Consider the following 102,064-nt stretch of genomic DNA (forward strand, 5'->3'; position numbering starts at 1 on the left):
CCGCCGCATCCTCATGGAATGCACCGACTGCGGACGCCCCGGCCCGCCACAAGCCCTCCCCGACGGCCTCTGCCACACCTGCCGCACAACCCACCGCCCCGACAGCAGGGAGACCCCGATCGACCCCGCCGACATCAAGGCGCGCATGACCAACCTCCGCGGCCTACTCAAAACCGTCTGAGGCCGGTGGCCGACGGATCAGCTCACGCCTCTCCGCCAGCCGACAGAAGCCACTAGCAGTGTGCTTGCGGCGGGACTCAAATGCTTGTATGGCCACCATTCACCTCCGCGAGGTGCCGGACGAGACGTTGACGACCTTGAAGATCCGGGCTGCCCGATCAGGGCAGTCCTTGCAGGCCTACCTCCTGCAGCTTCTCGTCGGCGAAGCGGCCTTGCTGACCCCGGAGGAAGCGGCCGAGCAGGCTCCACGAGCGCGGAGGTGTCGAGAACCTGCACCTTCACGAACGCGCCTCACGTATCTCGGCCAGGAGTTCCTCGTGGGTTCGGACACCCTCGCCGAGCGGGTGCGGAACCACACTGCTGGGAACGGGTTCACCGCCGCGCACGCCCGCGCCGCTGGGCGCCGAACTCGTGACAGCGGACCGGAAGTTCGCTGGAGCCCCCGGTCTTCGCTGCACGGTGACTGACCTGCGGGGCGATCAAGGATCTCTCTGAAGGCTTTCATTCGACAGAATGACGGGATGAACGAACAGGCGACCGATGTCGGCGCGGCTATCGTGGGCGAGTTGCAGCTGCTGGACCCCGACGTGCGTGTGTCACGGTCACTCGCCGAGCGGCTGCTCGACCCGGAGTTCATCGAGGTCGGAGCTTCGGGACGACGGTGGACGTACGAGGAGATGCTCGCCGCGCTTCCTGAGATGAGCGGCGCAGACGCGGACGGTCCGCGCATTGAGCCGTCCGGCATGGCCGGAGTCGTACTGGCTCCCGGCCTGGTGCATCTGACCTACGAGACCGTCTTCGGCGGTAGCCGGGCCCGCCGGAGCTCGCTGTGGCGCAGGAAACACGGCGAGACGGCGTGGCGCATGTACTACCACCAGGCGACGCCTGTCCCGGCTGGTGAGGGACAGCATGGGTTCTGACATGCACAGCTTCCAGCGTGTTCGCAGCCCTGGGCGATCCGGCATCGCGGAGAAACGACCGTCTCGGCGGGGAAACGAGCAGCTCAAGAGGACTTTCTCTCTCCGCTCGTCTTCACCGACATCGGGCTCGCCCACTCGGCGCTCCCCGGCACGGTGGCGAGGGGCTGACATGCGCAAGGTGTTCCTCTCCCTGGTGACAGTTGCCGCTCTGGCCGGGTGCACGTTCGGGCAGAGCAAAATGTGCACCCTCAGCGACATGGACTCGGAGGTCTCCGTCATCTGGCGGCCGGCCGACTTCGAGGACACCGGGGGAGCGATGATCCGGGTCTGCGTGGACGGCTCGTGCGAGGAGCGCACGTCCGGCGACCCGTCCGATCCGATCGGACGGGTGTCGGTGCGGCTTCCGCAGGACATCGGGGCCGAGAAGCTGCCGGTCGAGCTGACCGTGACTCCGGTGAAGGGGGGCAGCCCGGTCAAGGACACCGAGCAGGCCCAGCTGACCGAGGAACATCCCAACGGCAAGGGCTGCGAACCCGTGGCCTGGGTCGCCTCCTTCCGCGCCGACCCGGACAAGGGACTGGTCTCCCCGGCGGGCTTCTCCCTTCAGGGGGATTAGCGGCACGCATGCCGTTCTTCAGGGGCCCGTCCGAGGTGGCGGCGCCCGCAGGCCCAGACGGTCGTGCGGGTCCGCGATCTCCGTCAGGTGTGCGGCCAGCAAGCGGCCCGCCACCGGGAGGATTCGTCGGCGTTCAGGATTCCGGCGCCCAGGAGGCCGCGGGCCTGTCTGCTCTTTTCGGCCGCGTCCTGGCCGTCCGTCTGGGTGGGGCGGGGTACATGTCCCGGCCGTCGTCCGCCTCACCCTCCCGGACCCCGTTGCCGCTGCGGACGACCTGGAAGACCGCCCAGTACGGCGTTCCGCGTCCGTCCAGCAGCTCCACCGTGACCCCGCCGTCCATGGCGCTCGCCAGCAGTCCGGCCGAGCCGTCCCGGTCCAGGACGCGTAGCAGGCGCTGCACGTTGTCGTTGCGGTCCCGCAGCTGCTGGCCCGGCTGCTTGGCGGCGACGGCGTCACCGGGGACGACCCGTACACCGGCAGGTCCGCGCCGGCCCACGGGCAAGGCTCACCCCAGCCCCTCCTCCACCAGCGCCGCCCACTGCGCCACGACCCGCGCGCGCCGGGCGGTGTCGTCGGTGAGGAGGTTGGCGAGGCCCAGGCCGCGGGCCATGTCCAGCAGGCCCTGGACCGTTTCGCGGGCGCCGGGGCGGCATTCGTCGGCACCCAGGAGCTCGACGGCGATGCGGTGGGTCTCGCGGCCCACCCGCGCCTCCAGCTCCGTCACGCGCGGGCGCAGCTGGTCCTCGTTGGAGGCGGCGACCCAGAGCTGGAGCGCAGCCCGGAACAAGGGGCCCGTGTACAGGTCCACCAGGGCCGCGACCACCTCCGCGCGGCCCTGCACGGGGAGCGCGCGCAGAGCGGCCGAGCGCTCCTCGGCCACGTACTCCACCGCCCCCGTGAACAGGTCCTCGCGGGTCGGGAAGTGGTGCTGGGCAGCGCCCCGCGAGACCCCGGCCCGCTCGGCGACGACCGAGACGGTGGAGCCCGCCCAGCCGTGTTCGGCGAGGCAGGCCACCGCCGCCTCCAGGAGCCGCTGCCGGGTCGCCCGGCTGCGGTCCTGCTTGGGCGCGTGAGCAGATTTCGCAACGCTGGAAGGTGTCACCGCACCCATGCCGGGTCCCGTCGTTCAAGGAAGGCCGTCATCCCCTCCCGGGCCTCCTCGGAGGCGAACAGCGCGGCGGAGCGGGCGATGAGGTCTTCGGCGTACTGGTCGAAGCTCCTCAGCACCGTAGCCGTGACCAGCTCCTTCGATGCGGCCAGCCCCTGCGGTGACGCCCGGCGCAGACCGTCCAGGACCGGGACGAGGGCCTTGTCCACGTCCTCGGCGGCCACCGTGACCAGGCCGGTCCGCGCCGCCTCCGCCGCGTCGAACCGCTCCCCCGTGAGGTAGTAGCGGTTCGCCGCCGTACGGTCCATGCGCGGCAGCAGCGTCAGGGAGATGACCGCCGGGGCCAGCCCCAGCCGCGATTCCGTGAGCGCGAAGGACGACGCCTCGCCCGCCACCGCGATGTCGCACGCCGCCAGCAGGCCGAGACCCCCGGCCCGGACGTGCCCGTCGACCCGCGCCACCACCGGCTTCGGCAGCGCCACGATGTCCCGCATCAGGCCCACGAACGCCGCCGGGTCCGGCGGTGCCTTCACATCCGCCCCGGCGCAGAACGTCGTCCCCGTGTGGGTCAGCACCACCGCCCGTACGGTGTCGTCGGCGGCGCAGGCCGCCAGCGCCTCCCGCACCTGGCCCACCAGCGCGGCCGAGAGCGCGTTGCGGTTCGCCGGGGAGTCCAGCGTCAGGGTCGCGATGCCCCGTTCCCGGGATGTGGCGATCAGGGTCACTTGTCCTCCGTCTTCTCCCGGTCGCGCAGCTCGCGCCGGAGGATCTTGCCGGACGCCGCCCGGGGTACGGCCCCGATGAACTCGGCCTGCCGCACCTTCTTGTACGGGGAGACCCGCTCGGCGACGTACGCCATCACCTCGTCGGTGGTGAGGCCGTCCGCCGCCGGGCCCCGGACCAGGAACGCCTTCGGGACCTCGTTGCCCTCGGCGTCGTACACCCCGATCACCGCCGCGTCCGCCACCTGGTCATGGGTCAGCAGCAGGGCCTCCAGCTCGGCCGGGGCGACCTGGTACCCCTTGTACTTGATCAGCTCCTTGACCCGGTCGACGACGTACAGCCAGCCGTCCTCGTCGGTCCGGCCGACGTCCCCCGTGTGCACCCAGCCGTCCGCGTCGATCATGTCGGCGGTGGCGTCGGGACGGCCCAGGTAGCCCTTCATCACCTGGGGGCCCCGGATCAGGATTTCGCCGTCCGCCCCCGGCTCCGCGTCCTGCGTCGGGTCTCCCAGGGACACGATCCGCATCTCCGTGTTCGGCAGCAGCTTGCCCACCGTGCCCGGCGGCGGCTCCTCCACGGAGAGCGGCACCACATGCGTACCGGGCGACAGCTCCGTCATCCCGTACGCCTGCCGCACCGGCGGCAGCCCCAGCCGGGCCGAACAGGCAGCGGCCAGTTCGGCGTCCAGCGGGGCGGCGGCGCTGACGATGTACCGGAGCGACGACAGGTCGTACTCCCCCACCAGCGGGTGCTTCGCCAGCGCCAGCACGATCGGCGGGGCCACGTACAGACCGGTGATGCGGTGCGTCTGGATGGCCTCCAGGAACTGCGCCAGGTCGAAGCGGGGGAGGACGACGACGGTCGAGCCGCAGCGCAGGGGCGCGTTCATGAGCGCCGTAAGCCCGTAGATATGAAAAAACGGCAGTACCGCCAGAATACGGTCGCCCTCCCCCATCGGGATGAACGGTCTCAGCTGCTCCAGGTTCGTCCCGATCGACCGGTGCGTCAGCATCACGCCCTTGGGCGTGCCCGTCGTTCCGGAGCTGTACGGGAGCGCCGCCACATCCTCGCCGGGGTCGATGGCGACGGCCGGCTCGGGGGCGGTGGAGGAGAGCATGTCCAGGATGGAGGTGTGGCCCTCCGCCTGGTCGCAGACGTAGATCTCCTGGACGCCGCCGGTCAGTTCGGCCGCCCGGCGGGCCGTCTCCAGGAGCGGGGAGACGGTCACGATCCACTTCGCCCCGCTGTCGGCCAGCTGCTTGGCGAACTCCTCGGCCGTCGCCAGCGGGTGGACCGTCGTGACGGAGGCGCCGGCGCGTGTGGCCCCGTAGAAGACGGCCGGGTAGGCGATGGTGTTCGGGCTGTGCAGGGCGAGCACGTCGCCCTTCCTGAGCCCCGCGTCGGCGAGCGCGGCGGCGATGCGGCGGTGGAAGCCGTCGAGCTGGGTGTACGTGAGGGACATGCCGTTCGTCCCGTCGATCAGGGCGGTCGTGTCACCGAACTCCGCAGCCCCGCCGAGGACCGCTTCGTGGATGGGCACGTCGAGGGCCGGTACGTCTGCGTACTCACTGCGGAACACCATGGCGGTCAACCCCTGTCGTCGCGGTGGCCCGCGCCGCCGGGAGGCGGCGTGGGACGCCGTGCGGGTGTGGAGAGTCAGAATCGCCCCTGGGGGCGGGGAAGGGGGAGAGGTCGGACGGCGGGAAACCCCGACGCCCGGCCCAGGGCCTGTCCAGGGCCTGTCCAGGGCCTGTCCGGGGCCTGATCCGCCGAACACTCCCCTAGTACGACTTCGGCAGGCCCAGCGACTGGTGCGAGACGTAGTTCAGGATCATCTCCCGGCTGACCGGCGCGATCCGGGCCACCCGGGACGCGGTGATCAGGGAGGCGAGCCCGTACTCGCGGGTCAGGCCGTTGCCGCCCAGGGTGTGGACCGCCTGGTCGACCGCCTTCACGCAGGCCTCGCCGGCCGCGTACTTCGCCATGTTCGCCGCCTCGCCCGCGCCGGTGTCGTCGCCGTCGTCGTAGAGCCGGGCGGCCTTCTGCATCATCAGGCGTGACAGTTCCAGGTCGATGTGCGCGGTGGCGAGCGGGTGCGCGATGGCCTGGTGGGAGCCGATCGGGGCCTTCCAGACCTGGCGCGTACGGGCGTACTCGACGGCCCTGCCGAGTGCGAACCGGCCCATCCCGATCCCGAAGGCGGCCGTCATGATCCGCTCGGGGTTCAGCCCGGCGAAGAGCTGGAGCAGCCCCGCGTCCTCGTCGCCGACCAGGGCGTCCGCGGGCAGCCGTACATCGTCCAGGACCAGCTCGAACTGCTTTTCGGGGGCGTGGAGTTCCATGTCGATCCGGTTCCGCCCGAAACCCTCCGCATCGCGGGGGACGATGAACAGGCAGGGCTTCAGCTTCCCCGACCGGGCGTCCTCGGTGCGCCCCACGATCAGGGTCGCGTCGGCTATGTCGACGCCCGACACGAAGACCTTGCGGCCGGTCAGGACCCAGTCGGCGCCGTCCCGGCGGGCGGTGGTGGTGATCCGGTGGGAGTTGGACCCGGCGTCCGGTTCGGTGATCCCGAAGGCCATGGTGAGGGTGCCGTCGGCGAGGCCCGGCAGCCACTTCTGTTTCTGTTCGTCCGTGCCGAAGCGGGCGATGACCGTGCCGCAGATCGCGGGCGACACGATCATCATGAGGAGGGGCGAGCCGGCCGCCCCCAGCTCCTCCAGCACGATGGAGAGTTCAGCCATGCCACCGCCTCCGCCGCCGTACTCCTCGGGGAGGTTCACCCCGAGGTAGCCGAGCTTGGCGGCCTCCGCCCACAGCTCGTGGGTGTGGGAGCCCTCGCGGATGACGGTGGTCATGTAGTCGCGCCCGTATCGCTTTCCGAGGGCGGCGACGGCGGCGCGCAGTGCCTGGTGCTCTTCGGTCTCGAGGACGGTGCTCATGCGTTCTCCTCCGGTACGGATACGGGGTCGCGGCCCAGGTCCTCCTGGACCACGGCGAGCAGGGCGCCCACCTCGACCTGGCGGCCGGGGGCGGCGTGCAGGGCGGTGAGGGTGCCGGAGGCGGGGGCGAGGATGCGGTGCTCCATCTTCATCGCCTCCAGCCAGATCAGCGGCTGCCCGGCCTCCACCGCGACCCCCGGCGCCAGGCCCCCCGCGAGGCGGACGACGGTGCCGGGCATGGGGGCGAGGAGGGAGCCGGGGTCGGTCTGCGTCGCGGGGTCGGTGAAGCGGGGCAGGGCGGTGAAGGTGTACGAGGCTCCGGCGGTGTCCACGTGCACCCGGTCGCGGTCGCGTGCCAGGGCGAAGTGGCGTGTCAGGCCGTCGAGTTCGAGGGTCACGCGGTCGGGGGTGGCGGCGAGGACCCGGACGCCGGGGGCGTCGTACGGTTCCGGGGTGCCGATGCGCGGGGTGCGGTAGGCGATCTCGTGCTCGGCGCCGTCCGGTTCGCTGCGGTAGCGCTTGAGCTGGGGCTGCGAGGGGACGTTGCGCCAGGCGCCGAAGCGGGTGGGGGCGGTGGCGGTGGGCGCGGTGGTGGCGCGTACGGCTTCCGCCAGGGCGGCGGCGAGGGCGGCGGTGGCGGGGTCACCGGCTCCCGGGGCGGTGAGGTCCGCCAGGTACCGGTCGTAGAAGCCGGTGTCCAGCCGGGCCGCGGCGAAGTCCGGGTGGCGCAGCGACCGTACGAGCAACGCGCGGTTGGTGACCGGGCCGTGGATGCGGGCGCGTTCCAGGGCTCCGGCCAGCAGGCGTACCGCTTCCGGGCGCGTCGGGGCGTGGGCGATGACCTTGGCGAGCATCGGGTCGTAGTGGACGCCGATGGTGTCGCCGCCGGTGTACCCGGTGTCCAGGCGCAGGCCGGGCGCGTCCGGCACCTCCAGCGTGAGCAGAGCTCCGGTCTGTGGCTGCCAGTCGCGCGCGGGGTCCTCGGCGTAGAGCCGGGCTTCCACCGCGTGACCCGACGCCACGGGGAGCTCCGGGTCCAGCGGCTCCCCCTCCGCCACCCGCAGTTGGAGCGCGACCAGGTCCACCCCGAACACGGCTTCCGTCACGGGGTGTTCGACCTGGAGGCGGGTGTTCATCTCCAGGAAGTACGGCTGCCCCTCCGCCGAGACCAGGAACTCCACCGTCCCCGCGCCCCGGTAGCCGACCGCCCGCGCGGCCGCCACCGCCGCGTCGTGCAGCCGGGTGCGCAGTGCCTCGTCCAGGCCGGGCGCCGGGGCCTCCTCGATGACCTTCTGGTGGCGGCGCTGGAGCGAGCAGTCCCGGGTCCCGAGCGCCCACACGGTGTCGTACGCGTCCGCCATGACCTGCACCTCGACGTGCCGGCCCCGCTCCACGTACGGCTCGGCGAACACCTCCCCGTCCCCGAAGGCGGACGCGGCCTCGGCGGCGGCCGCCAGCAACTCCGCGGGAAGCGCGCCGAGTTCGCGGACGATGCGCATTCCGCGGCCGCCCCCGCCCGAGGCCGCCTTCAGCAACAGCGGCAGATCGTCTTCCGTGGCCGTCGCCGGGTCCACGGGGGCCAGCAACGGCACCCCGGCCCCGCCCATCAGCTCCTTGGCACGGGTCTTGGACGCCATCAGCTCGATGGCCTTGACCGGCGGGCCCACCCACGCAAGACCCGCGTCCCGCACGGCGGCGGCGAAGGCGGCGTTCTCCGAGAGGAAGCCGTAGCCGGGGTGCACGGCGTCCGCCCCGGCGGCCAGGGCTGCGGCCACGACGAGGTCGCCCCGCAGATAGGTGTCGGCGGGGGCGGAGCCCGGCAGGCGTACGGCGAGATCGGCCTCCCGTACGTGAAGGGCGTCGGCGTCCGCGTCGGAGTGCACGGCGACCGTGGTGATGCCCAGGTCCCGGCAGGTGCGGAAGATCCGGCAGGCGATCTCGCCCCGGTTGGCGACGAGCAGGGAGTGGATCACGTCTCTCCTCATGAGCGGGTCACATCCGGAAGGTTCCTCGGGGGCCTCACGTGCGGGTCACATCCGGAAGACGCCGAAGCCGCCACGGACGCCCTCGACCGGTGCGGTGTGGATCGCGGACAGGCACATCCCGAGGACGGTCCGGGTGTCGCGCGGGTCGATGACCCCGTCGTCGTAGAGCCGCCCGGACAGGAACATCGGCAGCGACTCCGCCTCGATCTGCTGCTCCACCATGGCGCGCAGCCCGGCGTCCGCCTCGTCGTCGTACGGCATCCCCTTCGCGGCGGCCGACGCACGGGCCACGATGGAGAGGACGCCCGCGAGCTGCTGCGGTCCCATGACGGCGGACTTGCTGCTCGGCCAGGCGAAGAGGAAGCGCGGGTCGTAGGCGCGCCCGCACATCCCGTAGTGCCCGGCCCCGTACGAGGCGCCCATCAGGACCGAGAGGTGCGGCACCTTCGAGTTCGCGACCGCGTTGATCATCATCGCGCCGTGCTTGATGATGCCGCCCTGCTCGTACTCCTTGCCGACCATGTAGCCGGTGGTGTTGTGCAGGAAGAGGAGCGGAATGTCGCGCTGGTTGGCCAGTTGGATGAACTGGGCGGCCTTCTGCGACTCCTCGCTGAAGAGGACCCCCTGCGCGTTGGCGAGGATCCCGACCGGATACCCGTGCAGCCGCGCCCACCCCGTGACCAGACTCGTCCCGTAGAGCGGCTTGAACGCGTCGAAGTCCGAGCCGTCGACCAGCCGGGCGATGACCTCGCGCGGGTCGAACGGCACCTTCAGGTCGCCCGGCACGATCCCGAGCAGCTCGTCCTCGTCGTACTTCGGCGGCTCGGCGGGCCCCGGATCGGCGTGCGCCTTGCGCCAGTTGAAGCGGGCGACGATGCGCCGGGCCTGGCGGATCGCGTCCTGCTCGTCGACGGCGAAGTGGTCGGCGAGACCCGACGTACGGGCGTGCATCTCGGCCCCGCCGAGGGACTCGTCGTCGCTCTCCTCGCCGGTCGCCATCTTCACCAGGGGCGGCCCGCCGAGGAAGACCTTGGACCGTTCCCGGATCATCACGGCGTGGTCCGACATGCCGGGGACGTACGCGCCTCCGGCGGTCGAGTTGCCGAACACGACGGCCACGGTGGGGATTCCGGCTGCCGAGAGCCGCGTGATGTCCCGGAAGAGCGCCCCGCCCGGGATGAAGATCTCCTTCTGCGACGGCAGGTCGGCGCCGCCCGACTCCACCAGGCTGATGGCGGGCAGCCGGTTGGCGAAGGCGATCTCGTTGGCGCGCAGGGCCTTCTTCAGCGTCCAGGGGTTCGATGCCCCGCCGCGTACGGTCGGGTCGTTGGCGGTGATCAGGCACTCGACGCCCTCCACCACGCCGATCCCGGTGATGAGCGAGGCCCCGACGGTGTACTCGGGGGAGGCACTGCCCCAGGCCGCCAGCGGCGACAGCTCCAGGAACGGGGTGTCGGGGTCGACCAGCAGCTCGATCCGCTCCCGCGCGGGAAGCTTGCCGCGCTTGCGGTGGCGGGTCACGTACTTCTCGCCGCCGCCCGCGAGCGCCTTGGCGTGCTCGGTCTCCAGCTCGGCGAGCTTCTCGAGCATGGTGGCCCGATGGGTGGCGTATTCGGGGCTGTTGATGTCGAGTCCGGTGGGCAGGACGGTCATGCGGTCACCTCCGGGGTCGGGCCGTGGTCGGGCTCCAGCAGGGCTACGGGGACGGGCAGCCACCGCGACCGCAGCCACTCCCCCACCGCCTTGGCCTGGGGGTCGAACCGGGCCTGCGCGGCGACGCCCTCCCCCAGGAGGCCGTGCACGGTGAAGTTCAGGGCGCGCAGGTTGGGCAGGACATGGCGCATGACGGTCAGTCCGGCGGTCTCGGGGAGGAGTTCCCGGAACCGTTCGACGGTGAGCTCGTGGGCCAGCCACCGCCAGGCGTCGTCGTCGCGCACCCAGACGCCCACGTTGGCGTCGCCGCCCTTGTCACCGCTGCGGGCGCCCGCGAGGAGCCCGAGGGGGGCGCGGCGGGTGGGTCCGGAGGGGTAGGGCGCGGGGAGCGGCGGTTCGTCGACTGCCGTCAGCTCCTGGGTAAGGGACGGCGGTCCTGCGACCTCCCGGCCCCCGTCCGGCAGCACGGCGGTGTGCTCGACCTCCCCCGCCGGTACGTAGGCCGCCTCGAACACTCCGTAGGGCGCGCCCTTTCCGGGCGGGGCGGTGACGTGGAAGCCCGGATAGCTGCCGAGGGCCAGCTCGACGGCTGCTCCGGAGACGGTCCGGCCCACCGCGTCGGCGTCCTGGTCGCGGACGACGAGCCGGAGCAGGGCGCCGGCCCGCTCCTCGGTGTCGGCGTCGGGGTGATCGGTACGGGCCAGCTCCCAGCGCACCTCGGCCGGCGGGCGCGCACCGCCGCGCTCCAGGGCATCGGCGAACTGCTCCTTCACCAGGCGGGCCTTGGCCTCGATGTCCAGACCCGTGAGGACGAACACGACCTCGTTGCGCCAGCCGCCGAGCCGGGTGAGCCCGGCCTTGAGGGTGGGGGGCGGGGCCTCGCCGCGTACCCCGTCGACGCGGACCCGGTCCGGGCCGTCGGGGGTGAGCCGTACGGTGTCGAGGCGGGCGGTGACGTCGGGGCCCGCGTACCGGGCTCCGCCTGTCTCGTAGAGGAGTTGTGCGGTGACCGTGCCGACGTCGACGACGCCCCCCGTACCGTCGTGCTTGGTGATCACGGACGAGCCGTCGGCGTGGATCTCGGCGAGGGGGAAGCCGGGGCGGCGCACATCGTGCTCCCCGAAGAAGGCGTAGTTCCCGCCGGTCGCCTGCGTACCGCACTCCAGCACGTGCCCGGCGACCACGGCTCCCGCCAGCGCGTCCAGGTCGTCCGGCCCCCAGCCGAAACGGGCGGCGGCCGGGCCGGTGACGAGGGCCGCGTCGGTGACCCGGCCCGTGACGACGATGTCGGCCCCGGCCCTCAGGCAGGCGGCGATCCCGGCGCCGCCGAGGTAGGCGTTGGCGGTGAGGAAGCCGTCGGGCACGGGCAGGCTGTCGCCCTCGACGTGGGCGACGGTGACCGGGACGCCGACCCTGGCCGCCAACTTCCGTACGGCGTCCGCGAGCCCGCCGGGGTTGAGCCCGCCCGCGTTGGTGACGATCTTCACTCCGCGCTCGTGGGCGAGGCCGAGCCCTTCTTCGAGCTGGCGCAGGAAGGTGGTGGCGTACCCCTTCTCCGGGTCCTTGAGGCGGCTGCGGCCGAGGATGAGCATGGTCAGCTCGGCGAGGTAGTCGCCGGTGAGGACGTCGAGGGGGCCGCCGGTGAGCATCTCGCGTACGGCGTCGAAGCGGTCGCCGTAGAAGCCGGAGGCGTTGCCGATGCGGAGGGGGGCGGTGGCGGGGGCGGGCACGGCGGTGGCGTTCACCGGCGGCCGTCCCGCTCCGCGCGGGGCAGGCGGCCCGGTCCGGGTGGTCCGGCGAACGCCTGGGCGATGGAGAGCCACTGGTCGGCGTCGCGGCCCTCGGCGGTGACCGCGAGGTCGGACCGGTGGGCGCGCCGGGTGACCAGGAGGCAGAAGTCGAGCAGCGGGCCGGTGACGCGCTGGGCGGCTCCCTCGGGTCCATATGCGATCAACGCACCGTCGGGCGAGACCAGTTCGATGCGGAAGTCATCGACGGGCGCCGTGATGCCGCGTACCGCGTAGGCGTAGTTCCGGGCCCGCACCCCGATCCGCGCGACGTGCCGCAGCCGGGCGGTGGGGGTCCGGGTGACCCCGAGGGCGTCGGCGATGTCCTGGCCGTGGGCCCAGGTCTCCATGAGCCGGGCGGTCGCCATGGACGCGACGCTCATCGGCGGCCCGTACCAGGGGATCCGGGTTCCGGCGGGGGCGCCCCGCAGCACCTTGTCCAGCCGCCGCCGCCCGTCCCGCCACCGTGCGAGCAGTGCGTCCGGGGGGTGGGCGGCGACCAGGGCCTCGGCAGCCTCGTCTACGAAGGCCTCGGGGGCGGTGAGCGCCTTCGCCACCTCGTCACCGAACCGGTCCGGCTCGGTGGCCGCCAGCAGCGCGACCTCGTCGGTCCAGGCCAGGTGGGCGATCTGGTGGGCGACGGTCCAGCCCTCGGCGGGGGTCGGGCCGCGCCACCGGCCCGGCTCCAACGTGGCTACCAGCGCGTCGAGTTCGTCGCTCTCCTCGCGCAGATCGTCGACCACCGCTGCGACATCGGACACGTGCGCTCCCCTCGGGACCGGGTGTGGTGCCCAGGAGCATGGCAGCGGACCAGGAAACAATCAAGCGCGCTTGCATGGTTTTCTGTCCGGCGGCTGTCGGTGCCCGTCGCCGACGCCCGACCGATGCCCGACCCCGCTGCTGATCTCCGCCGCTGACTGCCGAACCCCACGTTGTGGAACCGCGCTCCGACGGCGACCGGCTCGTCCTGGAGGGGCGCCACGGCGCGGGGCCCGTCCGCTACGCGTTCCCCGGTACGGCCACACCCCCGGGCCCGCCGCACGCGCTCTCCCTGGACGAGGCCCCGCATGCCCGCATATGGCCGGCCGGCACCGAGCCATCTCGCCCTTGGTCGTCACCGAGCTGGATCACCTGGTCCACCGCGACCTGGGGTTCCCGGCGGCGATGCAGGTGGTGGAGGCGCTGAACTCCCGCATGGACTACGGCCAGTACCGTCTCGCCGAGCTCAAGCCCGCCGACCTGCGTACCGCTCAGGAAGTCCGGCGGAAGTACGAGGGCCTGCGGCTCGACCTGGCCGACGCAGTCGGGGTGGTTCTCGCCGACCGCTGTCGGACCGACCGCATCTTCACCCTGGACCGGCGCGACTTCCGGGCCATGGCCCCCCTGACGCCGGGGCTGGACGCCTTCCGGATCCTGCCCGCCGACAGCTGAGGCCCGGCCCCCGCCCCCCTCACCCCTTCTTCCGCGCCCCCGGCTGACGCGCCCCCGTCTGACTGCGTACCGCGCCCATGCTCGCCCCGATGACCAGCGCGATGGCCAGGGCGTCCGTCGTGGACAGGGCCTGATTGAGGATGAGGAAGCCCGCTGTGGCCGCGATCGCCGGTTCCAGGCTCATCATCACCGCGAACGTGGAGGCGGGCAGGCGGCGCAGGGCCATGAGTTCCAGGGTGTACGGGAGCACCGAGCTGAGCACCGCCACCGCCGCGCCGAGCGCCAGCGTGGACGGGACCGTGAGCTTCGCGCCGGACTCCCAGATGCCGAGCGGCAGCGAGAGGACCGCCGCCACCACCATCGCCAGGGCCAGCCCGTCAGCCTGCGGGAAGCGGCGGCCGGTGCGGGCGCTGAACACGATGTACGCCGCCCACATCGCCCCGGCCCCCAGCGCGTACGCCACACCCACCGGGTCCAGGCGGTCGAAGCCCCCGCCGCCCAGCAGGACCACACCGACCAGGGCGAGCCCTGCCCACAGGACGTTGATCAGGCGGCGCGAGGCGAAGACGGAGAGCGCGAGCGGGCCGAGCACCTCCAGGGTGACGGCGATGCCGAGCGGGATACGGTCCAGCGCCTGGTAGAACAGCGTGTTCATGCCGCCCATCGCCACGCCGAAGGCGACCACCGTGCCCCAGTCCGCGCGCGAGTGGCCGCGCAGCTTCGGCCGGCACACCACCAGCAGGATCAGCGCGGCCGCCGCCAGCCGCAGCGTGACGACGCCCAGCGCCCCCGCCTTCGGCATCAGCAGCGCCGCGACGGCCGAGCCGAACTGGACGGACAGGCCACCCGCGATCACCAGCACGATCGGCACCAGCGCCGTTCCACGCCCAGGGCCAGGGCCGGGGCCGGAGCCGGGGCCGGACCCCGGCCCGTGGTCGGCGGCGTCCAGAGCGGGCACCGCCTCGGGTACGGAGACGGCTGCGGCGGCCGGCTCCGCGGCACTGCGCTGGACGTTCACGAGCGGCCTTCCCAGGGGTGCGGAACAACGCGCCGCGCACGCGGCGGCCAGGCTCCACGTTAGGGATCCGCGCACGTCCCGTGAAATGAGTTCTGGGCTCCCGTTATGCTCCGGACGCATGAGCAACCCGGAAGGCACGGAAACCGCAGGCGAACCAGGGCACCCGACACGCCCGGCACGCCCCGCCCCCACCCGTGCCGTCGAGCTCCGTCACCTCCGGGCCTTCCTCGCCGTCGCCGACGAGGGCAACGTCACCCGGGCCGCCGCGCACCTCGGCCTCACCCAGCCCGCCGTCTCCCGCACCCTCGCCGCCCTGGAGCGCCACCTGGGCATCCGGCTCGTCGACCGCTCCACCCACCACCTCGCCCTCACCCCCGAGGGCGTCGCCTTCCGCGACAAGGCCGCCGCAGCGGTCGCCGCCTTCGACGAGGCGCTCGACCCCGGGCGGCTGCGCCACTGGCCCCTGCGGCTCGGGCACGCCTGGTCGGCCTTCGGCCCGTACACCACACCGCTCCTGCGGAGCTGGCAGGAGCGGTATCCGGCCACCCCGCTGGAGCTGCTGCGGATCGACGACCGCACTGCCGGGCTCACCCGGGGCGAGGTCGACGCGGCGTTGCTGCGGGGGCCGGTGGAGGCGCCGGGGCTCGTCACCGAGGTGCTGTTCACGGAGGCCCGGGTGGCGGCGGTGACCGCGGACGGCCCGCTCGCCTCCCGTACGTCGCTGCGCCTCGCCGACCTCGCGGGCGGCCCCGTGGTCGTGAACACCGTCTCCGGCACCACGACTCCCGGGCTGTGGCCGCCGGAGGCCCGGCCCGACGCCACGCTCACCGTCGCCAACACCGACGACTGGCTGACCGCCATCGCCGCCGGACGCGGCAACGGCGTCTCGGCCGCCTCCACGGCCGCCATGCACCCGCACCCGGGCGTCGCCTACGTACCGCTCGACGACGCACCGGGCGTCCCGGTCCTCCTCGCCCGCCGCGACGGCCCGGGCCACCCGGCCCTGCCGAAGCTGGCCGCGCTGGCCCGGGAGATCGTCGCGCGGGGGTGAAGCCGGGGCCCGGCCACGTACGAGCTACTCCAGGACCTCCGGCAGCCTCAGCCGGATCGGGCCGCAGCCGAGGCGTTCGGCGTCGGCTTCGACGTACTTCGGCAGCAGTGCGCGGACCAGATCGGCCCCCTGCCCCTTCACGCTGCTGACCGCGTTCATCCGCTCGATCACGAACGCCACCTGACCGGTCTGGCACTGCGCCAGGTACACCCCGCGCGTCACATTGATCGAGCCGAACCCCTCGGGGCCGCCCTTCGCACGGTCCAGCCGCGTGCCGCCGTAGTCCGCCTCGTCGGCGAAGACCTGGGCCAGCGTGGGATCGACGACCGTGGTCAGCAGCAGGGCCCCCGGCGGGCGGGCGACCGTGCCGGCGCCGAGCAGTACGCCGACGAGCCCGGCCGCGGTGACGGCCCGGGCCACCCGGCAGCATCGCCCGGTCGTTCGCGACGAGCCCGTCGAGCCCGTTCGGCAGCGCCGAGGCCGAGCCGCTGAAGCAGCGGTCGATCCACTCGCGCCGCTTGTCCGGGGCCTCGGGCACGGGTCCGCAGGTGAGCGTCGGCCGGTCGTGGAAGCCGACCGGCCGGGCGGAGGAGCTGGTGGACTGGGCAGAGGAACCGTCGGAACCCGAGGACGCCACCGAGACCGTGCAGGTCGCCGTCTTTCCGTCGGAGCCGGGAGCACCCGGTTCTGCGGACGTCCGCTCGGAGTTCGAGTGGCGGAGCATGTAGTCACCGAGGAAGCGCGGACCGCTGTCCTGCTCCCAGGCGCCCCAGCGGTAGCGTTCCTTGAAGGACTGGCTGTCCGTCGCCCAGAGCGCGACGCCGGGTATGAACACGCTCCGGCCAGGACCGCGCCGAGGACCACCCACCTCCTCCGCCGCTTTCCACCGTCGTCCATACGTTCCCCCTTGCGAACCGCGACGATCACCGCAAAGGCGTCGATGCCAGCGCGCGGCCCTTCACGCTCTGCCGCTCACCTAACATGCTCACCTCACATGCCCGGCGATCGTCCGCGCGCAGACCAGCGATTCGGTACGGGTCGTGTCGACCTCCAGGTCGTAGACCACGCCCCGGTGGACGAGCTCCGCCTGCGCCGCGGCCATCCCCGCGACCCGGTCGCCCCGGGCGGTCTCCCGGCCCGCCGCGACCTCGCTCTCGCAGCGGACGCCGACCCACAGCACCCCCAGGCCTTCCAGCCGTTCACGCCACCGCCGCTGGCCCGCCGCCCCGCTCAGGAACACCTCGTCGACGATGACCCGGGCGCCCGCGCGGGCCATCGCGGCGACCCCCTCGGTCCAGGCGTCCTCCAGCTCCCGGAACTCCGGCCCGACGCTCACCCCGCCGTCCGGGCCGAACGCGATCCCGGCGTCCGAGGCCTGGAGGGCGGCGGGCATCGCGTCGACCATCGTGTCGGTCCCCAGCGCGAGCCAGGAGTCCGGCAGTACGGCCTGCAGACACCGGACGATCCCGGACTTGCCGGAGCTGGAACCGCCGTTGAGCACGATCACTCGAGTCTTCACGCGCGTCACCGTACAAGCGTCCACAGGCGCGGGAAACACATTTCAGCGGCCTCCCTCCCTCTCGTGCACCAGCCCCTCCGCGATCGCCTCCGCCAGGTGCCGTGCCCGCCGCCCGGCCAGCTGATCCAGCTGCGTACGGCAGGAGAACCCGTCCGCCAGCAGTTCCGTGCCGGGCCCCGACGCCCTCACCGCAGGCAGAAGTTTCTCCTCCGCACACGCGACGGACACCTCCCAGTGCCCCTTCTCGAAGCCGAAGTTCCCGGCCAAGCCGCAGCACCCGCCGCTCAGCTCACCCGTCAGCCCCATCCGCTCCCGCAGCCGCCGCTCCGCCGCGTCCCCGAGGACCGCGTGCTGGTGGCAGTGGGTCTGGCCGGCGGCCGGGCGGTTCAGCCGGGGCGGGGTCCAGTCGGGCGCGTACTCCTCCAGGTACTGGGCCAAGGTGCGCACGGAGGCGGCCAGTTCGGCGGCGCGCGGGTCGTCGGGGAGGAGTTCGGGCAGGTCGGTACGGAGGGTGGCGGCGCAGCTCGGTTCGAGGACGACGAGCGGGTGGCCGGGGAGCAGGCCGACCCGGTCCAGGGTCCGGCGCATCACCGCGCGGGCCCGGTCCAGCTGCCCGGTCGACACGTACGTGAGGCCGCAGCACACCCCGCTCGGCGGCGGCAGCACCGTACGCCCCGCCGCCTCCTCCAGCACCCGGACCGCCGCCCGGCCCACCTGCGGGGACAGGTACTCGGTGAAGGTGTCCGCCCAGACGTGCACCACCCGGCTGGACGAGGCGATGTGCGTCCCCTCGCCCTGGTGCCCGCGCAGCCATCGGCTGTACGTCTGAGTCGCCAGCTTCGGGATCGTCCGCTCGGGCGCGATCCCCGCCAGCCGTTTCACCGTCGCGGCGAGGGGGCGGATGCGGGCCAGGGCGTTGAGGAGCCGGGCGAAGGGACGCGCCAGGCGCAGCCAGTGCGGGAGGCGGCCCAGTGCGTAGTGGGCGGCGGGGCGGAGCCGGCCCCGGTAGTGGTGGTGCAGGAACTCCGCCTTGTACGTGGCCATGTCGACGCCGACCGGGCAGTCGCTGCGGCACCCCTTGCAGGAGAGGCAGAGGTCGAGCGCGTCCCGTACCTCCGTGCTCCGCCAGCCGTCCGTGATCACCTCGCCCGCGAGCATCTCGTGCAGCAGCCGCGCCCTTCCCCGCGTCGAGTGCGCCTCCTCACCGGTCACCCGGAAGGACGGGCACATCACGCCCGCGCCCGGGGCCGTCTCCGTACGGCACTTGGCGACGCCGACGCACCGCCGCACCGCCCCCGTGAAGTCGCCGCCGTCCTGCGGGTATCCGAACTCCACGTCCACCGGGCGCTTCGGCAGGACGTCGAAGCGGAGGTTCACGTCAAGGGGCGCCGGGCGGGTGAGCATGCCGGGGTTCAGGCCGCCCGCGGGGTCCCACAGGTCCTTGTACCGGCCGAAGAGGCCGACGAGTTCGGACCCGTACATCCGGGGCAGCAGCTCCGCGCGCGCCTGCCCGTCGCCGTGCTCGCCGCTGAGGGAGCCGCCGTGCGCGACGACGAGGTCCGCCAGCTCCTCGGAGAAGGAGCGGAACCTCGACACACCCGCCGATGTCAGGAGGTCGAAGTCGATGCGTACGTGGATGCAGCCGTCGCCGAAGTGGCCGTACGGCGTTCCGCGCAGGCCGTGCTGGGCGAGCAGGGCCCGGAAGTCGCGGAGGTAGGGGCCGAGCCGGGCCGGCGGCACCGCGCAGTCCTCCCAGCCGGGCCAGGCCTCGGTGCCGTCGGGCATCCGGGTCGCGGTCCCGGAGGCGTCCTCGCGGATGCGCCACAGGGCCCGCTGCCCGGCGGGGTCGGTCACGACGGTCCCGTCCACCGCGTCGGCCGCCCGCAGGATGCGCTCGGCGTGCGCCCGCGCCTCGGCCGGGGTGGCGCCGCCCGTCTCCACGAAGAGCCAGGCGGCCCCGCGCGGCAGCCCGGCCGGTTCGCGTACGAGGTCGGCGGCCATGCCCTCGGCGGTGAGCGGGCGGTACGGGAGGAGGCCCGGAGCCGCCTCGGCCGCCGCGGACTCGTCGGCGTACCCGAGGACGGCCAGGGCGCGGGCGCGCGGGGCCTCGACCAGACGGACGGTCGCCTCGGTGACCACGGCGAGGGTGCCTTCGCTGCCGCAGAACGCCCGTACGGGGTCGGGGCCGCCGGGGTGTTCGGGGAGCAGGGCGTCTAGCGCGTAGCCGGAGATGCGGCGCGGGAGGTCGGGGTAGCCGGTGCGGAGGAGGGCGAGGTGGGCGTCGATCAGTTGGCGTACACCGTGGGGGCCCACGGCGCTCCTCTGCTCCAGCCGCAGCGCCTCACCCCCGTACCGGACCACCGAAAGACCCCGCACGTTGTCCGCCGTGGCGCCCCAGGCCACCGAGTGCGAGCCGCAGGAGTTGTTGCCGATCATGCCGCCGAGGGTGCAGCGGCTGTGCGTGGACGGGTCCGGGCCGAAGGTGAGGCCGTGCGGGGCGGCGGCGGCCCGCAGGTCGTCCAGGATGACGCCGGGCTGGACGACGGCGGTGCGGGCGGCCGGGTCCAGGGCGAGGATCGAGCGCAGGTGGCGGGTGAGGTCCAGGACGAGGCCGGTCCCGGTGGCCTGTCCCGCGATGGACGTGCCGCCGCCGCGCGGAACGACGGGGACTTCGAACTCCTGGCAGACCGTCAGTGCCGCCGCGACGTCGTCGGCGTCGCGCGGGGCGAGGACCCCGAGGGGGACGCGGCGGTAGTTGGAGGCGTCCATCGTCATCAGGGCCCGGGCGGTGGGGCCGAAGTCGGCCTCGCCGCGCACGGCGGAGCGGAGCGCGGCGGCGAACCCGTCAGGGGCCTCGGAGGTCGGGCGACGGTGCGGGCGATGCTGTTCGGCCATGGCTTCAGCATGCCGTCGGTACAGATGAACTCTTGGGATGCGGACGGATAAAAACCCGCAAGCCGCACAAAAAAGCCCACAAGATCTTCCCAAACAGACCGTCAAGTCTCCTATAGTGACCAAGACTTGAGCAGGAACTATCAGCTCCAGTTGTGCACGATCGCCCGCTCCCGTGGTGAACTGTCCGGATTTAGCCGGTGCAGTTTCGCCCGTTCCGCACCGTCCGCCACCGAGGACTTTCGATTGCGCCCCTCATTCAGGCCCACCGCACTCGCCCTGCTGATTTCGGCAGCCGTCACCGGCACGCTGACTCTGTGGGCCGTGGCCGCGGCCCCCGCTTCGGTACGGTCCCCGCTGGCCTGGGGCGCGGGTGCGGCCGCCGTGCTGCTGAGCGTCAGTGTGGCCGTCACCGTGCACACCCTGGGGGCCGCGCGCACGCTGCGCTCCCTGCGGGCCGCCGACACCCAGCGGTTCACCTCCGAGACCTCGCGCCTGGTCTCCGCCTCCGCGGCCGAGGCCCAGCGCTTCACCGCGGAGACCGCCCGGATCAAGGCCGCCGCCTCCGCCGAGACCGCCCGGGTCGCCGCCGAGGCCCGCACCGAGGTCGAGCGGATAGCCGCGGAGGCCGCCGCCGAGCGGTCCCGGCTGTCCGTGACCGTCGACCGGCTCACCGCCCGCGCCACCCGCGCCGAGACCGAGCGCTCCGCCGCCGTCGCGGCCTGCGCCAACGCCGCCGGGCGGATGCAGGCCCTGGCCACCAGCATGCTGGCCGACCTGCGGGAGATGGAGCACCGCCACACGGACGAGTCCGTGCTCGGGGACCTGCTCTACCTGGACCACCGCACCGCCCAGGCGGGCCGGCTCGCGGACTCCATCGCCGTACTGACCGGGGCGCGGTCCGGGCGGCGCTGGGCCAAGCCGATCGTCATGGAGTCGATCCTGCGCGGCGCGATGGGCCGGATCGGCAGCTACCAGCGCGTCCGCCTCCACTCCACCAGCGACGTCGCGATCGCCGGGCACGCGGCCGAGGGCGTCATGCACGCACTCGCCGAACTCCTCGACAACGCGGCCAACTTCTCGCCGCCCACCGCCGAGGTCCACGTCTACGTGGAGGAGGTCCCGGCGGGCATCGTCATCACCGTCGAGGACAGCGGCCTGGTCATGAGCGAGGTGCAGCTGCGCCGCGCGGAGAAGGCCGTCTCCGCCGACCACCAGGACCTCACCAACCTTTCCGGCACCCGGCTCGGCCTCGCCGTCGTCGGCCGGCTGGCCCGTAAACACGGCCTGACCGTCTCCTTCCGGCCGTCCGCCCGGGGCGGCACCGGCGCGCTGATGATGCTCCCGCAGGACCTCATCTCCCGCACCACCGCACCGGCCCCGGGCCCGGCGGCCGCGCTCCCGGCCGCGGCCGCTTCCCCCGCGCCTCCCGCTCCCGTCGAGCCGGAGCCGTCGCACGCCTCGGCCGCCGGCGCGGACACCGCCGAGACCACGCCCACGGCCCGGACCCTCACCGCCATCGACTCATCCGAGCCCCTGACCCCGGCGGCGGAGCCGCAGCGCACGGAGTCCGAGCGCACGGAGTCCGAGTCCGAGTCCACCGGCACCGTCCCCGCGTTCGGCGAGAGCGGCCTGCCCAAGCGCCGCCGCGGCCGCACGCTGGCCGCCGCCGAAGCCCGTACCGGCAACGCCACCCCCGGCGGAGCCGACAACCCCCGGGCCCGTACCACCGACCCGAAGGTCCAGGCCGCGCGCTTCAGCACCTTCAGCCGCGCGGTACGTGCCAACTCCCCGCACCCGGAAGGCAACACCCGATGACCGCGACCACCGACGAGAAGCTCAACTGGCTGCTGGAGGGGCTGCTCGACCGCACCCCCGGGACCCGCCACGCCCTCGTCCTGTCCCGCGACGGCCTCAAGCTGTGCCGCACCCCCGAGCTCTCGGTCGACCAGGCCGACCAGCTGGCCGCGATCTCCGCCGGGATCCAGAGCCTCTCGCACGGCGCGTCCATCGAGTTCGGTGACGGCACCGGCGGCGTACGGTCCGCGATGGCCGAGTTCTACGGCGGTGTGCTGTTCATCGTCGAGGCGGGCGCGGGCGCCCACCTGGCCGTCGTCGCCGACGAGGACTCCGACGTAGGCCTGGTGGGCCACAACATGAGCGAGCTCGTCGAGCAGCTCGGCGAACACCTCGTCGCCCCGCCGCGCTCCCCCGCCGCCGATCTTCCGGCGGCCGAGAGCTCGGCCGTATGACGACGGCGCCCCGCCCCCGCCCGGGCCGCGACGACGATCCGGACCGGCTGTACACCCTCACCGGGGGACGCAGCCGCTCCGACTCGGCCGCCTTCGACCTGGTGACCCTCGTCGTCGCCGAGTGCGACCCGGCCCCCGGCATGCAGTCGGAGCACGTCGCGATCCTGCGGATGTGCCAGGGCCCCACCGCCGTCGTCGAGATCGCCGCGAACCTGAACCTGCCGGTCAGCATCGTCCGCATCATGCTGTGCGACCTGCTGGACACCGGCCGGATCAGCGCCCGCCACCCCCGTACCGCCCGTGTCGCGGACCGGCTCCCCGACCCCGACATCCTGGAACAGGTGCTCGTTGGACTCCGCAACCTCTGACCGCGCCACCCTGAGCGACACCGCGGACAACGGACTCAAGATCGTTGTCGTGGGCGGCTTCGGGGTCGGCAAGACCACCATGGTCCGATCCGTGAGCGAGATCCGTCCGCTCAACACGGAGGAGACGATGACCCGCGCGGGCGAGGCCGTCGACCACCTCGACGGCGTACAGGCCAAGACCTCCACCACCGTGGCGTTCGACTTCGGCCGCATCACGCTCGACGAACGCTCGGTGCTGTACCTCTTCGGCGCGCCCGGACAGGAGCGGTTCTGGTTCCTGTGGGACCGGCTGTTCTCCGGCACGCTCGGCGCGGTCGTCCTGGTGGACACCCGCCGGCTCGCCGACTCCTGGTACGCCATCGACCGCCTGGAGCACCACGGCACGCCGTTCATCGTGGCGTGCAACGACTTCGGCGGCCCGCTCCACAGCGAGCAGCAGATCCGCGAGGCCCTGGACCTCGCGGAGGACGTGCCGCTGGTGGAGTGCGACGCCCGGGACCGGTCCTCCAGCAAGTACGTGCTCATCACGCTCGTCGAGCACCTCGCCGCCCTCTCCGCCGCCCGCCTGCTCGCCCCCGAGGCGGCTCTGGCGACGGCCGCCCCGACCCCGGAGCCCGCCCCGTGACCACCCCCTCCGGCTGCCCCGTCACCCACGCGTCCGTACCCCTGTCCGGGCCCCGTTTCCAGAGCGACCCCGTCCAGCTCTACCGGGACATGCGGCGCGACCACGGCGCCGTCGCCCCGGTCGTGCTGGACGGCGACGTGCCCGCCTGGCTCGTCCTCGGATACCGCGAGCTGCACCAGGTAACCGGCGACCCGTCCCTCTTCAGCCGGGACTCCGACCTGTGGAACCAGTGGGACCACATCCCGGACGACTGGCCGCTGCTGCCGATGATCGGGCGCAAGCAGCCCTCGATCCTCTACACGGTCGGCGAGCGCCACAGCGTCCGGGCGATGATGATCAGCAACGCGCTGGAGGGCGTCGACCCGTTCTCCCTGAAGCGGTACGCGGAGGAGTTCGCGGACGAGCTGATCGACCGGTTCTGCACCAAGGGCTCGGTCGACATCATCGCGGAGTACGCCAAGCTGCTGCCCGCCCTCGTGCTGGCCAGGATCTACGGCTTCTCCGACGAGGAGGCCTACCCCCTGGTCGGCGCGATCAACGACATGATCGACGGCCGGGAGCGGGCGCTCGCCGGGCAGCAGCACCTGGGGACGTCGATGTTCCAGCTCCTGGCCGACAAGCACGCCGAGCCCGGTGACGACGTCGCCAGCCGGATGATCGCGGACGCCGGCGGCTTCACCGACGAGGAGGTCGCCCAGGACCTCATGGTGATGATGGCGGCCGGGCACCAGCCGACCGCCGACTGGATGGGCAACTCGCTGCGCCTGATGCTCACCGACGACCGGTTCGCCGCCTCGCTCTCCGGCGGCCGCCACAGCGTCGCCGAAGCCATGAACGAGGTCCTCTGGGAGGACACCCCCTCGCAGAACGTGGCGGGCCGCTGGGCCGCCCGCGACACCCACCTCGGCGGCCGCCACATCCGCGCCGGGGACCTGCTGCTCCTGGGGATCGCCGCCGCCAACGGCGACCCGCAGGTGAGGACCCACGCCTCGGCGCTGACCGGCGGCAACAACGCCTTCCTCTCCTTCGGCCACGGCGAGCACCGCTGCCCGTTCCCCGCCCAGGAGACCGCCGAGGTCATCGCCCGTACCGGCATCGAGGTCCTGCTGGACCGGCTGCCGGACGTGGACCTGGCCGTCCCCGCCGAGCAGCTGACCCGCCGCCCGTCGCCGTGGCTGCGCGGTCTGACGGACCTGCCGGTGATCTTCACGCCCACGCCCGCCCTCGGTAGACCCGGAAGCCTCGGAGGCCCCGCATGACCCGCATCGCGCTGGACCCGTTCGTCACCGACCTCGACGGCGAGAGCGCCGCCCTGCGGGCCGCCGGTCCGCTGGCCGAGGTGGAGCTGCCGGGCGGGGTGCACGTCTACGCGGTCACCCGCCACGCGGAGGCCCGCGCGCTGCTCACGGACAGCCGGGTGGTCAAGGACATCAACGTGTGGGGCGCCTGGCAGCGCGGCGAGATACCGATGGACTGGCCGCTGATCGGCCTGGCCAACCCGGGCCGCTCGATGCTGACGGTCGACGGGGCCGACCACCGCCGCCTCCGTACGCTGGTGGCCCAGGCGCTCACAGTGCGTCGGGTGGAGCGGCTGCGGGAGGGCATCGAGGCGCTGACGAACGCGAGTCTGGAGAAGCTGGCGGCCTTCCCGGCCGGACAGCCGGTGGACCTGAAGGCCGAGTTCGCCTACCCCCTCCCGATGAACGTGATCAGCGAGCTGATGGGCGTGGACGCGGCGGACCACCCCCGGCTGAAGGAGCTGTTCGAGAAGTTCTTCTCGACGCAGACCCCGCCGGAGGAGGTCCCGCAGATGATGGCGGACCTCGGTGCCCTCTTCACGAAGATCGTGGACGACAAGCGGGCGAACCCGGGCGACGACCTGACCAGCGCCCTGATCGCGGCCTCCGAGGACGGTGACCACCTCACCGACGAGGAGATCGTCAACACGCTGCAACTGATCATCGCCGCCGGACATGAGACCACGATCAGCCTGATCGTCAACGTGGTCGAGGCCCTCCAGACCCACCCCGAGCAGCGCAAGCAGGTGCTGAACGGCGAGATCCCGTGGGACGGCGTGATCGAGGAGACGCTGCGCTGGAACACCCCGACCTCGCACGTCCTGATCCGCTTCGCGACCGAGGACATCGAGGTCGGCGACAAGATCCTCCCGAAGGGCGAGGGCCTGATCATCTCGTTCGGGGCGCTGGGCCGGGACGAGGAGCAGTACGGCCCGACGGCAGGCGAGTTCGACGCCACCCGCACCCCGAACCGCCACATCGCCTTCGGCCACGGCCCGCACGTCTGCCCGGGTGCGGCGCTGTCCCGCCTGGAGGCGGGCATCGCGCTCCCCGCCCTCTACGAGCGCTTCCCGGAGCTGGAACTGGCGGTCCCGGCCTCCAAGCTGCGCAACAAGCCGATCGTGACGCAGAACGACCTGTACGAGCTGCCGGTGGCGCTGGGCTGCCCGTTCGGCCACGACGCGTAGACGTTCCCCCCTCACGGGGGTCCACGGGTCGGAGCACCCGTCTCATCGGACGGACACGGTTGCTGAGCCGTGCCACCGAGGGACTACGCTCCGACGCGTGGCCGACATCCAGATTCCCGCTGACATCAAGCCCGCCGACGGACGCTTCGGCGCCGGTCCTTCCAAGGTGCGGACGGAGGCGCTCGACGCGCTGGCCGCCACCGGCACCTCTCTCCTCGGTACGTCCCACCGCCAGGCCCCGGTCAAGAACCTGGTCGGCGAGGTACGCGACGGTGTGCGCAGCCTCTTCTCCCTCCCCGAGGGGTACGAGGTCATCCTCGGCAACGGCGGCTCCACCGCCTTCTGGGACATCGCGACGCACGGTCTGATCGAGACGAAGTCCCAGCACCTGAACTTCGGTGAGTTCTCCTCCAAGTTCGCCAAGGCCGCGAAGCTCGCGCCCTGGCTGTCCGACCCCACCGTCATCGCCGCCGACCCGGGCACCCACCCGGACCCGCAGGCCGAGGCGGGCGTCGACGTCTACGCCTTCACGCACAACGAGACGTCGACGGGTGTCGCGGCACCGGTCAAGCGCGTCGCGGGCGCCGACGAGGGCTCCCTCGTCCTGGTGGACGCCACCTCCGGTGCGGGCGGCCTCCCGGTCGACATCACCGAGTCCGACGTCTACTACTTCGCCCCGCAGAAGTCCTTCGCCTCCGACGGCGGCCTCTGGATCGGCGTGTTCTCCCCGGCCGCCCTGGAGCGCGCCGCCCGGATCCACGCCTCGGGCCGGCACATCCCGGAGTTCTTCTCGCTCCCGACGGCGATCGACAACTCCCTCAAGAACCAGACGTACAACACGCCGGCGCTGTCCACCCTCTTCCTGCTGAACGAGCAGCTGAAGTGGATGAACACCCAGGGCGGCCTGGACTTCACCACCGGCCGCACGGCCGCCTCGTCCGGCCACCTCTACGGGTGGGCCGACGAGTCCAAGTACGCGACCCCGTTCGTCACGGACCCGGCGAAGCGCTCGCAGGTCATCGGCACGATCGACTTCTCGGACGAGATCGACGCGGCCGGCGTCGCCAAGGTGCTGCGCGCCAACGGCATCGTGGACACCGAGCCGTACCGCAAGCTGGGCCGCAACCAGCTGCGCGTGGCGATGTTCCCGGCGATCGACCCGGCGGACGTGCAGGCGCTGACGGCGTGCGTCGACTACGTGATCGAGAAGCTGTAACGCACGGCTCTTCCTGCTGTACGGAGACGGCCCGGCACCCCCACGGTGTGCCGGGCCGTCTCCGCGTCGCTCGACCGGGTGGCATATGCCACAAGCGTGATCTCCGGCTGTCCCGCCCTACGATGATGCCCTCGGCACCGCCCTTTCATCGCCGCAGGGCTCGACGACGGCGAGAGCGAGGTCGTCCAGGGCATCGGCCTCTGGCTCCCCGGTGGCCTCCAGGACTTCGCGATCCCCGATCTGGCGATCGTCGACGCCGACTTCGACCGGCACCTGCGCGAGAACAACAGCTACGATCCCGCCCTGCTTCCGCCTCGTCCTGGAGGTCATCTCCGGGAACTACCAGAACGACGTCCGCAACAAGGTCACCGCCTACGCCCAGGCCGAGATCCCGGTGTACCTCATCGTGGACCGGAAGCACAGCCGCCTCCACGTCCTGACCGAGCCGCTCCCCGCCGGCTACGACCGCCACGAGGTCTACGCCCCCGGCCAGGAGGCTCCGCTGCCCGCCTCCATCGGCGCCGCAGTCAGCCTGAATGTGGACGAGATCGTGCGCGCGGGCCGGCCCAAACGCTGAGGGCGCGCCCCCGTGTTCGCCGTTAGGGTTCGCGCATGAGCTCCCCTGTGACCCACGTGCCCCCTGTCCCGTACACCGGAGGCGAGAAGGAGAGCCTCCACCTCAGCCTCGACCGCCACCGCGACGTCGTGCTGTGGAAGCTGGAAGGGCTGGACGACGAGCAGCTGCGCCGTCCGATGACCCCGACCGGGACGAATCTACTCGGCCTGGTCAAGCATCTCGCCGCCGTCGAATACGGCTGGTTCTGCTCGCCGTTCGGCCGGGAGACCGAGCCGTTCCGGTTCGACCCGGCGACCGAGGACATGGCGGCCGGCCCCGACGAGACGACCGCCGACATCCTGGCGTTCTACGCACGCGCCCGCGCGGCCGCCGACGCCTCGATCCGGGAGACGGACCTGGAGACGACGGGCACCGCGTGGGACGGCCGGGTCGTGTCGATGCGGTGGGTGCTCATCCACATGCTGGAGGACACGGCGCGGCACGCCGGGCACATGGACATCGTCCGGGAGCTCATCGACGGTGCGGTGGGCAGCTATCCGGGCCCCGGCTGACCGAGCGCCCGTCCTCACTCCCCCGGCGCCCCCGCCAGCACCGCGCGCAGGGCGGCTATCCCCGCCAGCCACTCCGTCTCCGCCCCGGCATCGGCCCACAGGTCCAGCGGCTCCGCGTTGGCACCGGTGAGGCGGTCCAGGGCGCGGACCGCGAGCGGGCGCAGATCGGCCGGGAGCTGGGGCAGCGGGTCCTTGGGGCCGTACGCCGTGGTGACGGGCTCGCCGCCGGGGCACTGGGCGGCGACCAGGGCGGCGGCCGCCACCGCCTCCTCGCCGCTGTCGAGATAGTCCTGCGGGGCGGTGCCCGCAGCGGCGGCCAGGACGGCACGGAGCACGTCCGCCTTCTTCTCCGGCTCCGCGTCGTCCACGCGCCCGCCGAAGTCGGCTGCGGTGTCGTTGTCGAAATGGCCGATGTCCCAGGCGCCCATGGGGTCCCCCCAGTGATTCGCGGTGTCCTGCGTCGATGTCCCCATCCTCGCAGCCACCACTGACAATCGGCCCGGCCCCGGGCCAGGGCTGGGATCACCTCACGCGGGAGCCCCCGCTGCGGGAACCGCCGCCGTCCGCGCCATCCTCGTCGTCATCGTCGTCATCGTCCGGGATGTGCACGTCGAAGACGTTGATGTTGACCTCGACGACCTCCAGTCCGGTCATCGTCTCCACCGCGTCGACGACATGCGTGCGGATCCGGTCGGCCAGCTCGTCGATCGGAACGCCGTACTCCACCTCGACGTCGACGTCGATCGCCGTCTGTTTCTCGCCCACCTCGACCTTCACGGTCCGTCCGCTGCTCGAGGATCCGGAGACCCGGCCCGTCACGGCGCCCAGTGCCTTCGACGCGCCCTTGCCCACCGAATGAACGCCGTCGGTCTCACGGATCGCGATGCCCGCGATGGTGGCCACGACGCCGTCGGCGATGGTGGTCCTGCCTCGCACGCCGCTTCCTCCGCTCCCGCCGCTCGTCGCCGGGTTTCCGCTTTGAGGTTCGATGTCGACCATGTCCGCCTCACAGGATGTGGTTGCCACGGGTGCTCCTCCCACCCGCGCGGGCCCCCTCATCCACTCTCCGCCCGCCCGCAGCCATCCGCCATTCGGGGTACCGGACCTCAGTCGCGGGGCAGTAGCGTCCCGAGGGGGCCGAGGTCCAGATTGAGGTCCTCCGGCCGCACACCGTGCTGGTCGCAGAGCTCCTTCATCCGCTGGTCGAGCAGCATGAGCGTGGTCCCGATCTCCTCGACCTGCCCATCGCTGAGGTCACCCTGTTCCACCCGGCGGATGGCCTGACGCTCCATCAACTGCCGGAGCAGCTCCACCACGGTCAGGACCAGGGCCACCAGGTCCCGCCCCATCTGCTCGGAGTCCAGATCGACCCGCGAACCCGCGCCCGAGCCCGTCACAGCGGCCCCCCGTCGGCCCAGGGCGCCGGGACCCGCTCGCTGACCGACGACAACAGGGCGTGCAGCGAAACTCGTACGAGAGGTACGTCGGCGATGGCGATCACCAGGTCCCCGCTGACGACGACCCCGGTCGCCAGAACACGGTCCAGCAAGTCCACCAGCGGCACTCCGATGGGCCCGCTCAGCGGTTCCGGGCTGTCCCACGGCACCACCGCGCGCTCCGCGTCCACCGGTCACACCTCCCCGACGAAGGAGTACGGCACCCAGGGCCCGGTCAGCTCGATCCGCGTTCCGGCCCGCTCGCCCAAAGCACGTACCAGCGATGCCAGTTCGTCCGCGCGCTGCTCGGCCACGAGGTACGTCGCGTTGAGCACGTGCACCCGGCTGTCGCCCCCCGGTACGGCTCCGTGCGTACGGAGGCGGCGTGACGCGGCCGCCAGCTCACGGAGTTCGGCGTCCACCGATTCCGCTACGGACAGGGCCTGCTCCCGGCGCCGCTCCCGGCGCTCCTGGACCCCGCGTTTGCGGTTCAGGTAGGCGAGCCCCGCTCCGGGGGCGGGGGCCTCGCGCCCGCCGCTACCCACGGGAGCGGCTTCCCTCTCCTCCTGGTCCTGCCGGGCGGCCACGGGCTCGTACACCTTCACGCCCCACTCGGCGTGGTGCGCGATGCGCTTCAGCACGCCGTGGAAGCGGTGCGCCTCGTCATCGAGGGCCCGGCGGGCCCGGTCGTCGTCGTGGTAGAGCGTGGCGAGGGGCAGCGGTACGGCGGGGCCGTGGACGGCCGCGGCGGACACGACCTCGTGGTGGGCCCGTGCGTACCGCTCGATCTCCTGCCGGTCCGAGAGCCGGGACTGCCAGACCTCGTCCGTGAAGTCGGCGGCCGGGACGGTCTGGACCACGGCGGTCAGCGGCCCGGAAGGCAGCAGCCGGACCGTCGCGCCGCCGGGCATGCCGGCCAGGCGCGTGACGTCCGCCGTGTTCACGGCACGAGTGCCCCGGCAGACGGCGAACACGTACGTGACACCGGTGCCCGGAGCCTGGGCCGGGGGGACGGGGTGCGTCATCTCTGCCTGTTCTCCTCGCTGTTGTGCCTGTCGGCGTTCCGGTGCGGGGCCGGGCCGTCGAACTCGTCCGCGGCCGGTTCGAGGGCCTGGAGGCGTTCCCGCAGCCGGCGGTTCTCGTCCTCCAGGGCGTTGCGTGACGCCTTGGAGCTGAGAGCCGGATCGGTCTCCCACCAGTCGATGCCCGCCTTCTTCGCAGTGTCGACGGATGCCACGAAGAGGCGGAGCCGGATGGTGAGGAGCTCGATGTCGAGGAGGTCGATCTTGATGTCCCCGGCGATGACGATGCCCTTGTCCAGGACGCGTTCGAGGATGTCGGCGAGGTTGGTGGTCTGGGGGCCGTTGGCCGGCGGCCCTCCCTGGCGGAAGTCGAGGTCGGTCACCGCGCGGCCTCCGACCGGCGCCTGCGGCTGGCGCGCCTCGGAGCGGGCGGCTCCTCGGACTCCTCTTCCACTTCGTCCTCTTCGTCCTCTTCGTCTTCGTCCTCAGGCTCCTCGTCCTCTTCGTCTTCTTCGTCCTCTTCGTCTTCTTCGTCCTCCTCGTCCTCGCCGTCCTCGTCGTAGTCCTCTTCTTCCTCTTCTTCCTCTTCGGGCTCCTCGTCCTCGGCCGCCTCCTCCTCGGGCTCTTCCTCGCCGTACTCCTGGTCCTCCCCGCCCTCCTCGTCCTCGGACTCCTCCGCCTCCTCGCGTTCGACGGCCTCCTCGTGGGTGACCACGACCTCGCCGTCACGGATCTCGCCGCGCCATCCCTCCGGCTCCTCCTCGGTGAGGGTCACATACCGGTGGAAGTGCTTGAAGTCCAGCCGCACGCGGCGGCCCTGGGCACGCCAGAGGTTGCCCGTCTTCTCGAAGAACCCGGACGGGTAGTACTCCACGACCAGCACGATCCGCGTCAGGTTCGGGGCCAGTTCGTGGAAGCTGATGGCGCCGCGCGTGCTGCCCTTGGCGCCCTCGGACGTCCAGACGATCCGGTCGTCCGGCACCTGTTCCTGCACCGTGGCCTTGAAGCTGCGGGAGGAGGGGCCGACCTTGACCTTCCAGTCGCTCTCCTCGTCCTCGCCCTTCGAGACGCTCTGGACGCCCTTCATGAAGCCGCTGAACTCGTCGTACTGCGTCCAGGCGTCGTAGGCGGTACGCAGCGGTACGCCGACGTCCATCACTTCGATGATGTTCATGAACTTTCCGCCGCCGGACTTGCGGTTGCCCTTCCCACCGCCGCCGCCATCACCGCCACCGCCGAAGAGGCCTTTCGCCTTGTCCACCACCGCGTCCTTGGCACCCTTGGCCTTCTCCGACATAAAGGCCTTGGCCGGGGATTCGCCCTGGAGCACGCGCGAGGCGATGGCGGGGAGCGAGCCGCCGTTCTCGGCACTGTCACTCAACTGGCCGGTCAGGTCCTTGAGTTTGTCCCCCGCCCTCTCGGCGAGCTGCTGGACCTGAGCACTGGCGAACTTCGACAGCTCCTCTTTGATGCGGTCGACACCCGACTCCGCCGGAGCCTCGGATTCGTCCTTGTCCGTCGTTGCCATGGCTGACTACCTCCGGCGGTCGGCGCGCTTGGATGCCGACCGCTTCGATGCCGCTGTCTTCTTCGCAGCAGACTTCTTGGCGGCGGGCTTGTTCGCGGGCTTCTTCGTTGCGGGCTTCTTGGCCGCCGATGTGCCGGACGCCGACTTCTTGGCTGCCGACTTCTTGGCCGGGGCGGTCTTCTTCGCTGCCGTCTTCTTCGCGGGAGCGGACTTCTTGGCTGCGGCCTCCTTGGCCGGAGCCTTCTTGGCCGGGGCCTTCTTGGCCGGGGCCTTCTTGGCCGGGGCCTTCTTGGCGGGGGCCTTCTTGGCGGGGGCCTTCTTGGCGGGGGCCTTCTTGGCCGGGGCCTTCTCGGCGGGGGCGGACTTCTTCGCCGCGGGCCGCCTGGCCGGAGCGGCCTTCCCCTCAGCCGACTTCTTGGCCGGGGCCGCCTTCCTGGCGGGTGACTTCTTCGCCCTGGACGGCGGCGGGGACGCCTCTTCGTCCTCTTCTTCGGGCTCCTCCTCGTCGTGGTCCTCTTCCTGCTCGGGCTCCTCGTCCTCTTCTTCGGGCTCCTCTTCCTCGTCCTCCTCCTCGTCCTCTTCTTCGGGCTCCTCTTCCTCCTCCTCGTCCTCTTCTTCGGGCTCCTCTTCCTCCTCCTCGCCTTCGTCCTCTTCCTCGTCCTCCGCCGCGTCGTCCGGCGGCGCGGTGAGCCGCGCCGTCCGGTCGCCGATGGCGTCCGCCAGGGAGACCATGGAGCGGTTGGCGGCGGCTGTCACCGCCTGGCGGCCCGCGTCGAGAACCTCGCCACGCAACTGCTTCTGCAGTTCGGCCACTTGTGGGACCTCGCCGAGCCTGCGCATCCCCTCGGCCGCCAGCTGGCGGGGTTCGAGTCCGAACCGGCGCCCTGCCAGATAGGTCGCGACGCTCAGGGCCAGCCGGCCCTTCTTCGTCCGGCCCAGCACGTATCCGCCTACCACGGCGGCTGCGAGCGTCACCTTCGCCTGGTCATCCATGCCTGTCACCTTCTGTTGTCGGTGTCCGGCCGGTCTGCGCGGCGTACAGCCGGTCGAGCAGCCTCTCCTCTTCCGCTTCGAATTCCTCCAGCCCGATGTGTCCCTCGTCGAGTTCGCGGTTGAGGGCCGCGAGCTGCGCGCGGATCACGCCGGGGTCGTAGAGCTCGCGTTCCGCGGCGTCCTGCAACCGCTCCGCGACCCACACCACGCCCCGGGCGGGCGCGAGGGGGAGCAGCAGCAGTCCGGAGATCAGCCCCATCGTCAGCCTCCACCGACGGGTGCGGGCGCGCTCCGGTCCCCGGCGCCGACGAAGCTGTAGCAGGGCAGCGGGCCGGCGATGCGAAGGTCGACGTGGTCACGGTGGGCCGCCGCGAAACGCTCGGCGGTCGCGCGGAACCGGTCGCTGTCGGCCTGCGCCACGAGGAAGGACACGTTGAGCGCGCAGCCGGGGACCTCCGGCCCCCCGGCCGTCGCGCGGGCCATGGGCGCGAGATCGCGCAGCGCACGCTGCCCCGCTTGGCCCGCCCGGCGCGCCAGGGCGGAGGCGACGGCTTCACCCAAGCGCACGTTCGCCTCGTAGCCGGGGCGCCTGCGGGTTGCCTCACGCAGCCGCCGTACGGTCGCGTCCCCCGCCACCAGTGCGGCGAGGGAGTCCTGGGCGGGCAGCGCCTTGACGTTCATCTCGATGTGCCCGGCGACCCGGTCCAGGGCGGCGAGGTGGCCCGCCTCCGCCGCGGCCAACTGGTCGCGCAGGGCGGCCTCGTCCGGCGCGACCATGCCGAAGCGCATCGGCAGTACGGGCCCGCTCCCCGCCAGGTACGTCAGGAGCTCCTGGTGGGCCAGCAGGTCGCGGCGCCTGGCGCGCAACTGGGCGGGGGCGGCGCTGACGACTGCGGTCACCGGTCCCGCGCCGACGGTCCGCAGCGGGGCGGGCGGGCTGCCCACGCCCCCGGACTTCCGGGGCAGCGGCGTTCCGGCCCGGACGACCGCGTACACGTACAGCCCTCGCCCTTCGGCGGGTCCCGGTCCTTCGGCGCGCACGTCAGGCCTCCGCTCGGCGGCGGCGGCTCGTGCTGCTGCTGACGGGGGCCCGCCGCTTCCTCGGACGCGCGGGCCTCTCCTCCGCCTCCGCCTCCACCTCGTCCTCGTCGTCATCGTCGGAGACGCCGGACCCGACCGCCTTGCGTACGGTGTCGCCGACCGACTCCGCGGCCTTGCGCACCTTCCGCTTGCCGATGGAGCGGGCGGCGGAGCCGCCGAACAGCTCGGGGACGGTGGAACTGCTGGGGTCACGTTCGAGGTCGAGGCGGTTGCACGCTTCCGCGAAGCGGAGGTAGGTGTCCACGCTCGCCACGACTATGCGCGCGTCGATCTTGAGGATCTCGATACCGACCAGGGAGACCCGTACGAATACGTCGATCACCATGCCCCGGTCGAGAATGAGCTCCAGCACGTCGTAGAGCGTGCCGGCGCGGGGCGGGCACGGAGCAACACCATCGGCGTACGTCGTGGTCGTCATGAGGGAGTCCTTCCAGCTGTCGGACGAAGTCGGGTCACTCGTCGGCGGCACCGCGCCGGTAGCGGCGGACCCGGGTGTACTCCATGAGTTCGCAGGCTCCGTCGAGCTGCACCTCGTACGAGGCGAGGAGGCTGGTCGTGTCCGGGATACGGGGCACTTCAAGGACGTCCACGACGACGCACCAGCCGTCGTCGTCGGAGCGCCGGATGGCGGAGACGCCCTCGGCCGGGTGGCTGATCAGCGCTTCCAGGCTCTGACAGGCGGCGCGGGCGGCGTGCTCGGGCCCCTTCCTGGCCGGGGGCTTCTTCCGGGTCCCCGTGGAGGAGCGCTCGGCGTGCGCTGAACGTTGGTCTGCCATGGTGACCAGTCTGGTCACCGTGGGGCGCTCCGCATCTCGGGAGAGCCAGTGGTGCGACGCCCCCCGCCGGAGGCGAGGGGCGTGCCGGGCCGCATCTCCGGCGGAAGCCGGGAAATACCGGTCAGGCCTCCTGCGGCCTCCGCGCGAGCACGAACCCCTGCGGCGCCCGCTCCGGGAACGGCCCCTCCGTCTCCCGCTCCTTCCAGAGCACGGCCCGCACCTCAAGGCCCGCCGCCCGCAGCAGCGCGGCCAACCGCTCCGGCTGCCGCCGGTGGAAGACGAGCGAGACGTCGTGGCCCCAGGCCTCCGCCATCCGCAACGGCTCGTCGCCAGCCTGGAACCCGAGCTGTACGGGAGCGCCCGGAGCCAGCACGCGGCGGAACTCGGCGAAGGCGCGCGGCAGTTCCTCGTCCGGGACGTGAATGGTGGAGTACCAGGCGAGCAGGCCGCCGAGCGACCCGTCCGGGAGGTCGAGGGCGAGCATGGACCCCTCCTCGAAGCGGAGCCCGGGGTGTTCCTCCCGCGCCACGGCCAACATGCCCGGGGCGAGGTCGATCCCGAACACGTCCAGTCCCAGGCCGAGTCCGTGCAGGTGCCCCGTGACCCGGCCGGTCCCGCACCCCACATCGGCGACGGGGAGCCCGTGCCCGTCCGCGGCGGCCAGCTCGGCGAAGGCGGCGAGCACGGACCGCTCCACCGGCTTCGCCGCCAACTCCTCACGGGAGAAGGCGGCATAGTCGGCGGCCAGGGTGTCGTAGGAGGTGCGGGTGGTGCGCAGGAAGGCGGGTTCGGTCATGAGGAGGAACCCTAGGGCCTCCCGCCCGACTCCGCCCCCGCCCAGGTACCGCCGCCGGCCACCGGGTTGCCGAACAGTTCGCGGGTGGCGGTCGCCGTCGAGGAGATCGGGTCCCAGGCAGCCACGGTGCCCAGCCAGCTCGGCATCAGGGACGGGCGACGAAGGCGCTGGAGATCATCATGAAGGGGAAGACGACCGCGTACAGCCCGCCCGCCGCCTCCGGCGTCGGGACCACCAGGCGGGGCGGACGGCGAGGTCGAACCCGTCCAGCGCCCGCTTCTCCGCCCCGCCCCTCCCTCGCGCCCGGTACCCCTTGACGACCCCTTCGGCGAGCACCGCGCATCCGGACGCGGACCCGGACCTCGGCCTGGTTTCAGGCATGGACATGGCCTAACCCCTGCTTCTCCGACGAACCCGGAAGCAAGCCGAGTACACCGCACTCCAAACTGAGTACGGTGTACCTGAATGCGAGTACGGCGTACCCACATCGCCTCCGGCGCACTACGCTGCCCCCATGGCGAAAGACGGATCGACAGCGGCGGCACCGGACGGCACCACCACCGGGAGCGGCGACATCGCGCGCAGCCTGGAACTCCTCTGGGGCACCGGGGACCGCCCCAGCCGCGGCCCCAGACCGGGCCTCACGCTGGACCGGATCGTCACGGCCGCCATCGCCGTGGCGGACGCGGAGGGGCTGGCCGCCGTCTCCATGCGCCGGCTCTCCACCGAGCTCGGCACGGGCACGATGTCGCTCTACCGGTACGTCCCCGGCAAGGCCGAACTCCTGGACCTGATGCTCGACCGGGTGCTGGGCGAGCCCCTGTCCGACGAGCGTGGGAGGGGAGGCAGCGTCCCCGACGACTGGCGGGTGGCGATCGACGCCATGGCCCGGACCTACCTGGACAACCTGCGCCGCCACCCCTGGCTGCTCAAGATCAACCAGGCGCGTACGGTGCTCGGCCCCAGCGCCCTGCGCGGTCTGGAGCTCTCGCTCACCGCGCTGCGGTCCATGGGGCTGCGCGACCCCGAGCTCATCGGTGTGATCATCACGGTCAACAGCTTCGTGGAGGGCCTCGCCCGCACCCGGGGAGACGCGGCGGAGGCGGTGGCGCAGACGGGGCTGAGCGACGAGGAGTTCTGGGACAGCCAGCGCCCCTACCTGGAGCGGGCCATGCTCAGCGGCGCGTACCCGATGATGGCGGGGATGGCCGAGGACGCCTTCAGCGCGGAGTTCGACCACTTCGCCTTCGGGCTGGAACGGCTGATCGCCGGTTTCGAGGCCCTGGTCGCGGAGCGCACGGCGGACCGGGCGACAGGCTGAGCGACCGACCGGACATGACAACGCGCCCGGCCCGTGCCCCAATGGATATATGGACGCCAGCCGGGAGCTAGCCCCTTTCGTGAAGCAGTACACCGTCCTGCTGAGCACCCACCGGCAGGACGGCACGGCCGTCGGCACGCCCGTCAACATCGCCGTCGAGGGTGATCACGCCTTCATCCGTACGTTCTCCTCGGCCTGGAAGGTCGAGCGGATGCGCAACCACCCGAAGGTGGAGCTCGCCCCGTGCACGGTCCGGGGCAGACCGACGGGACCGCGGATCAGCGCCCACGCACGGCTGCTGCGGCCGGGCACGAAGGAGAACACGCACGCGGCGCGGATGCTGTCGCGGAAGTACCCGATCGTGCAGGGCGTGCTCGTCCCGCTCGCGCACCGGCTGAAGCGGGACAGGACGCTGCATTACGAGGTGTGGCCGGTGACGAACGGCGACTGAGGGAGGCGGAGGCCTCGGGCCTCACCCCTGCCCGCGCTTCCGCCGGAGCGCGAACCACAGGGCCCCCGCCCCGACGATGATCACCGCACCGAGCCCCACGCTGCCCTTGCCGTCACCGTCCTGGCCGTCGCCCGCCCCCTGGGAGGGGCTACCGCTCCCCGAGGGCTTCCCCTTCCCCTGACCGCCCTCCGCCGGCGTGCCGCCCCCCTCGACCTCCACACGCACGACCCCACTGCGCGCCCCCTCGGAGCCGAACATCAGGGCCGAGCCGTCCGCCGTGTACGTCACCGACTCCGCCTGCCGCTGGAACGGCGCGGCCACCGACCGGCTCTCCCCGAGGCGGCCGTCCCCGAAGCCGTACACGCGGGCGCTGAAGTACGAGCGCATCACCAGCGAACCCCCGTCGGGCGAGAAGGCCCCGTCCGTCACCCACGGCACCTCCCCCACCCGCCGGAACGTGTTGGTGCCCCCGGCGGTGAGCTTCGCGGGCCCTTCGTAGAGACCGCCGCCGTCCTCGTTCTTGGAGGCGATGTAGACGCGTCCGGTCTTCGGGTGGACCATCAGCGCTTCGGCGTTGCGGGCCCCGTCGGCGTACTTCACGTCGTACTGGGTGGCGGTGACCGTGGCGTCGCGGAGGGCCTTGGGCTCGGGAAAGCGATAGACCCAGACATGACTCCAGGAGCCGTCCAGGTTGTCCCCGATGTCACCGACGTAGATGTCGCCGTCCGGCCCGATGGAGATGCCCTCGACATCACGCGGCTCCCCCACACCCCGCATGGTGATGGTCGCGACGGTCTTCCCGGTGCGGGAGTCGACGGCGAAGACGTAGGGCCCGTCGTCGCTGTCGTTGTGCGTCCAGTAGACCCCGGGGTGCAGGCGGCTGGCGGCGAGGCCGCTGGACTCGGTGATGCGGGGGTCCTCGATCGTGAAGTCACGGTCGGGCTCCCCGTCGGCGGCGACGGCTGGGCAGGCGGCCCCCAGAAGCAGCAGGAGGGCTGCGGCGGGAACGGCGAGACGTGCCGGGCGGCTCGGATACGGACGCATGGCCCAAGTGTCCACGGTCGCGGCCCCGTCCACCGTGGGGCCCGCCCCCGCCCGTCCCACCGTGTCCATCGTCACGTCGCAGGCCACAGCCGTGATCGGCCATGATGACGCCATGCGTTTTCTCCCGGTCGGCGATTCCATGACCATCGGCGCCACCGGCGACTTCACCTGGCGCTACCGCCTGTGGCAGCACCTTGAGGCGGTCTGCCCGACTCCGTACGAGATCGTCGGGCCACGCACGACGCTGTACGACCCCGAGGCCGACGCCCCGCACTCCCACGCGTACGCCGACCCGTCCTTCCCGCCCGACGCCCGCAGGCACCTGGCGGGCTGGGGCGAGGGCTGGCTGCACATGGCGCCGGCGATCGCGGACGCGGTGCGCGAGGCGGAGGCGGACGTGCTGCTGGTCTCGCTGGGCCTGATAGACCTCGGGTTCTACACGGACGCCGAGCAGACGGCGGCCAGCGCCCGCGCGTTCATCACGGCGGCCCGCACGGCCAACCCGCACATCCGGATGGTGCTGCTCCCGGTGATACCCAACGTCCGGGCCGAGTCGGACGCCACCTTCGCCGCCTCCTGCGCCCGCTTCAACGAACTGCTCGCCAAGGCCGTGGCCGACCTGGACACCCCGTCCTCCCCGCTCCTGCTGGCCTCGCGCCCGCCGGGCTACGACATCCGCACGGACACGTACGACGGCACCCACCCCGGCCCGTCGGGCGAACACCTCCTCGCCGCCGCCTTCGCCGACGCGATGCACGAGGCGTGGGGGCTGTGCGGCCCGTACGCCCGGCAGCACGCGGCGCCGGTTCCGGTCTGACGGGCTTCCGGCCTGACCGGGCCTCCGGACGCCCAGGGCGGGACCCCGGAGTCCGGAGTCCCGCCGACCCGGCCGAGGTTGCCGGTGGCCACGGTCGCCACGCCCTGGTCACGGACCGCGGTGCCCAACAGGCGGGCCGGCCCGCTCCGACGGCGGCTCCCACACCGAGCAGTCGTGCGCGAAGAACACCCGCCCCGGGTCGAACGCGACCAGCCGGTCCATCCAGGCCCGGTACGGCGGCAGCGGCTGGGCCACCCCGTCGAGTACGGCCCGGCGGGCGAGTTCGTCGGAGGCGTAGTGCGAGGCGAAGTCGTGGGCCTGCCCGGCGAGAACGACGACCGTGCCGTCAGTCTGGCGGACCACCAGCGACTGGTGCCCGTCGGTGTGGCCGGGGGTCGGCACGATCCACACGCCGGGCCAGAGTCCGGCCTCCCCGGAGAGCTCCTCGTACAGGGCGCCGGGAAAATCGACGAGGGCGTCGATCGTGTACCCGCCTCTGCGCGCGGCCGCCAGCTCGGTCTCCTGCACGAGGACGGGCACGCCCGCCAGGAGTGGGTTGCCGCCGACGTGGTCGAAGTGGAGGTGGCAGTTCACCACGACGTCCACGTCCTCGACTGCCGTCCCCGCAGCGGCCAGTGCTGCCTCCAGCGGGCGTCGCCGGGGCCGGTAGTGCGCTTCGGCGCCTGGGTCCCCGGCGCCGATGCCCGTATCGAAGAGGAGCCGTCCACGCTCGTGCTCGACCAGGTAGGCGAGCACCGGTTCGACTCTGGGGTGCGGGCCGCCCGTCTCGGCTGCGGGCCGGACGAAGAAGCCGAGGTCGAGACGGTGGACGGTGACGGACACGTGCGTACGCTGCGTCATCAGGCCAGCCTGGCAGCTGGGCCGGGCGGTGTCCGGCGGCTCTGCCGACAGCGGAGTCACTCACCCCGGACCGGCCGGTAGGCCCCGTCTATCCTGCGGGCATGGTCCAACCGATCGAACTCGTCATATTCGACTGCGACGGGGTTCTCGTCGACAGCGAGCGCATCGCGGTGCGCATCGATGCCCTCGTCCTGGCCCAGTTGGGGTGGCATCTCACCGAAGCCGAGATCGTCGACCGGTTCATGGGTCGCTCAAGCCATGCGATGACCAAGGACATCGAGGCCCACCTCGGGCGCAGCCTGCCGGCCGACTGGGAGAAGGAGTTCGCACATCTCTACCGTGATGCGCTGGCCGCTGAACTCACCCCCGTCCCCGGCATTGCCGACGCCCTCGACGCGCTCTCGCACCTCCGCACGTGCGTGGCCTCCAGCGGGAGCCACGACAAGATGCGTTTCACCCTGGCGACCACCGGCCTCCACCAGCGCTTCGACGGCCGCATCTTCAGCGCCACCGAGGTGGAGCACGGCAAGCCGGCACCTGATCTGTTCCTCCACGCGGCGAAGCGGATGGGCGTCGCGCCCGAGGCGTGCGCCGTGGTCGAGGACAGCCAGTACGGTCTTCAGGCCGCCCGTGCCGCCGGGATGCGCGCCTTCGCCTACGCCGGGGGAATGACTCCCCCGCACCATCTCGAAGGCCCCGGCACCGTCGTCTTCGACGACATGCGCACCCTGCCCGGCCTCCTCGCCGGCCGGTGACCGCCTCCCGCCTCCACACGCTCATCCCACCGGCTGCGACCCCAGCATCGTCAGCGCCAGTTGTGTCAGTTCACCGGAGACCTCCTCCGGGCGGGCCCTGCGGCAGCGGCGGGTGTGGTGAGCCATCAGTTCGTGGACCGTGCCCACCATCACCATGACGTCCACGCGGTGGTCCCGGTCCTCCGCCTCGCCCCGCTCCACCGCCCGCTCGGCCTCCCCGGTGAGGAACTCCGTCCACAGCGCGCGCCAGAGTTTGCAGTGCTCGTCCACCACCGCGCTCACGCCCAGCACCTCGACGAAAGTCACCCGTGCCTCGCGTGGATCCCGGGTGACGGACTCCACGTACGCGTCGAAGAGGCGCCGGACCCTCTCCGCGATCGAACACTCGTCGATCCCCTCGGAGAGCAGGGCGGCCTCCATGGCCCGCAGGCCGACGGTGGTGACCCGGTTGTGCAGGGCGATGAGGAGCCCCTCCCGTGTTCCGTACTCCTGCCGGAGCACCTCGGGCGTGACCCCGGCCGCCTCGCACAGGTCCGTCTCGGAGGTCTCCCGGTAGCCGACCACCCCGTACAGCTCCCGTGCGGCGTCCAGCAGCTGCTCCCTCGCCTGGGTACGGGCCTGGTCACCGGGCCCCGTCCGCTGAACCGCCCAGCCATCAGCCACCGGTCCTCCTTCAGCGCAAGGTGCGGGAGAGGGCCTCGGCACCTCTGCACGAACCGCCGCCCCATTGTGCGCGCCCAGAGGGCCGCAGGAGTGCCACGCCACACCCGTACGGGCGAATGCCCGCACGCCGAAACGCTTCTTCTCGGCGCGTCCCGGCGTCGGACCGAACCGGGGGTCGGTACGGGAGTCGGTACGGGGATCGGTACGGGGATCGGCTTACGTCGGCGGCTTCGAGTCGCCGGAGCAGACCCGAGCCGGCTCCTTGCCACCGATCCGGTTCAGGGGCGGGTGGCTGTACGGCTGTCGGGGTGGAGGGGGAAGACCTGGTCGAGGCCGACCGTGCGCAGGACACGCTGGGTATGGGCGGGCACGGCGGCGAGCGCGATGTCGGCGCGGGCGGCATGGGCATGATTGCGGGAGACGATCAGAGCGGTGATGCCGCTGGAGTCGCAGAATTCCATGCCGGCCAGATCCAGGACGAGCCGTTGGCCCGGTTGGAGGGTCAGCTCGGTGAGCACGTCACGCAGCTGGGGGGCCGTGGTGTGGTCGAGTTCCCCGTCGATGAGGAGGACGGGGCCCGTGGCAGCGGTGCGGCTGGTGATCTTCAGCGGGCTCATGAGGTGGTTCTGATCCGGGTGCTGGTGCGGGGGACGCCCAGGGCGAGGAGAGCGGTGTCGTCGTCGAGGCCGTCGCCGAAGCTGTCCAGCAGGCCGGTCAGAGCTTCGACGACGGCGCTCGGGGGCCGGCCGGCGTAGTCGGTGCCGAAGGTGCGCAGCGCCTCGTCCCCGTACAAGGTGGAACGGTCCTGTCCCGTGCGGGCCTCGGTGAGTCCGTCGGTGTAGAGGAGCAGGGTGTCACCGGGGCCCAGGCTGGTGGCGGCGGCGGTGAAGGGCGCTGAGGGCAGGATGCCGATGAGGACACCGCCAGGAGTGGGCAGGAAGTCGGCTGTGCCGTCCGCGCGCAGGACCAGGGCCGGAGGGTGACCGCCCGATGCGAGTCGGACGACGGTCCGTCCCGTTGCGGGGTCGGGTTCGAGGATGCCGAAGACGGCGGTGCAGTAGCGCGGGTCTCCGCTGGTGTAGCGCTCGTGGAGCACGGTGTTGAGGGTGGACAGTACGGAGATGGGGTCGGGGTTGTGCAGGGCGGCCGCGCGCAGAGTGTAGCGGGTCAGCGAGGTGACCGCGGCCGCTTGAGGGCCTTTGCCGCACACGTCGCCGAGGAAGAAGGCGAAGCGTGTGGAGTCGACGGGAAACAGGTCGTAGAAGTCGCCGCCGAGCTGGTCGGGTGAGGCGGTGCGGTAGTGAGCGGCGGATTCCATGCCGGGCACCCGGGGCAGGCTGGCGGGCAGCAGCGACTGCTGCAGTACGGCCAGGGCGTCCTGCAGCCGGGCGCGGTCCGCCTCGGCCTGAGCGCGTGCTTCCTCGGCCGCTCTCCGTGCCCGGAGGAGTTCCTTCTCGTAGGCACGCCGCTCCCGGGCGTCGAAGACCGTCGTACGGATCAGCTGCGGCTCACCCGTACTGGCGTTCTTGACCGTGGAGGAGACCAGCACGGGCATCCGGTCTCCGTCGGCCTGTCTGATCTCCAGGGCGATACCACTGATCGTGCCCCGCATCCGGAGCAGCGGAGCGAAGTGCGTCTCGTGGTACAGCTTGCCGCCCATGGTCAGCAGATCGGCGAACCGCATCCGCCCGACCACGGCCTCCCGCTCCAGGCCTATCCAGCCCAACAGGGTGGTGTTGATCTTGGCGACGGTACCGTCCATCAGCGTGGACAGATATCCGCACGGCGCGTTCTCGTAGAGTTCCTCCGCACTGTCCTCCAGCAGGGACGCGAACATCGCACTCGATGTGGTCTCGTCCTCCGGATCCTGCCGCCCGGTGCGGCACATCACCGCAGGCCGGCCAGGAACTCGGTGATCGCCTGGTTCGTGGCTTCGGGCGCGGACAGGTGCGGGCAGTGCCCGGTGGCATCGAGGGTGACCAGCCTGGACCCGGGGACCGCCCGGTGGACGAACGCACCCACCTCGCGCGGCGCGATGACGTCCTGGGTGCAGTCCAGCACCAGCGTCGGCACGGCCACCCCCTTCAGGTCGTCCCGTGAATCCGACTGGAACGTGGTCCTGGCGAAGACACGGGCCATCTCCGGGTCGGCGGCGCAGAAACTGCTCGTCAGCTCGTCCCCGAGCTCCGGACGGTCCGCGTTCCCCATGATCACAGGGGCCATCGCCGCCGACCAGCCCAGGTAGTTCGCGTCCAGGGACTCCAGCAACTCGTCGATGTCCTGGACGCTGAAACCGCCCCGGTAGCCCTCGTCGTCGATGTACCGCGGGGACGGCGCGACCATCACCAGCGCCCCGATACGCTCCGGAGCCATGTCGGCCGCGAGAACGCCGATCATCGCGCTGACCGAGTGGCCGACGAACACCGCATCGCGCAGGTCGAGTGCCTCGCACACCTCCACCACATCACGGGCGTAACCGTCCAGCGAGGAGTAACGAGCCGCGGAGAACGCGGACAGATCCGAACGGCCAGAGCCCACGTAATCGAACAGGACGACCCGGTACTTCTCCACCAGGGAAGGTACCGTCAGCCGCCACATGTTCTGATCACAGCCGAACCCATGAGCCAGCACCACGGTGGGCCCCTGCGGGTTCCCGGTCACAGTGACGTTGTTCCTACGTTCAATATCCATATGCCCATGCTCCTACCCCCTGAGTTGCCCTTCACCAGCAGAACGCGTGGCAGGGAGCTCAGCGAGGCCGGCCCTTGCGCCGAGACATCTCGGCGGTGGCCGCCCGCGGAGCGCAGGGGCCTGATGAGGCGCGCCTCGCCGATGGCGCGGAGGAATCCCTGTGTGGTGTCACGCATCTCGGCGGCCCGGCCCCTGGTGTAAGGGGACAGTCACATCGTCGCCAAGACGGTGGAACGAGACTCGCCTGCCTGCTGTCACAGGCACCTCACTGCGAGAAGCGGAGTATGAGGTCTGCGGGAGGCCTCAGGGGGCGGAAGACACGTTGGAGGGGCCCTGGTGCCATTGGCACCAGGGCCCCGAAGGAACTGCTACACCATCGGCCGGCCTGGATCGGCTGCGTCGGCCTTTCTTGTTCCGCGTGCCCGCCCGGGAGAGGTCGGGGGTTGCGGGGATCGCGGTTGCTTGACCGGAGACCACCTCACTCACGATGTCCTGCGGTACCCGGACTCAGACTTCCGCCCGGGCGATCCTGGATGGTGCCCAACTCCTCCGTTTCTTACCCTCTGCATCGCTTACTGCTGCTACTGCTTCACTGCGTACTGCTCGGTGGCCTTTCACAGCGCCACTCCTTTCGGCAGCCAGCCCCGTCGCCCGTGATGCGTCTGCTCTGGCTTAGAACCCCACTGCCGAACTTCCCGGTGCGTGCGCCCACAGCTGACGCCTTCACCGAGGTGCTGCTTCTGGTCCTGCCGCTGTGTGGTGCCACTCGTGACTCATGGCCGCCCCTGAACCTGCGGGCCACCCAGTCCGGGATCAGTTCCGTCGCCGTCCTGCACCTGCTCTGGCTCCGAAACTCCACCACCGGACCGTCCTGCAACCAGCTGTACTGCGGTACTGCTACAGGCAGTTCATCTCTGCCCGGTCTTGCTGTCCTCTGGGCTACGACAGAAACCATAACCACAACGCCGCCCAATGTCTACTCCAGCCGCTACAGATTTTCGGGAGGTGTGTGGAGAGGTAATCGGGCGCAGAGAGCACATAGCAGCCGTGCGGCGGGCACCGGCGGCTTCGAGCAGGCTCGGATGCCCACGTCCGTCACATCCCTCGGCCGGCGCCGCGCTCAGCCCTTCACCGTGAACTCCGCCCGCAGCAGCGCCTCGTCGCGCGACGACGGCCCCACCAGCAGCTCGAAGCGCCCCGGCTCCACCACGCGCCGCCCCCGCACGTCCACCAACGTGCAGGCTGCGACGGGGAGTTCGATCTCGACCTGACGCGACTCCCCCGGAGCCAGCGTGACCTGCTCGTACGCCTTGAGCTCCTTCTCCGCCCAGGTCACCGACGTCACCGTGTCGCTCACGTACACCTGAACGGTCTCCAGCGCGGGCCGGGCGCCGACGTTGCTCAGCGTCACCCGGGCCCGTACCGTCTCCGCCGGTTCGACGACCGCCGTCAGCAGCTCCAGGCCCGTGTACTCCACCGTCGTGTAGCTCAGGCCCTCCCCGAACGCGAAGGCCGGGCTCTGCGTGAGGTCCGCGTAACGCGTGCCGTGCTGGCCGCGCACCTGGTTGTAGTACGTCGGCTGCTGCCCCGCGTGCCGGGCGAAGGAGAGCGGGAGCCGGCCGGTCGGCTCGATCAGGCCGAGGAGCAGCTCCGCCACCGCCGTACCGCCGAGCATCCCCGGGTTGGCCGCGTACACGATCGCCGCGGCCCCGAGCGCGGACGGCGGCAGCACCAGCGGCTTGGAGCTGATGACGACGACGACCAGGGGCTTACCCGTGGCCGCCAGCGCGTCGAGCAACGCGACCTGGTCGCCGACGAGTTCGAGGGTGGCGGTCGACTTGCCCTCGCCGATCAGCTCGATCCGGTCACCGACGACGGCGACGACGGTGTCGGCGGCCTCGGCGGCGGCGACGGCCTCGCCGATGAGCGCCGGGTCGGGCTCGGCCGGGACGACGACCTCGGGGCGGGGCTGCCCGTCGGGGAAGGACTCCCCCTCCGGGTCGGGCCCGACGTCCAGGATGCGGGCGCCGGGCGCGTACGTCACGGTCCAGTCGGCGGGCACCTTGTCGCGGAAGCCGTCGAGGACGGTACGGATCATGGCACGCGGCTGCCCGTCCGGCAGCCAGTCCGCCTGCCCGGAGGAGCCCGCCCAGTCGCCCAACTGGGTCTGCGCGTCATCGGCGTTGGGGCCGACGACCGCGACCGTACGGGGGCCGGGCCCCGTGGCCCGCCCTTCCTCGGACGCCTCCGGGCCGCCCGCCAGCGGCAGCGTGCCGTCGTTGGCCAGCAGCACCAGCGAGCGCCGGGCCGCCTCCAGGTTGAGGGCCGCGTGCGCGGCGCTGCCGATGAACTCGGCCTGCCGGGCGGCGTCGGGGTGGCGGGGGTTCTCGAAGAGCCCGAGCTCGAACTTGAGCGTCAGGATGCGGCGTACGGCGGCGTCGATCTCGGCCTCCATGAGCGTGCCCTCCGCCACCGCCTCCTGCGCGCCCTCGAAGAACTTCGACGTCGTCATCACCATGTCGTTGCCCGCGCGGACCGCCGCCGCCGACGCCTGCGCGTAATCGGCGTAGATCTTCTGCTCCCACACCATGCGGCCGACGTTGTCCCAGTCGGTCACCAGCGTGCCGGTGTAGCCCCACTCGCCGCGCAGCACCTCGCCCAGCAGCCAGTCGTTCACGGTGATCGGCACGCCGTCCATGGACTGGTAGCCGAGCATGAACGTCCGGCAGCCCTCCTTGGCGACCCGCTCGAACGGCGGCAGGAACCACGAGCGCAGCTTGCGCCGGGAGATGTCCGCCTCGCTGGCGTCGCGGCCCCCCTGGGTCTCGGAGTACCCGGCGAAGTGCTTGGCACAGGCCAGGATCGCGGTCGGGTCGGTGAGCCCCTCGCCCTGGTAGCCGCGCACCATCGCGGAGGCCAGCTCACCGATGAGGAAAGGGTCTTCGCCGAAGGTCTCACTCACCCGGCCCCACCGCAGGTCGCGGGTGATGCAGAGGACCGGCGAGAACGTCCAGTGCACACCGGTCGCCGCGACCTCCACCGCCGTGGCCCGCGCGATCCGCTCCACCAGACCGGTGTCCCAGGTGGCCGCCATGCCGAGCTGCGTCGGGTAGATCGTCGCGCCCTCCCAGAAGGAGTGGCCGTGGATGCAGTCCTCCGCCACGAGCAGCGGGATGCGCAGCCGGGTCTTCTCGGTGAGGGCGGCCGCCTCCAGCACCCGCTCGGGCGAGGCGTGCAGGATCGACCCGGCGTGCAGCTCCTCCACGAGGTGCCGCACGCCCTCCTTGGCGTTGAGCTGGAGCATCTGGCCGACCTTCTCGGGCAGCGTCATGCGGCCCAGCAGATCGGTGACCCGGTCCGCGACGGGGAGCGCGGGGTCGAGGTACGGCGGCAGGAGGCCCACAGGAGTTCCTTTCACGACGGCACTCCGCAGTACCGTACGCTCAATACCGACCGCTTGGTAAGTATTCACCCCTGTGAGAATCTGGGGCGGAGCGCGGGGGGAACGAGAGAGGCGTCCGATGACAGCGGGTGAATGCGCGTGACCCCGGGACCCCGGCGCGGCTACGCCAAGGGCCGGGCCAAGCGGATCGAGATCCTCGACCAGGCGATGACGCTGTTCGGCGAGGCCGGCTACCGGGGTGCCTCGCTGCGCGTCATCGCCACCCGTTGCGGCATCTCCCACCCGGGCCTCCTGCACCACTTCCCGACGAAGGAGGCGCTGCTCCTCGCGGTGCTCCAGCGCCGCGACGACGTGGACGACGAGTGGCTGGCCCTGGGCGTCACCCGGGGCGTCGACCATCTGCGCCGGCTGGTGGACCTCGCCGAGCTGAACGCCAAGCGGCGCGGCATCGTCGAGCTGTTCTCGGTGGTCGCGGCGGAGGCCACCGCCCCCGACCACCCGGCGCACGCGTACTTCGAGGCCCGCTACCGTACGTCCGTCGCCAACACCGAACGCGCCTACGTCCAGGCCCGGGAGGCGGGTGCCCTGCGCGACGGCGTCGAACCGGTTTCCGCCGCACAGCAGTTGATCGCCCTCATGGACGGCCTTCAGATCCAGTGGCTGATCAGCGACTGCACGACGGACATGGCGGGCGTCCTGCGCGCGCACATCCGGGCCCAGTTGACCGTGGCGTTCTGAGGGCCGTTCCTCACGGCGGCAGGGCTACCAGCCGTCGCCCACGTCGAAGTTCCCGGTGACCAGGTCGCCGTGCTTCGTCTCGGCCAGGACGAGGTACCTGCCCAGGGAGCACAGGTCCCGGTAGAGGCCGGCCGCCAGTTCCCACGTGGCCACCTCCTCGGACCGCGACCGGATGATCAGCAAGGCGGGGACCTTGCCGAAGGGGAAGGGGTCGCCCTCCTCCGGATCGCTCACCTGGAGGGAGACGCTGCGCTCGCCGCTCTCGAACCAGTAGGTGCAGCCTCCGGTCGGGTCCACGATGCCCCGGCTCACGTCGAAGGTGAGCGAGAGCACCGCTTCCAGATCCTTCCGCAGCTGCTCGGCGAAGACGGCGCTGTCCCAGGGCGTGGGCTCGCCGCCGGTATCGGCCGGGCCGACGTTGAAGTGGAAGTCCTTGCTGGAGTGCTCGTGCTGCTCGAAGGCTGCCAGGAGAGCCGAGTCAGTCACCAGAGGTTCCCTCACTCCCGTTCATGCCGGAGGTCTATCAGCGCGCCCCGGCGACCGGACAGCGGATTTCCTGGCCGAAGCGGCGGGCTGCGGCACGGCAGCGCTCAACGCGAAGTCATCGACCGAGACGTCAGGGACTCACCCGCTCGACCTCGCGCCGCTTCGCGAGCCACACGATCCCCAGGCAGTACAGCGGGGCGAAGACGAACTCGACGACCATCGCCTGCCACGGCGCATCGGCCGCCGTCTCGGTGGAGGCGAGTTCGCCGAAGCCGGCCGCCAGGCCGAAGGCCAGCAGGTTGTTGGCGACGTGCAGGGTGACCACCGCCTCCAGGCCACCGGTGCGGATCACCAGCCAGCCCCACCACAGCGCCGAGTAGAAGAGCAGGATGAACCCGGTGAGTTCGCCGAAGCCGTGGGCCAGGGCGAACAGGAGCGACGCGAGTACGACGGCGGGCCACGGCGACCGCACGGCCCGCCCGATCACCTGGACCAGCCAGCCCCGGAACACGTACTCCTCGGCCGCCGCCTGGAACGGCACCAGCGCCGCCAGCACGGCCAGGCTCACGAGAAAGGCGGTCCAGCCGGGAAAGCCGTCCCCGGCCGGTTCGGTGGACTCCTCCCCCCAGGTCCACGCGAACATCACGCCGAACTGGACGATGATCAGCGGAAAGGCGACGGCGGCGCACAGCCCCAGCCATTTCCACCGCAGCCGTCCCAGGACCGAGGAGACCGTACCGGCCGGGCGCCGGCCCAGATAGCGGGCTCCCCACAGGACGATCGGTATTCCGATCGCGATGCCCACGAGCTGGAGGGCCATGTCGGCGACGGGGTCCTCGAAGAACACCTCGCTGTCCGCCGACGCGGGCCCCGCGTCCAGCACCTCCGCGAGGACGGCCCCGATCCCGGAGACGACCAGGATGCCCACGACGGCCAGGAGCAGGACGAGCGACAGCTCCCCGAGCCACGCGAACCTGCCGCCCTGCCCGTTCCGCCCCTGCTGGTCGTAGCGCGCCCCGGCCCCGGCCCGTACGGGACCGGACGGCGGGACGGGCCCGGGCGGGGGCGTCTGCCAGCCCGGTCCGCCGGCCTGCGGCGGCCGGCCAGATCCCGGCCCCTGCGGCCAGGCGGGTCCTGGGGCCTGCGGCCAGGCGGGTCCGCTCGACGGAGGCGTGGGCGGGGGCGGATCCCAGGGCGAAGGAGGTATGTCAGGTTTCACACCAGGATCTTGCTGGCACCCGGCACCCGAGGTCAATGCGGCACCGGACGCCCACGCCCCGCACGGCCCCACACCAACGCGCCCGAGACCCAACACCCTTCCGCCACGCGCACGTTACTGTGCCAGACTCCTCCGACGGAAAGGTCCACACCACCTGCCCAGGGAGCCCGGCATGACGGCAGAGCTGCCCCACCCCCCGATGTCCCACCCCCCGATCGACACCAGCAGGCCCCACTCGGCACGGGTCTACGACTGGCTGCTCGGCGGCAAGGACAACTACCCCGTGGACCAGGCGGTGGCCGAACACCTGCCCATCGAAGCCAAGACGGGCGCCCGTCAGAACCGGACCTTCATGAACCGCGCGACGGCCTGGCTGGCGGGCGAGGGCGTGACGCAGTTCCTGGACATCGGGACGGGCATCCCCACCGCACCGAACCTGCACCAGATCGCCCAGGAGATCCACCCCTCCTCCCGGGTCGTCTACTGCGACAACGACCCCATCGTCCTGCGCCACGCGGAAGCCCTGCTGATCAGCCGGCCGGAGGGCGCGACCGACTACGTCCACGCCGACGTACGCGAGCCCGCCACCATCATCGAGGCCGCACGCAAGGTGCTGGACTTCGACCGCCCGGTGGCCCTCTCCCTCCTCGGCCTGCTCCACTTCCTGCCCGACGACGAGGACCCGCGCGGCATCCTCCGTACGCTCACGAGCGCCCTGGCCCCCGGCAGTTACGTCGTCCTCTCCCAGGGCGCATCCGATGTGAACCCCGAGGGCGGGCAGCGGGGGACCGAGGAGTACAAGAAGGGCGGCATCCGCCTGGCGCTGCGGACCCGCGAGCAGTTCGGGCGGTTCTTCGAGGGCCTGGACATCGTGGAGCCGGGCCTGGTGACGGCCCCGGAGTGGTTCCACGGCCCGACGGCACCCGCACCGGAGGCGAGCGGCCTGTACGTGGCGGTCGCGCGGCTGCCGTAGGGCGGGCCGGGGCCCCCTCACCTCCGCCAGAACAAGTGGTGCGTCACCCCGCTCGGGCTGGGCACGACCTCCAGGTGGAACCGGTCGAGCAGCTCGTCGGGCGAGTCCCAGAGCCGTAGCCCGGTCCCGAGCTTCACCGGGGACACCACCACGTGCAGAGCGTCGACGAGGTCGGCGTCGAGGAACTCCCGGATGGTGGTGACCCCGCCGCCGAGCCGCACGTCCTTGCCCTGAGCCGCCTCCCGCGCCTGCGCGAGGACCGCGGCCGGGTCGCCGCCGACGAAGTGGAACGTGGTGTCGGAGAGCGTGAACGACGGGCGCTCGTGGTGGGTCATGACGAACACCGGCGTACGGAACGGAGGCTCATCGCCCCACCAGCCGCACCACGCGTGATCGGGCCAGGGCCCGCGCTGGGGGCCGAACTTGTTCCGGCCCATGATCTCGGCGCCGATGTTGCGGTCGAAGTCCCGCGTGAAGTAGTCGTCCAGCCCCCGGCTCCCTCCAGGGTCCGTACGCATCGGCCAGCTGGCCGTGGCACCGGCCCAGGAGAACAGCCGCTCCGGCTCCACATGGCCGAAGGGCCTCTCCAGGGTCTGGTCCTCACCGGCCGCGATGCCGTCACTGGAGACGGTGAAATTCTGGACTCTGAGCAGTTGAGCCATGGGTTCCTCCTGCGTTGTCGACGATGACACCCGTAGTGAACGCCGCACGGGGGAGCAGGTCGGCGGTGACACGCACACGGGTGGTTCTCGTGGTGCGGTCGGCCGCTGAAGCGTTCACGGCATCGATGCTGCCAGCCACCACTGACAACGGGCTCGGCCCGGTGCCGCTCCCGGCCCGCGCCGAAATCAGTTCCCGGCGCTCATTCCCCTCCTTCCTCTTCCGCCCGGCCGAGCGAGCCGACGAATCGGTCCAGCCGGGAGACGGCCTGCCGCAGCACCTCCACCGATGCCACGGGGTCGTCCGGGAGTTGCAGACCGTGGTCCGACCACTCGCGGGCCTGGGCCTCGCTCAAGGGCCGTCGGGTGTGCCAGCGCCGGATCTCGTCGTCGCGGTAGGCGGCGAGGAAGGCGGGCGCGCCACCGTCCGCCCAGGGACGGAGCACCAGTCCACCGGCGGCGGTGAGCACAGGTTGAGGGGCGGCAGCGAGCGAGCCGGCGGCGATGACGGGCGGCGTCGAGAGAGCGCGAGCACGGGTCATGGAGCCATGATCGGCGAAGGACGACCCCGGACGTCGAAGTCACGGCCGCCAGCGGGGCGCCTCGTCGTCCGGAGTCTTCGGACTGGCGAAGTGGAAGGGGACCGACAGCCGCGCGGCCAGGGCCCTGCCGCTTCTGTCGGCGGCCGCAGCCGACGGGTGGAGCGACCCCGGAGCCCCCTCCTCACCGAGATACCGCCCGGCCGTGTCCCAGTAGATGGTGGCCAGGGACCGCTCGCCAACAGCGTCATCGGTGATCGCCATCAGGTGCACGAACCAGTCGTGAACGGTGTCGCCGTCCCACACGGCCTCGATCGCCAAGACCCGGCCCGGGCAGCCTGCGGCGCGGGCGGCCAGGGACTCCACGTCGAGAGGGCTGTCGGGGGTCCGGGCGACCCGGTCGCCGTGGTGGAGGTAGCGGTCATGGACGACGAGCTGAGCCTCATGGAGCCCCAGACCGCGCGCCCGGCCGACTTCGAAGACGATACGGATCGCCTGCATACGGGAGTCCTGGAGTACGTATCCGTCGACCTGCCGGCGAATGCCGGCCGGCAGCAGCTCCCACCACTGGTACGTATCGCCGCCTGCCACCCGAAATCCGCCCCCCGCTCAACCAGCTCCGCAAAACGCCACTGTACGGCGGCAGTCGATGTACGCAGCCTCAGTCAGCCCACTCCACCGGGCCCACCTTGGCGGAGCGTGCGTTCCGGGACCAACAGCCGTAGTCGACCACCACGTTGGTGCCCACCGTGACCGCCTCCAGGGCGAGCCAAAGCATGCGCCCCTTCACAACGTCACGCTTCCCGTCCGGCTCAGCCTCGCCGCACAGGGGCAGCATCCATTCGTCGGGGGTCAGGCGCAGCGCGCCGAGCTCCTCGGCGCGCTGCCGCGCTCTCGTGGTCTTCCCGGCCCCTGGCAGGCCGACCGTCAGGAACAACGTGGTCACGACCAGATCGTGTCAGTAGGTCCGGGCGGACCACCAGCGAATACCGGTGCTGGTCCTTCGCTCAGCCGAAGCCGACCCCCAGGAAGAACGGCGCAAGGACCAGCGTCACCGATACGAGCCAGTATGCGTACGGCGGCCGTTCGGTGAACATCCTGCGCCGCATCCACAGATTGATCAGGGCCCAGATGCCTCCGAAACAGGCCACCACCGGGACGACGATGACCAGCCACAACAGCATCCCGTCGTCCTCGTTCGGGTCCCGCTGTGTCCATCCCAGCTCCTCCAGTGGGCCGTTGGACAGGAAGTACCAGGTCAGGAAGATCGGCACCACAGCTGGTATCCCCAACAACAGGTTCACCACCACCGGCACCAAGGACTTCCACAACCGCGCCTTCTTCACGAGACCTCCGGGTTCAGTGGCTCGGCCGAGCCTGGTCTGGTTCACCCGGATGTTGTACAGCACGTTGTACAGGCCGATCAGCTCGTGAGGGGACCGGCGGACGCGCTGCGGAGCGCGGCGTGTCCACTCGTACGATCGATCGCCACCACCGTCAGAAGGAGCCGCCCACGTGACCTCCCTCCTCCCCGATTCCCTCACCGAAAGCCTTCTCGCCGACGCCCGGCGGGACGTCATCGGTAAGTACGTCGTCGGCGCGCTCATCACCGACGAGGGCGGCCGGGTGCTCCTGCTCAGGCGGCGGGCCGACGATTTCCTCGGGGGGCTGTGGGAGCTGCCCAGTGGCGGGGTCGATCCCGGCGAGCGGCTCGAAGTCGCCCTGTGCCGGGAGGTTCTGGAGGAGACCGGGCTCACCGTCACGCGGGTCACCGGGCATGTCGGCAGTTTCGACTACGCCTCCCGAAGTGGGCGCAGGACCCGGCAGTTCACCTTCGCGGCCACCGTACGGGCCACCGGACCCATCACCCTCACCGAGCACGACGACGCCGCCTGGGCCGACCCGGGTGGCCTCCCGGCCGTCAGCGACGAGACGCGGGCCCTTCTCGCGGGCTGACCAGGCTTGGTGAGGATGGGGCGGCACCCGGGCCCTGCCGCCGCGTCCTGCTGGAGAGCTTCCCGGTGATCATCGTCAGGAGGTCAGGACGAGGCAGTGGGTCCCGGTACCGGAGCCTCGGCGGACCAGAAGTCGGAACGGACGTTGGGAGTGGGGATCTTCCCCTCGTACATGCGGCCGTTGGCCACCTTCGTGGGCGCGGCCACCTTCGACTCGTCCACGCAGGGGCTGGTGATCTGGAAAAACGCCTGCCCCTTGTAGCCGAGCTGAACTCTGATATCGAAGCCGTCCGAGGACGTGGCATAGATCGCCGGCAGGTCCTTGCTCGGATTGACTGTCCTGATCCGGTAGTCGCTCGCCTTCCAGAAACGCTCGACCACACCCAGAAAGCTGCCCCGGCGCTGTTTGGAGACGACCGTCATCACGGCCCAGTAGCGCGTCACATCACAGCTGCCGGTCGTCGTCGCGCGGTGGACCCATTCGATCTCCGGCTTGATCGCCCCGACCGTCGCGTAGAACATCCCGTCGGCACGCTCCGCCGCACCCTGCATATCCATGCCTGACAATGCCCCTCCTGTGCCCTTGGCACCGCCCAACAGCCCGCACCCGGCGAGCAGCACTCCGGCCATGGCCACCGCACAGCCCAGTCGAATGGTCCGTGTGATGCGCCTCATCGATGCTTCTCTCTCACGATCTTCTCAGGGCTTCCGCCGACGATGCTGGCGATGTTGTCCGTCGACACATCGTCGAGCTTGGGAGTGAAGTACTGGGAGTGCGCGTCGAACAGGCCGGCCTCGCGGACCATCCTGGGCCCGTCGTCGACCTCGAAGCGCTGTGCTCCGAAGGCCGCGCTGGCCGGATCCTTGCCGAAGTACAGGTCATCGTTGCCGGCGTCGAAGAGATCTCGTCCCACCCTGACCCCCGCCGGACCTCCGAACGCCCAGCCGAGCGCGGCCTCGCCCTTCGCCGGGAGGTGGGTGACCGGGTCGTTGTCGGCCGCGCCGACAAACACATGATCCTTGCCCACACCGAGTTCCGAAGCCCTCTGCGCGTCCACGCCGGGACTGCCGAGCAGGATCACATCGTCGACGCCCGGAATGCCGCCGGACTGCTTGGCGGCCGTGCCCACGGTGAGTGAGCCGTACGAGTGCCCGATCGCCGTCACATGAGGGTCGTCGTTCTCGTTCGTCACCGAGATGCCCGCCATGAACTCGTTGTAGGCCGGGGCGCCCCGTTGCGCATCGCCCTTCGACATCACGTCCACGCCCTGCGGGGCGTCGTAGCCCAGCCAGATGATCGAGGCAACGGACGGATCCACCTCCTCGGCACCGAGGGCCGTGTTCTGGGCTCGTATCATCGTCTGCTTGACGAACTCGTCGTCGAGCTTGGTACCGAGACCGGGAACATACGCCGAGACGTGTCTGGAGGTGTCGGGGTTGCCGTACGAGACGATCGCGCGTCCGTTGCCTTCATCCCCGATGCCCAGGAGGAACATGGGCGGGTGAGTCGACTCGCCCAGTTTGGTCTGGATCATGCGGAGGGCGTCGATCTTGGTCTGCACGTCGTCGCCGCCCCGGCGGGCCATCTCGTCGATGAGGATCGGCAGGTAGGTGCGGTTCGCCTCGTCGCGGGCGGTCGCCGGGATACCGTCCAGGTCACCGATCAGGTCCGGTGCGACCTTCAGATACTCCTGCCGCTGTTCGTCGGTGAGGGCGTCCCACCACTTCTTGCGCTCGGCGGGGCTCTTGTCCTGGGGGATGGCATCAGCGAGGTGTCTGCCGGCGGTGGAGCGGACATCGGCGGTGTCCCGGGCGACGTCCTTCAGCGTGGCCGCAGTGACATCGAGGCCCTTCTCGGCCTTCAGACCGTTGAGGGTCCTCGCGTACCGTGCGTCGATCTCCCGCGCGGACCGTACTGCCCTGGCGATACGGTCCGCCACGTCCTGCGCCTTCGCCGCGTTCGGGTTCACGGGTCGGAAGCCCGAGTAGCCGGGATGCAGCGACGGCTACCCGGGCGAGCCGAGGGCGGGCGCTTCCAGCAGGAGACGGGAGCTGCCCTGGGACCTACCGCCCGGCGCCGCCTGCTGCGCACCGGTCAGGTCCTCGACCTTGGCGGCCGGATAGCTGACGGAACCGTCCTCGTTGACGGTGAAGTCCTGGGCGGCGGCGTCCGCGAGCGCCTGCTTCAACTGGTTCTGAGGCCGGACGAGATCGCCGGCGAGCCCGTTGAGCGCCGTACGGACGAGCCCGCACTCGGTCTGCAGGTACTGGAAGTTTCGGCTGAGGCGCTTGAGCCTGCCGAGGGCCGCCTCCGCCGCGTCGCTCTCCTGGGTCTCCTTGATCTTCGCGGACATCGCGCGGTCGACCCGTACCCGGTCGGAGGCTGATCGCCCCGAAACTTCGTGCCACTTGTCGCCCGCCTCCGTGAGCTCGGAGGTCTTGAGGTCGCGCAGCAACTGCCAGGTGAGAGTTCCGGTCATCGCTTCATCGCTTCATCGCTTCTCGTCCGCCTTGCCGCCGACGCGGACGCCCTTGAAGGACCTCTCGACCGCGGTCTCCGTCTCCCCCATCTCCTTGGCGACCGTCAGCAGGGCACCTTTGAGTTGCTCACACTCGTCCCGTACCGACTGAAGGCGGTCCTCCCAGGACGTCAGCACACTTTTGAGGGTCGCGACGGAGCTGAGGCCGACGGCTCCCGCCTCGACGCCCTCGTGTCCGCGGCGGAGTGCCGACCGGCTCGTCTCCGTCCTGGTGCGCAGCTCGCCGGCGGTGCCGGAGGCGCTGGTCCAAGGGCCCTTGCTGTGCTTGAGGTTGCCCGTTCCACTCGCGCCAGGCCCGGGGGCGGAGGCCGCCGCCGAGGCGAGCCTCATCGCAGGCTCCTCGCCGGGCGGTCCGAACATCTCCTGCCAGCGCTCCGAATGCGACACGGCTCCCCCGTCCCTCTGCGTTCCGCTTCCGCGCCCCGAGAGACTAGCGCAAGGTGCGCATGCGTACGCGATCGGGAACAGTCTCCGAATGGGCAACGGCTGGACGGCTTGCTGGTCAGGCATGGTCCTGGCGCTCGGAGGCTGTGCGAGCGCGACCGCCTCCCGAAGTGGGAGCAGAACCCGGCAGTTCACCTTCGCGGTCACCGTACGGGCCACCGGGCCCATCACCCTCACCGAGCACGACGGCGCCGCCCGGGCCGACCCGGGTGACCTGCCGGCCGTCAGCGACGAGACGCGCACCCTCCTGGCCGGCTGACCAGGGCGCCAGGCCGTCGTTCAGGCGGCGATCCGGTCGGAGTCGGTCCGCGATTCGGCGCGCAGCACGTCGAGCGCCGCATGGCCGATGCCCCGCATCCGGCCGGGGTCGGCGAGCAGCGGCCATCACGGCCGCATGATCCGGCGAACCGTGTCTAGGCTGGGTGGCGATGGGCGCCCGGCCCCTGCGCCCCTGTGTTCCTGTGCCCCTGCCGCCGCGTCCCGCTGGAGGTTCCCGATGATCACCTGGCGTCGGCTCACCGAGGACGACTTCCCGTTGCTGATCTCCTGGCTGGAGCGGCCGCACGTGGCCCGGTGGTGGAACCATGACCCCTCGATCGAGGCCGTGCGACGGGACTTCGGGCCCGCCGTCAGGGGTGAGGAGCCCTCGGAGGAGCTGCTCGCCCACTTCGACGGCACCCCGTTCGGCCTGATGCAGCGGTGTCGGCTGGACGACTATCCCGAGTATCTGGTGGAGGTCGCCACGTTGATCGACGTTCCTTCCGGGGCCATGACCATCGACTATCTGATCGGTGAGCCGCAGCTCGTCGGCCATGGGCTCGGGCCGCAGATGATCCGGTCGGCCGTCCAGGCGATCTGGGACGAGCATCCGGGGGCCTCGTGCGTCCTGGTGCCCGTATCGGCGGCCAACCGGGCGTCCTGGCGGGCGCTGGAGAAGGCCGGGATGCGGCGGGTCGCCGAGGGCGAACTCGAGCCGGACAACCCCGTCGACGGGCGGGCCCACTACCTCTACCGGGTGGATCGGCCCTGACCTCGATGTCCCGACGGGACCTGCCGTGCCAGCGCCAGCATGCTGAGCCCGAACATCATGACGCCCAGGGGGACATGGACCGACGAGATGTGCGCGATGCCCACCGCGACCTGCGCCGAGGCGAGGGCCAGGAAGCCGGTCGCGTACCAGATCTGCCGGGGTAAGGCACCGCCCGGTCTCCAGGCCAGCACCGCCGCGAGGACGTACAGCATCGACGACCCGTACATCACCCGCGCCCCGGCATCGTGCAGCGCTTCCCCGTACGTCGTGGTGAACAGCAGTCCGGCGGAGACCGCCTGGATGAAGATGGTCAGGGTCTGCAGAGCGGTCGCGATCTGCAGGAACGAGTAGCGGTGTGGTGCCGCCGCGTTCGCCGTCGTCGCCTCGGTGGCCATGCCACGGTCCCCTCTCCCGCCCCCGCGCGGGGAGCAGTAGATCGATAAGGTCTCACCAGCCCGACGACATGGGCGTGTGAAAGGTAAGGCGAGGGCGGAAGCCAAGGCGCAAGCGAAGCCGAAGGGGCGGTCGGGGCATGGGGGCAGCAGCGGGGGCGGCCGTCGGGGCGGTAGCCGGGGAGCGACGTCACCTCATCAATGTGGCCTATCGGTTGCTCGGGTCACTGGCCGAGGCCGAGGACGCCGTGCAGGAGGCCTACGCCCGCTGGTACGCCCTGCCGCGCGGTCGGCGGGACGAGGTCCGCTCCCCCGGTGCCTGGCTGACGACGGTGACCGGCCGCATCTGTCTCGACGTGCTCGGCTCGGCGCGGGCCAGGCGCGAGCGGTACGTCGGCGCGTGGCTGCCCGAGCCGGTGCCCGACCACTCCGAGTGGGGCCGGGGCGGGGACGAGGGCCCCGCCGACCCCGCCGACCAGGTGGTCCTGGACGAGTCGGTGACCATGGCCTTCCTCGTCGTACTGGAGTCGATGACGCCCGCCGAGCGGGTGGCGTTCGTCCTGCACGACGTCTTCCGCTACCCCTTCGCCGAGATCGCCGACGTCCTGGGCCGGACCCCCGCGGCCTGCAAGCAGCTCGCGGCCTCCGCCCGGAGGCGCGTGCGCGGCCCGGCCACTCCGGTGCCGTCGGGGGCGGGCGTCGGGCAGGCCGATGCCGTGCGGCGGGTCAAGGAGGCGTGGGAGAGCAAGGACATCGCGGGCCTCGTCGACCTCCTCGACCCGGCCGCCGTGATGTCCGCCGACGGCGGAGGCCTGGTCGGTACGGTCCTGCGGCCGGTCGAGGGCGGTGAGCGCATCGCCCAGTACATGGTCGCCATCGCCGAACACGCGCCGGGCCTCGAACTCCTGGAGCGGTCGGTCAACGGGGTGCCGGGGCTGGTGGCCCGGCGGGACGGCACCGTGATGACCGTGGCCTCGTTCGAGCTCGCCGACGACGGCCGGGTCACCCGGATCTGGGCCGTACGCAATCCGGAGAAGCTGCGGCCGTGGCTGCGGGACGGGTGAGGCGGGTCCCTCAGGGCGGGCCCTTCGGGGCGGGTCGTTCAAGAAGCGCCCTCAAGGAGGGCTCTCAAAGAGGATCCTCAGGCCGGTGCCTGGCCCGTCTCGAAGCGGCTGATGCGGTCGCCGGTGACCGTGAAGGACCAGCGCGTGCGCATCGTGCCCCACGTGTCGTTCGTGTAGTCGACGACGAGGGTGCGGCCGTCTTCCGAGGCGTCCACGACCTTCATGCGGCCATTCGCCTTCGGGGAGAAGATCTCCTTCTCCGTCCAGGCGGCCAGATCCCGTTCGCTGCCGTCGTCGGACATCGTGGCGTCCTCGGTGAGGACGGCGGTGAAGGCGCTCTCGTCACCCGCGTTGACGGCGGCGACGAACTTCTCCACCACCGGGTCGCTGATCGATGTGGTCATGGTGTTCCTCCTGAGTACGTCCAGGGCCGGGGCCACAGGGCTCACGGGGGGGTGCTGTCGAGGCCGAGTCTCTGTCGGCGGGCCCGTCACCGCATGTCGAACCCGGCCTGTCTCGCGTGACGCCTGCCGTCCACTACTCCCTTCGGGGAGGGTGAGGGCCCGCCCCTCCCCCCGGGAAGTCCCCCGCCCGGCTGAGGAAGAGATCCCGGTCCCGGCACGTCGTGTGCGCGGGCCACAGCGCGTGGACCGGTACGTGGACCGGCGGGTCCAGGTCGATGACGAACGCCGCGCCGCCCGCCGCCGGGCCCGGGGGCCCGGTGACGAAGGCGAGGCGGCCCGTCGCGGTGACGGCGGTGATCGGCGGCGTGCCCTGCACCGGGTTCCGCCGGGTGTCCGGCTCCACGCCCGCCTGGCGGCACAGGCCGATCAGGAGGTCCGTGTACGCGGACGAGCCGGACTCGCCCCACACCGTGAGCGGCTCCCCGCTCAGGTCGGCCAGGGCCACCGTGCGGCGCGCGGCGAGCGGGTGGCCGGCGGGGACGGCGACCCGGAGGCGGTGTTCGGCGATCCGGGCGCGGGTGAGGCCCGTGTCGGCGGGCATGGACCGGCTGAGCCCCAGATCGCAGGCGCCGGTCAGGAGTTGGTCGCGCAGCTCGTCCGGGAAGAGCTGGCGTACGTGGGCCTGGATGCCCTGCTCCTCCGTACGGGCCCGGGTCAGCAGGTCCACCACCTCCTCCGCCGTGACCGCCGGGGTGTGGCCGATGCGCAGGTGCCCGGCCTGGCCCCGGCCGATGCGCCGGGCGCGCTCCAGGGCGGCGTGGGCCTGGGCCTGGAGCGCGCGGGCGTCGTCGATGAGGGCCTGCCCGGCGGGGGTGGGGGTGACGTGCTGGTGGCCCCGGTCCAGGAGCTGGACGCCGACGTACCGCTCCAGGGTGCGGATCGAGGTGCTCAGCGCCTGCTGGCTGAGGTGCAGCCGCTCGGCCGCCCGGGTGAACCCGGCCTCCTCGGCGACCGCGACGAGGTGTTCCAGCTTGTGCAGGTCCAGGGTCACGCGGCCCGTCCTCCCGTACGTCCGAACAGGGGGTCAGCGGACCGTGTAGCCGCCGTTGGCGAAGATCGTCTGGCCGGTGATCCAGCCGCCCTCGGTGACCAGGAACTTCACCAGCGGCGCGATGTCCTCGATCTCCGTCAGCCGGCCGCCCATCGCCTGCGACTTGTGGAACTCCACGCGCTCCGGCGTCTCCTGCGGGTAGAAGAACGGCGTGTCCATCGGCCCCGGAGCCACATTGTTCACGGCGATCCCGCGCGGGGCGAACTCCTTGGCCGCCGCCCGGGTGAAGTGCTCCAGCGGGGCCTTGGCGCCCGCGTAGGTGGCGTACCCGTCGGTGAAGGCGGCGAGCAGGGAGGTCACCAGGCTGACGATGCGGCCACGGTCGTTGAGCCGGGCGCCGGCCTCCTGGAGGAAGAAGTACGCCGCCTTGGAGTTGATCGCGAACATCCGGTCGTACTCCTCCTCGGTCGTCTCCCCGATCGGCTTGCGGAGGACCATGCCGGTGGTGTTCACGGCCACGTCCACCCCGCCGAAGGCGTCCAGTGCCTGGTCGAAGAGGCTCCGCACGCCCTCGACACGGGTCAGGTCCTCGCGTACGACGACGGCCTGCGCGCCCGTGCCCCGTACGGCCTCCGCCGTCTTCTCGGCATCGTCGGCGGTGTTCTCGCCGTGGTAGTGGACGACGACGTTCGCGCCGGCCTCGGCCAGGGTCCGGCTGATGAGGCCGCCGAGGTTCTTGGCCCCTCCGGCGACGACCGCGGTCCTGCCGTTCAGCAGCTGCTGCTCGCTCATGGTGACGGTCCCTCTCTCCGGCCGCATTTCCGCTATGCGGCGTTGGTCCGCATTCGTTGCAGTTTCCGTCGTCCACGCTAGGAGCGCCCCCGCGCCCCGGGGAAACACAAAGATCGGGTCGGCCCACCAGGAAGATGGATCGCCGCAGCTCAGCGGGGGCGCGAAGGAGCCGTAGCCATGGCCGGGAAAGTCGTTGACGTACGCGTACGGGTCACGAAGGATCGGCCCGTGACGATCAACGAACAGCCCTCGGCCTCGTCGGCACAGCCCTCGGAACCGGCCTCGGCGCAGGCCTCGGAACCGGCCACCGCACCGGCCCGCCCCGTCGCCCTCATCACCGGGGTCGGGCGCTCCATCGGGATCGGCGCGGGCATCGCCCGGCAGCTCGCGGCCTCCGGCTGGGACATCGCCTTCACCTACTGGACGCCGTACGACCGGCGCATGGAGTGGGGCGCCGAGGACGGGGCCGCCGCGTCCATCGCGCGGGAGCTGGCGGACGCCGGAGCCCGTACGGCGGCGATCGAGGCGGACCTGACCGGCCCCGACGCCCCCATCCGCATCTTCGACGAGGCGGAGCAGCGCCTCGGCCCGGTCACCGCGCTCGTCCTCTCGCACGCGGAGTCGGTGGACTCGGGGCTCCTGGACACCACCGTGGAGGCGTTCGACCGGCACTTCGCCGTGAACACGCGGGCCAGTTGGCTGCTGATCCGCGAGTACGGGCTGCGCTTCCGCGGCGAGCCCGGGAGCAAGCCCGGCGAGCCGGGCACGGCCACGGGCCGCATCGTCGCGCTCACCAGCGACCACACCGTGGGCAACCTGCCCTACGGCGCGAGCAAGGGCGCCCTGGACCGCATCACCCTGGCCGCCGCCCACGAACTGGCCCATCTCGGGGTGACCGCCAACGTCGTCAACCCCGGCGCGGTGGACACCGGTTGGATGAACGACGAGCTGCGCGACGCCCTCACCCAGGGCACCCCGCTCGGCCGCCTCGGCACCCCGCGGGACACCGCACATCTGGTGGACTTCCTGTGCTCGCCACAAGGCCAGTGGGTCAACGGGCAGCTGCTGAAGAGCAACGGCGGCGCCGCCTCCTGAGGCGGCCGCGAAATCCCCACCCGTACTGCCCCGTCAAGAGCTGACGGAACGTCTACTGTTTGCCTGGTCCATGTAGTGCACAGGGGGTCGCATGCAAGGCGAAGACAGAGGCGGAGCCGAGGCCTGGGGCGGGTCTGGAGCCGGGGCCGGAGCCGGAGCCGGGGGCGGCCCGGTGGACCAAGGAGCCTCCCCGGAACACGACCACGGCCGCCGCCGCCCGCAGGTGGTGATCGAGGGCCGCTACGAGCTGCTGGAACCGATCGGCCGTGGCGGCATGGGCGAGGTGTGGAAGGCCCACGACCGGCGGCTGCGCCGCTTCGTCGCCGTGAAGGGCCTGCTCGACCGGCACGCGATGACCGCCGGCACCCAGGCCGCCGCGATGCAGCGGGCCCGCCGGGAGGCGGAGGCGATCGCCAAGATCGAGCACCCGAACGTGGTGACCGTCCACGACCAGGTCGAGACCGACAACCAGGTCTGGATCGTGATGAAACTCCTCGAAGCCAGGTCCCTGGCGGATCTGCTGCGCGCCGAGCGGGTGCTCGCCGTACCGAGGGCGACGGACATCGGCCTCCAGGTCCTCCAGGGCCTGCGCGCGGTGCACGCGGCGTCGGTCGTCCACCGCGATGTGAAGCCGGGCAACGTGCTCGTGCGGGACGACGGGCTGGCGATCCTCGTGGACTTCGGGATCGCCACGTTCGAGGGCGCCACCCAGGTGACCCGGTCCGGCAGCGTCATCGGCACGCCCACGTACCTGGCACCCGAACTCTTCGCCCCGGGCTCCCCCGGCCCCACCCCCGCCTCGGACCTGTGGGCACTCGGCGTCACGCTGTACGAGATGGTCGAGGGCAAGGCCCCCTTCGCCGGCGGCGAGGTGTGGGAGGTCCAGGAGAACATCCGGCAGACCCCCGACCCGGCCCTCCGGTACGCGGGCCCGCTCGCCCCGGTGATCCAGGGCCTCCTCTTCCCGGACCCGCACGAGCGGCTGGACGCGGCCACGGCGGAGGCGATGCTGCGGGAGGTGCTGGGCGCCCCGCTCGCGCGGAACGCGACGGCGACGGGTGCGGCGACGCACGCACTGACGGCGGTCTCGGAACCGGCACCTGACCCCGAGCCTCTCGGCCCGCCCGTCGCGGCGCCCCGGGCGGCCGACGGACACCAGGCGCGTCGCCGTAAACGGCCCTGGCTCAAGGCGGCGACGGCGGTGGTGTGCGTGGCCCTGCTGGGCACGGCGGGCTGGCTGGTGGCCAGGGGCGTCGGCGACGACAAGACGGGCACGAACGGCAGCACCACGGCCGGTTCGGGCGGCCGGGGCGGCGGCAGCACCGGGACGGAGAAGTGGAAGGCCACGAACCCCCTCCTCAAGATCGGCGTCAAGGACGACCAGCCGGGCCTGAGCAAGTACGACAGGAAGACGAAGACGTACGCCGGTTACGACATCGACCTGGCCTACGCGATCGCCGGGCACCTGGGGTACGACCGCGACGAGGTCGCCTTCACCACGGTCCCGACCGACTACCGGAGCACCGCCCTCCGGACGAAGGGCGTGGACCTCGTCATCGCCTCGTACAGCATCACGCCCGAACGGAAGAGCGCGTCACCCGGCGGGGACAGCGTCGACTTCGCGGGCCCGTACTACGAGGCGAGCCGGAGCTTCCTGGTCCGCCAGAAGTCCAGCAAGTACACGATCAACGACTCCAGCGACCTGCGCCGCCTGGGCGTCGAGGTGTGTACGGCAAGAGAGTCGACGTACGAGACGGAGCTGCCGAAACGGGGCTTCACGATGACGGAGTCCCAGCCCAACACCTACCAGGACTGCCTGGACCAGCTGCTGGACGTGACGTCGGACGTCTACGCCGTGGCCTCGGACGACATCATCCTCGCGGGCTACGAGAAGGCGAACCCGGGCAAGGTGCGGCGCCTGGAGAACATCCAGGGCGCGGAGGGCTACGGCGTGGCGATGCGCCCCGGCTCCCCAGGCCTGAAGACCGAGGTGTGCTCGGCGCTGCGGAAGATCCTTGCCGGAAAGGTCTGGGAGGACCTGTACGAGAAGAACCTGTCGGCCCTGATGGACAACAGGACCCCACCGGGCCGGCCGGACCTGGCGGAGTGCGAGGGGTACTGAGGGAGGCCACGGGACCGGGTCACGGTCCCGGCCTCACCGCGGAAACCGCTCCGTGAACCGCTCACCGCACCGGCTGCAGAAGACCGGCGCGGGATCCTCGGACAGCCGCCCGCACTCCGGGCAGACCCGGTCCAGCATGCAGGGCCCTTCGCCACCCTCGTACGTCCCGCCGCCCGGCGCCTTGATGGCGAGCCCGGGCCGCCGACGGTGGACGGTGAGGTACGTGAGCCCGTCCGGGCCCGCGGCAAGAGCCCGCCGGGAAGTCCGGGGCAGCCAGACGACGGTGGAGGGCCCCAGCTCCAGACCCCCGCCCCCTGCACGCAGGCGCCCTCCGCCCTCCAGCACGACCAGGAGCACGTCGAGCACGTCCTCCTGATGCTCCCCGACCTCCGCCCCACCCGGCAGCCGCACCAGATTGGCGTCCAACTCCCGCCCCTGCTCGGCAAGATGCCACAACGCCCCCCGCCCGTCGGTGGCGGCGGCGGCGAGGATGTCGTCCAGTACGGCGAGGACCCGGGGAGTGGCGTTCACGGCGGCAAGGGTACGCCGCTGCCGTAGGGTGGCGCGTTCACCAGGAGGAGGCATGGACATGCGCCGGGAACCCGACGACCTGTACCCGCCGATCGAGCCGTACGGCAGCGGCCTGCTGGACGTCGGTGACGGCAACCTCGTGTACTGGGAGGTGTGCGGCAACCCGGACGGCAAACCGGCCCTCGTGGTCCACGGCGGGCCCGCGACCCGGCGGGCGGTGCCGGCGGCGCTGGACCGGTTCGCGCGGTAGCCGCCCCCAGCCTGTGGACAGCACGATCGGCCGCCGTCCCGCGTGGGGCGGCGGCCGATCGACTCACATCACCAGGCGCATCACCAGGCGAAGGCCTCCGGCGACGGGCCCGGACCCGGGAAGATCTCGTCCAGGCCGGTGAGTACGGCCTCCGGAAGTTCCAGCTCCAGCGCGCGCAGGGCACCCTCCAGCTGATCGGCAGTGCGCGGGCCGACGATCGGGCCCGTGACGCCGGGGCGGGTCAGCAGCCAGGCCAGGGCCGCCTCGCCGGGCTCCAGGCCGTGCTTCTCCAGCAGGTCCTCGTACGCCTGGACCTGGGCGCGGACCGTGCTGTTGGCCAGGGCGTCGGCCGAGCGGCCCGAGGCGCGGCGGCCCTCCGTGGCCTCCTTCTTGATGACGCCGCCCAGCAGGCCGCCGTGCAGCGGGGACCAGGGGATGACCCCGAGGCCGTACTCCTGCGCGGCCGGGATGACCTCCATCTCGGCGCGGCGCTCGGCGAGGTTGTAGATGCACTGCTCGCTGACCAGGCCGAGCGAACCGCGCCGGGCTGCCTGCTCGTTGGCCTGGGCGATCTTGTAGCCGGGGAAGTTCGAGGAACCCGCGTACAGGATTTTGCCCTGCTGGACCAGGACGTCGATCGCCTGCCAGATCTCCTCGAACGGGGTGTTCCGGTCGACGTGGTGGAACTGGTAAACGTCGATGTGGTCCGTCTGGAGCCGCTTGAGCGAGGCGTCGACCGCCCGCCGGATGTTCACGGCGGAGAGCTTGTCGTGGTTGGGCCAGGCGTCGCCGTCGGGCGCCATGTTCCCGTACATCTTGGTGGCGAGGACCACCTTGTCGCGCCTGCCGCCGCCCTGGGCGAACCAGGTGCCGAGGATCTCCTCGGTGCGCCCCTTGTTCTCACCCCAGCCGTAGACGTTGGCGGTGTCGAAGAAGTTCAGGCCCGCGCCGAGCGCGGCGTCCATGATCGCGTGACTGTCCGACTCGTTGGTCTGCGGGCCGAAGTTCATCGTCCCGAGCACGAGTCGGCTGACCTTGAGTCCGGTGCGTCCGAGCTGTGTGTACTTCATGACGCCCCAGCCAACTCCTTCGAGTCCACTCCAGGCAAGCATGCGTCGGCCGAGTGGCCGAGGCCCGGGGCGCCCCCGGGCGTCAGCGGCCGCCCTCCAGCGTGATCACCAGCGTCCGCAGGAGCCGGTTCAGCTCCTCGCAGTCCTCAGCGTCCAGATCGGCGAGCATCCTGCGCTCGTTGCGCACATGGCCCTCCACCGTGCTGTCGACGAGCGTCCGCCCGGCCTCGGTGAGCGTGACGTGCAGGCTGCGCCGGTCGCCGGGCACCGCCTCCCGGGCCACCAGGCCGCGGGCGGCCAGCCGGTCGATCCGGTTGGTCAGCGCGGCGGAGCTGACCATGACGTTCGCGGCGAGCTCCTTGGGGGTGAGCGGGCGGTCGCTGCGGCGGAGTGTGGCGAGGACGTCGAACTCCCAGCGTTCCATGCCGTGTTCGGCGAAGTAGCTGCTGACCTCCTTGTCCACGAGCCGGGTCAGCCGCAGGAGCCTGCCCACCGCACCCATGGCCTCCAGATCCAGATCGGACCGCAGGGCGGCCCACTGGTCCAGGAAGTCGTCGACCGAGTCGCGCATACGGGCCCCACCTTGATCGTCTCCCGGCCTCACCCGCACCGGGTACTTCCACGTCGAACTGTTTGACGTAAGCCTACCTGCTGCCCTACTTTTCCGTTCCACGGGAGATAGTTCGACGTCGGAGGATTCTCCGCCCCGCGCCCCAGGAGCCCCCCATGACCGACCGACGCCTGGTGAGGATCTCCCTCCTCACCGCCCTCGCCCCCGCCGTCTGGGGCTCCACCTACCTGGTCACCACCGAGTTCCTGCCACCCGACCGGCCGCTGCTCGCCTCCACCCTGCGGGCCCTTCCCGCCGGGCTGATCCTGCTCCTGCTGACCCGCGTACTGCCCCGGGGCATCTGGTGGGTGCGGGCGACCGTGCTCGGCGTTCTGAACATCGGCGCCTTCTTCTACTTCCTCTTCCTCGCCGCCTACCACCTGCCGGGCGGGGTGGCGGCCCTCGTGATGACCGTCCAGCCGATGATCGTGCTGCTCCTCGGCGCCTTCCTGCTCGGCGCCCGCATACGCCTCCTGCACATCGGCGCCTGCGCACTCGCCGCCGCCGGGGTCGCGCTGCTGGTCCTCCAGCCGCAGGCCGACCTGAACGGCATCGGCGTGCTGGCGGGGCTCCTGGGGGCCGCGTGCATGGCGTCGGGGATCGTACTGACCAAGCGCTGGGGACGCCCTGAGGGGGTCTCGCTGCTGGCGTTCACCGGCTGGCAGCTCACCGTCGGCGGCCTGCTCCTGCTCCCCGTCACCCTGCTCGGCGAACCGCTCCCGGAGCGCCTGACCTGGACCAACGTCGGCGGCTTCGCCTACCTGGGCATCATCGGGGCGCTGCTCGCGTACGTCGTGTGGTTCAACGGCATAGCGCGGCTGCCGGCCCTCGCCGCCTCGTTCCTGTCGTTCGCCTCGCCCCTGTGTGCCACGGTCCTGGGCTACCTCTTCGTGGGGCAGACCCTGGGGCCGCTCCAGCTCCTGGGCGCGGCGGGGGTCGTCGGCGCGGTGGTGCTGGCTCAGCGCGGCGAGGGGGCGCCGCCCAGCGCGCCGCGCCCGCCCACCGCACCAGGCGCGCCGCCCGCCTCAGCCACCGAAGGCGGCCGCCACGGCGACGACGAGGAACATGAGCACGAGCACGGCCGCCATGATGCGGTTTCTGGTCTTGGGGTCCACCCTTCGAGCCTAACCGCACCCCCCGCCGGCCCCGCGCCCAGGCCCGTACCACCTGCCGGGCCCGGGTCGGCGTAAGGCAGATCCGGGCGTGTCCGGATACCCGGCCCTTTCGTTGTCCTACGGTGTCGCCGCAGCGGGACACCCACTGGGAGATCATCCGCAGGATCGTCCGTGCTCCGGAGGACCGGTTCGGGATGGACGTGAGGGCCCTTTCGGACGTACGCATGGAGTCCGGCGAAGGCAACGGCTTCGCCCGGACGTGATGAAGCTCTTCGACAAGGCGGCCAAGAACAGCCATGGCCGCCGGCTCCCCGAGCACGTCGAGTTCGTGGCCGAGGTCATCTCCACCTGGCGTCCGACGCCTTCCCCCGCGACTGACCCGGACACGCGAAAGGCGCCCTCCCCCGGAGAGACCGGGAGGAGGGCGCCTCTCGCGTGCCCCTGCGTGCCCCTACGCCGCGGTCGCCAGCTGCTCGCGCGGTACGAAGCGCACGTGCGGGCGGCCCGGCCGGAGGTCGACCTTCAGGCGCAGGCCGCCGACGCGGGCGAGGGCGAAGCCGACGCCCAGGGCGGCGATCACCGAGATCGCGCCGCCGGACGCGAAGCCGACGCGCGCGCCGTACGTGTCGCTGATCCAGCCGACGATCGGGGCGCCCACCGGCGTACCCCCGGCGAAGACCATCATGTACAGGCTCATCACCCGGCCCCGCATCTCGGGGTCGGCGGCCATCTGGACGCTCGTGTTCGCGGTGATGTTCGTCGTCAGGCCGAGCATGCCGATCGGGACCAGCAGGATCGAGAACAGCCAGACGTTCGGAGACAGCGAGGCGGCGATCTCCAGCAGCCCGAACGCCGTGCCCGCCGCCACCAGCATCCGCAGCCGCGTGGAGCGGCGACGGGCCGAGAGCAGCGCGCCGGCCAGCGAACCGGCGGCCATCAGGATGTTGAAGAACGAGTACATCCCGGCGCCGCCGTCGAAGACCCCGTCGGCGAAGGCGGTGAGCCAGATCGGGAAGTTGAAGCCGAACGTGCCGACGAAGCCGACCAGGACGATCGGCCAGATCAGCTCCGGGCGCCCGCGTACGTACGTCAGCCCTTCGCGCAGCTGCCCCTTCGCGCGGCGGACCCGCACCGAGGCGTGGAGTTCGCTCGTCCGCATCATCAGCAGGCCGACGAGCGGGGCCAGGAAGGAGAGGCCGTTGAGCAGGAACGCCCAGCCGCTGCCGACCGTGGTGATCAGGACACCCGCGACGGCGGGGCCGATGAGCCGGGCGGACTGGAAGTTCGCCGAGTTCAGGCTGACCGCGTTGCGCAGCTGGGCGGGGCCGACCATCTCGGAGACGAACGACTGGCGGGCCGGGTTGTCGACGACGGTCACCATGCCGAGGAGGAAGGCGACCAGATAGACGTGCCAGACCTCGACGACACCGGAGAGGGTCAGGACGGCCAGCGCGATACCGCACAGGCCGAGCATGGCCTGGCTGACGAGCAGGATCTGCCGCTTCGGGAGGCGGTCGGCGATGACGCCGCCGTACAGGCCGAAGAGCAGCATGGGAAGGAACTGGAGGGCCGTGGTGATGCCTACGGCCGTCGCGGAACCCGTCAGGCTCAGGACGAGCCAGTCCTGCGTGATGCGGGACATCCAGGTACCGGTGTTGGAGATCACGGCGCCCGTGGCGAACAGGCGGTAGTTGCGGATCTTCAGCGACGAGAAGGTCCCGCCGGGCTTGCTCTCGTGGGTGGAAGTCGGTGCGGGGGCGGAGTCTGCTCCGGATCCCGTACTCAAAAGGTTCATCTCCTCATACGTCTGCGGCGTGCGGTCCGACGAGGACGTGACGACGGGCGCTCCGGCGTTGATCGTCCGGGCCGGCGGTGTGCCGGGCCCGGCTGATCGTCTTCCCCGGACCGGTTGTCCCATCCGGCTCGGGGAAGGCGTCACGCCGTCGCGCCCGCGGGGTCACAGGTGGGCGAGCTTCTCCAGCACGGGCGCGGCGGCCCGCAGCGTCTCCCACTCGTCCTCGTCCAGGCCCTCGGCGAGCTGGGCCAGCCAGGCGTTCCGCTTGGTGCGGCTCTCCGCGAGCATGGCCTCGGCCTGCTCGGTCTGGCTGACCATCTTCTGCCGACGGTCATCGGGGTGCGGTTCCAGCCTGACGAGTCCCTTCGCCTCCAGCAGCGCGACGATGCGGGTCATCGACGGGGGCTGCACGTGCTCCTTGCGGGCCAGCTCGCCGGGTGTGGCCGAGCCGCAGCGGGCAAGGGTGCCGAGCACCGACATCTCGGTGGGGCTCAGCGATTCGTCGACGCGCTGGTGCTTCAGGCGTCGGCCCAGCAGCATCACGGCTGAGCGGAGGGAGCTCACGGCGGCGGCACTGGCACCGTCGTGGATCAGGTCAGGCATGTTTGTTAGCGTAACTCATTACCCAAACTAAATACCACCCGATGGTACACGCGCGAGAAACCGATCACCCGAACGAGTGAGACGGGAGCGGAAAGTGACGCGAAAAGCGCCCCCGGGCGGCGACCCTGCTCGGTATGGGATCGACAGTGCTCAGCCTGCGGATAGACGGTGAGCTGCTCGACCGGCTCCGGCAGCACGCCGCCAGACGCGGAATGAGCGTCCAGGACTATGTGGTCCGGACGCTCATTCGCGACGACTTCGACGAACGCTTCAAGGCGGCCGTCGACGAGACGGAGAAGTTCTACGGCGACTCGGGGGGAAGCGTGACGCCTCCGACGGACGCCACGAGGGGCGTGACGCCACCGGTCACGTGAGGCCGAGCGCCGGCATCGCGTAGTAGAAGACGAAGACCGCCGACACCACGTACATCGCGATCGGGACCTCACGGCCCCGGCCCGCCGCCAGACGCAGCACGGAGAAGGCGATGAAGCCGATCCCGATGCCGTTGGTGATCGAGTACGTGAACGGCATCATCACCATCGCCAGGAACGCCGGGACCGCGAGCGTGTAGTCGCTCCAGTCGATGTCCCGTACGGACCCCGCGATGATCAGGAAGCCGACCGCCAGCAGGGCGGGCGTGGCCGCTTGCGAGGGGACCATGGTCGCCAGCGGTGTGAGGAACAGCGCCACCGAGAAGAGCAGACCGGTCACCACGCTCGCCAGTCCGGTGCGGGCGCCCTCTCCGACGCCCGCGGTGGACTCCACGAAGCACGTGGTGGCGGAGGCGGAGGTCGCACCGCCCGAGGCGACCGCGATGCCGTCCACGAACAGCACCTTGTTGATGCCGGGGAAGTGGCCGCTCTCGTCCATCAGCTCGGCCTCGTCGCCGACGCCCAGGATGGTGCCCATCGCGTCGAAGAAGCAGGACAGCAGCACGGTGAAGACGAAGAGGACGCCGGTCAGCAGACCGACCTTCCCGAAGCCGCCGAAGAGGCTGACCTCACCGAGCAGCCCGAAGTCCGGCGCCGAGACCGGGTTGCCCGGCCACGACGGCGTCGTCAGCCCCCAAGCCCCCTCGGGCAGGCCGGCCACCGCGTCGATGACCAGGGCCAGGACCGTCATGGCGATGATCGAGATCAGGATCGCGCCGGGCACCTTGCGCACGATCAGGGCCAGCGTGAGCAGGGCACCCAGGACGAAGACGAGGATCGGCCAGCCGGTGAGCTGACCGTCACCGCCGAGCTGGAGCGGCACGGTGGTGAGGGCGGCGTCCGGGATGCGCGAGACGAAGCCGGAGTCGACCAGGCCGATCAGCAGGATGAAGAGGCCGATGCCGATCGCGATGCCCTTGCGGAGCGAGCGCGGTACGGCGTTCATCACGCGCTCCCGCAGCCCGGTCGCGACCAGCAGCATGACCACGATGCCCGCGAGGACGACCATGCCCATCGCGTCCGGCCAGCTCATCCGGGGGGCGAGCTGGAGGGCGACGACCGTGTTGACGCCGAGCCCGGCGGCGAGCGCGATCGGCACGTTGCCGATGACGCCCATCAGGAGCGTGGAGAAGGCGGCGGAGAGCACGGTGGCGGTGACCAGCTGACCGTTGTCCAGCTGGTGGCCGTACATGTCCTTCGCGCTGCCCAGGATGATCGGGTTGAGCACGATGATGTACGCCATCGCGAAGAACGTGGCGAACCCGCCGCGGAGTTCGCGCCCGACGCTCGACCCCCGCTCGGAGATCTTGAAGAACCGGTCCACGCCGCCCGTGGGCTGCGGAGCCGAGGGCTGCGGGGGGTCGACCGGAGCGGTGGCCGAGGTGGGCATGGGTGACCTCAGTCGTACGTAGAGGAGTGGAGGCAAAGGGGCGAAAGGGGATCGAAATTGGATGTTCAGACGAACAGATCGAGCCAGCCCAAAGCAGATTCAGTATGAATACATAAGGCGAAGATCGCTATCTCCGCGCGTAGACCCACACGGCGCCTTGGGTCGCCCGGCCCGCACACCCCCGATCGGGTGGGCCCATACACTGAACACATGGAGAAGTGGACACCGAAGCACGAGGCGCCCGAGCCCCTGGAGGGCCCCGTCGTCTCCACCGTCGTCGGCGGCACGATCCTCTGGTTCGTCCTCTTCCTCGCCCAGCTGCCCTTCTACGGCTGGTTCGCCGACCGCGGGCACACCTGGTGGGTGTGGACCCCGCTGGCCGGAGCCGGACTGGGGCTGATCGGCATCTGGTACGTCCGCGGGCGCGACGCCGCCCTCAAGCGGCACGCTGTCCAGGCTGCGGCCAAGGACGCCGCCGGGGCCGAGGCGGCGGACAGTGCGCTGGGCAGCACGAGCACCGGGGCCGACCGGACGGCCTGAGGCGACCGGGGGCGCCCCGGCGGATCCTCTCCCGCGCGCGAGAGCTGAGGCCTCTCGCACGCGAGAGCTCAGGCCTCCCGCACGCGAGAGCTCGGGCCTCCCGCACGAGAGACGCCCGTATCGAGGAACGGAGCCCTCCCGTACGGGGACCTCACCGCCGCCGTACAACCACGGGACCGACTTGCTCCTCCCCTGGTCGGATCTTCGACCCCCCGGCGGGTGATCCGCACCGCACGCCCGTACCGTCTAGTCCATGACGCAGCGGGCACTCGATTCCTCCGGGGAGCAGACCCCCGGGCCCTCCCGGCCGGCCATGATCGACGCGGGGGCGGAACTCGACCCCGTGCACCCCATGGACCTGCCACCTTCGGCTCACGACGCCACCGGCCTCACCACCGCCGAGGTCGCCGAGCGGGTGGCGCGGGGCGAGGTCAACGACGTGCCCGTGCGGTCCTCGCGCTCGGTCACCGAGATCGTCCGCGCCAACGTCTTCACCCGGTTCAACCTGATCATCGGCGTGCTCTGGGTGATCATGCTGTTCGTGGCGCCGATCCAGGACAGCCTCTTCGGCTTCGTGATCGTCGCCAACACCGGTATCGGCATCATCCAGGAGTGGCGGGCCAAGAAGACCCTGGACAGCCTCGCGGTGATCGGCGAGGCGAAGCCGACCGTGCGGCGTGACGGAGTCGCCGCCGGGATCTCCACCCACGAGATCGTCCTCGGGGACGTGGTCGAGCTCGGCCCCGGCGACAAGGTGGTCGTGGACGGCACGGTCGCCGAGGCCGACAGCCTGGAGGTCGACGAGTCACTGCTGACCGGTGAGGCCGACCCGGTGCTCAAGAAGCCCGGCGACCCGGTGATGTCCGGCAGCTTCGTCGTCGCGGGCGGCGGAGCGTTCACCGCGACCAAGGTGGGGCGTGAGGCGTACGCCGCCCAGCTCGCCGAGGAGGCGTCGCGCTTCACGCTCGTCCACTCGGAGCTGCGCAGCGGCATCAGCACGATCCTGAAGTACGTCACCTGGATGATGGTGCCGACGGCGATCGGGCTGATCATCAGCCAGCTCGTCGTGAAGGACAACAACTTCAAGGACTCCGTCGCCCGGACCGTCGGCGGCATCGTCCCGATGATCCCCGAGGGCCTGGTCCTGCTGACCTCCGTCGCCTTCGCCATCGGCGTCGTACGCCTGGGCCGTAAGCAGTGCCTGGTGCAGGAGCTGCCCGCCATCGAAGGGCTCGCCCGGGTCGACGTGGTCTGCCTGGACAAGACGGGCACCCTCACCGAGGGCGGCATGGACATCACGGAGGTCCGGCCGCTGGGCGGGAGCGACGAGGCGTACGTGCACCAGGTGCTGCGCTCCCTCGGCTCCTCCGACCCCCGCCCCAACGCCAGCCTCCAGGCCATCATCGACGCGTACCCGGCGGAGGACGGAGCCGCCTGGACGGTCACCGGCGCCATGCCGTTCTCCTCCGCCCGCAAGTACAGCGGCGCGGCGTTCACCGAGACCGACGGGACCCCCTCCGCCTGGCTGCTCGGCGCCCCGGACGTCCTGCTCGCCGACGGCGACGAGACCCTGACCGAGATCGAGCACCTCAACCAGCAGGGCCTGCGGGTGCTGCTGCTGGCCCGCGTACGGGGTGAGCTCGACGCGCCCGGTGCGGCCGACGGGGCCGTGCCCACCGCCCTGGTCGTCCTGGAGCAGCGGCTGCGGCCGGACGCCGCGGAGACCCTCGCCTACTTCGCCCAGCAGAACGTGGCCACCAAGGTCATCTCCGGCGACAACGCGGTCTCGGTCGGCGCGGTCGCCGGGAAGCTGGGGCTCGCGGGCGCCGAGAACACCCTCGACGCCCGCAAGATGCCCACCGACCCGGATGACATGGCCACGGCCATGGAGCAGAACGCGGTGTTCGGCCGGGTCACCCCGCAGCAGAAACGGGACATGGTGGCGGCCCTCCAGTCGCGCGGCCACACGGTCGCGATGACGGGCGACGGCGTCAACGACGTCCTGGCCCTCAAGGACGCCGACATCGGGGTCTCCATGGGCTCCGGCTCCGAGGCGACGCGGGCCGTCGCGCAGATCGTGCTGCTGAACAACAGCTTCGCGACGCTGCCGTCGGTGGTCGCCGAGGGCCGCCGGGTGATCGGCAACATCACCCGCGTCGCCACCCTCTTCCTCACCAAGACGGTCTACTCCGTGCTCCTGGCGATCCTGGTGGTCTGCACCCAGGTGGAGTACCCGTTCCTGCCCAGGCACCTGACGCTGCTGTCCACGCTGACCATCGGCGTCCCCGCGTTCTTCCTGGCCCTCGCGCCGAACAGGGAGCGCGCCCAGCCCCACTTCGTACGCCGGGTCATGCGGTACGCGATCCCCTCGGGCGCCATCGCGGCGACGGCCACCTTCACGACGTACCTGGTGGCCCGCCACCACTACTCCGGTCCTGGTGCGCTGGAGGCCGAGACGAGCGCGGCGACGCTGACGCTGTTCCTGGTCTCGATGTGGGTCCTGGCGATCATCGCCCGCCCGTACACCTGGTGGCGCATCGGCCTGGTGGCGGCGATGGGGCTCGGCTTCCTCATCGTGCTCGTGGTGCCGTGGCTCCAGGACTTCTTCGCCCTGAAGCTGGTCGGCACGACCATGCCGTGGGCGGCGGTAGGCATCGCGGTGGCGGCGGCCGCGCTGCTGGAGTTCAGCTGGCGCCTGGTGGGCCGGCGCTTCGGGGCCTGAGGGCAGCACGGAGAAGCCCCCCGGGAGGTCGATGACCGGTCGATGACCTCCCGGGGGGCTTCTTCGTGGACCGCCGCTCCCGTCTTGACCGTCGTGCAGTTCTCGGCGCCCTTCCTCAGGAATGGAGCCTCACGGGCCGTACGCGTCTTCTTGATGACGGGCCGCTCCGCCGGGCGGGCCGCCGGAGCGGCGGTCGGTACGACGAGGGCGGACAGGGTCAGAGCGCCGGTGACGGCGGCCGCGGTGACGCACACACGCATGTGCTCTCCCGGTGCCTCCGCCCTCCGGGCCCGGTGGCCCGGAGCTTGACCGCTCGGGAGAAGAGACAGGCGGGGGCCGGGGAGGGCTGTTCTCAGTCGAACCAGCGGTCCCGCGCCAGCTCCTCCGTGCGGGACGGGTCCTCCAGCAGGGCCGCGACCTCGAAGCGGCGGGGCCACTGGCCCGCCGCCCAGGCCAGGCCCGCCGCCACGCCCTCCAGGGTGGACGCGTGGACGACCCCGTCCCGGGTGCGACGCCAGTCCAGCTCGAGGCCGCCCGCGCGGAGTTCGGGGTGCTCGGTGTACGTGTCCGGGGTGGCGGGGCCGAGCAGGACGCGCACGGACTCCGGTACGCGGTGCTCCTCGCCCTCACTCGTCACACCCGCCTCGATCGTCTCGCCGAGCCGCCGCACCTGGAGCAGCTCGGCCAGCTCGGCGGCCCGGGAAGGGGCCACGGGGAGCAGGGGCAGCCCCTCCGTCAGCGGCAGCACGTCCGGGGCGTCCGCGATCACGGCGTCCGCAGCGTCGACCACCGCCACCTCTCCGTCCACCACCGCCCGCAGTTCGTCCGGCAACGTCACCTGGTCCGGGTCGAGTCCGGCAAGAGCCGTGTAGAGCGCGTGCAGCTGCACGGGGGTGACGGGCCGGTCCTCGTCGGCGAGCCGGCCCAGCAGCTCGGCCGCGCCGCCCGGCTCGTCCAGGAGGGCGGCGACCGAGGTGCGCACCCCGAGGGCCCGCAGCACCTGGGCGTCGTCGAAGCCGGTGGCGTCCACCGCTTCGTACAGCCCGGCCAGCCGCGGGTCACCGCCGGCCGCACGCAGTCCGGCGGGGCGGCGGCCGTCCAGTACGGGGTGGTCGCGCAGCCACCACGCGGTGTACGGGCGCACGGACTGGGTCGTCCCGTCCGGCAGCAGCACCCGCACCGGCTGCGTCAGCGCGTCGCGCAGCGGCGGCCGGGCCAGCATCGCGAGCGCCTGCGGCCAGGCGTCGTCGTCCACGAGGTCCAGATCCCGTACGGCGACGATCTCGGTGGCGACCGGCGGCACCGGGGTCTCGGGCAGCTGGTCGAGGAGGTCCTCGCACCACACGTCGACGGCGTCCAGCAGCCCGGCGTCGTCAGGTTCGGCGAAGTCGCTGTCGCGGGGCTCCAGTTCGTCCGGGTCCAGGACGACATCGGTGGCCCGGACGAGGGCGAAGGTGGCGAGCACCCCGCAGGCGGTGAGGGGGGCCTCGCCCCAGCGTTCGGCCAGTTCCTCGTCGGCGAGGGCCAGTTCACCCTCGCGCATGATCTGGGCGAACGGGCTTCCCGGGAGGACGAGTTCGCCTGCCGGTGCCGGTTCGCCGTCCTCGTCGGGGAGGGCCAGTGCCCCGAGCCAGGGCTCGTCGCCGGGGGCCAGTTCGGCGTCCCGGACGAGGGTGAGAACCGTCTCCGCCAGCTCGTCGCCGTCGAGCGCGTCCTCGTCCCAGATCTCGCCCGCGTCCAGCGATCCGGCGACCGCCGCGCGCACCTGAGGGGTCGTCAGCACGGCGCGGGGCGTGGCGGGCAGGGCGCCGAGCTTCTCCAGCAGCGGGTGGGCGGCGTCCGGGTGGGCGACCTTGAGGCCGAGGCGGGCCAGGCGGGCCAGGACGGGGCCGGTGAGGGAGTCCGGGAGGGGCAGCAGCACCTGGCGGGGGCCGATGGTGGTGCGCGGCGGGCGGCCCGCCTGCTCGCCCTCCGGGTCGCCGGCGAGCGGGACCGGGAGGCCGGTGAGCCGGTCGGGGTCGATGCCGGCGAGGCTGTCGTAGAGGCGGTGCCACCAGGCGGGGTCGCGCTCGAGCCCGGCGAGGCGGTCGACGGCCTCGGTCAGGGGGAGGCGGGCGACGCCGAGGGTGCGGAGATCGGGGCGGCGCTCCAGGCCTGCGGGCAGCAGACAGGGCAGCACCTCGGCGAGGACCCGTACGGTCTCGGCTCCGACGCCCTCGACCACCTCGGCCTCGACGGGGCGCAGGGCGGTGGTGCCGGGGGTGGTGTTCTCCGTACGGTCCCAGTCGTCCGCCCAGCCCTGCTCGGCCTCGGGGTCCCGGGGCGCGGCGGGCTCCAGGAACGCGACCCGGGGCAGCCGGGCCAGGATCGCGCCGCGCAGGGCGCCGTCGAGGCCCCCCTTGCCGAGCGGTCCGGGGACCAGGTCGATGGTGCCGGTCGACACCGGCTGCCAGGCGCCCAGCAGCTCCGCGTACGCGTCGGCCGCCCGCTCCACCAGGAAGTCCGTGAGCGGCCCTGGGGCGGGGTGCCTGCGGGCGGTGTCCAGGGGGAGGGAGGCGATGAGCAGGGCGGGGATGCCGAGGGGTTCGTCGGTGGGGGTCGGGGCGTGGACGACCGGGGCCGTACGGGGGCGGAGCGGGGCGCCCGCCTCGTCGACGGGGGCCGCCCAGGTGACCGACCAGTGGGGGCGCAGCCGCTCCTCGACCGGGCGGTCGGCGAGGAGGGCCGGCTCGACGGGGCCGTGATGGAAGACGGTGCGCCAGCGATGCAGTCCGTGCGCGGAGTCGTCGATGTGCGTGTACGGGCCGTGGGCCGACCGGCTCAGGGTCCGTACCCCGTCCGGGGTCTCGATGACGACCTCGTCCAGGCCGGACAGGGTGAGCAGGAGGGCGTCGTCCACGGCGGCCAGCAGGCGGGCGGCCAGGTCCTCGGCGGTGCCGTCGCGGAGCGGCAGCACGACGACGGTGTCGTACCCGTCGGGTGCGGTGCCCTCGGCGGGCAGCGGGAGGCGCAGGAGGGGTACGTGGCCGTCGCGGCGGCGCAGCTCGTCGCCGAGGCCGGGGGAGCCGACGGCCGCCTTCCGGGCCATCTCGCGCGCCTCGGCCAGGGACCAGCGCACGCCTCCGTGGCGGCCGAGCACGGCGGGCTCGTCGCTGACCGCGAGGACGGCGGCGAACCCGACGCCGAACCGGCCCACGGCGGACTCGTGGCCCTCACGCTTGGCGGAGGCCCGCAGGGTGGAGAGGGACTCGACGCCGGTGGCGTCCAGGGGGGCGCCGGTGTTGGCGGCGGCCAGGACGCAGCGTCCGTCCGGATCACCGGGGACGGCGGGGTGCAGGGTGAGGCGGAGCCTGCCGGGGACGCCGGCGCGGGCGGCGGCGTCGGCGGCGTTCTGCGCGAGCTCGACGACGAGGCGGTCACGGTAGCCGCCGAGGGCGAGGTCCTCCTCGGCGTTGGCGTCCTCCCGGAAGCGGGCGGGGCCCGCGCCCCAGGCGTCGAGCACGCCGCGCCGCAGCCGCGCCGTCCCGAACGGATCGGCCCCCTCGTTCGCATTCACGCTCACGCTGTCGACTCCGTCCGCGGTGGGTGGGTGGCTGCGCCTGTATCCGCCGCCCAGTGTGCGCCCGAAGGTACCGTGCGCGCGGACCCGGCCCCCAACCGCGGGACTGCCCCCGCCCGCCCCCAGCCCGCGGGGGCACACCCCACGGGCTGGAAACGCCGCCCCACGCGCTGGAGGCACGTCCTACGAGTGGCCCAGGTCCTCGGACGCGCCGTCGGCCTCCGGCGGGACCGAGCCGCCGTCGCGCTCGGGGCGGAGCGCGTACTCGTCCACCCGCATCGTGTCCAGCGCATGCGCCGCCGGCTTCGGCGGCGTCGGCATCACCGCAGCCTCCGAGTGCCCCCCGCACCCGTACGCCAGCGACACCACATGGCCGTCGGCCGGACTGATCTCGTTCGCGCACACCCCGAAGGCCTGCTTCAGCGAGCCCGCCATCGGGATCAGGAACGCACAGCTCACACAGGTCGCCGGCGCCGCCTGCGCCATCGGGGTCTTCGGGCCGAACGCCTCGTCCCAGCGGTCGGCCGCCTCGTACAGTCCGTACCGCGACAGCACCCGCGCCCGCCGCGTACCGAGCTCGTCGGCGACCGCGGCGATGGAGCCGCGGCTGATCGCCACCGGCCGGTCCGTCAGCTCCGCGTCCTCCGCGTCGACGAGCTCGGCCAGCTCCTCGGAGACGATCGAGTTCGGCGGCGGCTCGTCCTCGCCCGTCCAGCCGGGCTCCAGGCGCGGGTCCTCCGCCTCCGTGGGCAGCAGGTCACCGGGGCCCAGGTCTCCCGGGCGCAGCCGCTCGCTCCACGGCACCCACTCCGGCGCCAGGAGCGCGTCGGCCCCCGGCAGCAGCACCGTTTCGTCCAGGGTGACGTTCTTCGCGCGGGAGGCCCGCGCGACGGTCACGGCCCAGCGCCAGCCCCGGTAGCCGGGCTCCTTGGACTCGAAGTAATGCGTGACGACGCGGTCCCCCTCGGAGACCACACCGGCATGCTCACCGACCACGCCGGGCGCGGCGGCTTCCTCCGCCGCCGCGCGCGCGAGGTCTACCGCCTCGGCGCACAGGCGGTCGGGAACGGGGGTACGGGCCGTACGGCTTCGCGTCGTCGCAGCACTCACAGGTCTCGCTTCTCTCCATACGCCAGTCTCACGAGCGCGCCAGCTGCTGCACGATTGCCGTTTTCGGCCAGACAGTTGCGGGCGGAGCGGACCTGGGGGCCGCGTCGACGTCCACACCCGTTGTGCCTGCCTCGGGCGCGCCTTCTGCCACCCATTCTGCGGGATCGCGGAGAGGCGCGCGGCCAAGAACAACCGCCGGTGGCGCGTTACGCACGCTACCCTCTCCGCCGCTCCGCGCCCACCTGCCCGTCCCAAACGTGCCGTATCCGTCTCTCCGATATCCGGCCACCCCCGCCCCGGGAGGCTTGCGCGGCCCCACCCGACCCTGCTGTCCGACGAGCCCGGCCCGCTGGTCCGACAGGGCGTCACGCGCGAGTCCGCAGCCGATCACCGTTCATACCGGCCAGGGTTGGGGCACTATGACGGGGTGACTGCCGCCAGGTCGCACGACGGTCCCGGCCCGCTCCGCAGGGTGGGGCGGGCGGCAGGTCGTGCCCTGCGCACCCCGTTCACCGGCACGGCGCGCGGTATCCGCAAGGCGACGCACGCCCACGGAGCCGGGGAATCCGGTCTCGGCAAACTCATCGAGCTGCACGCGGTGAACGGCGCGGGTGACGTCATGATCACCGTCGCCCTCGCCTCCACGGTCTTCTTCTCCGTCCCGACGGACGAGGCGCGCGGGCGGGTCGCGCTCTACCTCGCGATCACCATGGCCCCCTTCACCCTGCTCGCCCCGGTGATCGGCCCGCTGCTGGACCGGCTGCCGCACGGCCGCCGGGCCGCGATGGCGGGTGCGATGCTGGCCCGCGCCCTGCTGGCGCTCACCATGTCGGGGGCGGTCGCCACCGGCGGCCTGGAGCTGTACCCGGCGGCGCTGGGGGTGCTGGTCTCATCGAAGGCGTACGGGGTGGTGCGCAGCGCGGTGGTGCCCCGGCTGCTGCCACCGAAGTTCTCCCTGGTCAAAGCCAACTCCCGGGTCACCCTGGCAGGGCTCCTGGCCACGGGGGTGGCGGCCCCCATCGGGGCCGGCCTCCAGACCATCGGCTCCGCCTGGCCGCTCTACGGCGCCTGCGCGATCTTCATCGCGGGCACCTTCCTGGCCTTCACGCTGCCGCACAAGGTCGACTCCGCCAAGGGCGAGCGCCGGGCCCGCCTGATCGACCCGCAGGACCACCCCCATCTCCCCCACCGTGAGGAGCCCGTACCGCGCCCCGCCCCGTCGCTCCAGAGGAACGGCCTCCGGAAGAACGGGAAGAACGGGAAGAACGGCGAGAAAGGGGAGAAACCCGTCAAGGAGCGCCCGCCCGGCCTCCGGTCCGTCGGTGGGTCGGTGCTCCACGGTCTCCAGGCCAACGCGGCGCACCGGGCACTCTCCGGCTTCCTGATCTTCTTCCTGGCGTTCCTGCTGCGCGAGCACCCGATGGCCGGCCAGAGCGCGGCCGTCTCGCTCGCCGTCGTCGGCGTGTCGGCGGGCGTCGGGAACGCCTGCGGTACGGCGGTGGGCGCCTGGCTCCGGGCGCGCGGGCCCGAGGTGATCATCGCGACGGTGCTGGGGCTCGCCCTGGGCACGGCGGTCCTCGCCGCCGTCTTCTTCTCCACGGCGGCGGTCGCCGCGCTCGGCGCGGTCGCCGGGTTCACCCAGGCCCTCTCCAAGCTGTCACTGGACGCGATGATCCAGCGGGACGTCCCCGAGGAGGTACGCACCTCCGCCTTCGCCCGGTCCGAGACGCTGCTCCAGATGGCGTGGGTGGTCGGCGGAGGCATCGGGATCGCCCTGCCGCTCAACGCGGTGCTCGGCATGTCGGTCGCCGCGGGCATCCTCGCCCTCGGCGCGGCCACGTCCGTACGGGGTCTCCTGGGGTCCCCGCGGCGCGGCTCGCCGCACCCCCGCGTGGCGTGAGCGGAGGGGACCGATAGCCTTCGGCCCATGACCGTTGCGTTCTTCTCCGGTAAGGGCCGTCGAATCGGCGTCGCTCTTGGTGCCGTGTCCGCGGGACTCCTTGTCCTGTCCGCCTGCGACAAGCCGACGCCGCTCGCCACCGTGACGGTCGGCACGACCTCGGTGAACTCCGAGGCGGCCTGCTACAACGACGGTGAGGCGATCAAGGAATCGCTGATCCAGGGCTGCCTCAACAAGAAGGCCGAGAAGACCATCGAGGTCGCGATGGACGACAAGGTCCGTTTCGGCGTCGACCCCGAGATCGCCGAGCGGGGCTGGACGCTCTTCATCAACGGCCAGCAGGCCGAGCAGGAGCCGTTCAAGAAGACCTACCGGACGATCCCCGGCAGCGCCTTCTTCGCCAGCCAGACGGGCGAGCCCGCCAGCAAGACGAACGTCTCCATCGTGGAGACCAACGGCAAGAAGCTCACCGGCATCTGGCAGTTCGAGCTCAAGAAGACGTCCTGACCTTCCCTGTCCCCTGTTCTCCGAGGCCCTGAGGCTCTCCCTGTGCGTGTGCTCGTCGTGACCGCTGTCCCGGTGGAACGGGACGCGGTCACGCGTGCGTTCGGGGGCACGCCGGAGGTCCTCACCCTGCCGGGGGCCGAGCTGCACCGCAGCGGTGCGTTCGACGTCCTGGCGGGCGGCGCGGGCCCTGCGGCGGCAGCGGCGGCAGCGGCCTTCGCCCTGGCGTCCTCGGCTTCGCACCCGTACGGGCTCGTCGTCTCGGCCGGAATCGGTGGCGGGTTCGCCCCGGGCGCCCCCTTGGGCTCCCTCGTCGTGGCGAGCGACATCGTCGCGGCCGACCTGGGCGCCGAGACCCCGGACGGCTTTCTCCCTGTCACCGCGCTCGGCTTCGGCCGGGACCGCTTCACGCCGCCGCCCGCGCTCGTACGGGAGGTGGCGGCGGCCACCGGCGCCGCCCCCGGCCCCGTCCTCACCGTCTCCACCGTCACCGGCACCGCCGCCCGTACCGCCGCCCTGCTCGCCGCGCACCCGGGCGCGCTGGCCGAGGCGATGGAGGGGTTCGGGGTCGCGGAGGCGGCCGAGCGGGCGGGGGTGCCCGTACTGGAGCTGCGGACCGTCTCGAACACCGTCGGCCCCCGCGACCGGGCGGCCTGGCGCATCGGCGACGCGCTGGCCGCGCTCACGGAGGCGTTCGGGAAGACGGCACCCGTACTGGAAGGTTGGAACCGGCATGACCACTGACGCACGCCCGGGCCCGGCCCCGGCCGAGGCCCCGATCGAGATCGCCTTCTCCCCCTGCCCCAACGACACCTTCGTCTTCGACGCCTGGGCCCACGGCCGGGTCCCCGGCGCGCCCGCGCTGGACGTGACCTTCGCGGACATCGACATCACCAACGGCATGGCCGAGCGCGGCGAGCTGGACGTCCTGAAGGTGTCGTACGCGGTCCTGCCCTGGGTCCTGGACGAGTACGCGCTCCTGCCGTGCGGCGGGGCGCTGGGCCGGGGCTGCGGCCCGCTCGTCCTCAGCAAGGAGCTTGGCCTCGACCTGACGGGCCGGACGGTCGCGGTGCCGAGCGAGCGCTCGACGGCGTACCTGCTGTTCCGGCTCTGGGCGGCGGAGATGGTCCCGGGCGGGGTCGGCGAGGTCGTCGTGATGCCGTTCGACGAGATCATGCCGGCCGTACGGGACGGCAAGGTGGACGCCGGTCTCGTCATCCACGAGGCCCGCTTCACCTACCGGAACTTCGGGCTCCACAACCTGGCCGACATGGGACGCCACTGGGAGGACACCACCGGCCTCCCGATCCCCCTCGGCGCGATCATCGCCAAGCGCTCCCTCGGCGAGGAGACCCTGCGCCGCCTGGCCGACGCGGTCCGCAGCTCGGTCCGGCTGGCCTGGGACCACCCGGAGGTCACGCGGCCGTACGTCCAGGAGCACGCCCAGGAGATGGACCCGGCCGTCGCTGACCAGCACATCGGCCTGTACGTGAACGAGTTCACCGCCGACCTCGGCGAGGACGGCTACGCGGCCATCCGCGGCCTGCTCACCCGCGCCGCGGCCGAGGGACTCGTACCGCCCCTCGGCCCGGACGTACTGGCGTTCCCCTGACTCTGGCCCCGTTTCGGTCTCCGGCTACACGTCCAGCTGATCCGCGACCGCCCGCAGCAGGCCCGCGATCTTCGCACCGGCGGCCTTGTCCGGGTAGCGGCCGCGCTCCAGCTGCGGCGTGATGTTCTCCAGGACCGTCGTCAGGTCCTGCACGATCGACGCCAGCTCGTCCGGCTTGCGGCGCTGGGCGGCCGCGACGGACGGGGTGGGGTCGAGGACCACCACGGACAGGGCCTGGTCACCGCGCTGGCCCGCGACCACGCCGAACTCCACACGCTGGCCGGGCTTGAGCGCGTCGACCCCGGCAGGGAGTACCGACGAGTGCACGAAGACGTCGCCGCCGTCGTCGCGGGAGAGAAAGCCGAAGCCCTTCTCGCTGTTGAACCACTTCACCTTGCCGGTGGGCACGTCTGTCCCCGTCCTCGTACTCGTCAATGTGCGGAAAGAGCCGTGCTCGCCAACGGGCGACAGCTCCGGATAGCAGTACAGCGGGTCACCGTGACCCGCCTGGTCCAAGGCTAATGGCCCTGCGTCCGGTGACAAGACGTCGCCGGAGTGTTCCTCCGGGCAGGGAACTACCCTGGTGGGGTGACCACTACTCCTTCAGGCGCCGGCGACCGGCTCGTATCGGTCGGCGCGATCGTCTTCTTCGTCGGCGCACTGGCCACTCTGGTGACGGTCGCCCCGCTCTTCCTCGGCACGGAGCCGTTCCCTCCGATCGCGTACGGGGTCTGCATGTTCATGGGCGTCGGCTTCCTGATCGCCGGGGCGGGCGTCGTGCGCTCGGTCTGGCTGAGCTCGCCCGAGCGGACCGCCGGCCGCGGCTAGCTCCGTTCGATCTTTCGTCCGGATGACGCCGGTCGCGCGGGATGGCTAAGCTCGGTCGGGTGAAGCGCGCAGGGCACACCCTTCCGGTCCACCCCGCGGCCTGTGCCGTCCCGGGCCGGGCGACGGCGCACGTCGACGACCTCCTCGTACAGATCGCCCACGGGAGCCGCGACGCGCTCGGTCAGCTCTACGACCTGCTCGCCCCGCTCCTGCTGGAGCTGCTGCGGTCCAGGCTGCCGGAGGGCGCGGATGCCCGGTCCGCCCTCGTCGAGGGGTTCAGCGAGGTCTGGCGGCAGGCACCCTCGTACGAGCCGGGGCCGCACGGCCTCGACTGGGTGATGGACCGGGTGACCGACGGGCGATAGGGCCTTGGGGTTCTCAGGCCGCCGTACGGCCCGCCTCGAACGCCCGCAGCCAGGCCGGGAACTCCGTCAGGTCCGCCAGCACCACATCCGCGCCCGCCGCCCGCAGCTCCTGCTCGCCGCACGGGCCCGTCGTCACGGCGACCGACAGCGCTCCGGCCGCGCGCGCCCCCCGTACGTCTCCGACGTGGTCGCCCACGTACACCTGTGCCCCCTGCTCCCGCAGCGCCTCGCCCTTGGCCTCGGCCCAGAGCCAGCCGATCACCGAGTCGGGCTCCAGCCCGAGGTGGGCCAGGTGCAGTTTGGCGTTCGGCTCGTACTTCGCCGTCACGACGATCGCCCGGCCGCCGAGCACCCGCACCTCGTCCACGGACTCCCGCGCCCCGGGGAGGGCCGTGCTCGGCGCTATCGCGTGGTCGGGGTAGAGCGCCCGGTAGCGGTCGCCGGCGGCGGCCACCTCCTCGGCCGGGAACCAGTGCGCCAGCTCCTCCTCCAGCGGCGGGCCGATCCGGCTCACCACCAGGGCGTCGTCGATGGGGACGCCCGTCTCCGCGGAGAGGGCCCGGTAGGTGGCGGCGATACCGGCGCGGGAGTCGATGAGGGTCATGTCGAGGTCGAAGCCGACCGTGAGGGGGGCTGTGGGCAGGACCGTGTGGGGGCTCGAAGCCGTGGAAGCCATGGGGACCATTGTGCCGACGGGCCCGGTGGGCTCGGCGGGCCCACCCACCGCCGTCCCCGGCGCAACCCCCGCCACCTAGACTGAGCCCGCACTTAGCCAAGCCTTAGTAATCCTCCCTGGCAGTCCTTGCGAAGTCCCTCCCGATTGGTTCAGATGTCAGCGCCCGCGCCAGCACCCGCTCCGGCTGCCGCGCCCCCGATACCCCGCGCACCGCGCCTCTCCCGGCGCGCGACCGCCACGACCGCCGCCGTCGTCGCGCTGCTGCTGGCCGTCCTGCTGAGCCTCGCGGTCGGGGCGCGCTCCATCCCGCCGGGCGAGGTGTTCGACGCCCTGCTGCACGGCGGGAACTCGGACGCCGCCGAGGTGATCCGCTCGATGCGGGTGCCCCGCACGCTGATCGGCCTCATGGTGGGCGCCGCGCTGGCTCTCGCGGGCACGGTGCTCCAGGGGATCACCCGTAACCCCATCGCCGACCCCGGCATCCTCGGCATCAGCCAGGGGGCGTCGGTGGCGGTGGTCATGGCCATCGCGTTCGCGGGGATCCACACGCTGACCGGGTACGTCTGGTTCGCCTTCGCGGGAGCCGCCGTCGCCTCGGTCGCCGTGTACGCCATCGCCTCCAGCGGGCGCGGCGGGGCGACCCCGGTGAAGCTCGCGCTCGGCGGTGCGGCGATCAACGCGCTGCTGGTGTCGGTGACGATGGGGGTCCTCACGACGAAGGCGTCCGCGCTGGACGAGTTCCGCTTCTGGCAGGTCGGGTCGATCGCGGGGCGGGAGACCGATGTCGTCCAGCAGGTGTGGCCGTTCCTCCTCGTCGGGGCCGTTCTCGTGTTCTCCGTCGCCCGAGGGCTGGACGCGCTCGCGCTCGGCGAGGACGTGGCGAAGGGGCTCGGGCAGAACGTCGCGGCGGTCCGGATCGTCGGCGGGGCCGGGGCGACCGTGCTGACCGGGGTCGGGGTCGCCGCCGCCGGGCCGATCGCGTTCATCGGGCTCGCCGTCCCGCACATCGCCCGCGCGGTCGTCGGCAACGACCACCGCTGGGTGCTGCCCATGGCCGCGCTGATCGGGCCGGTGATGCTGCTCGTCTCGGACGTCGCCGGCCGGGTCGTGTTCCCGCCGAGCGAGGTCCCGGCGGGTGTGATGACGGCGCTGATCGGGGTGCCGTTCCTGGTCACCCTCGTACGCCGGAAGGCGGTGCCGGCGTGAGCGAGCCCTCAACGGCTGTACGGGTCCGGCCCGCCGGGTACTGGGTCGTGAAAGCCGGGCCGCGTGGCCGGTTCCTGCTCCACCTGCGGGCATCCGTCGTCGCGGTCGCCCTCGTCGCACTGCTCGCCGTGGTCTGCGTCGCGTACCTCTGTGTCGGCGAGAGCTTCGTCGCGCCCGGCGAGGTCGTGAAGGTGCTCCTCGGGCAGCCGTCCTCCGCAGAGCTGGTCGTGGGTACGCTCCGGCTGCCCCGCATGACCGTCGGGCTGCTGGTGGGCCTGGCCTTCGGGATCGCGGGCGCGCTGATCCAGACGGTGGCCCGCAACCCGCTCGCCAGCCCCGACATCATCGGCATCAGCCAGGGCGCGAGCGCGCTCACAGTCGGCGCGATGACCTTCGGGATCACCTCGTACACGTTCCTGCCCTATCTCTCCGTCATCGGCGGCATCGCGGCGGCCGCGCTCGTGTACGTCTTCGCCTGGCGCGGCGGCCTGCACGCCACCCGCTTCGTCCTCATCGGCATCGGCTTCGCCATCGCGCTGCGGTCGGTCACCACGCTGTTCCTGACCAAGGGCGACTACCTGGTCGCTCAGCAGGCGCAGATCTGGATGACCGGTTCGCTCAACGGGCGCGGCTGGTCGGAGGCGGGACCGCTCTTCTGGACGCTGCTGCTCCTGCTGCCCGCCGTCGCGTGGGCGGCGCGCGCGCAGCGCACCGTCACGATGGACGACGACACCGCGACCGCGCTGGGCGTGCGCCTGGGGCGCGTACGGCTCGGACTCGTCGCGCTCGGTGTGGTCCTGGCCTCCGTGGCGACGGGCACGGCGGGCCCGGTGGACTTCGTGGCGCTGCTCGCCCCGCAGATCGCCCGCCGTATGACCCGTACCGCGCAGATCCCGCTGCTGTCCTCGGCGCTGCTGGGCGCGGTGATCGTCGTCCTCGGCGACCTGCTCGCCCGCAGGCTGTTCTCGCCCACCGAACTGCCGGTGGGCGTCCTCACGGCGGCGGTCGGTGCCCCGTACCTGATCTGGCTGATCATCCGCGGTCACCGCGGCCGCAGTGGAGGCACCGCATGAGCCCGAGCCCGACGACCGGGACCGCCGAGCACACCAGCAGGCTCGCGGCCCGCTCCCTGACCCTCGCGTACGAGGAACGCACCGTCGTCCACGAGCTGGACCTCGCCGTGCCCGACGGGCAGGTCACCGTCATCGTCGGCCCGAACGCCTGCGGCAAGTCCACCACCCTGCGCGCGCTCGGCCGGCTGCTGAAGCCGCGCGGCGGGGCGGTCCTGCTGGACGGTACGGAGCTGGCGCGGATACCGACCAAGCGCATCGCCCAGTCCATCGGGCTGCTCCCGCAGACCCCGGTGGCCCCCGAGGCGATCACCGTCTCCGACCTCGTCGCCCGGGGCCGCCAGCCCCACCAGAGCTGGTGGCAGCAGTGGTCGGACGCGGACGAGCGGGCGGTGACCGACGCCATGGCCCGTACGGATGTGACGGCGCTGGCCGACCGGTCGGTGGACGAGCTGTCGGGCGGGCAGCGCCAGCGGGTGTGGATCGCGATGGCGCTCGCGCAGGAGACGGACCTGCTGCTCCTCGACGAGCCGACGACATACCTGGACATCGCCCACCAGGTGGAAGTCCTCGACCTGGTACGCCAGTTGGCGGCCCCTGCCGCCGACGGCACCCGCGGCCGCACCGTCGTCACCGTGCTGCACGACCTCAACCAGGCGGCCCGGTACGCCGACCACCTGGTCGCCATGAAAGGGGGCCGGATCGTCGCCGAGGGCCGGCCGGGGGACGTCGTCACCGCCGGGCTCGTCCGCGAGGTCTTCGGCCTGGAGGCGGTGATCGTCCCGGACCCGGTGACGGGTTCACCGCTCGTCGTCCCGGGCGCCCCCTGGACCCCTGCCCCAGTCCCCGCAGCCTCTGCTCCCGCACCGACTCCCCGAAAGGGCCTCTGAGCCATGACCCTCCAGCACCGCTCCCGCCTGCTCGCCGCCGCGTCCCTGACCGCGGCCGCCACCCTGGCCCTGTCCGCCTGCGGCTTCTCGACGGAGTCCGGCTCCGCGTCCGGCTCCGACTCCGAGGGGTCCGCCGAGGCTCCCCGTACGGTGAAGACGGCGATGGGCGACGTGAAGGTCCCGGCCGCCCCGCAGCGGGTCGTCGTCCTGGACACCGCCGAACTCGACTCGGTCCTCACCCTCGGCGTGAAGCCGGTCGGCGCGACCCACGCGGACGTGGACTCCGGCTTCCTCAACTACCTGCCGAAGGACCAGGTCGCGGGCATCAAGGACGTCGGCCAGATGATGACCCCGAACCTCGAGGCCATCGCCGGCCTCAAGCCCGACCTCATCCTCACCAGCAAGATCCGGCACGGCGACAAGTACGCCGAGCTCTCCAAGATCGCGCCGACCGTGATGACGGAGAACACCGGCTATCCCTGGAAGGAGAACTTCCAGGTCCACGCGGAGGCCCTGGACAAGGAGGCCGAGGCGAAGATGGTCACCGACGACTACGCCAAGCACGTGGCCGGTGTGACGAAGGCGCTGGGCGGCAAGGACAAGGCGGCGGCGACCGAGGTCAACATGGTCCGGTTCGTCGAGGGCGCCGACATCCGCATCTACGGCAAGAAGAACTACATCGCCACGATCCTCGCCGACGTCGGCCTCGGCCGTCCCGCCATCACGGACAAGGCGAAGGACGGGTTCAGTTACGACGTCAGCCCCGAGAAGATCGACCTCGCGGACGCGGACGCGGTCTTCCACTCGACGTACGGCGACCCGAAGAAGTCGAAGGAGACGCAGACCACCGGCAGCGGCCTGTGGAAGAACATGGACGCGGTGAAGAACGGCAAGGTCTTCGCGGTCGACGACCAGCTGTGGATCCAGGGCATCGGCTACACGGCGGCCGACAAGGTCCTCGAAGAGCTCAAGGCCCACCTGACGAAGTAGCTCCCGGGGCTTCTCACCCCCGCCTCCGCGCCCGCCACACCAGGTAGAGCGCGGAGGCGACGGCCGCGATGCGGACGACCACCGGCCAGGCGCCGGCCAGCACCTCGCGGAGCGTCCCGTCCGCGACGGGCTCACCCCAGCGCCCGTCCACCCGCCCCCACACCCAGACGAGCGCCCCGGCGACGACCACGCCCGGCAGCCCGAGGGCCGCCCACTTCGCCTCCGTACGGGAGAGGGTCCGGGAGCCGTACGCGATGAGCCAGCCGCCCGCCAGCGGGATCCAGGACCCGGTGACCACCCCGGCGATCAGCAGCACGGCGGCCAGGAGCAGCAGGGGGTGGGCGAAGCCGCCACGGCGGGCCGGTGCGGCGGCGACCACGGGTTCCGCGACGATGACAGGCTCGCGGCGGCGCGGCCTCGGGATGCGGAGGGCGCGGCGGCGGGGCCCCGCTTCGGTGTCGCCGTCCTCCTCGGTGCCGGGTTCGTCCTCCTCCGCCTCCTCGTCCGCGGCCTCGGGCTTCGCCGGCCGCCTGCCGAGGAGTTCCTGGGCCTCGATGCCGCCGAAGAACCCGGGGATGGCGGTCCCCGCGTCGAAGGGCCCGGGCTCCAGGCGCCACCAGTCGTCCTCGCCGGTGCTCTGCTGGTCGGGACCGAGGATGTGCGGGGCGGAGGGGTGGGGCCAGGGGGTGGCGGCGTCGGGGGCGGGTGCTGGAGTGTCGTCGGGGCCGGCGGACTTCGTGAGGTTCAGCTTCGTACGGGGGTGGTCTCCGGAACCGGGTCCTGTACGGGAGCCGGTCCCGCGGCCGGTCTCCGTACGGGAGCCGGTCCCGCGGCCGGTCTCCGTACCCGAGCCGGGCGCGTAGCCGGTCTCCGTACGGAACCGGGCTTCGGCGCTTCCGGCGGCCGCGTCGCCACCCGTCCCGTTGCCCGCCCCCGCGCCGCTCCCGGCGCCCCGTCGCGACGCGCCCCGCCAGGAACCGGCTTTCGGGGCGGGACCGGAGGCCGCCCCCGGCTCGTCCGGCTCCTTCGGGCCCTTGCGGAGGAACCCGCTCCGGGGCCGGGGAACGGCCGCACCGCCCCCCGTACGCGCCGACGGCAACGACACCGTCCCGTCGCCCGACTCCGCCGCCGCGCTGACCAGTTCGTCCGGGCTCCCGAGCCTGCCGATGATCCGCCGCACGGCCGCCGGGGAGTCCGCGCCCTCGCTCGCGCGGCGCCGGTCGATCTCGCCCCGCAGCGTCGAGACGAGCCGCATCCGGGCGCCCGACGACAGCTGTCGCTGCTGGGCCAGGTCGCCGACCCGGCTCAGGTAGTCGTAGACGAGCTGGTCGCTCTCGATCCCCACGCGGTGCATCCCCTCTAGCGGCCCTGCCCCGACGGTAGCGTTTCAGCGGCTAACGTGGGACGGATGGGGACGACCACACCACCGCGCACGCTCGCCGAAGCCCTGCGCGCCCGGGGCGACGAATCGCTGGCCGGGCTGCTGCGTGCCCGCCCCGACCTCCTCAACCCGGTGCCGAACGACATCACCCAGCTCGCCACGAGGGCCGGCACCCGGGCCTCGGTGGTCCGTGCGCTGGAACACCTGGACCGGTTCGCACTGCAGACCGCCGAGGCACTGGCGGTGGCCCCGGACCCGGCCCCGTACGACACGTTGCTCTCGCTCCTCACCGGCGACGGGCTCGACGACGGCGAGCAGCGCGACGACCTGGGGGCGGCGGTCACCGCCGCCCTTCCGGGCGCGCTGGCGACGCTGCGCGAACAGGCCCTGGTCTGGGGCGAGGACGAACGGCTACGGCTGGTGCGTACGGCCCGCGAGCTGCTCGCCCCGTCCCCGCAGCACCCCTCCCCCACCGGCCTCGGCCCGACGGTCGCCGAGGCGACGGCCGGGATGTCGCCGGGCCGGCTCCAGGAGATCCTGGTGGCGTCCGGACTCCCCGCCACGCACGACCCGGTCTCGGCGGTGGCCGCGCTGTCGGCCCTGTTCACGGACCGGACGCGGATGGCGGAGCTGCTGGACACGGCCCCGGTGGAGGCGCTGTCCGTCCTGGACCGGCTGGTGTGGGGGCCGCCGTACGGCGAGGTCACCCCGAACCCGACGCCGCCCGTGAAGTGGCTGCGCGACCGGGGCCTGCTGCTGCCGGTCTCCACGCGCACGGTGGTCCTGCCGCGTGAGGCCGCCCTCCATCTGCGCGCCGGCCGCGCCCACCGCGTACCGGAACCGGTCCCCCCGGTCGTCGCGGCGGCGGCCGAACGTGATCCACAGGCTGTGGACAGAGCGGCGGCCGGCCAGGCGTTCACCGCGCTGTCCACGGTCGAGGAGCTGCTGAAGCTCTGGAACGGCGGCGGCCCGGCGATCCTGCGCGCGGGCGGCCTGAGCGTGCGGGAGCTGAAACGGACGGCGACCGCGCTGGACGTGTCGGAGCCGATCGCCGCGTTCTGGGTCGAACTCGCCTACGCGGCCGGACTGCTGGCCACCGACGGCATGAGCGACGAGCGGTACGCGCCGACGCCCGCGTACGACGAGTGGCTCGACCTCTCCTCCCAGGACCGCTGGACCCATCTCGCCAACGCCTGGCTCCCGGCCACCCGGGTCCCCGGCCTGGTCGGCGGCCAGGACGCGAAGGGCCGGGCCCTGTCCGCACTCGGCCCCGAGCTGGACCGCTCGGCCGCCCCCGAGGTACGCCGCCGGGTGCTGGCCCTCTTCGCCGAACTGCCGCCGGGCACCGCGCCGGACCCGGAGACGCTGCTGCGACGGCTGCGCTGGGAACGCCCGTTGCGCGGTTCTTCGCCCTCCGGAGAGGGCACCGACCTCCGCTCCCGCCTCGCCCTGTGGACGCTCAACGAGGCGGAGCTGCTGGGCATCACGGGCCGCGGCGCGCTCGCCTCGCAGGCCCGCGCCCTGCTGGACGAGGGCGAGGACGCGGCCGCCGCCCTCCTGGCCCCGCTCCTGCCCGAACCCCTGGACCACGTCCTGCTCCAGGCGGACCTGACAGCCGTGGCACCGGGCCCCCTGGAACGCCCGCTGGCGGAGACGCTCTCGGTCCTGGCCGACGTGGAGTCGAAGGGCGGGGCGACGGTCTACCGCTTCACGCCCGGCTCCGTACGCCGCGCGCTGGACGCCGGGCAGGCGGCGGCAGACCTGCACGCGTTGCTGGCCGCGCACAGCCGTACGCCGGTGCCGCAGCCGCTGAGCTACCTGATCGACGACGTGGCCCGCCGCCACGGCCACCTGCGGATCGGGGCGGCCTCCGCGTACGTACGCTGCGACGACGAGGCGGTCCTCAACGAGATCCTGGCCGACCGCCGCTCCACCGGACTCCGGCTCCGCCGCCTTGCCCCCACGGTCCTGGCCTCCCAGGCCGACCCCGGCTCCCTCCTCGAAGCGCTGCGCGAGATGGGGTACGCCCCCGCCGCCGAATCCGCCGAGGGCGACGTCCTGATCACCCGCGCCGGTGCCCGTCGCACCCCGCCCCGCACCCCTCCCACCCCGGTCCCCGAAGGCCCGCCGACCCCGGACGACACCCTGCTCGGCGCGGCGGTACGGGCCATCCGCGCGGGCGACACGGCGGCCACGGTGATCCGCAAGGAGCCGGCGGAGGGCGGCCCGTCGTCCACCACGGCCTCCGGCTCCCTGCCCCGCACCACCTCCGCGGAGACCCTGGCCACGGTCCAGGCGGCCGCGATGACGGGCTCCGCGGTCTGGATCGGCTACGTCAACGCGGAGGGCGCGGCCAGCCAGCGCGTGATCGCCCCGGTCCGCGTGGAGGGCGGCTTCGTCACGGCGTACGACCACACGGCCGACGAGGTCCGCACGTTCGCGCTGCACCGGATCACGGGGGTGGCGGAGCTCGCGGAGGACGGGGAGGGATAGCGCCACCCTGTCTTCCGGGACGTTCTCCCATCGCCCCGCGCGATCACTGGTGCCCCTTGGAATGTCTGCGCAGGTGGACGTCGCAGTCGGACACGGTGGTCATGTCGCCTACGGCACGTGCGCGGCTGCGTACGGCGGCCAGCCGGCCGAGTAGCGCCACCACCGGGCAGGTATCGTCCGTTGCACGGGCGGGCGGTCTCCTATGGCCGCGGTCTGCAATGCTGCGGGAATGCCCTTCGCTGACCAGGCTCCCGACCAGAAGCCGGTACCGCCCCGACCGGTGGTGCCTGAGCCGGTTTCGCCCCGACCGCCCGCCGCGCCGATGCGGCCGCTGCTCACGCAGTCCTGGCTGGACCTGGCGTTCCTGCACTGGACGGTCGATCCGGCGGACGTGGCGCCGCTGTTGCCGCCGGGGACGGTGCCGGACACCTTCGACGGGGCGACCTATGTGGGGCTCGTGGCGTTCCGGATGTACCGGGTGGGCGGGCTCGGGCTGCCGGGGCTTCCGTATCTGGGGACCTTTCCCGAGACCAACGTGCGGCTGTACTCGGTCGATGAGCGCGGGCGGCGGGGTGTCGTCTTCCGGTCCCTCGACGCCTCGCGGCTGATCCCCGTCGCCGTGGCGCGGGCCGCGGTCCGGCTGCCGTACGTGTGGGCCCGGATGGACATCGAGCGCCGCGGCGACACCCTCACGTACACGAGCACCCGGCGCTGGCCCGGGCCGCGCGGTGCGCGGAGCAGGATCGTGCTGCGGGCGGGCGAGGCGATCGAGGAGCCGACGCCTCTGGAGCACTTCCTCACCGCCCGTTGGGCCCTGCACAGTTCGTTCTTCGGGCGGACCGCCTACCTGCCCAACGCCCACCCCCGGTGGCCCCTGCACCGGGCGGAGCTGCTGGAGTGCGACGAGGACCTGGTGGCGGCCGGCGGGCTGCCCGCGCCGGCCGGGGAGCCGGTGAGCGTGCTGTACTCCCCCGGCGTCCCCGTGCGCTTCGGGCCGCAGCACAGGCCCCGCGCCGGGGGCTGAACGCACACCCGCCCCACCCCGCCCCCCGATGCGGCACACTGGACGTTTGGCCGCATCCGTGGCCCGCACCCCGCAGAAAGGGCCGAAGCGCGTGACCGGACCCCTCATCGTCCAGAGCGACAAGACACTGCTCCTCGAGGTCGACCACGAGCTGGCGGACGCCTGCCGCCGGGTCATCGCACCCTTCGCGGAGCTGGAGCGTGCGCCCGAGCACATCCACACGTACCGGGTCACCCCGCTCGGGCTGTGGAACGCCCGCGCCGCCGGGCACGACGCCGAGCAGGTCGTCGACGCCCTGGTGGAGTTCTCCCGCTACCCCGTGCCGCACGCGCTCCTGGTCGACATCGCCGAGACGATGGCACGGTACGGGCGGCTCACCCTCTCCAAGCACCCGGTGCACGGCCTCGTGCTCACCAGCACCGACCGGCCCGTGCTGGAGGAGATCCTGCGGTCGAAGAAGGTGCAGCCGCTCGTCGGCGCCCGGCTCGACCCGGACACCGTGGCCGTGCACCCCTCCGAGCGCGGGCAGATCAAGCAGACCCTGCTGAAGCTGGGCTGGCCCGCCGAGGACCTCGCGGGTTACGTCGACGGCGAGGCGCACCCCATCGAGCTGGCCGAGGACGGCTGGGCGCTGCGGCCGTACCAGAGGCAGGCGGTGGAAGGGTTCTGGCACGGCGGGTCGGGGGTGGTCGTCCTGCCGTGCGGGGCCGGGAAGACCCTCGTGGGCGCCGGTGCGATGGCCGAGGCCAAGGCGACCACGCTGATCCTCGTCACCAACACCGTCTCCGCCCGCCAGTGGAAGCACGAGCTGGTGAAGCGGACCTCGCTCACCGAGGAGGAGATCGGCGAGTACAGCGGTACGAAGAAGGAGATCCGGCCGGTCACCATCGCCACCTACCAGGTGCTGACCACCCGGCGTAAGGGCATCTACCCGCACCTGGAGCTCTTCGACTCCCGCGACTGGGGGCTGGTCGTCTACGACGAGGTCCACCTGCTGCCCGCGCCCGTCTTCAAGTTCACCGCCGACCTCCAGGCCCGGCGGCGGCTGGGTCTCACGGCGACGCTCGTGCGGGAGGACGGGCGGGAGTCGGACGTGTTCTCGCTCATCGGGCCCAAGCGGTTCGACGCCCCGTGGAAGGAGATCGAGGCGCAGGGCTACATCGCGCCCGCCGACTGCGTGGAGGTACGGGTCAACCTCACCGACTCCGAGCGGCTCGCGTACGCGACGGCCGAGGCGGAGGAGAAGTACCGGTTCTGCGCCACGACGGCCACCAAGCGGAAGGTGACCGAGGCGCTCGTACGCAAGCACCAGGGCGAACAGACCCTCGTCATCGGCCAGTACATCGACCAGCTCGACGAGCTCGGCGAGCACCTGGACGCCCCCGTCATCAAGGGCGAGACCAGCAACGCCCAGCGGGAGAAGCTCTTCGGCGCGTTCCGTAACGGGGAGATCAGCGTCCTGGTCGTCTCCAAGGTCGCCAACTTCTCCATCGACCTGCCCGAGGCCACCGTCGCCATCCAGGTATCCGGGACCTTCGGGTCGCGCCAGGAGGAGGCGCAGCGGCTGGGGCGCGTCCTGCGGCCGAAGGCCGACGGGCACGAGGCGCGGTTCTACTCGGTCGTCGCCCGCGACACCATCGACCAGGACTTCGCGGCGCACCGCCAGCGGTTCCTGGCCGAGCAGGGGTACGCGTACCGGATCGTGGACGCGGACGAGCTGCTCGCGGGTGACTGAGAGCGATAACCCCGAGAGCGGAAGCTGAGAGGGAGGCGGGCGTACGGCGGGTGCCTCAGCGGGCCCGCCGGACCCCTGCCTCCTCCGCGTACTCCCCCAGGACGACGACCCCGAAGGCGGTCGTCACGAAGACCTTGACGGCGCGTACGGCGTCTCCGACGCGGTGGGTGCGGTGGTGACCGGTGACCGCGGTCGCGCCGTGCGCGGACCGGGTCCTGCGTGGGTTCAGGGTGGCTGTGCTCATGTATCCATGGTGCTCCCGTCACCCATATGGGCGCGTCGGCCCGCAGAGGGAACCTGCGCGCCGGGCGTGTAGCTCTCCAGTACCGCCCGGGCCGCGTACATCCCCTACGGGTACCCCTGGCTCCTCCGCCTCCGGGGCAGCCGTATTCCGTTTCGCTCGGGCCCCGCCGTGTGGCTACAATCGCCGGTCTGCCCGCCTCCTGCGCCGAGTCAACGGCCCCGGGAGCGCCGCCGACCGGACGGAAACCGGCCGACACCCGCGCGATCGAACCTTCCCAGCGGACCACCCGACGGCTCCGATGCCATCCGATGCCACCGGAGCGCGGTGCGGTCCGCCGTCCTGCGTTGAAGAGCCGGAGGCAACACCGTGCCCGCGCACGTAGCAGAAAGCGATTCCACCACCGACCCCCTGGCGCACGAGCGTGCCCATCTCGCCGCGTCCCGTGCCGCCCTGCGCGCGATGCGCGAGGACGTCCAGGCCCTCGACATCCGCGATGTCACCGCGAACTGGGTCAACGCCGCCGTGCTCCAGTCCCAGATCGACGACCGCGTCAAGGCGCTCGCCGACCTCTCCCACACCCCCCTGTTCTTCGGCCGCCTCGACTACCTCCACGCCGTCGGCGGCGGCCTGGCCGAGGGCGCGGAGGGCGAGCGGTTCTACATCGGGCGCCGCCACGTCCACGACGCCGCCGGGGATCCGATGGTCATCGACTGGCGGGCCCCGGTCTCCCAGCCGTACTACCAGGCGTCCCCGAAGAACCCCCGGGACGTCGGGCTCCGCCGCCGCTTCGGGTACACGGCCGGCGAGCTCACCGCGTACGAGGACGAGCACCTCACCGACCCCCTGGAGGTCGCGCACACCAGCCGCCTCCTGCAGGCGGAGATCGAGCGGCCCCGCGTCGGCCCGATGCGCGACATCGTCGCCACCATCCAGCCCGAGCAGGACGAGATCGTCCGGAGCGGGCTCGGCGGCACCGTCTGCGTGCAGGGCGGCCCCGGCACCGGGAAGACCGCCGTCGGCCTCCACCGGGTGGCGTTCCTGCTGTACGCGCACCGGGACCGTCTCGCCCGCACGGGCACCCTCGTCATCGGGCCGAACCGGTCCTTCCTCCACTACATCGAGCAGGTCCTGCCCGCCCTCGGTGAGCTGGAGGTCAAGCAGGCCACCGTCGACGACCTGGTGACGGCGGACGTGGAGGTCAGGGGCGTGGACGACGCGGCCGCCGCCGTCATCAAGGGCGACGCCCGGATGGCCGAGGTCCTGCGCCGGGCGATCCGCTCGCACGTCACCACCCCCACCGAGCCCGTCGTCGTGGTGCGCGGGTCGCGGCGCTGGCGCGTGCCCGCGTACGAGATCGAGGAGATGGTCGACGAGCTGCTCGCCCGGGACATGCGGTACGGCTCCGCCCACGAGGCCCTGCCGCAGCGGATCGCGCACGCCGTCCTCGTACGGATGGAGGAGGCCGGCGAGGCCCCCGACGACCGGGTGCAGAACACCGTGGCCCGCAACCCCGCGGTCAAGGCAGCCGTGAAGGCGATCTGGCCCGCCGTCGACCCGGCGAAACTCGTGCTGCGGCTGCTGGCCGACCCGGAGTTCCTGGCCGTCCACGCGCAGGGGCTGCTCAGCGAGGACGAGCAGAAGCTGATCCTCTGGGCGAAGCCCGCCCGGAGCGTGAAGTCGGCCAGGTGGTCGGCGGCGGACGCGGTGCTCATCGACGAGGCCCGTGACCTGGTGGCCCGTACGCACTCGCTCGGCCATGTCGTGCTCGACGAGGCGCAGGACCTCTCCCCCATGCAGTACCGGGCGGTGGGGCGGCGCTGCTCCACGGGCTCGGCGACCGTGCTCGGGGACCTCGCGCAGGGGACGACGCCGTGGTCCACGGAGAGCTGGGACGAGGCGTTGTTCCACCTCGGGAAGGGGGACGCGGTGGTGGAGGAGCTGACGGCCGGCTTCCGCGTGCCGCGCGAGGTGATCGCGTACGCCTCCCGGCTGCTGCCCGCGATCTCGCCGGGGCTGGCGGCGGTGGAGTCGGTGCGTGAGTCGCCGGGTTCGCTGGTCGTACGGGAGGTGGCCGGGGCGGATGCTCTGGATGCCGCCGTCGTCGCCGGCTGCGAGGAGTCGCTGCGCCACGAGGGGTCCATCGGGCTGATCGCCGCCGACGCCCGGATTCCGGCGCTGGGTGCGGCGTTGGAGGCCGCGGGCCACGCGTACCTCTCCCCTGGTGAGGAGACCACCGCCGAGTCGCGGCTGACGCTGGTGCCCGCGTCGCTGGCGAAGGGCCTGGAGTACGACTACGTGGTGCTCGACGAGCCGGCGGCCGTGGTGGACGGCGAGCCGGACGAGCGGACCGGGCTGCGGCGGCTGTACGTCGCGCTGACCCGTGCGGTGTCGGGGCTGACGGTGGTGCACGCGGCGGCGTTGCCGGAGGCGCTGGGGTAGATGAGCCCCGGGGGGAGAGGGGCGGGGCCTCTGCGGCCCTCGCCCCACGCTCCTCGGGCCTCAGGCGTCGAGCGCCTGGCGCCACTCCCGTACCGCCGCCGCGTCCACCGGCGCCGACCAGCCGGCCGGACGGGCCGCGCCGCCGATGTGGAAGGCGTCGATGCCCGCCGCCCGGAGCTGCGGCAGGTGGTGGAGCTGGAGGCCGCCGCCCACCAGGATCTGCGGCTCGTAGCCCGGCTCCCGGGTGCGGGCGGCCTCGGCGAGCAGCGTCGGGATGCCGTCGTCGACCCCGGCCGGCGAACCCGCCGTGAGGTACGTGTCCAGGCCGGGCAGGTCCGCGAGCTGCTTGCGCAGGGCGTCGCGGTCGGTGGCCCGGTCGATCGCGCGGTGGAACGTCCACCGGGCGCCGTCCAGCTCGGCGACGATCCGCTCGACGGCCACGAGGTCGGCGTGGCCGTCCTCGTCGAGGAAGCCGAGGACGTACTCGTCGGCGCCGGCCCTCCGCATCTCGCGGGCCTTGCCGACCAGCACGTCGATGTCACCGGCGGCGAACCCGTCCGCCACCCTGAGCATGACGCGCAGCGGGATGTCCACGGCCGACCGGATCGCCGCGAAGGTCTCCCGTGACGGCGTCAGGCCGTCCGCGGCCATGTCGGTGACCAGTTCGAGGCGGTCTGCGCCACCTGCCTGGGCAGCGACCGCGTCCTCCGCGTCGAGAGCGATCACCTCCAGGACTGCACGGTTGCTCATGGGTCCCCATTCCTCCGATACGCGCTATAGGTCTAGTCCAATGGCCAGCCTACGGGGCGGCCGAGCGGCCGCGCAGCCCTCCAATTGAACGCATGATCGCGGAATTGCGCGAGCCCGCCCGGCAGGCACCGCCCGGCGCGCCTTGCACTTCATAGGGGTGGGGGGTATACATGAAAGAGAAAGGGATACCCCCTAGGGGTATACGTGACCACCGCCAGGAGGACCCCGTGCCCACCCACTCCGCCACCACCCTCACCGGCATGGACACCGCCCCCGCCACCGGCACCGTCGAGCTCGCCATCGGAGGGATGACCTGCGCCTCCTGCGCGGCCCGCATCGAGAAGAAGCTCAACCGGATGGACGGCGTGGAGGCGACCGTCAACTACGCCACCGAGAAGGCGAAGGTGACGTACCGGGGCGAGGACGTCTCCGTACAGGACCTGATCTCCACCGTCGAAGCCACCGGCTACACAGCCCAGGAACCGCCACCCCCGAAGACGGGGAAGAGCGGGACGGCGGCGGAGCCCGATCCCGACGACGGGCTCACGGCCCTCCGCCAACGTCTGATCACCTCGCTCGTCCTCGCCGTCCCGGTGATCGCGATGGCGATGATCCCGGCCCTCCAGTTCGACAACTGGCAGTGGCTCTCCCTGACCCTCGCCGCCCCCGTCGTCACCTACGCCGGCTGGCCCTTCCACCGTGCCGCCTGGACCAACCTCCGGCACGGTGCGGCGACCATGGACACGCTGATCTCGGTCGGTACGTCGGCCGCGTTCCTGTGGTCGGTGTGGGCGCTGTTCTTCGGTACGGCGGGCATGACCGGGATGACACACCCGTTCGAGCTGACCATCGCGCGCAGCGACGGCGCCGGCAACATCTATCTCGAAGCCGCCGCCGGGGTGACCGCCTTCATCCTCGCCGGGCGCTGGTTCGAGGCCCGCTCCAAGCGGAAGGCCGGGGCCGCGCTCCGGGCGCTCATGGAGCTGGGCGCGAAGGAGGTCACCGTCCTGCGCGGGGGCCGCGAGGTGACCGTGCCGACCGCCGAACTCCAGGTCGGGGACCACTTCCTGGTCCGGCCCGGGGAGAAGATCGCCACCGACGGCAGGGTCGTCGAGGGAAGCTCGGCCGTCGACGCGTCGATGCTGACCGGCGAGTCCGTCCCCGCAGAGGT

Annotated in this window: 103 protein-coding genes and 10 pseudogenes; 49 read left to right on the plus strand and 64 right to left on the minus strand. The window is 72.0% G+C overall.

Features of this window, described 5'->3' with window-relative positions; all coding sequences use genetic code 11:
- The 4 genes and pseudogenes from ABZ154_RS18530 to ABZ154_RS18545 form a co-directional block, all read left to right on the plus strand.
- Positions 1-181 (plus strand): annotated as a pseudogene (locus tag ABZ154_RS18530) (MarR family transcriptional regulator); the annotation flags it as partial.
- Between the two features lie 88 nt (positions 182-269).
- A complete protein-coding gene (locus ABZ154_RS18535; protein WP_356833856.1) occupies positions 270-647 on the plus strand; it encodes a hypothetical protein in 378 nt (125 codons plus the stop codon).
- Positions 648-701: 54 nt separating this feature from the next.
- Positions 702-1,100 (plus strand): DUF4440 domain-containing protein, encoded by a 399-nt coding sequence (locus tag ABZ154_RS18540; RefSeq protein ID WP_356833858.1) that lies wholly within the window; start codon positions 702-704, stop codon positions 1,098-1,100.
- Between the two features lie 169 nt (positions 1,101-1,269).
- On the plus strand, positions 1,270-1,716 hold the full coding sequence (locus tag ABZ154_RS18545; protein ID WP_356833860.1) for a hypothetical protein: 447 nt from the start codon (positions 1,270-1,272) through the stop codon (positions 1,714-1,716).
- 133 nt (positions 1,717-1,849) lie between these two features.
- On the opposite strand, the gene ABZ154_RS18550 is transcribed toward ABZ154_RS18545, so the two are convergent.
- The 9 genes from ABZ154_RS18550 to ABZ154_RS18590 all read right to left on the minus strand — a co-directional run bounded on the left by ABZ154_RS18550 (position 1,850) and on the right by ABZ154_RS18590 (position 12,675).
- Positions 1,850-2,212 carry a hypothetical protein gene (locus ABZ154_RS18550; protein WP_356833862.1) on the minus strand — a complete coding sequence of 121 codons (363 nt, stop codon included), beginning with the start codon at positions 2,210-2,212 and terminating at the stop codon, positions 1,850-1,852.
- A gap of 9 nt (positions 2,213-2,221) precedes the next feature.
- Positions 2,222-2,827 carry a TetR/AcrR family transcriptional regulator gene (locus ABZ154_RS18555; RefSeq protein WP_356833864.1) on the minus strand — a complete coding sequence of 202 codons (606 nt, stop codon included), beginning with the start codon at positions 2,825-2,827 and terminating at the stop codon, positions 2,222-2,224.
- A complete protein-coding gene (locus ABZ154_RS18560) occupies positions 2,815-3,549 on the minus strand; it encodes an enoyl-CoA hydratase family protein (RefSeq protein WP_356833866.1) in 735 nt (244 codons plus the stop codon). Before ABZ154_RS18560 ends, ABZ154_RS18555 begins: the two co-directional genes overlap by 13 nt.
- Positions 3,546-5,129 (minus strand): 4-coumarate--CoA ligase family protein, encoded by a 1,584-nt coding sequence (locus ABZ154_RS18565; protein WP_356833868.1) that lies wholly within the window; start codon positions 5,127-5,129, stop codon positions 3,546-3,548. Before ABZ154_RS18565 ends, ABZ154_RS18560 begins: the two co-directional genes overlap by 4 nt.
- 199 nt (positions 5,130-5,328) lie before the next feature.
- The gene (locus tag ABZ154_RS18570) at positions 5,329-6,489 is read right to left on the minus strand and encodes an acyl-CoA dehydrogenase (protein WP_356833870.1); all 1,161 of its coding nucleotides are present in this window, start codon (positions 6,487-6,489) and stop codon (positions 5,329-5,331) included.
- Positions 6,486-8,474: a biotin carboxylase N-terminal domain-containing protein gene (locus tag ABZ154_RS18575; RefSeq protein ID WP_356833872.1), complete on the minus strand. Its 1,989-nt coding sequence runs from the start codon at positions 8,472-8,474 to the stop codon at positions 6,486-6,488. Before ABZ154_RS18575 ends, ABZ154_RS18570 begins: the two co-directional genes overlap by 4 nt.
- Positions 8,475-8,519: 45 nt before the next feature.
- Positions 8,520-10,127, minus strand: coding sequence for a carboxyl transferase domain-containing protein (locus ABZ154_RS18580; protein ID WP_356833874.1), 1,608 nt, complete (start codon positions 10,125-10,127; stop codon positions 8,520-8,522).
- Positions 10,124-11,872: an acyclic terpene utilization AtuA family protein gene (locus tag ABZ154_RS18585; protein WP_356833876.1), complete on the minus strand. Its 1,749-nt coding sequence runs from the start codon at positions 11,870-11,872 to the stop codon at positions 10,124-10,126. The genes ABZ154_RS18580 and ABZ154_RS18585 overlap by 4 nt, the downstream gene beginning before the upstream one ends.
- Positions 11,869-12,675 (minus strand): TIGR03084 family metal-binding protein, encoded by an 807-nt coding sequence (locus ABZ154_RS18590; protein WP_356833878.1) that lies wholly within the window; start codon positions 12,673-12,675, stop codon positions 11,869-11,871. Before ABZ154_RS18590 ends, ABZ154_RS18585 begins: the two co-directional genes overlap by 4 nt.
- A gap of 316 nt (positions 12,676-12,991) precedes the next feature.
- Between ABZ154_RS18590 and ABZ154_RS18595 the strand changes: the two genes are divergently transcribed.
- Entirely contained in the window at positions 12,992-13,345 is a 354-nt protein-coding gene (locus tag ABZ154_RS18595) for a VapC toxin family PIN domain ribonuclease (protein ID WP_356833880.1), read from the plus strand.
- A gap of 19 nt (positions 13,346-13,364) precedes the next feature.
- Here ABZ154_RS18595 and ABZ154_RS18600 read toward each other — a convergent pair whose 3' ends face one another.
- Entirely contained in the window at positions 13,365-14,363 is a 999-nt protein-coding gene (locus tag ABZ154_RS18600) for an EamA family transporter (RefSeq protein ID WP_356833882.1), read from the minus strand.
- A gap of 118 nt (positions 14,364-14,481) precedes the next feature.
- Here ABZ154_RS18600 and ABZ154_RS18605 point away from each other — a divergent pair, with 118 nt between their 5' ends.
- A complete protein-coding gene (locus ABZ154_RS18605) occupies positions 14,482-15,414 on the plus strand; it encodes a LysR family transcriptional regulator (RefSeq protein ID WP_356833885.1) in 933 nt (310 codons plus the stop codon).
- Between the two features lie 24 nt (positions 15,415-15,438).
- Here the strand turns inward: ABZ154_RS18605 and ABZ154_RS18610 are convergent, their stop codons facing one another.
- Positions 15,439-15,834 (minus strand): hypothetical protein, encoded by a 396-nt coding sequence (locus ABZ154_RS18610; RefSeq protein ID WP_356833887.1) that lies wholly within the window; start codon positions 15,832-15,834, stop codon positions 15,439-15,441.
- Positions 15,835-15,962: 128 nt separating this feature from the next.
- Between ABZ154_RS18610 and ABZ154_RS18615 the strand changes: the two genes are divergently transcribed.
- Positions 15,963-16,142, plus strand: coding sequence for a hypothetical protein (locus ABZ154_RS18615; RefSeq protein WP_356833889.1), 180 nt, complete (start codon positions 15,963-15,965; stop codon positions 16,140-16,142).
- Between the two features lie 257 nt (positions 16,143-16,399).
- Here the strand turns inward: ABZ154_RS18615 and cpt are convergent, their stop codons facing one another.
- A complete protein-coding gene (cpt, locus tag ABZ154_RS18620; protein WP_356833891.1) occupies positions 16,400-16,933 on the minus strand; it encodes a chloramphenicol phosphotransferase CPT in 534 nt (177 codons plus the stop codon).
- 42 nt (positions 16,934-16,975) lie between these two features.
- On the minus strand, positions 16,976-19,828 hold the full coding sequence (locus ABZ154_RS18625) for an FAD-binding and (Fe-S)-binding domain-containing protein (protein WP_356833893.1): 2,853 nt from the start codon (positions 19,826-19,828) through the stop codon (positions 16,976-16,978).
- Positions 19,829-20,071: 243 nt separating this feature from the next.
- Here ABZ154_RS18625 and ABZ154_RS18630 point away from each other — a divergent pair, with 243 nt between their 5' ends.
- The 9 genes and pseudogenes from ABZ154_RS18630 (at position 20,072) to ABZ154_RS18670 (ending at position 27,899) form a co-directional block, all read left to right on the plus strand.
- The gene (locus ABZ154_RS18630) at positions 20,072-21,643 is read left to right on the plus strand and encodes an ATP-binding protein (RefSeq protein ID WP_356834052.1); all 1,572 of its coding nucleotides are present in this window, start codon (positions 20,072-20,074) and stop codon (positions 21,641-21,643) included.
- Positions 21,640-22,077, plus strand: a complete 438-nt coding sequence (locus ABZ154_RS18635) for a roadblock/LC7 domain-containing protein (RefSeq protein WP_093694139.1) — start codon at positions 21,640-21,642, stop codon at positions 22,075-22,077. Before ABZ154_RS18630 ends, ABZ154_RS18635 begins: the two co-directional genes overlap by 4 nt.
- A complete protein-coding gene (locus tag ABZ154_RS18640) occupies positions 22,074-22,445 on the plus strand; it encodes a DUF742 domain-containing protein (protein ID WP_030083166.1) in 372 nt (123 codons plus the stop codon). Before ABZ154_RS18635 ends, ABZ154_RS18640 begins: the two co-directional genes overlap by 4 nt.
- A complete protein-coding gene (locus tag ABZ154_RS18645) occupies positions 22,426-23,070 on the plus strand; it encodes an ATP/GTP-binding protein (protein WP_356833896.1) in 645 nt (214 codons plus the stop codon). Before ABZ154_RS18640 ends, ABZ154_RS18645 begins: the two co-directional genes overlap by 20 nt.
- A complete protein-coding gene (locus ABZ154_RS18650; protein ID WP_356833898.1) occupies positions 23,067-24,329 on the plus strand; it encodes a cytochrome P450 in 1,263 nt (420 codons plus the stop codon). The genes ABZ154_RS18645 and ABZ154_RS18650 overlap by 4 nt, the downstream gene beginning before the upstream one ends.
- The gene (locus tag ABZ154_RS18655) at positions 24,326-25,555 is read left to right on the plus strand and encodes a cytochrome P450 (protein WP_356833900.1); all 1,230 of its coding nucleotides are present in this window, start codon (positions 24,326-24,328) and stop codon (positions 25,553-25,555) included. The genes ABZ154_RS18650 and ABZ154_RS18655 overlap by 4 nt, the downstream gene beginning before the upstream one ends.
- 97 nt (positions 25,556-25,652) lie before the next feature.
- The gene (gene serC, locus ABZ154_RS18660) at positions 25,653-26,771 is read left to right on the plus strand and encodes a phosphoserine transaminase (protein ID WP_356833902.1); all 1,119 of its coding nucleotides are present in this window, start codon (positions 25,653-25,655) and stop codon (positions 26,769-26,771) included.
- Positions 26,772-26,912: 141 nt separating this feature from the next.
- Positions 26,913-27,348 (plus strand): annotated as a pseudogene (locus ABZ154_RS18665) (Uma2 family endonuclease); the annotation flags it as partial.
- 35 nt (positions 27,349-27,383) lie between these two features.
- A complete protein-coding gene (locus tag ABZ154_RS18670) occupies positions 27,384-27,899 on the plus strand; it encodes a DinB family protein (RefSeq protein WP_356833904.1) in 516 nt (171 codons plus the stop codon).
- Positions 27,900-27,913: 14 nt separating this feature from the next.
- Here the strand turns inward: ABZ154_RS18670 and ABZ154_RS18675 are convergent, their stop codons facing one another.
- The 15 genes and pseudogenes from ABZ154_RS18675 to ABZ154_RS18745 all read right to left on the minus strand — a co-directional run.
- Positions 27,914-28,327, minus strand: coding sequence for a DUF4259 domain-containing protein (locus tag ABZ154_RS18675; protein ID WP_356833906.1), 414 nt, complete (start codon positions 28,325-28,327; stop codon positions 27,914-27,916).
- A gap of 94 nt (positions 28,328-28,421) precedes the next feature.
- The gene (locus ABZ154_RS18680; protein WP_356834054.1) at positions 28,422-28,898 is read right to left on the minus strand and encodes an Asp23/Gls24 family envelope stress response protein; all 477 of its coding nucleotides are present in this window, start codon (positions 28,896-28,898) and stop codon (positions 28,422-28,424) included.
- 107 nt (positions 28,899-29,005) lie between these two features.
- Positions 29,006-29,296, minus strand: coding sequence for a gas vesicle protein K (locus ABZ154_RS18685; RefSeq protein WP_356833908.1), 291 nt, complete (start codon positions 29,294-29,296; stop codon positions 29,006-29,008).
- A complete protein-coding gene (locus ABZ154_RS18690) occupies positions 29,293-29,526 on the minus strand; it encodes a gas vesicle protein (RefSeq protein WP_030567144.1) in 234 nt (77 codons plus the stop codon). The genes ABZ154_RS18685 and ABZ154_RS18690 overlap by 4 nt, the downstream gene beginning before the upstream one ends.
- 3 nt (positions 29,527-29,529) lie before the next feature.
- Complete coding sequence (locus ABZ154_RS18695; protein WP_356833910.1) at positions 29,530-30,360, minus strand: GvpL/GvpF family gas vesicle protein; 831 nt, start codon at positions 30,358-30,360, stop codon at positions 29,530-29,532.
- Positions 30,357-30,740 carry a gas vesicle protein gene (locus ABZ154_RS18700; protein ID WP_356833912.1) on the minus strand — a complete coding sequence of 128 codons (384 nt, stop codon included), beginning with the start codon at positions 30,738-30,740 and terminating at the stop codon, positions 30,357-30,359. Before ABZ154_RS18700 ends, ABZ154_RS18695 begins: the two co-directional genes overlap by 4 nt.
- The gene (locus tag ABZ154_RS18705) at positions 30,737-31,885 is read right to left on the minus strand and encodes an SRPBCC family protein (RefSeq protein WP_356833914.1); all 1,149 of its coding nucleotides are present in this window, start codon (positions 31,883-31,885) and stop codon (positions 30,737-30,739) included. The genes ABZ154_RS18700 and ABZ154_RS18705 overlap by 4 nt, the downstream gene beginning before the upstream one ends.
- Before the next feature lie 6 nt (positions 31,886-31,891).
- Positions 31,892-32,878 carry a histone protein gene (locus ABZ154_RS18710; RefSeq protein ID WP_356833916.1) on the minus strand — a complete coding sequence of 329 codons (987 nt, stop codon included), beginning with the start codon at positions 32,876-32,878 and terminating at the stop codon, positions 31,892-31,894.
- Entirely contained in the window at positions 32,871-33,137 is a 267-nt protein-coding gene (locus ABZ154_RS18715) for a gas vesicle protein GvpG (protein WP_356833918.1), read from the minus strand. Before ABZ154_RS18715 ends, ABZ154_RS18710 begins: the two co-directional genes overlap by 8 nt.
- Positions 33,138-33,139: 2 nt before the next feature.
- Positions 33,140-33,919, minus strand: coding sequence for a GvpL/GvpF family gas vesicle protein (locus ABZ154_RS18720; RefSeq protein ID WP_356833920.1), 780 nt, complete (start codon positions 33,917-33,919; stop codon positions 33,140-33,142).
- Position 33,920: 1 nt separating this feature from the next.
- The gene (gvpJ, locus tag ABZ154_RS18725) at positions 33,921-34,397 is read right to left on the minus strand and encodes a gas vesicle protein GvpJ (protein WP_356833922.1); all 477 of its coding nucleotides are present in this window, start codon (positions 34,395-34,397) and stop codon (positions 33,921-33,923) included.
- 34 nt (positions 34,398-34,431) lie between these two features.
- Complete coding sequence (locus ABZ154_RS18730) at positions 34,432-34,755, minus strand: gas vesicle protein (protein ID WP_356833924.1); 324 nt, start codon at positions 34,753-34,755, stop codon at positions 34,432-34,434.
- Positions 34,756-34,876: 121 nt separating this feature from the next.
- Positions 34,877-35,551 carry a class I SAM-dependent methyltransferase gene (locus ABZ154_RS18735; protein WP_356833926.1) on the minus strand — a complete coding sequence of 225 codons (675 nt, stop codon included), beginning with the start codon at positions 35,549-35,551 and terminating at the stop codon, positions 34,877-34,879.
- A gap of 41 nt (positions 35,552-35,592) precedes the next feature.
- Positions 35,593-35,789: pseudogene (locus ABZ154_RS18740) on the minus strand (ABC transporter permease); the annotation flags it as partial.
- Positions 35,790-35,791: 2 nt separating this feature from the next.
- Positions 35,792-35,938 (minus strand): annotated as a pseudogene (locus ABZ154_RS18745) (daunorubicin/doxorubicin resistance ABC transporter ATP-binding protein DrrA); the annotation flags it as partial.
- A 127-nt stretch (positions 35,939-36,065) separates the two neighbouring features.
- Between ABZ154_RS18745 and ABZ154_RS18750 the strand changes: the two are divergent.
- Together ABZ154_RS18750 and ABZ154_RS18755 are read left to right on the plus strand one after the other, a co-directional pair.
- The gene (locus tag ABZ154_RS18750) at positions 36,066-36,872 is read left to right on the plus strand and encodes a TetR/AcrR family transcriptional regulator (protein WP_356833928.1); all 807 of its coding nucleotides are present in this window, start codon (positions 36,066-36,068) and stop codon (positions 36,870-36,872) included.
- A gap of 49 nt (positions 36,873-36,921) precedes the next feature.
- Positions 36,922-37,323, plus strand: coding sequence for a PPOX class F420-dependent oxidoreductase (locus ABZ154_RS18755; protein WP_356833931.1), 402 nt, complete (start codon positions 36,922-36,924; stop codon positions 37,321-37,323).
- Positions 37,324-37,344: 21 nt separating this feature from the next.
- On the opposite strand, the gene ABZ154_RS18760 is transcribed toward ABZ154_RS18755, so the two are convergent.
- Complete coding sequence (locus tag ABZ154_RS18760; protein WP_356834056.1) at positions 37,345-38,367, minus strand: WD40 repeat domain-containing protein; 1,023 nt, start codon at positions 38,365-38,367, stop codon at positions 37,345-37,347.
- A gap of 112 nt (positions 38,368-38,479) precedes the next feature.
- Between ABZ154_RS18760 and ABZ154_RS18765 the strand changes: the two genes are divergently transcribed.
- Positions 38,480-39,184: a GDSL-type esterase/lipase family protein gene (locus tag ABZ154_RS18765; RefSeq protein ID WP_356833933.1), complete on the plus strand. Its 705-nt coding sequence runs from the start codon at positions 38,480-38,482 to the stop codon at positions 39,182-39,184.
- 108 nt (positions 39,185-39,292) lie between these two features.
- Here ABZ154_RS18765 and ABZ154_RS18770 read toward each other — a convergent pair whose 3' ends face one another.
- Positions 39,293-40,045 (minus strand): MBL fold metallo-hydrolase, encoded by a 753-nt coding sequence (locus ABZ154_RS18770; protein WP_356833935.1) that lies wholly within the window; start codon positions 40,043-40,045, stop codon positions 39,293-39,295.
- A gap of 101 nt (positions 40,046-40,146) precedes the next feature.
- Between ABZ154_RS18770 and ABZ154_RS18775 the strand changes: the two genes are divergently transcribed.
- The gene (locus tag ABZ154_RS18775; protein WP_356833937.1) at positions 40,147-40,800 is read left to right on the plus strand and encodes an HAD family hydrolase; all 654 of its coding nucleotides are present in this window, start codon (positions 40,147-40,149) and stop codon (positions 40,798-40,800) included.
- A 21-nt stretch (positions 40,801-40,821) separates the two neighbouring features.
- Here ABZ154_RS18775 and ABZ154_RS18780 read toward each other — a convergent pair whose 3' ends face one another.
- The 6 genes and pseudogenes from ABZ154_RS18780 to ABZ154_RS18805 form a co-directional block, all read right to left on the minus strand.
- Positions 40,822-41,463 carry a TetR/AcrR family transcriptional regulator gene (locus tag ABZ154_RS18780; protein ID WP_356833939.1) on the minus strand — a complete coding sequence of 214 codons (642 nt, stop codon included), beginning with the start codon at positions 41,461-41,463 and terminating at the stop codon, positions 40,822-40,824.
- A 278-nt stretch (positions 41,464-41,741) separates the two neighbouring features.
- A complete protein-coding gene (locus ABZ154_RS18785) occupies positions 41,742-42,080 on the minus strand; it encodes an STAS domain-containing protein (RefSeq protein ID WP_356833940.1) in 339 nt (112 codons plus the stop codon).
- Entirely contained in the window at positions 42,077-43,351 is a 1,275-nt protein-coding gene (locus tag ABZ154_RS18790) for a SpoIIE family protein phosphatase (protein ID WP_356833942.1), read from the minus strand. The genes ABZ154_RS18785 and ABZ154_RS18790 overlap by 4 nt, the downstream gene beginning before the upstream one ends.
- Positions 43,351-44,154, minus strand: coding sequence for an alpha/beta hydrolase (locus ABZ154_RS18795; protein ID WP_356833944.1), 804 nt, complete (start codon positions 44,152-44,154; stop codon positions 43,351-43,353). Before ABZ154_RS18795 ends, ABZ154_RS18790 begins: the two co-directional genes overlap by 1 nt.
- Positions 44,155-44,243: 89 nt before the next feature.
- Positions 44,244-44,412 (minus strand): annotated as a pseudogene (locus ABZ154_RS18800) (MerR family transcriptional regulator); the annotation flags it as partial.
- Between the two features lie 862 nt (positions 44,413-45,274).
- Complete coding sequence (locus ABZ154_RS18805; protein WP_356833946.1) at positions 45,275-47,557, minus strand: glycoside hydrolase family 3 N-terminal domain-containing protein; 2,283 nt, start codon at positions 47,555-47,557, stop codon at positions 45,275-45,277.
- A 138-nt stretch (positions 47,558-47,695) separates the two neighbouring features.
- Here ABZ154_RS18805 and ABZ154_RS18810 point away from each other — a divergent pair, with 138 nt between their 5' ends.
- On the plus strand, positions 47,696-48,295 hold the full coding sequence (locus ABZ154_RS18810; RefSeq protein ID WP_356833948.1) for a TetR/AcrR family transcriptional regulator: 600 nt from the start codon (positions 47,696-47,698) through the stop codon (positions 48,293-48,295).
- A 24-nt stretch (positions 48,296-48,319) separates the two neighbouring features.
- On the opposite strand, the gene ABZ154_RS18815 is transcribed toward ABZ154_RS18810, so the two are convergent.
- Together ABZ154_RS18815 and ABZ154_RS18820 are read right to left on the minus strand one after the other, a co-directional pair.
- Entirely contained in the window at positions 48,320-48,781 is a 462-nt protein-coding gene (locus ABZ154_RS18815) for a hypothetical protein (protein WP_356833951.1), read from the minus strand.
- Between the two features lie 130 nt (positions 48,782-48,911).
- Positions 48,912-50,000 carry a lysostaphin resistance A-like protein gene (locus ABZ154_RS18820; RefSeq protein WP_356833953.1) on the minus strand — a complete coding sequence of 363 codons (1,089 nt, stop codon included), beginning with the start codon at positions 49,998-50,000 and terminating at the stop codon, positions 48,912-48,914.
- Positions 50,001-50,172: 172 nt separating this feature from the next.
- Here ABZ154_RS18820 and ABZ154_RS18825 point away from each other — a divergent pair, with 172 nt between their 5' ends.
- Entirely contained in the window at positions 50,173-50,973 is an 801-nt protein-coding gene (locus tag ABZ154_RS18825; RefSeq protein WP_356833955.1) for an SAM-dependent methyltransferase, read from the plus strand.
- Positions 50,974-50,990: 17 nt separating this feature from the next.
- Here the strand turns inward: ABZ154_RS18825 and ABZ154_RS18830 are convergent, their stop codons facing one another.
- The 5 genes and pseudogenes from ABZ154_RS18830 to ABZ154_RS18850 all read right to left on the minus strand — a co-directional run bounded on the left by ABZ154_RS18830 (position 50,991) and on the right by ABZ154_RS18850 (position 53,562).
- The gene (locus ABZ154_RS18830) at positions 50,991-51,635 is read right to left on the minus strand and encodes a dihydrofolate reductase family protein (RefSeq protein WP_356833957.1); all 645 of its coding nucleotides are present in this window, start codon (positions 51,633-51,635) and stop codon (positions 50,991-50,993) included.
- A 200-nt stretch (positions 51,636-51,835) separates the two neighbouring features.
- Positions 51,836-52,174, minus strand: coding sequence for a hypothetical protein (locus ABZ154_RS18835; RefSeq protein WP_356833959.1), 339 nt, complete (start codon positions 52,172-52,174; stop codon positions 51,836-51,838).
- A 39-nt stretch (positions 52,175-52,213) separates the two neighbouring features.
- Entirely contained in the window at positions 52,214-52,762 is a 549-nt protein-coding gene (locus ABZ154_RS18840) for a hypothetical protein (protein WP_356833961.1), read from the minus strand.
- Between the two features lie 100 nt (positions 52,763-52,862).
- Positions 52,863-53,117 (minus strand): annotated as a pseudogene (locus ABZ154_RS18845) (AAA family ATPase); the annotation flags it as partial.
- Positions 53,118-53,178: 61 nt separating this feature from the next.
- Positions 53,179-53,562, minus strand: coding sequence for a hypothetical protein (locus ABZ154_RS18850; RefSeq protein WP_356833964.1), 384 nt, complete (start codon positions 53,560-53,562; stop codon positions 53,179-53,181).
- A 124-nt stretch (positions 53,563-53,686) separates the two neighbouring features.
- Here ABZ154_RS18850 and ABZ154_RS18855 point away from each other — a divergent pair, with 124 nt between their 5' ends.
- The gene (locus ABZ154_RS18855; RefSeq protein ID WP_356833966.1) at positions 53,687-54,127 is read left to right on the plus strand and encodes an NUDIX domain-containing protein; all 441 of its coding nucleotides are present in this window, start codon (positions 53,687-53,689) and stop codon (positions 54,125-54,127) included.
- 83 nt (positions 54,128-54,210) lie between these two features.
- Here ABZ154_RS18855 and ABZ154_RS18860 read toward each other — a convergent pair whose 3' ends face one another.
- The 3 genes and pseudogenes from ABZ154_RS18860 to ABZ154_RS18870 all read right to left on the minus strand — a co-directional run bounded on the left by ABZ154_RS18860 (position 54,211) and on the right by ABZ154_RS18870 (position 57,053).
- Positions 54,211-54,801, minus strand: coding sequence for a hypothetical protein (locus tag ABZ154_RS18860; protein WP_356833968.1), 591 nt, complete (start codon positions 54,799-54,801; stop codon positions 54,211-54,213).
- Positions 54,798-56,606: pseudogene (locus tag ABZ154_RS18865) on the minus strand (alpha/beta hydrolase). Before ABZ154_RS18865 ends, ABZ154_RS18860 begins: the two are co-directional and overlap by 4 nt.
- Positions 56,607-56,618: 12 nt before the next feature.
- Positions 56,619-57,053 carry a hypothetical protein gene (locus ABZ154_RS18870; protein ID WP_356833971.1) on the minus strand — a complete coding sequence of 145 codons (435 nt, stop codon included), beginning with the start codon at positions 57,051-57,053 and terminating at the stop codon, positions 56,619-56,621.
- 88 nt (positions 57,054-57,141) lie between these two features.
- Between ABZ154_RS18870 and ABZ154_RS18875 the strand changes: the two genes are divergently transcribed.
- Entirely contained in the window at positions 57,142-57,369 is a 228-nt protein-coding gene (locus ABZ154_RS18875; RefSeq protein ID WP_356833973.1) for a hypothetical protein, read from the plus strand.
- A gap of 23 nt (positions 57,370-57,392) precedes the next feature.
- On the opposite strand, the pseudogene ABZ154_RS18880 reads toward ABZ154_RS18875, so the two are convergent.
- Positions 57,393-57,491: pseudogene (locus ABZ154_RS18880) on the minus strand (dienelactone hydrolase family protein); the annotation flags it as partial.
- Between the two features lie 115 nt (positions 57,492-57,606).
- Between ABZ154_RS18880 and ABZ154_RS18885 the strand changes: the two are divergent.
- Positions 57,607-58,140, plus strand: coding sequence for a GNAT family N-acetyltransferase (locus ABZ154_RS18885; RefSeq protein WP_356833975.1), 534 nt, complete (start codon positions 57,607-57,609; stop codon positions 58,138-58,140).
- Here the strand turns inward: ABZ154_RS18885 and ABZ154_RS18890 are convergent.
- Positions 58,119-58,535, minus strand: coding sequence for a hypothetical protein (locus ABZ154_RS18890; protein ID WP_356833977.1), 417 nt, complete (start codon positions 58,533-58,535; stop codon positions 58,119-58,121). The genes ABZ154_RS18885 and ABZ154_RS18890 overlap by 22 nt on opposite strands.
- A gap of 137 nt (positions 58,536-58,672) precedes the next feature.
- On the opposite strand from ABZ154_RS18890, the gene sigJ reads away from it, so the two are divergent.
- Positions 58,673-59,596: an RNA polymerase sigma factor SigJ gene (sigJ, locus tag ABZ154_RS18895; RefSeq protein WP_356833979.1), complete on the plus strand. Its 924-nt coding sequence runs from the start codon at positions 58,673-58,675 to the stop codon at positions 59,594-59,596.
- Positions 59,597-59,673: 77 nt separating this feature from the next.
- Here sigJ and ABZ154_RS18900 read toward each other — a convergent pair whose 3' ends face one another.
- From ABZ154_RS18900 to ABZ154_RS18910, 3 genes are all read right to left on the minus strand, one after another.
- Positions 59,674-60,000, minus strand: a complete 327-nt coding sequence (locus tag ABZ154_RS18900; protein ID WP_356833981.1) for a nuclear transport factor 2 family protein — start codon at positions 59,998-60,000, stop codon at positions 59,674-59,676.
- Positions 60,001-60,133: 133 nt separating this feature from the next.
- Positions 60,134-61,051, minus strand: a complete 918-nt coding sequence (locus ABZ154_RS18905) for a LysR substrate-binding domain-containing protein (RefSeq protein ID WP_356833983.1) — start codon at positions 61,049-61,051, stop codon at positions 60,134-60,136.
- A gap of 33 nt (positions 61,052-61,084) precedes the next feature.
- On the minus strand, positions 61,085-61,843 hold the full coding sequence (locus ABZ154_RS18910) for an SDR family oxidoreductase (RefSeq protein ID WP_356833985.1): 759 nt from the start codon (positions 61,841-61,843) through the stop codon (positions 61,085-61,087).
- A 228-nt stretch (positions 61,844-62,071) separates the two neighbouring features.
- Between ABZ154_RS18910 and ABZ154_RS18915 the strand changes: the two genes are divergently transcribed.
- Positions 62,072-62,938, plus strand: coding sequence for an SDR family oxidoreductase (locus tag ABZ154_RS18915; RefSeq protein ID WP_356833987.1), 867 nt, complete (start codon positions 62,072-62,074; stop codon positions 62,936-62,938).
- A gap of 91 nt (positions 62,939-63,029) precedes the next feature.
- Positions 63,030-65,060, plus strand: a complete 2,031-nt coding sequence (locus tag ABZ154_RS18920) for a transporter substrate-binding domain-containing protein (protein WP_356833989.1) — start codon at positions 63,030-63,032, stop codon at positions 65,058-65,060.
- A gap of 33 nt (positions 65,061-65,093) precedes the next feature.
- On the opposite strand, the gene ABZ154_RS18925 is transcribed toward ABZ154_RS18920, so the two are convergent.
- Complete coding sequence (locus ABZ154_RS18925) at positions 65,094-65,591, minus strand: hypothetical protein (protein WP_356833991.1); 498 nt, start codon at positions 65,589-65,591, stop codon at positions 65,094-65,096.
- Between the two features lie 58 nt (positions 65,592-65,649).
- Between ABZ154_RS18925 and ABZ154_RS18930 the strand changes: the two are divergent.
- A pseudogene (locus ABZ154_RS18930) lies at positions 65,650-65,799 on the plus strand (prolyl aminopeptidase); the annotation flags it as partial.
- Between the two features lie 122 nt (positions 65,800-65,921).
- Here ABZ154_RS18930 and ABZ154_RS18935 read toward each other — a convergent pair.
- Together ABZ154_RS18935 and ABZ154_RS18940 are read right to left on the minus strand one after the other, a co-directional pair.
- On the minus strand, positions 65,922-66,911 hold the full coding sequence (locus tag ABZ154_RS18935) for an aldo/keto reductase (protein WP_356833993.1): 990 nt from the start codon (positions 66,909-66,911) through the stop codon (positions 65,922-65,924).
- Positions 66,912-66,993: 82 nt separating this feature from the next.
- On the minus strand, positions 66,994-67,482 hold the full coding sequence (locus ABZ154_RS18940) for a MarR family transcriptional regulator (RefSeq protein WP_356833995.1): 489 nt from the start codon (positions 67,480-67,482) through the stop codon (positions 66,994-66,996).
- Positions 67,483-67,637: 155 nt separating this feature from the next.
- Here ABZ154_RS18940 and ABZ154_RS18945 point away from each other — a divergent pair, with 155 nt between their 5' ends.
- Entirely contained in the window at positions 67,638-68,711 is a 1,074-nt protein-coding gene (locus tag ABZ154_RS18945) for an EamA family transporter (protein WP_356833997.1), read from the plus strand.
- A 47-nt stretch (positions 68,712-68,758) separates the two neighbouring features.
- Positions 68,759-68,982, plus strand: a pseudogene (locus ABZ154_RS18950) (Uma2 family endonuclease); the annotation flags it as partial.
- Between the two features lie 105 nt (positions 68,983-69,087).
- On the opposite strand, the gene ABZ154_RS18955 reads toward ABZ154_RS18950, so the two are convergent.
- Together ABZ154_RS18955 and ABZ154_RS18960 are read right to left on the minus strand one after the other, a co-directional pair.
- Positions 69,088-70,422: an MFS transporter gene (locus tag ABZ154_RS18955; RefSeq protein WP_356833999.1), complete on the minus strand. Its 1,335-nt coding sequence runs from the start codon at positions 70,420-70,422 to the stop codon at positions 69,088-69,090.
- A 171-nt stretch (positions 70,423-70,593) separates the two neighbouring features.
- Entirely contained in the window at positions 70,594-71,034 is a 441-nt protein-coding gene (locus ABZ154_RS18960; RefSeq protein WP_093694094.1) for a MarR family transcriptional regulator, read from the minus strand.
- A gap of 134 nt (positions 71,035-71,168) precedes the next feature.
- On the opposite strand from ABZ154_RS18960, the gene ABZ154_RS18965 reads away from it, so the two are divergent.
- Positions 71,169-71,408, plus strand: coding sequence for a hypothetical protein (locus tag ABZ154_RS18965; RefSeq protein ID WP_356834001.1), 240 nt, complete (start codon positions 71,169-71,171; stop codon positions 71,406-71,408).
- Here ABZ154_RS18965 and ABZ154_RS18970 read toward each other — a convergent pair.
- Positions 71,401-72,855, minus strand: coding sequence for an NCS2 family permease (locus ABZ154_RS18970; RefSeq protein WP_356834003.1), 1,455 nt, complete (start codon positions 72,853-72,855; stop codon positions 71,401-71,403). The two genes, ABZ154_RS18965 and ABZ154_RS18970, sit on opposite strands and share 8 nt — an antisense overlap.
- 210 nt (positions 72,856-73,065) lie before the next feature.
- Between ABZ154_RS18970 and ABZ154_RS18975 the strand changes: the two genes are divergently transcribed.
- The gene (locus ABZ154_RS18975; protein WP_356834005.1) at positions 73,066-73,395 is read left to right on the plus strand and encodes a DUF2530 domain-containing protein; all 330 of its coding nucleotides are present in this window, start codon (positions 73,066-73,068) and stop codon (positions 73,393-73,395) included.
- Positions 73,396-73,648: 253 nt separating this feature from the next.
- A complete protein-coding gene (locus ABZ154_RS18980) occupies positions 73,649-76,117 on the plus strand; it encodes an HAD-IC family P-type ATPase (protein WP_356834007.1) in 2,469 nt (822 codons plus the stop codon).
- Between the two features lie 352 nt (positions 76,118-76,469).
- Here ABZ154_RS18980 and ABZ154_RS18985 read toward each other — a convergent pair whose 3' ends face one another.
- Complete coding sequence (locus ABZ154_RS18985; protein ID WP_356834009.1) at positions 76,470-79,679, minus strand: molecular chaperone Hsp90; 3,210 nt, start codon at positions 79,677-79,679, stop codon at positions 76,470-76,472.
- A 180-nt stretch (positions 79,680-79,859) separates the two neighbouring features.
- The gene (locus tag ABZ154_RS18990; RefSeq protein ID WP_356834011.1) at positions 79,860-80,786 is read right to left on the minus strand and encodes a DUF3027 domain-containing protein; all 927 of its coding nucleotides are present in this window, start codon (positions 80,784-80,786) and stop codon (positions 79,860-79,862) included.
- Positions 80,787-81,213: 427 nt separating this feature from the next.
- On the opposite strand from ABZ154_RS18990, the gene ABZ154_RS18995 reads away from it, so the two are divergent.
- Genes ABZ154_RS18995 through ABZ154_RS19010 form a run of 4 tightly spaced genes read left to right on the plus strand, consistent with a single transcriptional unit; the run spans position 81,214 to position 84,802 of the window.
- Positions 81,214-82,686 (plus strand): MFS transporter, encoded by a 1,473-nt coding sequence (locus ABZ154_RS18995; protein WP_356834013.1) that lies wholly within the window; start codon positions 81,214-81,216, stop codon positions 82,684-82,686.
- A gap of 27 nt (positions 82,687-82,713) precedes the next feature.
- Positions 82,714-83,193 (plus strand): DUF2771 domain-containing protein, encoded by a 480-nt coding sequence (locus ABZ154_RS19000; protein WP_356834015.1) that lies wholly within the window; start codon positions 82,714-82,716, stop codon positions 83,191-83,193.
- Positions 83,194-83,235: 42 nt separating this feature from the next.
- Positions 83,236-83,934: a futalosine hydrolase gene (locus ABZ154_RS19005; RefSeq protein ID WP_356834018.1), complete on the plus strand. Its 699-nt coding sequence runs from the start codon at positions 83,236-83,238 to the stop codon at positions 83,932-83,934.
- Positions 83,924-84,802, plus strand: a complete 879-nt coding sequence (locus ABZ154_RS19010; RefSeq protein WP_356834020.1) for a 1,4-dihydroxy-6-naphthoate synthase — start codon at positions 83,924-83,926, stop codon at positions 84,800-84,802. The genes ABZ154_RS19005 and ABZ154_RS19010 overlap by 11 nt, the downstream gene beginning before the upstream one ends.
- Before the next feature lie 24 nt (positions 84,803-84,826).
- On the opposite strand, the gene ABZ154_RS19015 is transcribed toward ABZ154_RS19010, so the two are convergent.
- A complete protein-coding gene (locus ABZ154_RS19015; protein WP_006126557.1) occupies positions 84,827-85,210 on the minus strand; it encodes a cold-shock protein in 384 nt (127 codons plus the stop codon).
- Between the two features lie 180 nt (positions 85,211-85,390).
- Between ABZ154_RS19015 and ABZ154_RS19020 the strand changes: the two genes are divergently transcribed.
- Together ABZ154_RS19020 and ABZ154_RS19025 are read left to right on the plus strand one after the other, a co-directional pair.
- The gene (locus ABZ154_RS19020) at positions 85,391-85,630 is read left to right on the plus strand and encodes a hypothetical protein (protein WP_356834022.1); all 240 of its coding nucleotides are present in this window, start codon (positions 85,391-85,393) and stop codon (positions 85,628-85,630) included.
- Positions 85,631-85,689: 59 nt separating this feature from the next.
- Positions 85,690-85,995, plus strand: a complete 306-nt coding sequence (locus tag ABZ154_RS19025) for a hypothetical protein (RefSeq protein WP_356834024.1) — start codon at positions 85,690-85,692, stop codon at positions 85,993-85,995.
- Positions 85,996-86,008: 13 nt separating this feature from the next.
- Here ABZ154_RS19025 and ABZ154_RS19030 read toward each other — a convergent pair whose 3' ends face one another.
- Positions 86,009-86,671 carry an HAD family hydrolase gene (locus tag ABZ154_RS19030; protein WP_356834026.1) on the minus strand — a complete coding sequence of 221 codons (663 nt, stop codon included), beginning with the start codon at positions 86,669-86,671 and terminating at the stop codon, positions 86,009-86,011.
- A 153-nt stretch (positions 86,672-86,824) separates the two neighbouring features.
- Between ABZ154_RS19030 and ABZ154_RS19035 the strand changes: the two genes are divergently transcribed.
- From ABZ154_RS19035 to ABZ154_RS19050, 4 genes are read left to right on the plus strand one after another with little or no spacing between them, the layout of a single operon-like run.
- Positions 86,825-87,877: an iron ABC transporter permease gene (locus ABZ154_RS19035; RefSeq protein ID WP_356834028.1), complete on the plus strand. Its 1,053-nt coding sequence runs from the start codon at positions 86,825-86,827 to the stop codon at positions 87,875-87,877.
- Positions 87,874-88,950 (plus strand): iron chelate uptake ABC transporter family permease subunit, encoded by a 1,077-nt coding sequence (locus tag ABZ154_RS19040; RefSeq protein ID WP_356834030.1) that lies wholly within the window; start codon positions 87,874-87,876, stop codon positions 88,948-88,950. Before ABZ154_RS19035 ends, ABZ154_RS19040 begins: the two co-directional genes overlap by 4 nt.
- On the plus strand, positions 88,947-89,837 hold the full coding sequence (locus ABZ154_RS19045; RefSeq protein WP_356834032.1) for an ABC transporter ATP-binding protein: 891 nt from the start codon (positions 88,947-88,949) through the stop codon (positions 89,835-89,837). Before ABZ154_RS19040 ends, ABZ154_RS19045 begins: the two co-directional genes overlap by 4 nt.
- 3 nt (positions 89,838-89,840) lie before the next feature.
- On the plus strand, positions 89,841-90,827 hold the full coding sequence (locus ABZ154_RS19050) for an iron-siderophore ABC transporter substrate-binding protein (RefSeq protein ID WP_356834034.1): 987 nt from the start codon (positions 89,841-89,843) through the stop codon (positions 90,825-90,827).
- A gap of 13 nt (positions 90,828-90,840) precedes the next feature.
- Here the strand turns inward: ABZ154_RS19050 and ABZ154_RS19055 are convergent, their stop codons facing one another.
- Entirely contained in the window at positions 90,841-92,181 is a 1,341-nt protein-coding gene (locus ABZ154_RS19055; protein WP_356834036.1) for a hypothetical protein, read from the minus strand.
- 54 nt (positions 92,182-92,235) lie between these two features.
- Here ABZ154_RS19055 and ABZ154_RS19060 point away from each other — a divergent pair, with 54 nt between their 5' ends.
- The 3 genes from ABZ154_RS19060 to ABZ154_RS19070 all read left to right on the plus strand — a co-directional run bounded on the left by ABZ154_RS19060 (position 92,236) and on the right by ABZ154_RS19070 (position 97,460).
- Positions 92,236-94,701, plus strand: a complete 2,466-nt coding sequence (locus tag ABZ154_RS19060) for a helicase C-terminal domain-containing protein (RefSeq protein ID WP_356834038.1) — start codon at positions 92,236-92,238, stop codon at positions 94,699-94,701.
- 229 nt (positions 94,702-94,930) lie between these two features.
- The gene (locus ABZ154_RS19065) at positions 94,931-95,725 is read left to right on the plus strand and encodes a DUF2071 domain-containing protein (RefSeq protein ID WP_356834040.1); all 795 of its coding nucleotides are present in this window, start codon (positions 94,931-94,933) and stop codon (positions 95,723-95,725) included.
- Between the two features lie 91 nt (positions 95,726-95,816).
- Positions 95,817-97,460, plus strand: coding sequence for a DNA repair helicase XPB (locus tag ABZ154_RS19070; protein ID WP_356834043.1), 1,644 nt, complete (start codon positions 95,817-95,819; stop codon positions 97,458-97,460).
- A gap of 55 nt (positions 97,461-97,515) precedes the next feature.
- Here ABZ154_RS19070 and ABZ154_RS19075 read toward each other — a convergent pair whose 3' ends face one another.
- On the minus strand, positions 97,516-97,704 hold the full coding sequence (locus ABZ154_RS19075) for a hypothetical protein (RefSeq protein WP_356834045.1): 189 nt from the start codon (positions 97,702-97,704) through the stop codon (positions 97,516-97,518).
- Positions 97,705-98,070: 366 nt separating this feature from the next.
- Here ABZ154_RS19075 and ABZ154_RS19080 point away from each other — a divergent pair, with 366 nt between their 5' ends.
- Positions 98,071-100,143, plus strand: coding sequence for an ATP-binding domain-containing protein (locus ABZ154_RS19080; protein ID WP_356834047.1), 2,073 nt, complete (start codon positions 98,071-98,073; stop codon positions 100,141-100,143).
- A 60-nt stretch (positions 100,144-100,203) separates the two neighbouring features.
- Here the strand turns inward: ABZ154_RS19080 and ABZ154_RS19085 are convergent, their stop codons facing one another.
- On the minus strand, positions 100,204-100,893 hold the full coding sequence (locus ABZ154_RS19085) for a copper homeostasis protein CutC (protein WP_356834050.1): 690 nt from the start codon (positions 100,891-100,893) through the stop codon (positions 100,204-100,206).
- A gap of 260 nt (positions 100,894-101,153) precedes the next feature.
- Here ABZ154_RS19085 and ABZ154_RS19090 point away from each other — a divergent pair.
- Positions 101,154-102,064: cation transporter (locus ABZ154_RS19090; protein ID WP_356834058.1), on the plus strand; the 911-nt coding region annotated here is incomplete at its 3' end.

Origin of the sequence: Streptomyces sp. NPDC006261, from assembly GCF_040613515.1 — a bacterium.
Classification (GTDB): domain Bacteria; phylum Actinomycetota; class Actinomycetes; order Streptomycetales; family Streptomycetaceae; genus Streptomyces.

What these genes read in the sequence shown, in the direction of transcription:
- ABZ154_RS18545 (WP_356833860.1), top strand. Translation starts at nt 1,270, where the DNA reads ATGCGCAAGGTGTTCCTCTCCCTGGTGACAGTTGCCGCTCTGGCCGGG.
- ABZ154_RS19085 (WP_356834050.1), bottom strand. Translation starts at nt 100,893, where the DNA reads ATGAGCAACCGTGCAGTCCTGGAGGTGATCGCTCTCGACGCGGAGGAC.
- ABZ154_RS18835 (WP_356833959.1), bottom strand. Translation starts at nt 52,174, where the DNA reads ATGACCCGTGCTCGCGCTCTCTCGACGCCGCCCGTCATCGCCGCCGGC.
- ABZ154_RS18730 (WP_356833924.1), bottom strand. Translation starts at nt 34,755, where the DNA reads ATGGCAGACCAACGTTCAGCGCACGCCGAGCGCTCCTCCACGGGGACC.
- ABZ154_RS18975 (WP_356834005.1), top strand. Translation starts at nt 73,066, where the DNA reads ATGGAGAAGTGGACACCGAAGCACGAGGCGCCCGAGCCCCTGGAGGGC.
- ABZ154_RS19050 (WP_356834034.1), top strand. Translation starts at nt 89,841, where the DNA reads ATGACCCTCCAGCACCGCTCCCGCCTGCTCGCCGCCGCGTCCCTGACC.
- ABZ154_RS19035 (WP_356834028.1), top strand. Translation starts at nt 86,825, where the DNA reads ATGTCAGCGCCCGCGCCAGCACCCGCTCCGGCTGCCGCGCCCCCGATA.
- ABZ154_RS18535 (WP_356833856.1), top strand. Translation starts at nt 270, where the DNA reads ATGGCCACCATTCACCTCCGCGAGGTGCCGGACGAGACGTTGACGACC.
- ABZ154_RS18795 (WP_356833944.1), bottom strand. Translation starts at nt 44,154, where the DNA reads ATGGATATTGAACGTAGGAACAACGTCACTGTGACCGGGAACCCGCAG.
- sigJ (WP_356833979.1), top strand. Translation starts at nt 58,673, where the DNA reads ATGGGGGCAGCAGCGGGGGCGGCCGTCGGGGCGGTAGCCGGGGAGCGA.
- ABZ154_RS18770 (WP_356833935.1), bottom strand. Translation starts at nt 40,045, where the DNA reads ATGACGCAGCGTACGCACGTGTCCGTCACCGTCCACCGTCTCGACCTC.
- ABZ154_RS18570 (WP_356833870.1), bottom strand. Translation starts at nt 6,489, where the DNA reads ATGAGCACCGTCCTCGAGACCGAAGAGCACCAGGCACTGCGCGCCGCC.
- ABZ154_RS18670 (WP_356833904.1), top strand. Translation starts at nt 27,384, where the DNA reads ATGAGCTCCCCTGTGACCCACGTGCCCCCTGTCCCGTACACCGGAGGC.
- ABZ154_RS18565 (WP_356833868.1), bottom strand. Translation starts at nt 5,129, where the DNA reads ATGGTGTTCCGCAGTGAGTACGCAGACGTACCGGCCCTCGACGTGCCC.
- ABZ154_RS18540 (WP_356833858.1), top strand. Translation starts at nt 702, where the DNA reads ATGAACGAACAGGCGACCGATGTCGGCGCGGCTATCGTGGGCGAGTTG.
- ABZ154_RS18890 (WP_356833977.1), bottom strand. Translation starts at nt 58,535, where the DNA reads ATGGCCACCGAGGCGACGACGGCGAACGCGGCGGCACCACACCGCTAC.
- ABZ154_RS18715 (WP_356833918.1), bottom strand. Translation starts at nt 33,137, where the DNA reads ATGGGGCTGATCTCCGGACTGCTGCTGCTCCCCCTCGCGCCCGCCCGG.
- ABZ154_RS18695 (WP_356833910.1), bottom strand. Translation starts at nt 30,360, where the DNA reads ATGACGCACCCCGTCCCCCCGGCCCAGGCTCCGGGCACCGGTGTCACG.
- ABZ154_RS18625 (WP_356833893.1), bottom strand. Translation starts at nt 19,828, where the DNA reads ATGGCCGAACAGCATCGCCCGCACCGTCGCCCGACCTCCGAGGCCCCT.
- ABZ154_RS18655 (WP_356833900.1), top strand. Translation starts at nt 24,326, where the DNA reads ATGACCCGCATCGCGCTGGACCCGTTCGTCACCGACCTCGACGGCGAG.
- ABZ154_RS18755 (WP_356833931.1), top strand. Translation starts at nt 36,922, where the DNA reads ATGGACGCCAGCCGGGAGCTAGCCCCTTTCGTGAAGCAGTACACCGTC.
- ABZ154_RS18980 (WP_356834007.1), top strand. Translation starts at nt 73,649, where the DNA reads ATGACGCAGCGGGCACTCGATTCCTCCGGGGAGCAGACCCCCGGGCCC.
- ABZ154_RS18580 (WP_356833874.1), bottom strand. Translation starts at nt 10,127, where the DNA reads ATGACCGTCCTGCCCACCGGACTCGACATCAACAGCCCCGAATACGCC.
- ABZ154_RS18735 (WP_356833926.1), bottom strand. Translation starts at nt 35,551, where the DNA reads ATGACCGAACCCGCCTTCCTGCGCACCACCCGCACCTCCTACGACACC.
- ABZ154_RS18965 (WP_356834001.1), top strand. Translation starts at nt 71,169, where the DNA reads ATGGGATCGACAGTGCTCAGCCTGCGGATAGACGGTGAGCTGCTCGAC.
- ABZ154_RS19045 (WP_356834032.1), top strand. Translation starts at nt 88,947, where the DNA reads ATGAGCCCGAGCCCGACGACCGGGACCGCCGAGCACACCAGCAGGCTC.
- ABZ154_RS18605 (WP_356833885.1), top strand. Translation starts at nt 14,482, where the DNA reads ATGAGCAACCCGGAAGGCACGGAAACCGCAGGCGAACCAGGGCACCCG.
- ABZ154_RS18555 (WP_356833864.1), bottom strand. Translation starts at nt 2,827, where the DNA reads ATGGGTGCGGTGACACCTTCCAGCGTTGCGAAATCTGCTCACGCGCCC.
- ABZ154_RS19030 (WP_356834026.1), bottom strand. Translation starts at nt 86,671, where the DNA reads ATGGCTTCCACGGCTTCGAGCCCCCACACGGTCCTGCCCACAGCCCCC.
- ABZ154_RS19060 (WP_356834038.1), top strand. Translation starts at nt 92,236, where the DNA reads ATGGGGACGACCACACCACCGCGCACGCTCGCCGAAGCCCTGCGCGCC.
- ABZ154_RS18575 (WP_356833872.1), bottom strand. Translation starts at nt 8,474, where the DNA reads ATGAGGAGAGACGTGATCCACTCCCTGCTCGTCGCCAACCGGGGCGAG.
- ABZ154_RS18900 (WP_356833981.1), bottom strand. Translation starts at nt 60,000, where the DNA reads ATGACCACATCGATCAGCGACCCGGTGGTGGAGAAGTTCGTCGCCGCC.
- ABZ154_RS18640 (WP_030083166.1), top strand. Translation starts at nt 22,074, where the DNA reads ATGACGACGGCGCCCCGCCCCCGCCCGGGCCGCGACGACGATCCGGAC.
- ABZ154_RS18675 (WP_356833906.1), bottom strand. Translation starts at nt 28,327, where the DNA reads ATGGGCGCCTGGGACATCGGCCATTTCGACAACGACACCGCAGCCGAC.
- ABZ154_RS18860 (WP_356833968.1), bottom strand. Translation starts at nt 54,801, where the DNA reads ATGAGGCGCATCACACGGACCATTCGACTGGGCTGTGCGGTGGCCATG.
- ABZ154_RS19055 (WP_356834036.1), bottom strand. Translation starts at nt 92,181, where the DNA reads ATGCACCGCGTGGGGATCGAGAGCGACCAGCTCGTCTACGACTACCTG.
- ABZ154_RS18830 (WP_356833957.1), bottom strand. Translation starts at nt 51,635, where the DNA reads ATGGCTCAACTGCTCAGAGTCCAGAATTTCACCGTCTCCAGTGACGGC.
- ABZ154_RS18920 (WP_356833989.1), top strand. Translation starts at nt 63,030, where the DNA reads ATGCAAGGCGAAGACAGAGGCGGAGCCGAGGCCTGGGGCGGGTCTGGA.
- ABZ154_RS18705 (WP_356833914.1), bottom strand. Translation starts at nt 31,885, where the DNA reads ATGGCAACGACGGACAAGGACGAATCCGAGGCTCCGGCGGAGTCGGGT.
- ABZ154_RS18970 (WP_356834003.1), bottom strand. Translation starts at nt 72,855, where the DNA reads ATGCCCACCTCGGCCACCGCTCCGGTCGACCCCCCGCAGCCCTCGGCT.
- ABZ154_RS18935 (WP_356833993.1), bottom strand. Translation starts at nt 66,911, where the DNA reads ATGAAGTACACACAGCTCGGACGCACCGGACTCAAGGTCAGCCGACTC.
- ABZ154_RS18710 (WP_356833916.1), bottom strand. Translation starts at nt 32,878, where the DNA reads ATGGATGACCAGGCGAAGGTGACGCTCGCAGCCGCCGTGGTAGGCGGA.
- ABZ154_RS18760 (WP_356834056.1), bottom strand. Translation starts at nt 38,367, where the DNA reads ATGCGTCCGTATCCGAGCCGCCCGGCACGTCTCGCCGTTCCCGCCGCA.
- ABZ154_RS18595 (WP_356833880.1), top strand. Translation starts at nt 12,992, where the DNA reads ATGGCCGGCCGGCACCGAGCCATCTCGCCCTTGGTCGTCACCGAGCTG.
- ABZ154_RS18765 (WP_356833933.1), top strand. Translation starts at nt 38,480, where the DNA reads ATGCGTTTTCTCCCGGTCGGCGATTCCATGACCATCGGCGCCACCGGC.
- ABZ154_RS19000 (WP_356834015.1), top strand. Translation starts at nt 82,714, where the DNA reads ATGACCGTTGCGTTCTTCTCCGGTAAGGGCCGTCGAATCGGCGTCGCT.
- ABZ154_RS18885 (WP_356833975.1), top strand. Translation starts at nt 57,607, where the DNA reads ATGATCACCTGGCGTCGGCTCACCGAGGACGACTTCCCGTTGCTGATC.
- ABZ154_RS18790 (WP_356833942.1), bottom strand. Translation starts at nt 43,351, where the DNA reads ATGTGCCGCACCGGGCGGCAGGATCCGGAGGACGAGACCACATCGAGT.
- ABZ154_RS19075 (WP_356834045.1), bottom strand. Translation starts at nt 97,704, where the DNA reads ATGAGCACAGCCACCCTGAACCCACGCAGGACCCGGTCCGCGCACGGC.
- ABZ154_RS18775 (WP_356833937.1), top strand. Translation starts at nt 40,147, where the DNA reads ATGGTCCAACCGATCGAACTCGTCATATTCGACTGCGACGGGGTTCTC.
- ABZ154_RS18945 (WP_356833997.1), top strand. Translation starts at nt 67,638, where the DNA reads ATGACCGACCGACGCCTGGTGAGGATCTCCCTCCTCACCGCCCTCGCC.
- ABZ154_RS18910 (WP_356833985.1), bottom strand. Translation starts at nt 61,843, where the DNA reads ATGAGCGAGCAGCAGCTGCTGAACGGCAGGACCGCGGTCGTCGCCGGA.
- ABZ154_RS18825 (WP_356833955.1), top strand. Translation starts at nt 50,173, where the DNA reads ATGACGGCAGAGCTGCCCCACCCCCCGATGTCCCACCCCCCGATCGAC.
- ABZ154_RS18750 (WP_356833928.1), top strand. Translation starts at nt 36,066, where the DNA reads ATGGCGAAAGACGGATCGACAGCGGCGGCACCGGACGGCACCACCACC.
- ABZ154_RS18940 (WP_356833995.1), bottom strand. Translation starts at nt 67,482, where the DNA reads ATGCGCGACTCGGTCGACGACTTCCTGGACCAGTGGGCCGCCCTGCGG.
- ABZ154_RS18875 (WP_356833973.1), top strand. Translation starts at nt 57,142, where the DNA reads ATGGGCAACGGCTGGACGGCTTGCTGGTCAGGCATGGTCCTGGCGCTC.
- ABZ154_RS18680 (WP_356834054.1), bottom strand. Translation starts at nt 28,898, where the DNA reads ATGGTCGACATCGAACCTCAAAGCGGAAACCCGGCGACGAGCGGCGGG.
- ABZ154_RS18635 (WP_093694139.1), top strand. Translation starts at nt 21,640, where the DNA reads ATGACCGCGACCACCGACGAGAAGCTCAACTGGCTGCTGGAGGGGCTG.
- ABZ154_RS19010 (WP_356834020.1), top strand. Translation starts at nt 83,924, where the DNA reads ATGACCACTGACGCACGCCCGGGCCCGGCCCCGGCCGAGGCCCCGATC.
- ABZ154_RS18785 (WP_356833940.1), bottom strand. Translation starts at nt 42,080, where the DNA reads ATGAGCCCGCTGAAGATCACCAGCCGCACCGCTGCCACGGGCCCCGTC.
- ABZ154_RS19065 (WP_356834040.1), top strand. Translation starts at nt 94,931, where the DNA reads ATGCCCTTCGCTGACCAGGCTCCCGACCAGAAGCCGGTACCGCCCCGA.
- gvpJ (WP_356833922.1), bottom strand. Translation starts at nt 34,397, where the DNA reads ATGACGACCACGACGTACGCCGATGGTGTTGCTCCGTGCCCGCCCCGC.
- ABZ154_RS18960 (WP_093694094.1), bottom strand. Translation starts at nt 71,034, where the DNA reads ATGCCTGACCTGATCCACGACGGTGCCAGTGCCGCCGCCGTGAGCTCC.